General features: G+C 47.5%; 93 protein-coding genes, 2 tRNA genes and 1 pseudogene. 44 read left to right on the top strand and 52 right to left on the bottom strand.

The window, feature by feature from the left end; genetic code table 11:
* The first annotated feature begins 82 nt into the window (after positions 1-82).
* Positions 83-781, top strand: coding sequence for a CDP-alcohol phosphatidyltransferase family protein (locus tag O3C58_03585; protein ID MDA0690944.1), 699 nt, complete (start codon positions 83-85; stop codon positions 779-781).
* On the opposite strand, the gene O3C58_03590 is transcribed toward O3C58_03585, so the two are convergent.
* The 4 genes from O3C58_03590 to O3C58_03605 all read right to left on the bottom strand — a co-directional run bounded on the left by O3C58_03590 (position 769) and on the right by O3C58_03605 (position 5,875).
* A complete protein-coding gene (locus tag O3C58_03590; protein ID MDA0690945.1) occupies positions 769-2,244 on the bottom strand; it encodes a hypothetical protein in 1,476 nt (491 codons plus the stop codon). The two genes, O3C58_03585 and O3C58_03590, sit on opposite strands and share 13 nt — an antisense overlap.
* Positions 2,245-2,360: 116 nt before the next feature.
* Complete coding sequence (locus tag O3C58_03595) at positions 2,361-3,212, bottom strand: polyprenol monophosphomannose synthase (protein MDA0690946.1); 852 nt, start codon at positions 3,210-3,212, stop codon at positions 2,361-2,363.
* 103 nt (positions 3,213-3,315) lie between these two features.
* The gene (locus tag O3C58_03600) at positions 3,316-4,884 is read right to left on the bottom strand and encodes a hypothetical protein (GenBank protein MDA0690947.1); all 1,569 of its coding nucleotides are present in this window, start codon (positions 4,882-4,884) and stop codon (positions 3,316-3,318) included.
* Between the two features lies 1 nt (position 4,885).
* A complete protein-coding gene (locus O3C58_03605; protein ID MDA0690948.1) occupies positions 4,886-5,875 on the bottom strand; it encodes a phosphatase PAP2 family protein in 990 nt (329 codons plus the stop codon).
* Positions 5,876-6,038: 163 nt separating this feature from the next.
* Between O3C58_03605 and O3C58_03610 the strand changes: the two genes are divergently transcribed.
* A complete protein-coding gene (locus O3C58_03610) occupies positions 6,039-7,067 on the top strand; it encodes a zinc-binding dehydrogenase (GenBank protein MDA0690949.1) in 1,029 nt (342 codons plus the stop codon).
* 3 nt (positions 7,068-7,070) lie between these two features.
* On the opposite strand, the gene O3C58_03615 is transcribed toward O3C58_03610, so the two are convergent.
* Both O3C58_03615 and O3C58_03620 read right to left on the bottom strand, forming a co-directional pair.
* A complete protein-coding gene (locus tag O3C58_03615) occupies positions 7,071-8,102 on the bottom strand; it encodes a fatty acid desaturase (protein MDA0690950.1) in 1,032 nt (343 codons plus the stop codon).
* Between the two features lie 16 nt (positions 8,103-8,118).
* Positions 8,119-9,006, bottom strand: a complete 888-nt coding sequence (locus O3C58_03620; GenBank protein MDA0690951.1) for a fatty acid desaturase — start codon at positions 9,004-9,006, stop codon at positions 8,119-8,121.
* A gap of 353 nt (positions 9,007-9,359) precedes the next feature.
* Between O3C58_03620 and O3C58_03625 the strand changes: the two genes are divergently transcribed.
* Positions 9,360-10,529, top strand: coding sequence for a glycosyltransferase family 4 protein (locus O3C58_03625; protein ID MDA0690952.1), 1,170 nt, complete (start codon positions 9,360-9,362; stop codon positions 10,527-10,529).
* 285 nt (positions 10,530-10,814) lie between these two features.
* Here the strand turns inward: O3C58_03625 and O3C58_03630 are convergent, their stop codons facing one another.
* The 3 genes from O3C58_03630 to O3C58_03640 all read right to left on the bottom strand — a co-directional run bounded on the left by O3C58_03630 (position 10,815) and on the right by O3C58_03640 (position 13,223).
* On the bottom strand, positions 10,815-11,279 hold the full coding sequence (locus tag O3C58_03630) for a hypothetical protein (GenBank protein ID MDA0690953.1): 465 nt from the start codon (positions 11,277-11,279) through the stop codon (positions 10,815-10,817).
* 195 nt (positions 11,280-11,474) lie between these two features.
* Positions 11,475-12,434: a lysylphosphatidylglycerol synthase transmembrane domain-containing protein gene (locus O3C58_03635; protein ID MDA0690954.1), complete on the bottom strand. Its 960-nt coding sequence runs from the start codon at positions 12,432-12,434 to the stop codon at positions 11,475-11,477.
* A 120-nt stretch (positions 12,435-12,554) separates the two neighbouring features.
* On the bottom strand, positions 12,555-13,223 hold the full coding sequence (locus O3C58_03640) for a polysaccharide deacetylase family protein (GenBank protein MDA0690955.1): 669 nt from the start codon (positions 13,221-13,223) through the stop codon (positions 12,555-12,557).
* Between the two features lie 240 nt (positions 13,224-13,463).
* On the opposite strand from O3C58_03640, the gene O3C58_03645 reads away from it, so the two are divergent.
* Positions 13,464-14,711 carry a metallophosphoesterase gene (locus tag O3C58_03645; GenBank protein MDA0690956.1) on the top strand — a complete coding sequence of 416 codons (1,248 nt, stop codon included), beginning with the start codon at positions 13,464-13,466 and terminating at the stop codon, positions 14,709-14,711.
* A 14-nt stretch (positions 14,712-14,725) separates the two neighbouring features.
* Here O3C58_03645 and lptF read toward each other — a convergent pair whose 3' ends face one another.
* Entirely contained in the window at positions 14,726-15,952 is a 1,227-nt protein-coding gene (gene lptF, locus O3C58_03650) for an LPS export ABC transporter permease LptF (protein ID MDA0690957.1), read from the bottom strand.
* A gap of 344 nt (positions 15,953-16,296) precedes the next feature.
* Positions 16,297-16,512 carry a hypothetical protein gene (locus tag O3C58_03655; protein ID MDA0690958.1) on the bottom strand — a complete coding sequence of 72 codons (216 nt, stop codon included), beginning with the start codon at positions 16,510-16,512 and terminating at the stop codon, positions 16,297-16,299.
* Positions 16,513-16,819: 307 nt separating this feature from the next.
* Between O3C58_03655 and O3C58_03660 the strand changes: the two genes are divergently transcribed.
* Positions 16,820-18,397 (top strand): ABC-F family ATP-binding cassette domain-containing protein, encoded by a 1,578-nt coding sequence (locus tag O3C58_03660; protein MDA0690959.1) that lies wholly within the window; start codon positions 16,820-16,822, stop codon positions 18,395-18,397.
* 73 nt (positions 18,398-18,470) lie between these two features.
* Here the strand turns inward: O3C58_03660 and O3C58_03665 are convergent, their stop codons facing one another.
* Entirely contained in the window at positions 18,471-18,818 is a 348-nt protein-coding gene (locus O3C58_03665; GenBank protein ID MDA0690960.1) for a plastocyanin/azurin family copper-binding protein, read from the bottom strand.
* A 223-nt stretch (positions 18,819-19,041) separates the two neighbouring features.
* Between O3C58_03665 and O3C58_03670 the strand changes: the two genes are divergently transcribed.
* From O3C58_03670 to O3C58_03715, 10 genes are all read left to right on the top strand, one after another.
* Positions 19,042-19,173, top strand: coding sequence for a hypothetical protein (locus tag O3C58_03670; GenBank protein MDA0690961.1), 132 nt, complete (start codon positions 19,042-19,044; stop codon positions 19,171-19,173).
* A gap of 311 nt (positions 19,174-19,484) precedes the next feature.
* Positions 19,485-19,685: a cold-shock protein gene (locus O3C58_03675; protein ID MDA0690962.1), complete on the top strand. Its 201-nt coding sequence runs from the start codon at positions 19,485-19,487 to the stop codon at positions 19,683-19,685.
* A 149-nt stretch (positions 19,686-19,834) separates the two neighbouring features.
* The gene (locus O3C58_03680) at positions 19,835-21,325 is read left to right on the top strand and encodes a SulP family inorganic anion transporter (protein MDA0690963.1); all 1,491 of its coding nucleotides are present in this window, start codon (positions 19,835-19,837) and stop codon (positions 21,323-21,325) included.
* A gap of 12 nt (positions 21,326-21,337) precedes the next feature.
* Entirely contained in the window at positions 21,338-22,192 is an 855-nt protein-coding gene (locus O3C58_03685) for a universal stress protein (protein ID MDA0690964.1), read from the top strand.
* A 350-nt stretch (positions 22,193-22,542) separates the two neighbouring features.
* Positions 22,543-23,181: a RimK-like ATPgrasp N-terminal domain-containing protein gene (locus tag O3C58_03690; protein ID MDA0690965.1), complete on the top strand. Its 639-nt coding sequence runs from the start codon at positions 22,543-22,545 to the stop codon at positions 23,179-23,181.
* A complete protein-coding gene (locus tag O3C58_03695) occupies positions 23,169-24,044 on the top strand; it encodes a RimK family alpha-L-glutamate ligase (protein ID MDA0690966.1) in 876 nt (291 codons plus the stop codon). Before O3C58_03690 ends, O3C58_03695 begins: the two co-directional genes overlap by 13 nt.
* Positions 24,041-24,538 carry a GNAT family N-acetyltransferase gene (locus O3C58_03700; protein MDA0690967.1) on the top strand — a complete coding sequence of 166 codons (498 nt, stop codon included), beginning with the start codon at positions 24,041-24,043 and terminating at the stop codon, positions 24,536-24,538. Before O3C58_03695 ends, O3C58_03700 begins: the two co-directional genes overlap by 4 nt.
* A gap of 82 nt (positions 24,539-24,620) precedes the next feature.
* On the top strand, positions 24,621-25,673 hold the full coding sequence (locus tag O3C58_03705; protein ID MDA0690968.1) for a Fic family protein: 1,053 nt from the start codon (positions 24,621-24,623) through the stop codon (positions 25,671-25,673).
* A 199-nt stretch (positions 25,674-25,872) separates the two neighbouring features.
* Positions 25,873-26,427, top strand: coding sequence for a zinc dependent phospholipase C family protein (locus O3C58_03710; GenBank protein MDA0690969.1), 555 nt, complete (start codon positions 25,873-25,875; stop codon positions 26,425-26,427).
* Between the two features lie 238 nt (positions 26,428-26,665).
* Complete coding sequence (locus O3C58_03715) at positions 26,666-27,031, top strand: hypothetical protein (GenBank protein MDA0690970.1); 366 nt, start codon at positions 26,666-26,668, stop codon at positions 27,029-27,031.
* Positions 27,032-27,065: 34 nt separating this feature from the next.
* On the opposite strand, the gene O3C58_03720 is transcribed toward O3C58_03715, so the two are convergent.
* The 3 genes from O3C58_03720 to O3C58_03730 all read right to left on the bottom strand — a co-directional run bounded on the left by O3C58_03720 (position 27,066) and on the right by O3C58_03730 (position 27,860).
* Positions 27,066-27,140: transfer RNA gene (locus tag O3C58_03720), tRNA-Glu, on the bottom strand.
* A 126-nt stretch (positions 27,141-27,266) separates the two neighbouring features.
* A complete protein-coding gene (locus O3C58_03725; protein MDA0690971.1) occupies positions 27,267-27,749 on the bottom strand; it encodes a hypothetical protein in 483 nt (160 codons plus the stop codon).
* Between the two features lie 37 nt (positions 27,750-27,786).
* Positions 27,787-27,860: transfer RNA gene (locus O3C58_03730), tRNA-Gln, on the bottom strand.
* Between the two features lie 123 nt (positions 27,861-27,983).
* Here O3C58_03730 and rsmD point away from each other — a divergent pair.
* The 3 genes from rsmD to O3C58_03745 are packed head-to-tail and all read left to right on the top strand — an operon-like array spanning position 27,984 to position 30,432.
* Positions 27,984-28,574 (top strand): 16S rRNA (guanine(966)-N(2))-methyltransferase RsmD, encoded by a 591-nt coding sequence (rsmD, locus tag O3C58_03735; GenBank protein ID MDA0690972.1) that lies wholly within the window; start codon positions 27,984-27,986, stop codon positions 28,572-28,574.
* A gap of 8 nt (positions 28,575-28,582) precedes the next feature.
* The gene (gene mnmA, locus O3C58_03740) at positions 28,583-29,662 is read left to right on the top strand and encodes a tRNA 2-thiouridine(34) synthase MnmA (GenBank protein MDA0690973.1); all 1,080 of its coding nucleotides are present in this window, start codon (positions 28,583-28,585) and stop codon (positions 29,660-29,662) included.
* Positions 29,659-30,432, top strand: coding sequence for an inositol monophosphatase family protein (locus O3C58_03745; GenBank protein ID MDA0690974.1), 774 nt, complete (start codon positions 29,659-29,661; stop codon positions 30,430-30,432). The genes mnmA and O3C58_03745 overlap by 4 nt, the downstream gene beginning before the upstream one ends.
* Positions 30,433-30,456: 24 nt before the next feature.
* Here the strand turns inward: O3C58_03745 and speA are convergent, their stop codons facing one another.
* Positions 30,457-32,376 (bottom strand): biosynthetic arginine decarboxylase, encoded by a 1,920-nt coding sequence (gene speA / locus O3C58_03750; protein MDA0690975.1) that lies wholly within the window; start codon positions 32,374-32,376, stop codon positions 30,457-30,459.
* 223 nt (positions 32,377-32,599) lie between these two features.
* Here speA and O3C58_03755 point away from each other — a divergent pair, with 223 nt between their 5' ends.
* A complete protein-coding gene (locus O3C58_03755) occupies positions 32,600-33,862 on the top strand; it encodes a diaminopimelate decarboxylase (protein MDA0690976.1) in 1,263 nt (420 codons plus the stop codon).
* 127 nt (positions 33,863-33,989) lie between these two features.
* Here O3C58_03755 and O3C58_03760 read toward each other — a convergent pair whose 3' ends face one another.
* The 7 genes from O3C58_03760 to O3C58_03790 form a co-directional block, all read right to left on the bottom strand.
* Positions 33,990-34,295 (bottom strand): 4a-hydroxytetrahydrobiopterin dehydratase, encoded by a 306-nt coding sequence (locus tag O3C58_03760; protein MDA0690977.1) that lies wholly within the window; start codon positions 34,293-34,295, stop codon positions 33,990-33,992.
* An 804-nt stretch (positions 34,296-35,099) separates the two neighbouring features.
* Positions 35,100-35,363 carry a glutaredoxin family protein gene (locus O3C58_03765; GenBank protein MDA0690978.1) on the bottom strand — a complete coding sequence of 88 codons (264 nt, stop codon included), beginning with the start codon at positions 35,361-35,363 and terminating at the stop codon, positions 35,100-35,102.
* Between the two features lie 24 nt (positions 35,364-35,387).
* The gene (locus O3C58_03770; GenBank protein MDA0690979.1) at positions 35,388-36,401 is read right to left on the bottom strand and encodes a cytochrome b N-terminal domain-containing protein; all 1,014 of its coding nucleotides are present in this window, start codon (positions 36,399-36,401) and stop codon (positions 35,388-35,390) included.
* Between the two features lie 30 nt (positions 36,402-36,431).
* Positions 36,432-36,836, bottom strand: a complete 405-nt coding sequence (locus O3C58_03775; protein ID MDA0690980.1) for a hypothetical protein — start codon at positions 36,834-36,836, stop codon at positions 36,432-36,434.
* Position 36,837: 1 nt separating this feature from the next.
* On the bottom strand, positions 36,838-37,401 hold the full coding sequence (locus O3C58_03780) for a TlpA disulfide reductase family protein (GenBank protein ID MDA0690981.1): 564 nt from the start codon (positions 37,399-37,401) through the stop codon (positions 36,838-36,840).
* A gap of 15 nt (positions 37,402-37,416) precedes the next feature.
* A complete protein-coding gene (locus tag O3C58_03785; GenBank protein ID MDA0690982.1) occupies positions 37,417-37,794 on the bottom strand; it encodes a CYCXC family (seleno)protein in 378 nt (125 codons plus the stop codon).
* 231 nt (positions 37,795-38,025) lie between these two features.
* Positions 38,026-38,760, bottom strand: a complete 735-nt coding sequence (locus O3C58_03790; GenBank protein ID MDA0690983.1) for a TIGR04283 family arsenosugar biosynthesis glycosyltransferase — start codon at positions 38,758-38,760, stop codon at positions 38,026-38,028.
* Positions 38,761-39,008: 248 nt separating this feature from the next.
* Here O3C58_03790 and O3C58_03795 point away from each other — a divergent pair, with 248 nt between their 5' ends.
* Positions 39,009-39,791: an arginyltransferase gene (locus tag O3C58_03795; GenBank protein MDA0690984.1), complete on the top strand. Its 783-nt coding sequence runs from the start codon at positions 39,009-39,011 to the stop codon at positions 39,789-39,791.
* 206 nt (positions 39,792-39,997) lie between these two features.
* On the opposite strand, the gene O3C58_03800 is transcribed toward O3C58_03795, so the two are convergent.
* Positions 39,998-40,810 (bottom strand): hypothetical protein, encoded by an 813-nt coding sequence (locus tag O3C58_03800; protein MDA0690985.1) that lies wholly within the window; start codon positions 40,808-40,810, stop codon positions 39,998-40,000.
* A 185-nt stretch (positions 40,811-40,995) separates the two neighbouring features.
* On the opposite strand from O3C58_03800, the gene ald reads away from it, so the two are divergent.
* On the top strand, positions 40,996-42,108 hold the full coding sequence (gene ald, locus O3C58_03805; GenBank protein ID MDA0690986.1) for an alanine dehydrogenase: 1,113 nt from the start codon (positions 40,996-40,998) through the stop codon (positions 42,106-42,108).
* A gap of 4 nt (positions 42,109-42,112) precedes the next feature.
* The gene (gene dnaE / locus O3C58_03810; protein ID MDA0690987.1) at positions 42,113-45,577 is read left to right on the top strand and encodes a DNA polymerase III subunit alpha; all 3,465 of its coding nucleotides are present in this window, start codon (positions 42,113-42,115) and stop codon (positions 45,575-45,577) included.
* Positions 45,578-45,609: 32 nt separating this feature from the next.
* Here dnaE and O3C58_03815 read toward each other — a convergent pair whose 3' ends face one another.
* Positions 45,610-46,245 (bottom strand): hypothetical protein, encoded by a 636-nt coding sequence (locus tag O3C58_03815; GenBank protein MDA0690988.1) that lies wholly within the window; start codon positions 46,243-46,245, stop codon positions 45,610-45,612.
* 167 nt (positions 46,246-46,412) lie between these two features.
* Here O3C58_03815 and O3C58_03820 point away from each other — a divergent pair, with 167 nt between their 5' ends.
* The 4 genes from O3C58_03820 (at position 46,413) to O3C58_03835 (ending at position 50,070) form a co-directional block, all read left to right on the top strand.
* Positions 46,413-47,747, top strand: a complete 1,335-nt coding sequence (locus tag O3C58_03820; GenBank protein ID MDA0690989.1) for a pitrilysin family protein — start codon at positions 46,413-46,415, stop codon at positions 47,745-47,747.
* A gap of 29 nt (positions 47,748-47,776) precedes the next feature.
* Positions 47,777-48,595 (top strand): ethylbenzene dehydrogenase-related protein, encoded by an 819-nt coding sequence (locus O3C58_03825; protein MDA0690990.1) that lies wholly within the window; start codon positions 47,777-47,779, stop codon positions 48,593-48,595.
* 323 nt (positions 48,596-48,918) lie between these two features.
* Positions 48,919-49,503, top strand: a complete 585-nt coding sequence (locus O3C58_03830) for a BON domain-containing protein (protein MDA0690991.1) — start codon at positions 48,919-48,921, stop codon at positions 49,501-49,503.
* A gap of 48 nt (positions 49,504-49,551) precedes the next feature.
* Positions 49,552-50,070 (top strand): YSC84-related protein, encoded by a 519-nt coding sequence (locus O3C58_03835; GenBank protein ID MDA0690992.1) that lies wholly within the window; start codon positions 49,552-49,554, stop codon positions 50,068-50,070.
* Between the two features lie 19 nt (positions 50,071-50,089).
* Here O3C58_03835 and O3C58_03840 read toward each other — a convergent pair whose 3' ends face one another.
* The 14 genes from O3C58_03840 to xerC all read right to left on the bottom strand — a co-directional run bounded on the left by O3C58_03840 (position 50,090) and on the right by xerC (position 65,604).
* Complete coding sequence (locus tag O3C58_03840) at positions 50,090-51,037, bottom strand: hypothetical protein (protein ID MDA0690993.1); 948 nt, start codon at positions 51,035-51,037, stop codon at positions 50,090-50,092.
* A 34-nt stretch (positions 51,038-51,071) separates the two neighbouring features.
* Positions 51,072-51,584 (bottom strand): pentapeptide repeat-containing protein, encoded by a 513-nt coding sequence (locus O3C58_03845; GenBank protein ID MDA0690994.1) that lies wholly within the window; start codon positions 51,582-51,584, stop codon positions 51,072-51,074.
* Positions 51,585-51,635: 51 nt separating this feature from the next.
* Positions 51,636-53,327 (bottom strand): dihydroxy-acid dehydratase, encoded by a 1,692-nt coding sequence (gene ilvD, locus O3C58_03850; protein ID MDA0690995.1) that lies wholly within the window; start codon positions 53,325-53,327, stop codon positions 51,636-51,638.
* Positions 53,328-53,439: 112 nt separating this feature from the next.
* Positions 53,440-55,080, bottom strand: coding sequence for a DUF4080 domain-containing protein (locus tag O3C58_03855; protein MDA0690996.1), 1,641 nt, complete (start codon positions 55,078-55,080; stop codon positions 53,440-53,442).
* Between the two features lie 155 nt (positions 55,081-55,235).
* Positions 55,236-56,057 (bottom strand): bifunctional DNA-formamidopyrimidine glycosylase/DNA-(apurinic or apyrimidinic site) lyase, encoded by an 822-nt coding sequence (mutM, locus tag O3C58_03860; protein ID MDA0690997.1) that lies wholly within the window; start codon positions 56,055-56,057, stop codon positions 55,236-55,238.
* 43 nt (positions 56,058-56,100) lie between these two features.
* Positions 56,101-56,721 carry a nucleotide exchange factor GrpE gene (gene grpE / locus O3C58_03865; protein MDA0690998.1) on the bottom strand — a complete coding sequence of 207 codons (621 nt, stop codon included), beginning with the start codon at positions 56,719-56,721 and terminating at the stop codon, positions 56,101-56,103.
* Positions 56,722-56,730: 9 nt separating this feature from the next.
* Entirely contained in the window at positions 56,731-57,783 is a 1,053-nt protein-coding gene (gene hrcA / locus O3C58_03870; protein ID MDA0690999.1) for a heat-inducible transcriptional repressor HrcA, read from the bottom strand.
* 143 nt (positions 57,784-57,926) lie between these two features.
* A complete protein-coding gene (locus O3C58_03875; GenBank protein MDA0691000.1) occupies positions 57,927-59,771 on the bottom strand; it encodes a PAS domain S-box protein in 1,845 nt (614 codons plus the stop codon).
* Entirely contained in the window at positions 59,772-60,269 is a 498-nt protein-coding gene (locus O3C58_03880) for a hypothetical protein (protein MDA0691001.1), read from the bottom strand.
* 480 nt (positions 60,270-60,749) lie between these two features.
* Positions 60,750-61,403 carry a response regulator transcription factor gene (locus O3C58_03885; GenBank protein MDA0691002.1) on the bottom strand — a complete coding sequence of 218 codons (654 nt, stop codon included), beginning with the start codon at positions 61,401-61,403 and terminating at the stop codon, positions 60,750-60,752.
* 360 nt (positions 61,404-61,763) lie between these two features.
* Complete coding sequence (gene argB / locus O3C58_03890; GenBank protein MDA0691003.1) at positions 61,764-62,648, bottom strand: acetylglutamate kinase; 885 nt, start codon at positions 62,646-62,648, stop codon at positions 61,764-61,766.
* A gap of 11 nt (positions 62,649-62,659) precedes the next feature.
* On the bottom strand, positions 62,660-64,018 hold the full coding sequence (gene hslU, locus O3C58_03895; protein MDA0691004.1) for an ATP-dependent protease ATPase subunit HslU: 1,359 nt from the start codon (positions 64,016-64,018) through the stop codon (positions 62,660-62,662).
* A 58-nt stretch (positions 64,019-64,076) separates the two neighbouring features.
* Complete coding sequence (gene hslV, locus O3C58_03900) at positions 64,077-64,601, bottom strand: ATP-dependent protease subunit HslV (GenBank protein MDA0691005.1); 525 nt, start codon at positions 64,599-64,601, stop codon at positions 64,077-64,079.
* Positions 64,602-64,674: 73 nt separating this feature from the next.
* Positions 64,675-65,604 carry a tyrosine recombinase XerC gene (gene xerC, locus O3C58_03905; protein ID MDA0691006.1) on the bottom strand — a complete coding sequence of 310 codons (930 nt, stop codon included), beginning with the start codon at positions 65,602-65,604 and terminating at the stop codon, positions 64,675-64,677.
* Positions 65,605-65,810: 206 nt separating this feature from the next.
* Here xerC and O3C58_03910 point away from each other — a divergent pair, with 206 nt between their 5' ends.
* A complete protein-coding gene (locus O3C58_03910) occupies positions 65,811-66,383 on the top strand; it encodes a hypothetical protein (GenBank protein ID MDA0691007.1) in 573 nt (190 codons plus the stop codon).
* A 23-nt stretch (positions 66,384-66,406) separates the two neighbouring features.
* On the opposite strand, the gene O3C58_03915 is transcribed toward O3C58_03910, so the two are convergent.
* From O3C58_03915 to O3C58_03940, 6 genes are all read right to left on the bottom strand, one after another.
* Positions 66,407-66,586, bottom strand: coding sequence for a hypothetical protein (locus tag O3C58_03915; GenBank protein MDA0691008.1), 180 nt, complete (start codon positions 66,584-66,586; stop codon positions 66,407-66,409).
* An 11-nt stretch (positions 66,587-66,597) separates the two neighbouring features.
* Positions 66,598-67,095 (bottom strand): hypothetical protein, encoded by a 498-nt coding sequence (locus O3C58_03920; protein MDA0691009.1) that lies wholly within the window; start codon positions 67,093-67,095, stop codon positions 66,598-66,600.
* A gap of 207 nt (positions 67,096-67,302) precedes the next feature.
* Positions 67,303-67,896 (bottom strand): HAD hydrolase-like protein, encoded by a 594-nt coding sequence (locus O3C58_03925; protein MDA0691010.1) that lies wholly within the window; start codon positions 67,894-67,896, stop codon positions 67,303-67,305.
* 90 nt (positions 67,897-67,986) lie between these two features.
* Positions 67,987-68,265 (bottom strand): hypothetical protein, encoded by a 279-nt coding sequence (locus tag O3C58_03930; protein ID MDA0691011.1) that lies wholly within the window; start codon positions 68,263-68,265, stop codon positions 67,987-67,989.
* A gap of 391 nt (positions 68,266-68,656) precedes the next feature.
* Positions 68,657-70,189, bottom strand: a complete 1,533-nt coding sequence (locus O3C58_03935; protein ID MDA0691012.1) for a YifB family Mg chelatase-like AAA ATPase — start codon at positions 70,187-70,189, stop codon at positions 68,657-68,659.
* A 171-nt stretch (positions 70,190-70,360) separates the two neighbouring features.
* Positions 70,361-71,155 carry a zinc-dependent peptidase gene (locus tag O3C58_03940; protein ID MDA0691013.1) on the bottom strand — a complete coding sequence of 265 codons (795 nt, stop codon included), beginning with the start codon at positions 71,153-71,155 and terminating at the stop codon, positions 70,361-70,363.
* Between the two features lie 491 nt (positions 71,156-71,646).
* Here O3C58_03940 and O3C58_03945 point away from each other — a divergent pair, with 491 nt between their 5' ends.
* From O3C58_03945 to O3C58_03965, 5 genes are all read left to right on the top strand, one after another.
* On the top strand, positions 71,647-72,135 hold the full coding sequence (locus tag O3C58_03945; protein ID MDA0691014.1) for an ion channel: 489 nt from the start codon (positions 71,647-71,649) through the stop codon (positions 72,133-72,135).
* A 256-nt stretch (positions 72,136-72,391) separates the two neighbouring features.
* Positions 72,392-74,647 carry an ATP-grasp domain-containing protein gene (locus O3C58_03950; protein ID MDA0691015.1) on the top strand — a complete coding sequence of 752 codons (2,256 nt, stop codon included), beginning with the start codon at positions 72,392-72,394 and terminating at the stop codon, positions 74,645-74,647.
* The gene (locus O3C58_03955) at positions 74,644-75,468 is read left to right on the top strand and encodes an aldolase/citrate lyase family protein (protein ID MDA0691016.1); all 825 of its coding nucleotides are present in this window, start codon (positions 74,644-74,646) and stop codon (positions 75,466-75,468) included. The genes O3C58_03950 and O3C58_03955 overlap by 4 nt, the downstream gene beginning before the upstream one ends.
* A gap of 255 nt (positions 75,469-75,723) precedes the next feature.
* Positions 75,724-76,995 carry a carboxylate--amine ligase gene (locus O3C58_03960; GenBank protein MDA0691017.1) on the top strand — a complete coding sequence of 424 codons (1,272 nt, stop codon included), beginning with the start codon at positions 75,724-75,726 and terminating at the stop codon, positions 76,993-76,995.
* 43 nt (positions 76,996-77,038) lie between these two features.
* Entirely contained in the window at positions 77,039-79,750 is a 2,712-nt protein-coding gene (locus O3C58_03965; GenBank protein MDA0691018.1) for a CoA-binding protein, read from the top strand.
* Positions 79,751-79,959: 209 nt separating this feature from the next.
* On the opposite strand, the gene O3C58_03970 is transcribed toward O3C58_03965, so the two are convergent.
* The 4 genes from O3C58_03970 to O3C58_03985 all read right to left on the bottom strand — a co-directional run bounded on the left by O3C58_03970 (position 79,960) and on the right by O3C58_03985 (position 82,786).
* A complete protein-coding gene (locus O3C58_03970; protein ID MDA0691019.1) occupies positions 79,960-80,625 on the bottom strand; it encodes an adenosylcobinamide amidohydrolase in 666 nt (221 codons plus the stop codon).
* A gap of 31 nt (positions 80,626-80,656) precedes the next feature.
* A complete protein-coding gene (locus O3C58_03975) occupies positions 80,657-81,154 on the bottom strand; it encodes a hypothetical protein (GenBank protein ID MDA0691020.1) in 498 nt (165 codons plus the stop codon).
* Positions 81,151-81,669 (bottom strand): AmmeMemoRadiSam system protein A, encoded by a 519-nt coding sequence (amrA, locus tag O3C58_03980; protein ID MDA0691021.1) that lies wholly within the window; start codon positions 81,667-81,669, stop codon positions 81,151-81,153. Before amrA ends, O3C58_03975 begins: the two co-directional genes overlap by 4 nt.
* A 115-nt stretch (positions 81,670-81,784) precedes the next feature.
* Positions 81,785-82,786 (bottom strand): polyprenyl synthetase family protein, encoded by a 1,002-nt coding sequence (locus O3C58_03985; GenBank protein MDA0691022.1) that lies wholly within the window; start codon positions 82,784-82,786, stop codon positions 81,785-81,787.
* Positions 82,787-83,000: 214 nt separating this feature from the next.
* Between O3C58_03985 and O3C58_03990 the strand changes: the two genes are divergently transcribed.
* From O3C58_03990 to O3C58_04000, 3 genes are all read left to right on the top strand, one after another.
* Entirely contained in the window at positions 83,001-83,915 is a 915-nt protein-coding gene (locus O3C58_03990) for a glycosyltransferase (GenBank protein ID MDA0691023.1), read from the top strand.
* 24 nt (positions 83,916-83,939) lie between these two features.
* A complete protein-coding gene (locus tag O3C58_03995; GenBank protein MDA0691024.1) occupies positions 83,940-85,079 on the top strand; it encodes a HEAT repeat domain-containing protein in 1,140 nt (379 codons plus the stop codon).
* A gap of 184 nt (positions 85,080-85,263) precedes the next feature.
* Positions 85,264-86,286, top strand: coding sequence for a cytochrome-c peroxidase (locus O3C58_04000; protein ID MDA0691025.1), 1,023 nt, complete (start codon positions 85,264-85,266; stop codon positions 86,284-86,286).
* Positions 86,287-86,338: 52 nt separating this feature from the next.
* On the opposite strand, the gene O3C58_04005 is transcribed toward O3C58_04000, so the two are convergent.
* Positions 86,339-87,769: a mannose-1-phosphate guanylyltransferase/mannose-6-phosphate isomerase gene (locus tag O3C58_04005; protein ID MDA0691026.1), complete on the bottom strand. Its 1,431-nt coding sequence runs from the start codon at positions 87,767-87,769 to the stop codon at positions 86,339-86,341.
* A gap of 280 nt (positions 87,770-88,049) precedes the next feature.
* Here O3C58_04005 and O3C58_04010 point away from each other — a divergent pair, with 280 nt between their 5' ends.
* The 5 genes from O3C58_04010 to O3C58_04030 all read left to right on the top strand — a co-directional run bounded on the left by O3C58_04010 (position 88,050) and on the right by O3C58_04030 (position 93,869).
* The gene (locus O3C58_04010; GenBank protein MDA0691027.1) at positions 88,050-88,775 is read left to right on the top strand and encodes a ZIP family metal transporter; all 726 of its coding nucleotides are present in this window, start codon (positions 88,050-88,052) and stop codon (positions 88,773-88,775) included.
* A 7-nt stretch (positions 88,776-88,782) separates the two neighbouring features.
* Positions 88,783-90,531, top strand: a complete 1,749-nt coding sequence (locus O3C58_04015; GenBank protein ID MDA0691028.1) for an ABC transporter ATP-binding protein — start codon at positions 88,783-88,785, stop codon at positions 90,529-90,531.
* Positions 90,528-92,309, top strand: coding sequence for an ABC transporter ATP-binding protein (locus O3C58_04020; GenBank protein ID MDA0691029.1), 1,782 nt, complete (start codon positions 90,528-90,530; stop codon positions 92,307-92,309). Before O3C58_04015 ends, O3C58_04020 begins: the two co-directional genes overlap by 4 nt.
* A 128-nt stretch (positions 92,310-92,437) precedes the next feature.
* Positions 92,438-93,034, top strand: a complete 597-nt coding sequence (locus tag O3C58_04025) for a cyclic nucleotide-binding domain-containing protein (protein MDA0691030.1) — start codon at positions 92,438-92,440, stop codon at positions 93,032-93,034.
* 226 nt (positions 93,035-93,260) lie between these two features.
* On the top strand, positions 93,261-93,869 hold the full coding sequence (locus O3C58_04030; protein ID MDA0691031.1) for a septal ring lytic transglycosylase RlpA family protein: 609 nt from the start codon (positions 93,261-93,263) through the stop codon (positions 93,867-93,869).
* Between the two features lie 22 nt (positions 93,870-93,891).
* Here the strand turns inward: O3C58_04030 and O3C58_04035 are convergent, their stop codons facing one another.
* On the bottom strand, positions 93,892-94,221 hold the full coding sequence (locus O3C58_04035; GenBank protein MDA0691032.1) for a (2Fe-2S) ferredoxin domain-containing protein: 330 nt from the start codon (positions 94,219-94,221) through the stop codon (positions 93,892-93,894).
* A gap of 55 nt (positions 94,222-94,276) precedes the next feature.
* Complete coding sequence (locus tag O3C58_04040) at positions 94,277-95,155, bottom strand: hypothetical protein (protein ID MDA0691033.1); 879 nt, start codon at positions 95,153-95,155, stop codon at positions 94,277-94,279.
* 298 nt (positions 95,156-95,453) lie between these two features.
* On the opposite strand from O3C58_04040, the gene O3C58_04045 reads away from it, so the two are divergent.
* The 4 genes and pseudogenes from O3C58_04045 (at position 95,454) to cysE (ending at position 98,868) form a co-directional block, all read left to right on the top strand.
* Positions 95,454-96,518 carry an SPASM domain-containing protein gene (locus tag O3C58_04045; protein MDA0691034.1) on the top strand — a complete coding sequence of 355 codons (1,065 nt, stop codon included), beginning with the start codon at positions 95,454-95,456 and terminating at the stop codon, positions 96,516-96,518.
* Between the two features lie 424 nt (positions 96,519-96,942).
* Positions 96,943-97,335 carry a glycine zipper family protein gene (locus O3C58_04050; GenBank protein ID MDA0691035.1) on the top strand — a complete coding sequence of 131 codons (393 nt, stop codon included), beginning with the start codon at positions 96,943-96,945 and terminating at the stop codon, positions 97,333-97,335.
* 72 nt (positions 97,336-97,407) lie between these two features.
* Positions 97,408-97,801 (top strand): annotated as a pseudogene (locus tag O3C58_04055) (glycine zipper family protein).
* 368 nt (positions 97,802-98,169) lie between these two features.
* Entirely contained in the window at positions 98,170-98,868 is a 699-nt protein-coding gene (cysE, locus tag O3C58_04060) for a serine O-acetyltransferase (protein ID MDA0691036.1), read from the top strand.
* Positions 98,869-99,093: the final 225 nt, after the last annotated feature.

Raw genomic sequence — 99,093 nt, forward strand, 5'->3', positions numbered from 1 at the left:
CCACTTAAAAGCAAAAACCTGTAAAACTTAACTCGCTGACGGATTTTTCTCTTTTTCAGCAACCTGCTAGAAATAATGGAAGATGAATAAAATACCCCCTGCCGACTTCAAAGGTTTGTCGCGGATGTCAGAGATTTTAATTTTGAGTGAAAAAATCAAAAGGCAATTTCTCCGCATGACGGCTCCTGTGTGTCATTTTCTTTCCAATCTGGGCGTCAGTCCCAATGCAATTTCCTTTACCGGTTTAATATTGAGTATGGTTGCGGGGGGCTTTTATGGTGGCGGTTTCTTTTTCCAGGGTGGATTGGTCTTAATCGTGGCGGGAATTTGTGACGTGCTGGACGGTCAAATGGCGAGGCAGTCCGGCAGGCATTCTCTGTTTGGAGCTTTTATTGACAGTGCGATAGACCGGTTCAGTGAAATTTTTATTTTTATTGGATTTGCCTGGTATTTTTCCGACAACTCCGGTAGCGAGGCAGGTGCGATCCCCGGTTCCTGGGTGGTGTCGATCATTATTTTAGCGCTATCCGGTTCGTTTATGGTCAGCTACACACGGGCCCGCGCCGAAGGTCTTGGCGTGGATTGCAAGGTCGGGTGGATGCAAAGACCGGAACGAATAGCGCTTCTGGTTTTGGGGTCGTTGCTGGCCGGGATTCTCGATGGGGGACAACTTGTGATGATAGGAACCCTGTCACTAATCGCTGTCCTCAGTAACTACACGGCGATTCAAAGAATATTATATGTCAGGAACCAGCTTGCCAAGAAGAGTCAGGAGAGGTGATTTTTTTCTAATAATTTTGGCAGATCCCGAATCAATAAAAATAAAATGAAAATGAGAAGTCCATTGCGCACGTTCAAGGTAATTACCATGGCCGGGTGAAACGTGTTCAGAAAATCGTAAAGGTGTGGAAATAACACCTGGGTCAGCATTGACGTGAAAAGAAACAGGCCGCTGATTTTCCACAGATTTGGATGAACGCTTACCAGAACGGCCATTAAAGGTCCGATCCAGATCATGTACTGAGGGGAAAATACCTTGTTGGTGAGCATGAATGCTAAAAGCGATATCAGGGTCAGCAAGATCATTTGACTGGCAACCCGACAGTCGGGATCTTCCGTTTTGCTTTCAGGCAGACGGTTTTTCCACACGCTCCGGGTGATGAAAATCGTTATTGCAGAAAACAGTAATGGTGAGATGAGTTTAATCCCATCGGTGAGAGAGGAAACAACATTCGAAGAGCCGTAGGAGACGTCATGCGTGACCGCGTATCCGAACATGCGAGCCAGCAACAGGAGTCCGGCATACACCGATTCAATTTGAATTCCCCGGTCCATATGATAGGTGAAACTTTCCAGATAACCGGCGCCGAAAACAACATAAAACCCCGCATTCAGGGCAATCAGCCCCACTCCTAACCCTAAGACAGCGGCGATGGCATTTGCTAAGCGCGGTGATTCTTTTTGATAGATAAGTAAAACCAGCAACGCGGATATCATGACGAGGCCGGGTACGATCTTGGTCAGCACTCCGATGGCCGTGACAAAACCAAACAAGGCCAACCCGTAATAGGATCGTTTTCCCTTTTGCCTGAGGGCGTGAACGAATACCAGAGTGGAAACCAAAATGCAGGTGACGACCACGTGATCGAAGCGTGAGGTGACAATGCCTCCCAAGAGAATCAAAAATCCGAGAGACCACCAAAGCATACGGTTCATCTGAGTTGTAGAGGGCCTTCCGCCTATAACGAGATGGATTCCCAGGTACAGGTTGACCAGGTAAAGAAACCCAAGCCAGGCAGAAAGCCAGAATCGATAGTCCTCAAAATTATTTGCCAGTAACGCTGGCAATGAAATCGTGAGAAGAGCCCCTGGTTGATATTCGATAGGAATATCCCGGTAAGGCCAGGGGCGGTTATTTTGGGTTTGGAAGTTATCCTTCTCAACCCAATAATTAATGTCTCCATTCAGAGTCAGCTTGGCGTAGCGATAATACAACTCTGCTTCTTCATGCGTGCTGTAGTACCAGACCACAAAACCCCAGGGACCGTGTTCGTCCATGATGGCTTTGGCCATGGGGGCGACGGCAGGGTCCTTGGCGATCGACTTGATATGATTCCATTCCTTGTGGGTGTAGCCCAATTGGAACAAACCCAGAAAAAGAAATCCGTGCAGGGCAATGGCCAAAACGACGGTTCGGGATTGCCACCAGTTTTTAGACTGCATGGATGCTATTAATGTTCGCAAACGGAACCTGATTGGCTGAAAAGGCAAGGGGGGATAGGAAGAGAAAGTGAAGGCAGTTGATTTATGAGTTGGATCATTTTCCCTGAGAAGTTAGTTTAAGCCGAGAGTTAGCGTCGCTAATCAACTTCACTGCCTCTTTTGCTCAAAGTTTCAGGATAGGGAGTTCGCCCGGTTTCAGATAGATGTGTTTTTTTTTCAGATGTATAGGAAGAAAACTTTTTCATGTTTTTAAACCGTCCCAAAAACCCAAGTTGCAGGACCCTTAGTGCTGCCTCTACGGCGATTCCAAAAGAGAATTTTGATTCTCCATCCCGCCGTTCCGTGAAAATAATGGGAATCTCCTCGATGCGAAACCCACTTTTATAGGCCAAAAAACTCACTTCGATTTGAAAGCCGTAGCCATCGCTTTTTACTTCATCCCAGCTCAGGTGTTCGAGCACATCCCGGTGGATGGCCTTGAAGCCGCCGGTCGGGTCGGTCAGCGGCAGGCCGGAGATCACTCGGGTGTAGATCCCCGCACAGATGCTGACCAGCAACCGCCTCAGCGGCCAGTTGATAACGCTGATGCCCTGCAAATACCGGGAGCCGATGGCCATGTCGGCACCCTGTTCGATAGTGTGCAGCAATCGAGGAATGTCCTTGGGATCATGCGAAAGGTCGCTGTCCATTTCCATACAAACATCGTATCCCTGTTTCAAACCCCATTGGAATCCTTCCTTGTAAGCCGTGGCCAGTCCCTGCTTTCCCGGCCTCAGCAATAGAAAAAGCCGTTTTTCAAATGCCGGATGGTTTTTAGCAAGGTCGGCGGTGCCATCGGGGGAGGAGTCATCCACAACCAGAATATTCACAGCAGACGGCAGGCTCAGTAACGCATCCACCACCTGAATCAAGGAAGCGGCTTCATTGTAAGTGGGAAGGATGACCAGGGCGCGTGTGATTTTTCGTTTGGCGTTATTGTTAGAGGCCATTTTATTCCGAATAAAATACTAGAAAAATCAGGGTTTTCATGGGGGAACAAGGCGTTATTATACTATTCACTTGGGAAAAGTCACTTGAATAAAAAAGTTATAACTAGTTGTTTTCTATAGGTATTTTTATGTTTTGGTTCGGAGGCATTTTTTTAGGCTTATAAATGACGAAGGGTCGTTCCACGAAACTCAGAGCATAATGCTTTTTCATCAAGTCCAAAAAACCGGGCGGGAAATGAACTTCCCCGTAAAACCGATCGACTCCAAGCGATGAATGTTTTTCCATAGCATCTTCCAGTTGATCCAACGGAGCCCCGGACCAGTCGAGCAAGATAATGGCTTCAAAAAACTGGTCCTTTAATCTCCGAATGAAGTCTTCATGGACGACAGGAGATTTTTGCGCCAGAAGCCGGAGACTGAAAGCGTCCAGAACGAAGGGGCGCTGTCCCATCAACAAGGGAACCAGTGGGTTTTCGCTGAGGATATTTTTATTCTCCGGTCCCAATTTTTCAGCAAGGGTTTGGATGGTAGTACGCGTCGGTCTGCCAACAGATTCGATATGGTCTTTAATGGAAAGGGTACCTGGAATCCACATGAACAAAATTCCGATAACTGTAAACAAAAAATAGAGATTATAAGCGCTGGAAAACTTCTGGTTGGTTTGAAATTGAGAAGCGGTAACCAGAATGCAGGCGATGAGTAAGTCGATCAGGTGGTTGCTGTCCGTTCCCGGTGAGGAGAAAATTAAAAAGGTCGAAACCAGAGTGAAGCAGAAATAAAGTGTGATGAAAGATTTGCATTGAGCGGTCAGGGTCATCGTTACCAGATAAATCGCGAGCCCTAACAGGGCAAGAAAGAAGGGGTCTTGAACGATGACGGTCAGGAACCAGAGCGGTGTTTTTAAAGCGTAGGTTAAATTGAATCCTCCCAGAGCGCAGGCCTGAAAAGAGGCCAGGGCTTTGCCATGACTCCATTCATTAACCCCAAAAAGCAGGCCCAGCGTTGTCACTGCCGTCAGACCGGTCAGAGTGATGGCTGAAGATTTCTTTTTCTGGATAAGAAACAAGAAAGCGATCGTGACCAGACCGCCGATCGTCGTGAACTTAGTGAAGATGGCGCCTGTAAAGAAGACGGCGCTCAGAGTTAAATGTCCCCTGGAGTTTGTTCGTAAATGTTTCAAGGCAAACACAATTCCCCAAACATTCAACCCCGCTGCCAGGAAATCACCCCTGAATTCCAGGGTCAATAGTTGAAAAGCTATGGAGGCATGAACCAGGAAAGTAAAGGCAAGAGCGAAGTTTTTTTTAATCCCCAATTGTCGGAGAAGAACGTAACTTCCCCAATCCAGAAATACGATGGTTGACAGTGATAACAGCAAGCCGGAGAGAACGGGGTCGTTGAAATAAGAGATGAGGATGCCGTAGAGGACGAAAAACAGCGGCATATAGCGGGTGCCGCCGTAGCCGGTGTCATCAAAAACTGGCCGGTAAAATACCCCTTCGGCGAAGTCGTTTGCCAAAGCGGCCCAAACGCCGCTGGTATTTCCCGATGGAATCCCTCCCCGCCAAAACCACAGGATAAGAGCCACCGAACCCAATAGAGCGATCCCGCTGGCCATCTTGAGAAGCAGGACACTGAACCGTGGTTCCAGGATTTTTATTATAAATGACAAGTCAGGTTGCCGGTTTTAATTGGTAAAATTTGTCCATGGACCATCCGACGAACAGGCCATAGACTGCGCCCCAAAGGGCATCCAGAATATAATGATGGTTGAGGTAAACAACTGAAAAGCAAATAAGGAGAAAAAATAGGACAGAGAAAATACGTAGCGATCTAAACCTGAAGGAAAAATACATCAATAGTGTTGGAAAGGCGACATGGCCGGAGGGAATGGCCCCAAATGGATTTGGGCAATTGGCGTAAACGTCGGCCATTAAATTAATTCCGAAAATTGCGTCGAACCGAAGCGCCCCAGCAGCGCTGGGAAGTATGTCCAATTGTGCAGGTCCCAACCCATATTGCTCAACATACCAGGGAGGGGCGGCAGGGTACCAAAAGTAAGTGGAACAGCTTAGAATATTCAACCAGAATATCCCCCACATCAAAGCGTGGGATTTGACTTGTATCTGTCCCGCTGTCAGAGGGGAACCTTCTCTCGCTCCCAAAAAAAAACGGAAATAAATGGCCATCCCCAAACAAATGAAGATGAAAGCCAGGTAAGCAAGACTGGTAATGATATCCAACACCGGATGCGTGTGGTTTTGCAGCCATTGGCTGGGCAAAAGCCTTCCCTCTGAGGTTTCAATGCCAAAAAACTTCATGTCAAACTGATAAGGCTCTGTAACCCGAACTTCTGCCCGGATCAAATCGGCGTAATAGGCCTGGCTGTCATATATGATCAGAAATAATATAAAAGGCAGGAAAAAAAGATAAAGGCTTTGTGTGCGCGGACCTCCATAATATGCGAACGCAAGTAAAATGACCACCAGATGGTCCGGTCGCAATCCACCCAGAGCGAAGTGAACTATCAAAAAAACCATCACCAGAGTCAATGGCAGAAGTTTTTGCAGAAGAGAGCGAGATTTCCACCATTGGAGCCATTGTTCAAACAACGTGGTGGTTTGGGAATTTGTCTTTAGGGTGCTGTCCTGAACTCGATCCATTTCCGGCATTCAAAGGGTCCTGATGTTGTGATTTGGGCGGTAAACTCTTAATATAGAAGCTTAAAGTTAATCCGATCTACCATAGCATAAATTTATTCCGGTAACGGTTTCTTAAGTTAATGAGATCAATGTCAAATTTATTTGATTCTTCCAAAATATAATTATGAAAGCGATCTATCTTATTCGTCACGGTGTCGCAAATACCGCATTTCAAATACGCGAGGAAAAAGACCCGTTGCCGACTGAAAGTGAGGTTTTGATTGATGTTGAAGTTTCCGGGCTGAATTTCGCCGATGTTCTGGCTCGACGGGGACTCTATCCCGATGCACCAAAAATTTCTTGTGTGCTGGGTTACGAGGTGGTTGGAAGAGTGGTTTCAGTGGGCCATGAGATTAAGAAATTGAGTGCCGGTGACCGGGTACTGGCGTTCACTCGGTTCGGAGGATACGCTTCGAAGGTGGTGGCCAACCCAATGGCTGTTGTGAAAATTTCTGAAGAGATGGATGCCGGGGTTGCGGCGGCAATGGCCACACAGTATTGCACCGCCTGGTTCGCGGCGGAGGAAATGGTCCGGCTCTTTCCGGGAGATCGTGTTCTCATTCAGGCGGCGGCGGGAGGCGTGGGGACGGCTCTGGTGCAAATCGCCAAACGCCGTGGTTGTGTGGTTTTCGGTACTGCCGGTTCATCAGCGAAACTGGATTATCTAAAGACCATCGGCGTTGACCATCCCATTAATTACCGGCAACAGGATTTTTCCGGGGAAGTTCGAACCATCTGCGGAGATCAAGGGCTGGATGTGGTGTTTGATTCCATTGGCGGAAAAACGTTTCGCCAGGGATACAATCTACTCACCTCTGGAGGCCGGATTGTTACTTTCGGCGTGGCGGGGATGACCGGCAGTCGGTGGGATTTTTTACGTGTCTTGCGGACCGTGTTGGGGTTCGGTTTCTTTCATGGACTTCAGTTAATTTCCAATTCAAAAAGTGTTATTGGGGTAAATATGCTGCGAATCGCGGAGGATAAGCCCGACGTTCTGCAGCGTTGCATGCGTACTGTGGTGGATTTGGCCGAAAAAGGGGAACTGAGCCCAAAAGTGGGTGGTGAGTACCCGGCGGACCGGGTTGCCGATGCGCATGCGTTTCTGGAAAATCGGCAGTCTACCGGAAAAGTTGTTCTGCGCTGGAAGGAGTGAGGTTCATGATGAGGTGGCTTGAATGGAATTTCTGGTAGCGTCGATGATTTGATCGGTTTCAACCGTGGTCATTTTATCCAGGATTTTCTCCTCATGGTCCGGGCGGACGATGCGGCTGAATCCTGTCAGATTGGGGTCGAAGATAAATTTCCAAAGCACCTTCGTCCAGGACGTATGGTAAAAGAGGTCATTATAATATTCTGGCGCAACTTTTCTGATTTTGGGAAGCCGTGACCAGGGAACCATCATGAAATCGTGATGTTCATTATGGTAACCGACGTTGAAACATAATTTATTTAAGGGACCGTAATAAGAGTAGGTTTCTTGTCCTGGGCGAAAAATATAATGCTCCTGAATCCATCGACCGCCTAACGGGTGCAGTCCAATGCCGAACATGCATGATAGAACCAGATAAAAGAAAGCAGAGCCGCCGAAAAAATAAAAAATCAAAAGGCCTGCTCCAATTGAAGACATGCCGTTGATCACTCCCCAGGCTTCCAGCAGGTTTATTTTTTTCAAGCGGGCGGGGCGAACAAGACCGAGAATGGCGGTAAAAAAAAGTAAACTCAGGGCTTTGCGAAACGGACCGTTTCCTATCCAGGCGGCCTCTTCAGGGCCGGCAAGGTCAGCGTCCCAACCCAATTCTCCCATATTGCGGTGATGCAACAAGTGAAAATTGCGGAATCCGATGGCCGCTGGGAAAAACCCCGGCAGATTGGCAATGATCGACAGCGCCTTGTTCCAGGAAGGTCGCTTGAACACCAGGTTGTGAGCGCAATCGTGAATAATCACAAAAAGAGCGTGCTCAAGAAATGCCCCAAGAATCCATGCCGCCAAAATAACAACCCACCATGCGGCATTTTCCAAACCGATGGCAAGGGAGAATTGAACGCCGACAATGCATATTGCCCACACGGCAGTGGAAGGAGTGTGTCCAAAAAGAGTGCGGATTTCCGGATATTTTTTTAAAAGTTCTTTCGTCCGGCCAATATGGGGTTCTGGGTGGGCCACATGAAAGTAATCTAACTTTTCCATGATAGCTTAATCCTTTTCAGGAGGCCGGCTGAGGAACCGTTGCATGTTCCTTGAGACGTTGTGCCCTTAAATCCTGAGTGTGGAAACATTTGAAGAAAATACCCAAAATATAAACACGGAAAAAGAACCACAAAATGTTTTTCTCAATCAAAACAGGGTTGATGTTGTTTTCGATTTTTGAGTGCAGGACGGGGAGCTGGCTCCAATGAAGTTTGGGAGATTCGTGGTGTGCACCATGATACCCATTATTTAAGAGCAGGTAGTTTGAAGGTTTCCCGATAAAATCCCGCGTGTGATTCCAGCGAGAGTCTCGATCAGCATGAATGTGCTGGACGTAGTTAAAAAAGAGGACTGTGGTTAGGGCCGTTTGCTGTGGAATGAAAATAAATAAAAGAGCTTTCTTCCAATCCCAGATAATGGCGATGATCATCATGCTGGCAAAGACAACAAATTGTGAAATATATTTGTAACAACGCTGGCGGTTTTTTTTCCAAAGTTTTTTGAGGAAAACAAAATGAGACGGCAGTTGAGCCCGGGTTGTTGCCATTGGATAGATCAATAGAGTAAGAATATTATTATTTTTTCCAACCAAGTCGGTTCGTGACGTGTCTCCGTCTTGGTTGTTCAAAACATGATGACTCATCACATGGGTTGGGATCCATCCGCAGATAGGGTAACCGTAAAAAAAAGTAAGCCAGTAATCGGTTAAAAGGTTGAGCGTTTTAGACTTCCAAAGGGGAATATGAATGTGGTTGTGAACCATGATGCTCACTGAAACGGCTAGAATTAGGCAGGGAATATAAAGAAGAAGTACAATCTCTCCAATTTTCCATTGCACAATCAACAGGGCGGTGATGGCAGTCATAAAAAAGAGAGTTCGAATATCTTCTTTATATTGGAGCATTAGCTGGTTCCGGGGGTTGTTTGGCGCGTGTTCTGGGGATTGGGCGTGAAGGAAAGCTCTCTAAATAAAAGAGCCGGTACTTAAACCAGAGAACCCACCATTGGATTGGAAAAAAATATATATGAGAAACGAGACTGTGTCAACGCATAAAACTCTCTATATCCGGCAGTGAGATTGAAGTCTTTTCGGAAAATGAAATGAAAAGTATTGTTTTGTCGTCAACCCTCATTGTTTAATGGGAAATGCAGTTTGAATGTGATCGTTGGGCGGAGCTTTGTTTACATGCTATGGGAATGATTATTAATATTTTTGTTGTCTGGATTTTATTTTGATGAAATTTGAAGTTGGGAATAATGACTGATTCCTCCCCCATTTTTTCCCATAAATTAAAAATTGCTTTGGTTTGCGACTGGTATTTGCCGCAAATGGGCGGGACGGAGATGCATATGCGGGATTTGGCGGATCGGCTTCAGCAAGAAGGCCACGAGGTGCATGTCATCACCCCCTATCCCGGCGACGAGGACGGAGAAAGCTTTCACATCCACCGGCTGAACGTTCCTTTATTGCCATATGCCGGTTGTATCTATACTCGAAGCGCGTTCAGGAAAATAGAATCTCTTTTAAAAAGGGAAGCGTTCGATGTCGTGCATTGTCACGCCAACATCATATCACCCACAGCTTATGGAAGCCTTTATCTGAGCCGGAAACTGGGAATTCCTGCGGTAATAACCTGGGACTCCATCCTGGGTCCGTACCGCTGGGGGCTGGCTTTTTTGGACTGGATTTATAAATGGTCCCTCTGGCCGGTCCTATTTTCCGGGGTGAGCGAGGTTGTGGCCGCCGGAGTCAAAACCCTGGTAAAAAATAAAAACGTGGCGGTGTTGCATAATGCATTGAATGTAATTGAATGGAAAGTGACCCCTGTCGAGAGAGATGCTGACGAAATTTGGATCGTTTCCGTCATGCGATTGTATAGAAAAAAACGCGGATCAGCCCTGGTTGGTATCATGCCCGAAGTTCTTGAACGTCTTCCCTCGAACCTCCGAGTGAAATTAAAGATCATTGGCAAAGGCCCCAAGCGGAATAGCCTGGACGTGCAGATCAAGCGTTTGGGCCTGGAAGGCATCGTGGAGCTTACGGGGTATAAAACGCGGGATGAAATACGAGAACTATTTTCCCGGACGGATATTTATGTCCAACCGACGCGGTGGGAATCCTTTGGCATCGCGGCTCTTGAAGCCCGTTGCGCCGGATTGCCTGTTGTCGCTAAAATCAAGGGGGGCGTTAAAGGATTTATCCGGCACGGTCAGGAAGGACTTCTGGCAAAGTCCGATCAGGAACTGGCGGATCATCTGGTCCGCCTGATAACTGATCCCAAACTGCGAGAATCCATTGCCCGCCATAATCGGGAGGTGGTGCCCCCTTTGGATTGGAAAGAAGCTATGCGCGAACACGAGGCGTTGTATCGTCAGGCCATCGGATTGGTGCAGACAGCATCCGGGAAAAAAGCAGAAGGCAAGTGAGTGGTGGTATGATGTTGGAGACCTTACCTTGAAAGTCCGAAATGGGCAGTTTGAGGTCGGGGGTATATTCCCCGGTCAATCCTTATTAAAATCTTTGCCATCGCAAAAATTACAGCCTGCCCAAGAACTGTATTCCATATCACCCGTGTTTGGTTCTCCACACCAACCACAGTTTTGCAAAAACTCAAAAACTTCAAAGCAAGATGCGCATATATATTCCTCATTTTTGGTCAAGACTATCGTATGGTAACCATCACATAGCTTTTTGCTTTTTTATTTCTTCTTTTAGATTGTCAAATACGACTGCTCTCTAAGAAGATGGTGCAGGAAATACCAAGCGGCAAGCTGCTTTTTGATTATTTCTTGCTTTTGTCTGCTATCAGCATCAGCAGAATGAGCCTCATGGAAGAAATGAATCATTTTATTTCGATGGTTGGCCACCTCACGAAATTCTTCCAGGGCTCTTTTTGAAATACCACTACGAACCACCTTTGCCAATCGATTGGCGGCTTCATCAAGCGTTACAGAAATAAAATCTCCCGCAATAAACTTATCCCAATTCGGTTCCTGGCGCTTAGATATGACCAAGGTCCAGTGCTCCTGCATCAACCGCGCTTTAATAAAAAGCTCAATTGATGCGTGGAAATGAATTACCGAGTATTTAGGATGGTCATTTAGTTCGTCTATCGCCCTAGCTAAAAAATCCAGAGCATTTTCAACAAGGCGGTCGAATATTAAATCTTTATTCATAAAATTAATTAGCAGGTTGCTGAAAAACTATTCTTGGGATCCTGAAATGTTAATTTCAAGTTTGCTGTTATCTTAAGAAAGAGTAGCACAGGTTTTCCAACCTGTGCGCACAGTCTGGAAAGACTGTGCCACTTAAGAAACAAAAATTTGCAAAGCCAGGTTCACCGACAAAATTTTTTCTTTTTCAGCAACCCGTTAGGTCAGGGGCGTTTCAACTTTGGCAGGCTCCGGACGGAAAGGGTAGAAATTGCGAATCAGGAGAATGATGTATCCTGTCCCTATCAGGGGAATCAAATAGCAAACGTGTTGAACGAGTGCCACTCCCAACGCCTGTTCTGGCGGCAACCCTAAATATTGATAAACAAAAAATACGGTGGCCTCATAAATTCCCAGATTGCCGGGAGCCACGGGAACCAGGGTGACCAGACTGACTGAGGCCAGGATCGTAAAAATAGTCCATACAGGCAAATCAAGGCCAAAACTTTTTTGCACCATAAATATCGCCAGAGCTTCTGCACCCTTCATCGCCAGCGCCATCCCCATACCCACTGAAAAAACCCTGAAATTCCGCAAAGCCTCCATGTGATGCGCCCATCGGGAAATAAAATTCCAGACTTTTTCCAGTCGGGGATGGGATTGTTTATCCATGAAAGCCTTGAACTGCTGATGCCGGTGCGCGAAAAAAAACAGGACTGTGAAAAGAATAAAAATACCAACAAAGGCTAAGAGAATTCCCTGCTTCATCCAATCGGGAATGGGAGTGAGAAGGACCACCAGTAAAAAAAGCGACATTTTGGCAAAGCCTTCAGCAAATTGATCGAGTGCCATCACCGACAAGGCCACGGCATGCCCAACCTTTTCCCTTTTGGCCAGAAGAACCACCGCCAGGGCCTGCCCGGCCAGGAAAGGAACCGTGTTGCTGGTCATGGCCATGAGGGCGTTTATTTCCAGCATGTTTTTAAATCTTATATGATATCCCCTGGGAAGAAAATTGATCCACTGAGACGTTCCGAAAACCATGATGAGAAGATTGCCCATCACGGCCAGGATCAGCCAGAAAGGTCGGATATTTTTTAATTCACCCAGTAAGGAGTCCCATTGCAGTTTGCGAGCCACCAGGTATATAAAAATTGAAGCCACGGCCCAGGCTAACACCAAAAGCCACCTTCTATTTTTTGATTTTAAAGCCGAGGTCATGGATTGAGTAAAAATTCAGAGAAGGTTTTTTTTTCTAAAAGAGGTCTGCTATTTTTTCACCGGATGAAAACTTTCAGGCTAAAGATCCGCCATCCTTAAAAATTGAGCATTTTTTTGCTTAAAATGTCTTAAAACAGAGCGCAGACAATCCAAAGCGACTGGCCCCGTTTTAACCCTGCAATCCCATCGCAGACTTGTTTTTCGCCAGTCAACAAATTCCCAGGGATGAACGTATAAAACAACAGGGCTTGTCAATGCATTCAGGTAGGGCTTCAGAATCCATTCGGGCAGTCGGAGATGCGAGGAAGTCATGGAAACAGGAACTCGTCTGAGTGGGGGGGGTAATGATTTTTGATAATAAGAGAGCTTGTACTTGGCCTGAGAAGAGTCCAGCAGAAAACCTTCATCCTGCAGTAATCCCAGATAGATTTCAGGAAATTTCAAATAGGGAGCCCTGAACGAAGTTACAGAAGAGAATTGGCGAAGGGTGTTGGCGGATTTTTGAATGTCCTCCCGCGCACATTGCTCATCAAGAGTGGTAAAGTCCGCATGGGCAAATCCGTGACTTCCCAGTTCGTGTCCCAGGGAAACCAGCTTTTCCACCTTTTCAGGATACATTTCAGCCACTTGTCCGGTGGTGAAAAAGGTGGCAGGCACGTTTTCTTCTTGCAGAACTTTAAGGAGCGGATCGGTCCCTTCTTCCATGCCCCGGAAAGAGTCCAGATAGGGCAGGCAGTCCGGTTCCATATCAATTGTAAAGCAAACTCTCAATAAACAGCCATCCCCATGAAATCAGTTTCTGCCATAAAATAGCGGAAACCTGATATTTTGAATACGCTCTTTTTCTGAAACCCTGATTCAGGCAAACACTGCGCTGATTTTACCTGCCTCAAAAAATGATTGCAAAAATATTCCTTTATGATTTAGTAGGGTGAAGATTGTCGTTCGACAAATTTATTATCCAAGCCAACCTCAAAAATTGACCCTGTGTTGAATCCTACCGCTCGTTTAATAGCATGGTTTGCTCTGGTAAGTATTGCCTCCTGCACATTTTCAGACCCTTATTGTCAAAATGAGGATTGCCTGAGCGCTTCCCTTGAGGAGGGCAATGTTGATTACAGGATTTTACTTGTTGGGGACGCCGGAGCTGATGTTGACCTGAAAGAAACGGACCGTCCGGTCAAAATTCCTTTGTTTACGGCAATGAAACGATTTGCCGAGTTGATGCCTTCCCGGACGGCGATTGTTTTTCTGGGGGATAATATTTATAGCAAGGGCCTGCCTGACATCAACGAACGCCCTTTGAAATCTGATGAAGATTGTGAGGGCCGGGCTTGTGCGGAGCGAAGACTCGATGCTCAGATCGAAATTTTAAAGGCAAGCAAAGCCCGTGGGATTTTTATCCCTGGAAACCATGACTGGGATAGTGGCGTTGAAAGGGGCTGGAAGCGTATCCAGAACCTGGAAAAATATATTGAGAATTCCAGAAAAAATGACAAGGTCGATGTCGTCATGATTCCAAAAGCCGGCTGTCCCGGACCGGTCACGGTGCCTCTGTCTGGTAAAGAGTCTGAAATCGCCTTGATAGGACTGGACACTCAATGGTGGTTGCATGAATATGAAAAACCCGAGAAAAATGACAACCCATCGGGTTGCGAATCGGTAACTGAAAATGAAGTCGTCCAATCGCTGAAGAAGCAGATTGATGAAGGAGCAAGCAACAATCGACACATTCTGCTTGTGGGTCATCATCCTTTAATAACCTATGGAAAACACTCGGGGTATCTTAACTACAAAGATTTGCTTGATCCTATCCATCTATTTTCTCAATTAATGATAAAAGTCGGATTTGGGGGACGTCAGGAAATGCCCAACCCCAACTATCTGGATATGAGAAAGAAAATCCAGGGAGTGATTCAGGAATCCGCAGGGGAGGGGAGCCCGCCATTAATTTATGCCGCAGGGCACGACCACAGCCTTCAAGTTATTAAGGGTCCGCAGGGAACAATGCATCTGGTCAGTGGCGCGGGGACGCCTTGGAAAGCATCCAGGGTCGGGCACAACGAAGGAACCCTGTTTTCTCACTCAAATAATATTTCGGGCGGATTCATGGCAGTGGACTTTATGCAATCCGGAAAAGTCCGGTTGGCGGCCATTGAACCGCGAGCCGATGGTGAGGAATGCCAGCACGATGGGGGAAGGGAATGTGTGGTTTTTTCAACCTGGATAAAATGAATCAAATATTTTAATTATCTAGAGGCAGGTTCCTGACCCTGTTTTTCTGAAGTCGATTTTTTTTGGAATTTTCGATAAAATTTTTGACAAAACTCATAGCCCTCAATGTAGGCATCTGAAATTCGAGTGAAAAATGTCATGGGACTTTCTTTCAAAGTCTTTCTGACGATATAAAATGTGAAGATAGATAACCAGATATTGGGTATCCACACAGAAAAAGTGGGGTTGATCACTCCATGCGCCCCTATATTCTGAGCAAAAACCAGAGTTATATAATACAACGCTATAATAATGACGCTGGCGATTATTCCTCCTGATTTTCCAGATCGACTCGATTTGATTCCCAAACTTGCCCCTGTCAACCCAAAAATGAGGCAGGCAAAGGGAATGGAGAAATTTTTACTGAGCCGGGCCTTGGACCTATCCGCATTTATTCCTTCGGCCGTTCTCTTGCGGATGTTTTCCTTAAGCTCAGTGTAAGAAACATCATCGTGTCTTTCGGTGAGTTTCTTTTTCAATTCTTCCATACTGGGGATTTGCAGATAGCGTTCGTAACGGTCAAAATTGAGGATATTATAGCTTTTCCCATTTTCTGTAATGTCGTGGACGGTTCCGTCCTGAAATTGGATTTTGATCTTAAAGTTCTCAGGGTCGGAAATTATGACCCCTTCTTTGGCCAAAATAACCTTTGACGCTCCCTCTTCAGAATGGTCTGCCACAAAAACATCTAATAATTGCTTATCTCCTTTTTTATCATTCGCATAAAGAACCAGGTTTTCAAAATCCCTGTTAAAAATTTTCGGCTTGATATCAATATGAGCCCGGTTCTGCACAATATCGAAGATGGTTTCCTTGAAGGAATGGGTTCCCCAGGGAATAGCATAAAATACAACAAAGTTAGTCGCGACATAAATTATAATGGAAAACAAAAAAACCGGCCGCATCAGGAAAAGAAAACTCCAACCACTGGCTTTCATCGCGACGTATTCGTTGTCCCCGCATAGCTGATTGAATACGGTAACCGAGGCCACCAAAACGCTCAACGGAAAACTCAGAACCATAAATACAGGACAGGTATAAGCCGTTAATTTCAATCCTTCCGCAAAGGTCAATCCCCGGCTGGCGAGCATTTGCGCCATATAAAGCATTTGTTCCAGTAAAAAAATAGTGGTCAGAAACAACACGCTAATAGAAAAAACCTTAACCAGCTCTATAAATATGTATCGATGAATCGTTTTCATTTAGTTGTTTTAAAGAAAATTGAAAACCTGTTTTTCTTCCGGGGAGGATCCTGCAATAGCTGATGGTTTTTCAACCGCAGAATCACTGAATTTTCGATCCATCGGCTATTGACGGCTCGATTTTGTAGATTTTATCTAAAATCTGTATTAAGTGAATGAGACGAATCTATTTTTCCTTAAAAATCTTTAGATTACAATGCCTTATTCAACTATTTAGGAAGATAATCAGGGGGAAGGTGTAGAGTTTAGGGGGACCACGGGCAATTGATATTCCTCAGCCTCTTCAATCGCCCACCCCCATTTCAAGGGATGGGCTCATCGGTGTGTTTTTTTGGGGGGCGGGTTTAAGAGGCAGGATGGGCCGAATTTATTTTCAGCATGGTTAAAACCCTTGAGCTTCGGTTGAATTGCACGTCACTGTCCAGTTCATTGATCCATTCGCAATGCATGCATGGATACCTGTCTTCCAATTCGGCGGGAAATTGAAAGGTATCATCAATTTTATTGGTTTTTTCGCATTCTGGATTTTTACAAATAAAACCGCAGATATGGTCTGCCATTTCGGGTCTCCAATATTTAGTGAATAGTGTTTTCAGAATGAGGTCGAAGAGGCTAATATTCCTGGATAAACAAGGTGTAATTAACGGAAAATTATTATAGCGTATTTACCAGGTAGGGCAACCCCGGCAATTCGTGAGATGCTTGGGTAATTAGTGGACGGCTTGGACCAAAATGATTTTTCTGTTATACTAAAAAAAACGGCTCGAAAGATAGTGCAGGTTTCCTCCATTAGGCCTTCGTTCTCAATTTCCAAAATAGGGACTTATAGCTTTAGTTATAAGTCTTTTCTTATCTCAAAAATCGACAATGATCATAGCTAATAATCTTGAAAAGTCATTTGGAGCCCAAAGTCTGTTTGAAGGGGTCTCCTTTCTAATTAACCAAGGCGAGCGCGTTGGGTTGGTAGGAAAAAACGGTTCGGGAAAATCAACCCTGTTCAAAATGATTTTGGGACAGGAGAAACCGGACTCGGGAGACATTACCTCCCCAAAAGGGTACCGCATCGATGCCCTGGAGCAGATCATTCGTTTCACCCAACCCACAGTCCTCAAGGAATGCATTACGGCTCTGAGCCCTGAAAAGCAATGGGACCATTACAAGGCCGAGATTATTCTTTCCGGGTTGGGTTTTTCGGAGCAGGATTTTCAAAAAGATCCTTCGACCTTCAGTGGGGGGTATCAGATCAGGATCAACCTTTGCAAGGCGTTGCTGGCCGACCCAAATATGCTTCTCCTGGATGAACCCACCAACTATCTGGACATCCTTTCCCTTCGCTGGCTCAAGGAGTATCTCATTAAATGGCCGGGAGAAATGTTGCTCATCACGCATGACCGCGATTTCATGGATAATGTCACCACTCATACTCTGGGTCTGCATCGAAAACAGGCAAGAAAAGTCCGAGGCGGGACCATTAAGTATTATGAGCAAATTATCCAGGAAGAAGAGACCTACGAGTTGACCCGAAAGAACATGGAGAGCAAGAAAAAAGAGATGCAGTCTTTGATAGACCGGTTTCGGGCCAAGGCATCCAAAGCTGCCATGGCGCAATCGCGGATGAAAATGATGGATAAAATGGGCACCATGGATAAGCTGGAAACCGAAAGGAACTTGGGGTTTAAATTCAATTATCTCGCCTGTCCGGGGAAAACCCTCATGAACATAAAAAACCTTTCCTTTTCCTATGGGGGAAAATCCACGGATAATATTTTCTCAGATATTTCGTTTTCCATTGGCAGGAGAGACCGTATCGGGATCATCGGGGCCAACGGCAAAGGAAAATCCACTTTGTTAAATTGTCTGGCTGAAGAGCTGACGCCAACCGCCGGCACCATCAGCAAACATCCTTCCACCAGCATAGGGCATTTTGGACAGACCAATATCGACCGGCTCGACCCGAAAAACCGGGTGCTGGATGAAGTCCTCAACTCCAACTCCAACCTTTCCCTGCAAGCCGCCCACAGTATATGTGGCGTCATGATGTTTGGCGGAGAATTGAGCAAGAAAAAAGTCAGCGTGCTATCTGGAGGAGAAAGAAGCCGTTTGCTCCTGGGGAAAATAATTTCTCACCCCACCAACCTGTTGCTTCTGGACGAACCTACCCATCACCTGGATGTTGAATCGATTGAATCCTTGATTGAGGAATTGAATGATTATGACGGCGCCCTGGTGATTGTCACCCACTCTGAACTCATTCTTAAAACTCTGGCTCAAAATTTAATTATTTTCCATCAGGGGAGGGCGGAGTATTTTCGCGGCGGGTACGAGGAATTTTTGGAAAAAGTGGGTTGGGAGGAAGAACAGGTCGCGGAGAAAAAGACAAAAGCCAAAGTAAATAAAAAAGATGCCCGAAGATTACGCGCCCTGGAGCGCCAAAAAACACAGTAAAATAAGCATGTGGTGGCCTTAAAAAATTCCACTATCGAAACGAAATCTCCATATTAACTTTGCTTAAATTTATCTAATTTCCTTCAACAATTATTTTCGCAGTCATTTCAGGATGATTCGAACAAATATAATCGACTGATTTAGTGATTTGTTTGGAATACGAATGTCCCTGCCGCATCATTTCAGATCGTATTTCTCCGGTCGCTTGGTCAAGAACCTGGTGTGGCTGGTAATCATTATTAACCCACTTCACAACATCCCCGGATTTAATCTTTAAAGAAGCAGGAAAAAATTTAAATCCGAATATTTTTACAACATGAACTTTAGCGTTCGGATCAACACTTGCTGCGTTTTGGGAAGAAGCACATGACAAGATAAAAAATAGGAATACTGGGATAATATATTTCAATTGCAGTTTCATAAACTTCTCCTTTAGGAAATATTTTAAACTCACGACTCTTATTACATATCAATAGATCAACTTCTTAAATTTTTCAAGTATTTTTGGTTAGCTTAATTACCGACGCTTGTGGATGCGGCGAATGTAAACCCATCTCCAAAGCTACCTCAAAACCCTGGCTCAAAATTTAATTATTTTCCATCAGGGGAGGGCGGAGTATTTTCACGGCGGGTACGAGGAATTTTTGGAAAAAGTCGGCTGGGAGGAAGAACAGGTCGCGGAGAAAAAGACAAAAGCCAAAGTAAGCAAACAGAGGCTCGAAGGTTACGCGCCCTGGAGCGCCAAAAAACACAGTAAAACTGGTAATTACACCTGAAGTCCTGGGTCGCTTCGTCCAAATTAGTTTGAGACCTGAAAATAAAAATTAGGCAATTTCTGATATTCATGCTATTGTTGGTATGTAAACAAGGGTTGTACAGTTGCAGTGTGAGTTGTTTTCTTCTAGTTTCTCGCCTAGGGTAAATCTAAAAAAGTAATTTGGTCTACCAGACCAAAGGAAGTTTAGTTTCCTCTCCAAGTGGTTCTCTAAAAGTTCTTGCATCAATCCAACCCAATTTAAAAAAAGGGAAAATATTATCCAGGTTTTCTGGAAGTGTATTCCCGCTCAATTGTAGGAGAGTATTTATTATGGCATCAGGAACAGTAAAATGGTTTAACGAAAGCAAGGGTTATGGATTTATTGAGTCCGAGAGCGGCAAAGATCTATTTGTTCATTTCTCGGAGATTCAAGGCGACGGTTTTAAGACGCTTGCAGAGGGTCAGGCAGTCGAGTTTGTGGAAGGTATGGGCCAGAAAGGTCCGCAGGCCACTCAAGTAGTACCCAAATAAGAACCTTCGGACATCATCCGGCAGAGCTTTAGTTCTGCCGGAGTCCTTTCAGTTCCATATTTATGTAAAAGGGCTCGGCTATCTGACCGGGCCCTTTTTCTTTTCCTTGAATAATCCCCCCTACGTTTCAAATATTTAAAAAACACTTTATGCTCTCAATTTCGCTCTCATATATAAAACGCAACTGGCTTGGCAACATACGTAATGACGTGCTTGCGGGCATGGTTGTCGCGCTGGCTCTTATTCCTGAAGCCATTGCATTCTCTATTATCGCCGGTGTAGACCCCAAAGTTGGTTTGTATGCTTCCTTCTGTATGGCGGTTGTCATTGCATTTGTCGGTGGCCGTTCGGGCATGATTTCTGCCGCAACGGGCGCCATGGCCCTGGTCATGGTCTCACTTGTGAAGGAGCACGGGCTGGAATACCTGCTTGCCGCAACCATTCTGACAGGATTTTTGCAAATTCTCGCGGGGTTTTTCCGCTTAGGCTCGTTGATGCGGTTTGTATCGCGTTCCGTGGTGACAGGGTTTGTGAATGCGCTGGCTATTCTTATTTTTATGGCACAGCTTCCCGAATTCAAAGGCGCGGGCCTGCAAATGTACGGCATGGTTGCTCTGGGGCTGGCAATTATTTATATCTTCCCGCGCTTCTCAAAGGCCGTTCCTTCACCCCTGGTCAGCATCATGACACTCACTGTGATCAGTATCTATTTCGGCATGGATTTGCGCACTGTGGGCGATATGGGCGAACTTCCTTCGACATTTCCGATTTTTCTACTGCCCGACATACCGCTCAATCTGGACACTTTGAGAATTATTTTGCCCTACTCACTGACGTTGACAGCCGTTGGCTTGCTGGAATCCCTGATGACCGCAACCATTGTCGATGATTTGACGGACACCTCCAGCAATAAAAACCGCGAGTGCGCAGGGCAGGGTATCTCCAATATAGTGTCTGGCCTTTTTGGAGGCATGGCGGGTTGCGCGATGATCGGGCAATCGGTGATCAATATTAAATCCGGTGGCCGTGGCCGCCTGTCGACGCTTTTCGCCGGTCTTTTTCTTTTATTCCTGCTTTTAGTGGTCGGGGATTGGGTTCGCCAGATTCCGATGGCCGCTCTCGTTGCCGTCATGATAATGGTGTCGATTGGAACATTTAGCTGGTCGTCCTTTAAAAACCTGAAAACCCATCCTAAAACCTCCAGCCTCGTCATGATCGCAACGGTCGTGGTTGTAGTACTTACCCATGATTTGGCCATTGGTGTCTTTGTCGGCGTTTTAACGAGCGCGCTTTTCTTCGCTCGTAAGGTATCGCGGTTGCTGAAAATTGAATCTCAATTGTCAGAGGATCACGAGAAACGCACCTATACCGTGTATGGGCAGGTCTTTTTTGCCTCCGCTGAAACCTTCTCTAACTCCTTCGATTTCAAGGAAGTCATTGAACATGTCAGCATTGATGTCAGCGCCGCTCATTTTTGGGACTTGTCTGCAGTCGGTGCGTTGGATAAAGTTGTCATGAAATTTCGTCGCGAGGGAACGACCGTGCAGCTGGTCGGTATGAATGTGGCCAGTGCTACAATTGTGGATCGTCTGGCAGTGCACGACAAGCCAGACGCGCTTGAACTCATGCTCAAACATTAAGAGGCGGGAAGAATGGCCAAGCTATTAGTATGTATCGATGGATCGGTTTATGCGGATAATCTCTGTACCTATGCCGCCTGGGTTGCCAAACGCATCAATGCCGAAATTGATCTTCTTCATGTTTTGCGCCGCACGTCCGACTATCAGGCACCGACAGACCATACCGGCATAATAGGTCTTGATGCGCGCAGTGAGCTACTGGAAGAATTGACAAGAGTGGATGAAGAGCGTGGCCGTCTGGACCAGAAAAAAGGCAAAATCATTCTTGAACATGGCGCCAATATTCTCAAAGAAGCAGGTGTCGAAAAGATAAACCTGATTCACCGGCGCGGCAGTCTGGTTGAAACCATTCAAGAATTTGAAAATTCTGTTGAAATGATTTTCATAGGCAAACGGGGTGAGCATGCAGACATGAACTCTGTTTTTCTAGGCGCAAACCTGGAAAAAGTGGCCCGCGCGATTCACAAACCTCTCTTTATCGTGTCTTCCGTGGTGCGTCCGATCAAACGCTTCCTGATTGCCTATGATGGCAAAGGCAGTGTGCGCAAAGCCATCGACTACATTACGAGCCAGCCCTTAAGCAAAAAAGGGCTGGAATGTCACTTACTGACGGTTGAGCGTGCCAAAGGCGATATAGATACATCGGAAGCCGAGCAAAAACTACGTAAATCAGGATTCACAGTCAGTCTCAAAGCGGAACAAAGCCAGCATCCCGATCAGGTGATAGCCTCTTACGTGGAAGACAATGAGATAGATCTTCTGATTACAGGCGCGTACAGTCATTCGCGCATGCACAGCATCTTGCTCGGAAGCACCACCGCATCCTTGATCAAGGCTTGCAAGGTACCGTTGTTATTGTTCAGATAAATTAAGATAGTCTGTTTTATCAGGATCAATGCCTTTGCAAGCCGAACTTTGTGCGCGGAGTCGCCAGCCTTAGCAGATAATCGACAAGCCGAGCGGCCTTCTGCGTTTCAGGACTATGTGCTTGTTGGTTATTCAAGACGTTGATTTTGCCCTGGAATAGTGGACACGAAGAAAGCGATTTATAATCATTTTTAGAGGTGCCCTTAAGATCAAACAAAAAAACCACCCCACGATTACCCCTATTTTTTCCAAATCAGAAGGATTATAAACCTCAGACAGTTTACCCTGAAAAGTCGGTTGTTGGGTGTGATGGCGGACTGGGTGACCACCGTAACCTTTTTGATGTTTGTATGGCCGCTGAACCTAACCCTTCTTTGAGCTTGCCGCTCTCTTTGATTTGCTGGTACCCACAAGGCGGGCACTATGTGAATCTGGCAGGAGAATATGATTACCTGGAAATGCCCTACTACCTGTCTCAGGATTTTGAAAACATGGGCCGAGATATCCACCCTACCCCAAAAGAAATCCTAGATGCCTACATCACCCCGCTCTTTTTGGAAAAGGCCAAACAAGCCGGTTTGCCGGTAGCCAATTCTTATCTCACCAATGGCTATTTCGAAGCGCCGGTGGTGATCGATCCGATCAACCCGTATATCATCAAAAGCCGGACCGTGCTCAAGCCGGGCCGAGAAGCGTCCACCACCCGGTCGATGACCCGCAACCATACCTACGCCATGTGCTGCCAAGAAATCCCTAAAGGGGCCAAGATCGTCCACTTCCGCTCGGTATTGGGCTGGTGTAAAGCCAAGCGGTTTCAAAGGGCTTCCCAGGCGATTTGGGACCTGTACCGCATCCCGCTGGCAAAGGTGCGGATGTTTGCGCTGCCCGATGGAACACTGCTGTTCAGCGACCTCGGACCCCTGCGCTTCGCTAGTTTAGGGGTTTATGAACGACACTACTTAGAATCAAAGGTCGAATGGCAAAGATAGGGATTTATGTGGAGCGCAACACCATCTCCAAAGGAGATCAAATGGCCGCGATCATGCGCTTTTCCCACCACGCCCAAAGGATGGGGCATCGGGCCGACTTTTTGTTTCGGGCCGATATGTTTAAAATTCCCGAGTACGACGGCTTGTATATCCGGGCGTTCACCGATCCGCTGAACTCCGCCTATGTAGCCGCTCGAACGGCCCAGATGCACGGGATTCGGGTGCTGGACGACCCTGATTCGATCTTGATTTGCTGCGATAAGGTCAACATGTACCGGCATCTAATGAACCGGTCTGTGCCCATTCCTGAGACCTTGTTTCTCGATGAAACCCAACTGACCCTGAGCTATGCCCAAACGGTCTTCGAGCAATTGGGCAATCCGGTGGTTCTTAAAGCCACAAACGGCTCTTTTTCCATGTATGTGGAAAAGGTGGAGAACGCCGAAGAGTTTGTGAAGGTCGGCAAAAATTACTTCCGCCGGGCAGACCGGATCGTGGCCCAGAGGTTTGTCCGTTCCGAATTCGATTGGCGGGTCGGCGTGTTGGGCGGGGAGCCTTTATACGTTTGCCAGTACTCGATCCCGAAAAAACATTGGAAGGTCGCCACCTACCAACCTGATGGCAAAACGATCTGCGGGCCGGTCAAGGCAATGAATATCGACAAGGTGGACCCTCATTTGTTGGAAGTGGCCAAAAAGGCGGCGGCGGCGATCGGCAACGGTCTGTACGGCGTCGATCTGAAGCAGGTGGGCCAGGAGTACGTGGTGGTCGAGGTCAACGACAACCCCACTATTAACGCCGGGGTAGAAGATTCTCAAGCACCGGACCTGTACGAACGGTTGATTCGGTATTTTGTCGAATGAAACGAAACTCGGCCGTCACTCTGCGTTACGGTAGGCCCGATGATCTTCACCAGTTGGCCGACTTGGAGCGGGCCGCTTTCCCAGACGATGCTTTTGAAATCGGCCTGATCGAAGAACTGCTGACCCAAAACCGGGCGACGGTGTTGGTTGCCGAAGATCAAGGACGGTTGGTCGGGGTGGTGTATCTGCTTTGGAAACGGCACCGTTTAAACAAGTATTGCCGGGTGTTTAGCTTGGCGGTAGACCCTTCGGCACGAAGCAAGGGCGTGGGTTTGGGCCTGATGAAAACAGCCGAGCAGGAAGCGAGGTTTCGGTCGGTGGCGAGGCTGACGCTGGAGGTGCGCCAGACCAACCTGTTGGCCATCCAGTTTTATCGAAAACTGGGTTATCGAAGGACCGGCAAGTTACGCGGGTTTTATCCCGACGGGACAGACGGTTTGAGTTTCGGTAAAAACCTGACCCTGGAAGATCAAACCCCTGGGAAATTTGGCTAATTCACGGCTATATTACGGCCAGGCACTCTGTACCCTATGCATGATTTTAGTCATTGCTTTTTGGCTAATTTAAGGCTAATTTATGGTCATGACATGGTCGCCTAAATATACGATTACCGATAAGCTTTTGCTCACAATCCGCGAGATTGGAGAAGCGACTGGCGAAATCAAAAGCTTCAACCTCACAGGCAAAGCGCTGGCAAGGCTGGAACTGGAAGCTGAGGCACTATCTTCCTACGCTTCCACCAGTATTGAAGGCAATCCATTGCCGCTCACCGATGTAAAACGCCTTCTAAAAAATAAATCTGCACATATACGTGATACGGAACGTGAGGTGCTTAACTACAATCAGACGCTGCAAACGGTCTATAAATCTGTAAGGTCAAAAGCGTTCAAACTGAATATTGCCACCCTTGAAAAAGTACAGGGGCAGGTTGTGGCTGGCCTGATGGATAACCCTGCGGATTGCGGCCATTTGCGCCAAGCTCCTGTTATTATCCGCAACCCACGAAAACCGGATGAAATTGTGTTCGTGCCGCCGGATGCAAAGGATGTCCGGGCGCTGACCTCCAATCTAATAGATTTTATCAATAAAAAAATCGGCAAGATTGATCCAGTTATTCTGGCAGGATTGTTTCATCGGCAATGCGTCATCATCCATCCCTTTATGGATGGGAACGGACGCACTTCCCGAATCCTGACAACTGCAATACTTGGACAAACGGGACTTGATCTTTTCGAGATTTTCAGCTTTGAAAATTATTACAATCAGAACATCACGCGCTACTTCAAGGCTGTGGGGCTTGAGGGAGATTATTACGAACTGAAAGAGACAGTGGATTTTACGAAGTGGCTGGAATATTTCGCAGACGGTATTCTGGATGAACTGCGGCGGGTACGCAAAGCACTTCCTGATAGTTTAGAACCGCAACCACGTCTTGAGCCACACCACCGTCAAATTTTGGAATATATTGATGCGCATGGCAGCATCACGCAACGTGAATATGGGGCTATATCCTCTCGTAGTCTTGCTTCCCGCAAACTGGACTTCGAAAAATTGCTGGATTTAGGCTTCATCGAAGCCAAAGGCACAGGACGCGGGACATATTACGTTCAGAAAACAGAAAATGGATAGATATTCATGACGCTAACACTTAATGCATTTCCTATCATATTTCCTGAAGATGCAAAGGTTGATAACTCCACAATTTCCTATAGTAGGTAAATCTGACATGCCAGGCGCTTATGCTCACATTACATTAGTAAATCAATTTAGAGAACCCAATCGTTTAGAAAGTATTGATGGGTTTTCGGATTAGGCCAATACTTCGGTTTTGGATTATTTCCAATTCTGCGAACTGGGAGTTGTCAGTCCAGATTATCCTTATTTAGCAATAGGGGATAATAGCGCAGAAAAATGGGCAGACCTTATGCATTATAAAAACACAACCCTGATCATCAAATTTGGAATAGAAGAAATAAGAAAATTGCAAGGCGAGGAACAAAGGAAAGCTTTTGCCTGGCTATTAGGCTACGCCTCTCATGTGGCAACAGATGTTACCATTCACCCTGTAGTTGAGCTAAAGGTGGGGCCTTACGCACAGAATAAAACAGACCATAGAATTTGCGAAATGCATCAGGATGCACATATTTTTCAAAGACTCAATTTGGGAGGGGTTGGGCTTTCTAACCATTTAAGTTCTGGAATTGGGGCTTGTTCGAATGAAAATGGAAAGGGCCTTGACCAAACAATTTGTAAATTATGGAGTGGATTGTTAAACCAAGCCTACCCTGAGGATTATCAATTGAATTTTCCTGACATGGATAAGTGGCATGATCGGTTTGAGCCCATAGTTGAATGCATCAGTGAAGCCGGGAATATGTGTTGATGCCATTTGCGCGGCATGTTGCAGTGAATTGCGGTTTAACCTATCCCTCAACAGATAACATTGATCCACAATATATAGAGGCCAAGGGCTTGGTGGTGTGTGTAAAAGGGACGTTAGGTTGAATAGACGGGGGGGAGTAACTTGATCTAAATGAAGTCAGGTAATGTATTGCAGGCAGACCTATTTAATAAAATTTCTTATGGGCTCAGTTAAATATTCTGTTTAAGTTACCATCAGAATGAGTCAAAAAAGTCTGAAGGATTTTACCAAGATGGAAAAATTATCCTTGCGTACACAGGACGGTCTTCCCCACGAATGTGGGGGTGTTTCCAACCCAGGGAAGGGGGTAAAAATGAAATTCGGGGATGGTGTAACTTCTAAAAATCAGGAACCTACAGTTCAAAAAGTTCGGGTTGTAAATTTACGTGAGCCATTATCATTTTGGTCAACAGCTTGGGCTGTAGCTTGGGGAATTATTTTTTCAGCGCCTTTGATGATTTTCTTATGGGTGATATTTGGTACTTTTTTATCATTAGTCTTGTCCAAGCAATTGGAAGGTAGGCAAAAGTATCCGGACACAAAGCGGACACAAGTGGGTGAATGAATGAAGGCGAGAATGGTTAAACTATTGAAAAATATGGTAGCCCCAAGGGGAATCGAACCCCTGTTTCCGGCGTGAGAGGCCAGCGTCCTATCCGCTAGACGATGGGGCCATATCTTTTGATATCTTTTTGTTCTCCGGCAAAGGCCGGTCGTAAACTGTTCCAGTGGGGTTAAGGATTTGAAGCGGTTATTGCTCATTAAGGGGATCACAGTCTCGCACCCACGGAGCGTAAGCTTTAAAAGCCCCCCTTATTCATGATCGGTGGACCGCCGCCTTTAGACCGTCTTTCTTTCTTTTTCTCTTCCCGGACCCGTTGTTCTTCTTCAAGGTTTCGCTTGTTCAGTTTGAAGATGAAAAAACACATAAGCGGGTAGGCGGGTATTGTCATGACTGCCCATGTTGCCAGAAACTTTCCTTGCGGAGACATGGGACTCGAATCTGCCGTATCGTTAAACCCTTGCAACCCGGTTATCAGTAAAAACAGCATCAGGCCGAACAGCATACCAAACAGGCTGGCAAGGGCCGTTTTGTGTGCCACTTCATTCATGTACAATCCAGAAACCAGGGGAAAATCAGTGACATAAGCGCCTAGAACGCCCAAAGTAGCCATAATAAACATGGCCGTCATCAGGAAATCCATGGTGGTTGCGCCTGTGGCCACGACCAGGTAAAAAGGTGCCCAAAGAGCTACAATAAACGGGTTGCGGTAAAAATTCATTTTGTTCTGTTTATGGGGGTGGAACGGTGTGAAAAAATGGCTCGGGCACAAGGGATCGAACCTCAATCTTCAGGACCAGAACCTGACGTCGTACCATTAGACCATGCCCGAACACTAATTCACTTGGAGTCTCGCCCATCATAAGTTTATATTATTTTGCTGTCAACAATTTCCTTCGTAAAAATGAGGGGTGTAAAATCGGTAACAAGTTGATAAGTAAAGGAGGGGTAGGGGATGCGGGTGATAGCAGGAAAAGCCAGAGGAACCCGGCTGGCGGGATTGAAGGGGGCCGATATAAGGCCGACTTTGGACCGGGTAAAGGAATCCTTTTTCAATAAAGTGGGGCAGACGCTGGAAGGCGAGACCTTTTTGGATTTGTTCGCCGGCACCGGGAGCATGGGGATTGAGGCTTTGAGCCGTGGGGCGGAAAAGGTCGTATTCGTGGAAAAAAATCATCAGGCGCAGAACCTGATTTACAGCAATCTGGAACGCTGCCATTTGGGGCCTGATGGTGTGGATTCCCAGGATAAAAACTGGGTTCTCCTGAAGCACGATGCCCTTCATGCTCTGAAAGTTCTTGATGAACGCGGATATAGCTTTGATATAGTGTATGTGGACCCGCCATTTGCCGATGATGTTTACGCGGATTGTCTGCTTGCCCTTTCCCGGTCGCGATTGTTGATGGAAGCTTCTCTGGTTGTGGTGGAGCATCATTCCAAAAAGGTACTGGAAAAAAAGTATGATAAACTGGCTTTTCAGGTCGAACGACGGTTGGGGGACTCCTGTCTGTCTTATTATCAGATAGCTTCCGGTGGAAGCGATTGAGAGTATAAATGGCTGAAAATAAAGAAAAAATAGTGATTGCGATGAGCGGCGGGGTGGACAGCTCGGTGGCCGCCGCCCTGATGAAGGAGCGGGGTTACGATGTGGTGGGGATTTCCCTGCAGTTGTGGAATTATAGCACCGATACCGATGAACGCTTCGGGACCTGCTGTTCGCTGGACGACCTGGGCGATGCCCGCCGGGTGGCGGATAAAATCGGGATTCCTTTTTATATATTGAACATGGAAAAGGAGTTTCAAAAAGAAGTCGTCGATTATTTTGTATCCGAGTACCTGCAAGCCCGAACGCCGATTCCTTGCACCCTGTGCAACCAGAAATTGAAATTCGATGAATTGATACAGAAAGCGGAGGCTTTCGGTTACCGGCGCGTGGCCACAGGGCATTACGCCTCCATCGTCACACATGCGTCGGGACGGTTCACCGTCAGGCGGGGGAAAGACCTCTCCCGTGACCAGAGCTATTTCCTGTTCAACTTGTCGCAGGATCAATTGTCCCGGCTGGAATTTCCCCTGGCGGATGTGGAAAAGACGGAAGTCCGCCGTCTGGCCAGAGAACTGGGGTTGAAAGTGGCCGATAAAGCCGAGTCGCGCGAAATCTGCTTCATTCCTGACAATAACTATCCCAAATTCATCGCCAAGCAAGTGGACAGCGACGTTTTCAAGGAAGGTAATATTGTCAACGACGCCGGCGAAGTGTTGGGCAAGCACAACGGTTACCCCGCCTTCACCGTCGGCCAGCGCAAAGGATTGAACCTCGGCGGGTTGAAAGAGCCTTTGTTCGTGACGAAAATCGACCCCGTGAACAACGAGATTGTGACCGGCCCGAAATCCGATTTATATCGCCCAGAATTTTTCACGGGCAAAACCAACTGGTACCTGCCACAAACGGATTCCTTCCGGGCAGACGTGCAGATCCGCTACCGTCATCAGGCCGCACCGGCCACGGTGACTCCGCTTCCCGGTTCACGGGCGCAGGTGGAGTTCGATGACCCGCAACTATCGATCGCTCCGGGCCAGTCCGCAGTGTTTTACCAGGACGATTGCATTGTCGGCGGCGGTTGGATTGAATGAAAGACGCATTAGAAGTCGCCGTGTCTGCGGCCCTCGCGGCGGGGAAAATTCAGCGCGAGCGCAGTCAAAATATTGGGAAGATCTCCCATAAGGGAAAATTTGATCTGGTCACCGAGGTGGATTTCCTGTGCGAGCAGGAAGTCATCCGCATCATCAAAAAACGCTTTCCCGACCACGAGTTTCTGGCCGAAGAATCGGGAGCCAGCCAAGGGCTATCTTCCTCCAGCAAGTGGATCATCGATCCTTTAGACGGCACCATCAATTATGCACACGGGTTTCCCGTTTATTGCGTGTCCATTGGTTTGGAGCATGAGGGTGAACTCATCCTCGGCGTGGTTTACAACCCGTGCATGGACGAATTATTCGTGGCGGAAAAAGGCCAGGGCGCTACTATGAACGGCAACCCCATTGCCGTTTCAACGATCCCCGAATTGAAAGACAGCTTGCTGGTTACCGGATTCACCCCGGAGGTGGTCCATTCGGACGATGACAATATGGGCCGTTTCAGTGATTTCATGAAGGCGAGCCAGGCCGTGCGTCGCCCCGGCTCTGCGGCGATTGATATCTGCTATACGGCGATGGGCCGCTTCGAGGGATTTTGGGAGTTGAAACTGCATGCCTGGGACGTCGCCGCCGGGATCGTCATCATGCGGGAAGCCGGAGGCACGGTGACCAGGCTGAACGGAAATCCCCTGAGCGTTTACGACCGGCAAATCCTTGCCAGCAATGGTCTGGTGCATGCAGAGATGGTTGAGATTTTAGCAAGATAGGTTGGGAAAAACCTGACAACAAATCTAGCTCGAAATCTTTGGCGGTTTGATCAGGTAGGTGTATCCGTTGAGCCCTTCTTTATACAAGGCAAGAAAATCATCCGCTTCTTTCTGGGTGAGATTGCCTTTTTCTACGCTGGCGATGAGAAATCCCGCTATCCGTCCCGCCAGCTCATCCGCACGGAACTGAACATAATCGAGAACGTCGGCGACGTCTTCCCCTTCGATGATCTGTTCGTAGTTTAAGGAACCGTCTTCATTCAGGGATACGTGAAAGGTGTTGGTGTCCCCGAACAGGTTGTGCAGGTCGCCCAGGATTTCCTGGTAGGCGCCGATCAGGAAAATTCCCAATTGATAGGGTTCTCCGGGCCTTAGAGAATGCACGCGCAGGGTTTTTTCCGTTCCGCGGTTGTTGCCGATGAAGAGGTCGATGCGTCCATCGGAGTCGCAGGTGAGGTCTTCCAGCGTCGCTTCGCGGTCCGGTTCTTCGCCCAGACGGTGAATAGGAATGACCGGAAACACCTGGTCGATGGCCCAGGAATCCGGCACTGATTGGAACACGGAAAAATTGCAGAAATATTTGTCCGCCAGTTTTGTTTTCAGGGATTTGATTTCATCCGGCAGGAATTTTAGCCGGGTCGCCATTTTATCCACCTTGCGGCAGATGCCCCAGAAGATGCGTTCGACCAGCGCCCGGTGTTCCAGAGAAATGATGCCCATGAGAAACCGGCTCTGGGCTTCTTCTTTCAGGTGAACCGCATCGTGCCAGGATTCGATGAGATTTTTGTTGGATGTGCTTTTGAGAACGTCAAAGATTTCGTGGACAACATCGGGGGCGCTCTCTTCGATTTTGGTCTGGTCGTTCCATTCGGGAAATGAGGTGACGTCCAGCACATTGACCACCAGCAGTGAGTGATAGGCGGTCATCGCCCGGCCCGATTCCGAGATGATATTAGGATGTGGCAGGTCATCTTTTTCGCAGATTTCCAACAGGTGGTAGACCACGTCGTTGGCATATTCCTGCACCGTATAGTTGGTGCTGGAATGGTAGGTGGACTTGGACCCGTCGTAATCCACGCCCAGACCGCCGCCGACATCGATGTGCTGGATATTGCATCCCTGCTTCTTCAGTTCCGAATAATACCGGCCCGCTTCCTTCAAACTGTTTTTAATGCGACGGATGTTGGTGATCTGGCTGCCCAGGTGGAAATGAATCAGTTTAATGCAATCGAGAATATCGTAATCCTTGGCGATTTTCAGGGCATCCACCAGTTCCATGGGGTTCAATCCGAATTTGGAGTATTCCCCTGCGGATGAGGCCCAGCGTCCCGACCCGGCGCTGACCAGCTTGATTCGCAATCCGATGTTCGGGCGCACCCCGACTTCTTTTGCGACCTGGAAGATCAGATCCAGCTCGTCGAGTTTTTCGACCACGATAAAAACTTGTTTGCCCAGTTTCTGGCCCATCAAGGCAAGCCGGATGAAAGGCTCGTCTTTGTAGCCGTTGCAGATCAACAAGGCCTCGGGGTTGTCCATGATGGCGAGGATAGCGTGGAGTTCCGGTTTGGACCCCGCTTCCAGGCCGATGTTGTAGGGGCGGCCAAATTTGACGATTTCTTCCACCACCTGCCGTTGCTGATTCACTTTGATGGGATACACGCCGTGGTATTGTCCCTGGTATTTATACTCGTCGATGGCGTTTTGGAAAACGGTGGCCAGGTTGGTGATGCTGGATTTGAGAATATCGGAAAACCGGAGCAGAACCGGCAGGGAATAGCCTTTGGCTTGAATGTCATCCACCAGATGCTTCAGGTCGATCACTTGCGGGTTGTTTGGCTTGGGCTGAGCCACCATGTGGCCCTGGTCGTTGATATCAAAATAACCTGCGCCCCAACCGTAGACGTTATAATGTTCTCGGGCATCCTCGATGGACCATTTCTGCATGACGGGGTTTCCAGGGAAAGGGTTGCGGATTGGTGGGCCAGACATAATGATAACAAAAGATTTAAAATCATGGATTTTGCAATAAATGTCAAACTAAAAACAAACCCTGGCAAAAGAAATTTTCTGCCCCGTCAAATTGTGATATAAATTTCCGGATACGGTTATAAATTCAGAAGTTGTAAGAGTTCCTCCACTTAACTAAAGTTCGCTTTCGAGAAAATCAATGAAAATAGAAAATGTCGATGTCCGGGACATTGCCCGTAAATTCGGGACTCCCGTTTATGTTTACAGTCTGGATACCCTGCGCCGGTCTATTGCCGAAATCAAGCAACTGTCGCCTGTGACCCGTTTTGCGATGAAGGCCTGCTCCAATGTGCGGGTTCTGCAGGAAATGCTCGATCAGGGCATCAAGATCGATGCGGTTAGCGTATTCGAAGTCAAACGCGCCTTGCGGGCGGGTTTCAAGCCAGCGGATATCTGCTTTACCAGCGATGTGTTTTTTAACTCGGACGACGTCCGGTTTTGCCTGGAAAACGATATATTCGTCAACTGCGGAACTCTGGGAATGGTCGCCGAATATGGGCAGGGGTGGCAGGAATCGAAGATGGGGTCGAATCGGATCTCCATCCGCATCAACCCCGGCGAAGGGCATGGGCACTCCAAAAAAACCAACACAGGTGGTCCTTACAGCAAACACGGAATCTGGCACGAAAATCTGGATGAGGTCAAGCGCATCGCCGGGACGTATGGGCTGATCATCTCTGGCGTTCACATGCATATTGGCTCCGGCGGTGACATGGAACATTTAAAACGCATCACCGGCAAGCTGGTGGAATTTGCCGAAGAATTCGACGACCTGCAAACCATCAATTTTGGCGGCGGCCTGCCTTATCAATACAACCCGGATCTGCCGCAGGAAGATATCTTCGGATATAAAGATATTCTCGCCGAACGCATGAAGGTTTTGAATGACTTCTTCGGGCGCGAGATCACCTGCGAAATCGAACCGGGAAGACGGTTCGTCGCCGGATGCGGTTACCTGTTAGGAGAGGTACGTTCGCTCAATCATACCTTTGAGGAAGACGGAACACGCCTGGACTATGTATTAACCAATATCGGGTTCTGCCATTTGATCCGCCCGATGGCCTACGGGTCGTATCATCCCATGTGGTTTGTGGGCGACGATCTGGGGCCGGAGCAGGACATCATCGTTGCCGGCCCTGTGTGCGAGTCGGGCGATGTGCTGACCCAGGAAAATGAAGAACCCGTTGCCCGCAGGCTTCCCATGCCAAAAACTGGGGATCTGATCGTGGTGGGCGGGGCAGGGGGCTATGGGTTCGTCATGTCATCCAATTACAACACCCAACCCCTCATACCGGAGGTGATGGTGGATGGCGACAAGCTCATCCTGACACGCCGCCGACAAACGCTGGATGACATTTTACAGGAAGAAACCGATGCGGCGCTGAGGCAAGGCCTGGGATGAGGTTGTTGCCGGTTGCGTTGTGGTCATAGCTCCCCTTCATTGAAGGGGTGATTGAAACCACCGATGAACCCACCCTTCGACAGCCTCAGGGTGACGGTTTGAGTGAGGGGCAAAGGTCATTTGCCGCTTAAAACAACCCATCCACTTTCTGCGCCATCTGTACGTCCGCCAGGGTGACGCCGCTGACTGTATGCGTCCAGTAGCGGACGGTGATGCGCTTGTAGTGGATGAAAATGTCCGGGTGGTGGTTGTTGGCCTCCGCTAACTCCGCCACCTTCTGCACAAAGGCAATGCCTTCCATATACTTGTGCGCGTGTTTCACTCGTTCTATGAAGGGAACGCCCTTTTCGTTTTTTCCGGTTTTCCACTCGGGAGCCATTTCTTTTAGTTTTGCTTTCAGCTCCGTTTGAGTGAGTGCAATTTTCTCTACCATTGAAACCCTCCTTTTCAATAACGCAGACCGCAGATCAAAAAACAAAACCCTTTTTCACCGCAGAGGGCGCAGAGAAAACCTTATATACCACCCTCACCCAGCCCTCTCCCATGAGGGAGAGGGATTCATTTGAATCAAAAGAATTCCTCGTAGCTCTGCTACGGGGTTTCCTTTCACATTCCCCTCCTTTCACATTCCCCTCCTTTGCAAGGAGGGGTTAGGGGAGGTTATAAAAAAACTACCTTTAAATACCCCGCCCCTTGGGGCGGGGATCATTTATTTTCCTCTCCTCCACTGGAGGAGAGGATTGAGGTGAGGAGGAATAATAAAATTTTCCTCTGCGTTATTGTCCATAGTGATTAAAGGGTATCTCTAAAAATTGACTAAATGCTCCTAATCGTCAATTTAAGGAGATGGTTTTGTTCTAGTGGGACAGGCGACCTGCCCTTAAATTTAAGGATAGGTCGCCCATGCCACTGACACAAGAAATCCTTGTACAATGTTCGATTTCCTGTAATAAACTAATTTTTAGCAGGTTGCTGAAAAACTATTTTTACAGCCCATAACTGTCACACAGAGCCTGTCGAAGTGTGAAAACAGCCTGTATTATCAAAGTCATACTTCGACAGGCTCAGCATGACAACAGTGGAAGTCCTCGTGTTTGGGACTTTTTCAGCAACCTGTTAGAGATTTCTTAAATTGATTTATCCTGTTGATCCTGTAAATCCTGTCGAAATCATTTTATTTTGGTTTTCTCTGTGTCCTCTGCGATGAAAATTTTTTATCTGTGTTTCCAGCAGTTTATTATTTGCCTTCCCGCACGATTTTTTCAAGCTTCTTCCTGAGGGTGATCGGGTGCACCTTGTAGACGAAACTTTCGACACCGTTGATGTTAACCACCGGGATTTTTTCCTTATATTGCTCGAACAGCTCCGGGTCGGATTCAATATCGATCATTGTTAGTTCGACGGAAAAATTTCCGATGACCTGCTCGACGATGGCCTTGGCTTCATCGCACAGACAGCAGTCGGTTTTGGTCAGAATTTCTATGGTGATGGGAGTTTGCATTGGAGCTACGAGTGGAAATGCGGTTTACATCTCGTGGGTCATGGTGGTGACGGAACCCCAGATGATGAGACCGATCATCAGCACGATCAGAAAGCCCATCAGGAAAGTCGCCAGGGGCCGTTTTTTCCAGTGAACCTCCTTGTTGCGGTCCACAAACGGGATGGCCAGAAATGTCAGGATGAGCACCAGGGGAGCGACTACCAGCGAAGGAACCCATAAATTTTCCAGCGCGTACAGCCAAACAAACTGCCACGGCGGCTTGGTGACTTCTAATCCTATAACGGCTTTTTCACCCAACGGCGGCGCGATGGTTAAAGCCAGCAGGCAGATGACGGCAAACATCCCGGCTCCGGCGCGGGTCAGATAGCACAGGTGCTTGGAAAATGGAATCGTGCGCCCGCCTTGTGGTTGGTCCGGCTTTGGCGACACCTTGTGCAGTTTCATGTAAAAAAGGTGCAAGCCCAGAATCGGGATGAGTATCAACGGCAACATGGAGATGTGAGCCATATAGATTCTGCTGAGCAGTGGAACCCCCTGTGCAAACGCTTCGGTCAGCGGGAATCCTAAAATTCCCATTCTCTCGACGGTCCAGAGAAAGTGGTCCAGCGCTTCGTAGGCTTCCTGATCCCATTTGAGCACGGTGCCGGTGAACAGCAGGTTCACAATAATGAGAAGCAGAACGATGCCGGTCAGCCAGTTGACTTCGCGTGGATTTTTATAAGAAGCCGTGAAATAGACGCGCAACATGTGGAGCATCATGGTCACGGTCAAAACCTCCGCCGACCAGAAATGAATGCCTCTTAGGAACCATCCCAAATACACCTGATCCACCAGGTAATGCAGGCTCTGGTTGGCGCGTTCGGGATCGGGAGTGTAAAACTGGGCCAGCAAAAAGCCGCTGATGATGAGAAGTTTTATGGAGACAAGGGACATCCCGCCAAGAGAATAGGGGATGGAGTTGGCGTGTTCCTCAATATCATATTCCAGGAGGTTCAAGCCGAGACGGTGCTTGATGGTTTCCAGTAAGCCGTTGGGCATGGGAAGCGTGCCTCCTTAAGAGGATCAAGATTATTCGTTGGGACGTTTGAACTGCAAGACTCCAAAAATAAGACCGGCGAATAGAGTGATTCCAACCGCCACTCCATAGCCCTTCTGTTTGGGAGACACCCATTCACGCTTGGCGATTTCGACCGTAGGCATTTTATGGTCCATAGCGCCCATCGCGTCATGATCCATCGACTCCATCGTTGGCATTTCTGCACTGAGGGAATCGGTGTTAGAAAGTGGAAACAGACCGGCTTCGCCTGACGAGGCTCCGGTATCTTCTTCCATCGAGTAAATGGAACTCTCGGCGGCGGGCGCTTCCATTTCCACGGCCTCTTTTTTATGACCGCCATGCGCGTAGGCACCACTCATGGGAGAGGAAATGAACAACAACCCAAGAATAAGAATAGTGAGTGGGTATTTAAGCATGTCAGGTTCCCAGGACCAATTGCGCGAAAGATTCCATCATTTCATCGGTGGCCCAGTCATCGGGGCCGATCTTTTTGAATACGATAATGCCTTCCCGGTTGACGATAAAGGTTTCCGGAACGCCCGTGGTTTTATAGTTTTTTTTGGCGACCTTGCTTTCAGGATCGAGCAAGACGGGAAAGGTCAGATTGTATTTTTTCATAAACGGTTCTATCAGCGATTGGTCTTTATCCACGCTGATGGTCAGCATTTCAAAGCCGTGGTCTTTATATTTCTGATAGAGCTTTTCCATCGAGGGCATTTCCACTTCGCAGGTACTGCACCAGGTGGCCCAAAAGTTAATAAAAACCACTTTTCCCCGATAATCCAGAAGGCTGACCTTGTCGCCAGAGAGCGATTCCAGTTCAAACGAAGGCGCCAGAAAGGCTTCCGCAGGATACTCTACTTTGAAAGGCTCCAATTCTACCTTATTCAAGAAGGTGATGAAAATCGAAAGCAGCGCGGCAACCAAAAACGCGTAGGGAATGTAGATGCTGATGGGTTTGTTTTCCAGAGCTTTTTCCATGAGACCAGTAATTTGCTAAAGAGATCGGGGTTTTGGAGGAGGACGGTAGAATTTTTTATCCACCGCAATAATGATCTCATCCAAAGTGAAGCCTTTTTTATAAAGTTCGTAAGCGTAAAGCACTTCATTGATACAGGTGTCGCATTTTGCCCCGTGCTTGTTGGTGAAACACGTTAATAAGGTTTTATGCTGTTTCTCCTGTTTGCAATAACAGTAACAGAACTGGCTGTCCAGTATTTTGGGTATTTCCGCCGCAATTCTGTATGCCTGAGCCACTTTTCCGGTAAATAGCGCAGGGGATAGGATCGGACGGGTTTCAACGAGAAACCCTGTTGCCGGGGCCACGGGGTCAACATATCCGGTAGATTTGGTCGCAAAATAGACGCCTGCCAAAAAAATCAAGACCCCCACAGCTAATCCGGGCAAAGCAAATTTGCGTTTATTTTTTGATGCTGAATTTTTATTTCGGGAGTTTTTTCCCATATTATTTTTTTGGAGAAAAGAGTTATTTGGGATGAATATTATTGATTTCTAATGATTATATGGATTGCTCTCCAGGGATTCAAGGGTTTTAAATGATACTTTATGTCGTCATATAGGACGATGCATCATTGATGAAACCCTTTATCTAATCACCAGATACCATTTGCTCAGAATCCTCGGGGGAAAGCCCAGAAGGAATAAAGCGGCGATGACTATATTTCTCAAGGTGGTAAATACGATGCCCTCTGTGCGCCAGCGCCGGGCGGATGTGAACGTTTTTTCTTCCAGCAGAACAGTGGGGCCTTTTTTCTGGAGCCGTCTGAAAAAATCCAGATCCTCACAAATGGGCAGGCAGGCAACCCCCCCCATCTCCCGGAATACATGAGTTCTCACAAAAATTGCCTGATCGCCGTAAACCAGGTGAAGGTATTTCGATCGCAGTGTGGCCAGGGTGGAAATCAATCTCAAGGAAGGTTTATCCGACTCAATCGCGAGGCTGAAGGCTCCGCCCAGAGAGTTTCCCCGTTTCATGACAGCCACCATTTTTTTGTAGCTTTTCGCATCCACCTGGCTGTCTGCGTGCAGAAATAGCAAGAGTTCTCCAGTTGCAGTCCGGGCTCCCGCATTCATTTGCAGAGCGCGACCGGGAGGGCTGTTGACAATCCGCAGGCTGAAACTTTTAGCGATATCGAGCGTGTCGTCCTGACTGCCGCCATCGGCGATGATCACCTCGTGGGGAGAGTGCTGGTTGATTGCCGTGAGCGTCTGATTCAGGATGAGTGCTTCATTGAGGGTGGGTATGATGACCGAGATTTTCACAAATCGCATCCGCCGAAAAAACACCTTTTCATGAGAAAGAAGCGGTAATTTTTGCATTTTAACGCTTCAATAGGAGGCCAGTAAATCATAAAGTTAGGCCCGATGCAATGTCATTGCACTACCACAACTTAGTGCCCGCAGACTCTCTTTAACTTGGGCTGCCGGGTGGGCCGGAACTATGAATTTTGTTTTGAAATTGGCTTTTCGGGACTATTAGGAATTGAAATGTTATAATCAATGCGCTATAGATAAAGAGGTCAATTGAGGACCCATTAATTGATCCTGTCATTTTCCTAAAAAAAGCCATGCTGGCCCACTTTATAGATTCCAAGCCATTTCAATGCGGGTATTTTAAGAACCGCGACTCCCTTTTTGAAGAATATCTTCTGGAAGATGTTTCAGAAGTGGAATTTGAGTACTTATTGGCGCATGGAATGCGGCACTTTGGCGATTACTTTTTTCGCCCCCGGTGCAAGGATTGCTATCAATGCATTCCCATCCGTGTCAGGACCGAAGATTTTCTAATGACCCGCAGTCAAAAACGTTCGCTCAAGGCCTGCAAAGATGTAAAAATTGTCGTAGACAAACCCCAGTATTCTGATAAGAAATTCAAACTCTACCTGAATCATAAAAAGCGCTTTCAGGCGCTTCAGGACGATGTGGAAGACGAACAGAATTTCCGGCTTTCTTTTTACGTCAATACCCCGTTCGGAATCGAATTTGAATATTATCTGGACGGCAAACTGATTGGGGTGGCCCTTGGCGACCACACTTCAAACACGTTTTCGGCGATTTATACGTTTTATGATTCACCGGACACCAGGATAGGGCTGGGAACCTTCAGCATTCTGCAACAACTGGAGTTTTGCCGACAGCAGCAGATCAAGTATTTTTATCTGGGATATTACATATCCAACAACATGTCGCTCATGTACAAGGCGGGGTTCAGGCCGAACGAAGTGTATATCGACAACGACTGGCGTCCCTTTAGGAACGTAAAAGGAGATTATCTGATCCCCACCGATAAGCTTCAATGGAAAAACTCTGAGTTTATCGTCAAAGCGGCGGCCCCTTTGGAATTGGCCTGATTCCCACCACCGGCACTTGCTTCAAATCACCTCGAAAAAATACAAGAAGATCCAAATCACCAGCAGGACGTTGACAGCGACCCCAAGGTGGAAAAATACATTGAAAAATTTGCCGTACGTAAATTTGTAATCCATTTTTGTTCTCCCATGAAAGACCGCCGGTTACGATGCCCCGCGAAACAGGTCGTTTACCGAGAGGTCCCTTTCTAGTCCATTACCAGAGTTTTTAATCTTGCTGCCAGTTCCGATTTACGAATGATTTTTCTCACAGGGCGGTCTATGAGGTTCAAACTCATATAAAGCCTCTCCAGTTTAGAAAATGTTTTGGATTTTGCAATGGCCTGTCCGCCTTCATCGCGGATTTCATTTCTCCACACACTCAACGCCGTTAGATTTGTGAGATGGGGAGAATTTGCCAGAGCTATGGCGCCTTTGTTGCCAATGTTGTTGGAGCATAAATAAAGCTTGGTGAGCAAATTCAGTTGCGGAGAATTTGCCAGCGCGACGGCTCCCTCATCTCCGAGGCCCGTACTATCCAGATGCAGAGCCCTAAGACTCGGCAGTTGGGTGGATTTTGCAAAAAACTCCGCTCCCTCAGGGCCAATGGGGTTGCTGTCCATGAACAGCGTTTCCAAGGCTTGCAGATTCTGTGATGCGGCCAGGGTCTCGGCTCCTTTGGGGCCGATATTGTTGGCTTCCAACATCAGGCAGGTTAAATTTTTTGCGATCGGGGATTCCGCGAGAAACTTGGCGTCGTCGTCGCCCAGGTTGTTGTGGTTCAAATACAAGGAGCGGAGGTTAGGCAAGGCTTTGCACTGAGACAAAATCTCAATAGCCCCTCCGGCAAGAAAATTATGACTCAAATAGAGTTGCTCCACCGTGGATAATTCCTCCATTTCAGCCATCGACTTTAACTCTTCCGGGCCGATTTCCTTGTCGTCCAGATCCAGCAATTTTCCATCCGGGCTCAACTGTGAACGCACTAATAGATCTATTTTAGATTTAACGGCTTCTACCAACGTTAGGGTCTCCAGAGGGAATCTGTTGAAGTAAATAAGGTTTATCGAGGGTATCAATTTAAAGGATTTTATAGAAAAGATCAAATTTCGGTAAGACCATAATATGAGATATAAAATATGGGTGGCAGGAATCCTAAAAAAAGGGTTAAATAAATTTCAAATATAAAAAGGCTGAGGGTGAAAATATGATCATCGGAGTTCCTAAAGAAATCAAAAAGGACGAAGGCCGCGTGTCCGTCACTCCGGCGGGGGTGCATGAGCTGGTGGCTCTGGGGCATGAGGTTCTGGTGGAAGAAAATTCCGGTTTGGGAAGCGGTCTCACCAACGCGCAATATGAGGAGCAGGGCGCCCGGATCACGCATCGGGACGATGTCTATGGGCGGGCGGAGATGGTCATCAAGGTGAAAGAACCCCTGCCCGAGGAATTTGAGCTTCTGAGGGAAGGACAGATCCTTTATACCTACCTTCATCTGGCTCCGGCAAAGGAATTGGCACAGGCTTTGCTGGAAAGAAAAATCATTGGAATCGCCTATGAAACGGTGCAGTTGCCGGATAAATCCCTGCCTCTTCTCATACCCATGAGCGAAGTTGCGGGGCGCATGTCCATCCATGAGGGCGCAAAATGCCTGGAAGGCGAAAATGGCGGGCGCGGCATTCTGCTGGGCGGAGTACCCGGAGTGGACCCAGGGCATGTGGTGATCATCGGGGGAGGGATTGTGGGTTCCAATGCCGCGAAAATGGCCATCGGCACGGGAGCAACGGTGACGCTTTTGGATACCAATCTGCAACGCCTGCGTTATCTGGATGATATTTATGGCGCCCGATTGCGGACTTTGATGTCCAACGCAATCAATCTAACGGAGGCGCTCAGAACCGCCGATCTGGTTGTGGGTGCGGTGCTCATTCCAGGGGCCAAGGCGCCCCGGCTGGTTTCCCGCGACATGCTGAAAAAAATGCAACCGGGATCTGTTGTCGTGGATGTAGGAATTGACCAGGGAGGCGTTTTTGAAACCTCCCGTCCCACGACGCACAGCGATCCCATTTATGAAGAGGAGGGCGTCGTCCATTATTGTGTGGCCAATATGCCGGGGGCCCTGGCACGCACGTCCACGTTTGCATTGACCAATGCAACGTTTCCTTACGCCAAGGAACTGGCGCAGAAGGGGTATCAGCGAGCGTTGCAGGAAAATTCAGCTTTAGCGCTGGGGTTGAATATCTTTAAAGGCCATGTGACCCACCCGGCTGTGGCCGAAGCTTTGGATCTGGAATATGTTTCTCCCGAAAAACTTTTAAACTGACCGTATGCAACCGTCCAATTTTGTCCATTTACATTTGCACACTTCCTACAGTCTGCTCGATTCCTCCATAAGGCACGACTCCCTGTTTAAAAGAGCTGTGGAATACAAAATGCCTGCCGTCGCCATGACCGATCACGGCAACATGTTCGGGGCGGTGGAGTTTTATAGTGGGGCCAAGCGTCATGGATTGAATCCCATTATCGGTTGCGAAGTGTATGTCGCCCCTGAAAGTCGGCACGAAAAGAAAAGCAAGCACCACCTCCGCGATGCGTCCTACCATCTCATTCTGCTGGCTCAAAATGACACGGGATATAAAAATCTTTTGCTTTTAGTGACTTCAGGATATTTTGAGGGTTTTTACTATAAACCCAGAATTGATAAGGAATTATTGGCCGAGCATGCAGAAGGCTTGATTGCGCTCAGTTCCTGCGGACGCGGGGAGGTGGCCGACTGCATCAGCAAAGAAGACATCCCGCGTGCGATGGAAGTGGCGGGACAGTACCGGGAAATTATGGGGGAAGGTAATTTCTTCCTGGAGATGCAGTATCACAAAATGGAGTATCAGGAAAAAATCAACAAAGAGTTGATTCAAATTGGCAAGAAACTTTCCTTGCCGCTGGTGGCCACAAATAATTGCCATTACCTGGAGAAGAAGGATTTTCGTGCGCATGAAATTCTGCTGTGCCTGCAAACGGGAAAGACCATCCACGATCCGTATCGCATGCAGTATCCATCCGATGAATATTATTTCAAATCTCCGGAGGAAATGATTGAACTGTTCAAGGAGGTTCCCGAGGCGATCGAAAATACGGTGAAAATCGCCGAGCGCTGCAATCTGGAAATGGAATTCGACAAGCTCAACTTTCCCGATTATCCGGTGCCTGAAAGCTATACGCTCGAAAGTTACCTGGAAGAGAAAGCCAGGTCGGGCTTGCAGGAGCGCATGGACACTATGACGAAGCGCGGGGTTGCGTTTGATAAGCAAGCCTATGAAAACCGTCTCAAGGTTGAGTTGGGGATCATTCGCGATATGGGGTATCCCGGTTATTTTCTAATCGTTTGGGATTTTATCGACCACGCCCGTTCCCAGAATATTCCTGTGGGGCCGGGACGAGGCTCCGCCGCCGGAAGCGTCGTCGCTTACGCTTTGAAAATCACCGATATCGACCCGTTAAAATACAGTCTGCTGTTTGAACGGTTTTTGAATCCCGAACGGGTGAGCATGCCCGATATCGATATCGACTTCTGCATCGAGGGCCGGGAAAAAGTAATCAATTATGTGACCGAAAAATACGGCGGCGAACAAAACGTTTCCCAGATCATCACTTTCGGCAGCATGAACGCCAAAGGCGTGCTCCGGGATGTGGGCCGGGTTTTGGATTTGACCTACGGAGAAGTGGATAAGCTTGCCAAGCTGGTTCCCAACCGCTTGAATATCACCCTTGAGGAAGCCTTTAAAGAGGAGTCCAAGTTTGGGGAATTGAAAAAGGAAAATGAGAAAGTTGCGGAGCTTCTGGAAATAGCCCTGAGCCTGGAAGGGCTTCCCCGTCATTGTTCCACTCATGCGGCGGGGGTGGTCATATCTTCGAAGCCGTTGACTCAGTTTTTGCCCCTCTATAAAGGCGGCAACGACGAAGTGGTGACTCAGTTTTCCATGACCAATGTGGAGAAGCTGGGACTGTTGAAAATGGATTTCCTGGGTCTCAAAACCTTGACGGTGATCGATAATGCTCTACGACTTATAAAGCAGTCTCGAAATGTTGATCTGGATATTTCGGGTATTCCGTTGGATGATCCGGAGACTTTCAAACTGTTGAGCGACGGGCGGACTCTGGGGGTGTTTCAGTTGGAAAGTTCCGGCATGCGCGACCTGCTGAAAAAAATGAAACCTGATTGTTTTGAGGACATCATCGCTCTCCTTGCGCTGTACCGTCCTGGCCCGCTGGAAAGTGGCATGGTGGATGACTATGTCAAACGCAAACACGGAACGATGGAGGAAAAGTATGATCTTCCTGAGTTGAAAGATATTCTGAAGGAAACTCACGGGGTCATTTTGTATCAGGAGCAGGTCATGAACATTGCCAGTGTGCTTGCCGGTTTTTCACTGGGTGATGCCGATATACTTCGCCGTGCGATGGGGAAAAAGAAAGCCGAGGAAATGGCGGCGCAACGGCAAAAATTTATGGACGGCTGTAAGGAGAAAAAACGACCGGAGAAAAAGGCGGACAAAATATTTTCACTCATGGAGAAATTTTCCGGATACGGTTTCAATAAATCGCACAGTGCCGCCTATGCCCAGGTTTCTTACCAGACTGCGTACCTGAAAACGCATTATCCGTTGGAATTTTTTGGCGCTTTGATCACCAGCGATATGGATAACACCGACAAGGTTTTGCGATACATTCACGATTGTCGGGAGAATAAAATAAAGGTGCAGCCGCCGGACGTAAATTTCAGCACCAAAGATTTTTCCATATCCGACGACCAGTTGGTCTTTGGTCTGGGAGCGATCAAAAACGTGGGGTCGGCGGCGATCGATTCGATCTTGGAAACCCGCAAACAGCAGGGTCATTTCCCATCATTAAAAAACTTTTGCGAGTCCGTGGATCTCAGGCAGGTGAACAAACGGGTGCTGGAAAGCCTGATTAAAAGCGGGGCCTGCGATTCATTGGGAGAAAGCCGTTCGAGCAAAATGATAAATTTGCCATCCACAATGGAAATGGCGCAGGCGAATCAGCGGGATCGTCAACTGGGTCAATCCAGTATGTTTGAAGTCTTTGAAGAACAGGTGGATGTTAATAAAGAAACGAATCAGGAAACGATTGAAGAGTGGAGTGAGCAGGAGCGATTGAAATACGAAAAGGAATCGATCGGGTTTTACATCACCGGTCATCCTCTGGATGGGTACGTGAAAGACCTGGCCTGGTTCACGGATGCAAATTCCGCCAGCATCAGCGAAATGGCCCACGCGCGCTCTGTGAGTCTTGCCGGAATTCCCATGAAAATATTGTCGAAAACCACGCGCAAGGGCGATAAGATGGCCATCGTGACTCTGGAGGATTTGCATGGCTCGGTCGAAGTCATTCTCTGGCCCGAAACGTTTGCGGAATCGGAAGCGTTGTTGCACAGCGAGGAACCATTGCTGGTCAAAGGCAAGGTGGATGCCGAGGGCAGCTTGCCAAAAGTCATAGCTGATGAAATCTATCCCTTGTCCGACGCAAAAAATCACTGGAAAGGGAAGGTTCATATTCATCTCAGGACACCCGGCCTGGAAAAGGAAACACTTTTGGAAATAAAAAATGTTCTTGCCGCACATAAGGGCAATAACGAAACACTGATCCATTTTATTTTTCCAGATGATAAAACTAAAACCATCCGGGTGGAAGAAAGTTTGAGAATCCAGCCCTCGGATGAAGTGATTCAGGGCATAGAAGCCATTTTAGGCGAAGAAGCGATTCGGTTTGAATGAAGAGGTTAAATCAAAAAGTCTGCAGGAATTTATTATTTTATCTTCTGTTGAATCAGCAATTCAATTTTATCCGCGAGAGCGTCTGATTTTTCCCTGGGAAGGCGAAAGGGGATGAGGATTTTTTTTCCGCCAGAGCAAATGACTTCAAGGGTTGTTACTCTGGGGATTCCAAACAACAGGGCTGGTAAAAACAAAATTTTATTTCTCCGCACCGTTTGAATATCTTTCCACCTAACTGCCATCCGGGGGGCATGAAAAGGAAAGTGCAGCCGGGTGAAGTGCATCGCAATTCCCTGAAGACCCAAGGTGACAAAATAACAGCGGGGAAACAAATCTCTGTTTTTCAGCATGAGTTGAATGACTTTTGTGAGTCCCCAACCGAGGAGAAGGAAGCATAAACCCAGTACCAATGTGAACGAGGAAAGACCATGGGTGGACCCGAGAATTCGTATTGGAAATAAAATCAGGATGGCTATGAACAAAAGCAAGGGAGCCATCATGAAGATGCCGGTGATATTGGCTCCATAGACAGGAAGCCCGGAAGGCAGGAGAATTGTGGTGTCTTCCCCTGCATGTATTATTGTCTCGGTGGTTGCTTGTTCTTCGTGATCGGCGAGATAGCTTATCCCTCGTTCGATATCGTTTTCCGCCCAGTTTTTAGAATTCATTTCTATAAAATATCGGTTTTAGTGAAGATTGAAATAGTGCAAAGCTAAAAAATATTTGATCCTTTTTTAGACGACATGGCAGTCACTATGAGATAATGACCTTCCTCAACAACTTTCATCGATAATCAAATTTTTACCGCCGCTTTGCGGCACGGAATTTCCCATTTATGAAATTAAAACACGCTGAATTAAGAAACATTACGGAAGCATTGCCAAATGGAATGACCGTGGTCACGATCGAAATGCCGCATTTTCATACCATGGAAATGGCTTTGTTCGTTCGGGCCGGATTGCGTTTTGAAAATAAGCAGAATAACGGGGTCTCCCATTTTCTTGAGCACATGCTGTATCGTGGAAATGCGAAATATCCTGACTCTCTATCCTTGAACCGGGAGTTTGAAACCGTGGGTCGCGAACTTCGCGCTTCCACTTTGTGTGAATACACCTGTTTTGCATTCAGCCCTCATATTTCCCAGATCAAGCGTGCCGTTGAGTTATTTGCTGACTTTTTCAGCGAACCCACATTTCCTCAAATTGAGCTTGAACGGGAGATCATTTTGGAGGAATGCCTGGAAGAACTCAACGAAAAAGGGGAAAATGTTGATATCGATAACATCGCCTGCCGCTTGCTTTATCAGGGATCCTCTTTGTCCATGCCTACCATCGGAACCGAATCAACCATAAAGTCGATTAACAAAGAGATGCTCCAGGAATATTTTAATGCATATTACCATGCCAGCAATATGATCTTTGTCGGTGCCGGGCCTATTGTTCACGAAGAGTTTTTTGATTTGGTCAAACAGTATTTTTCAAAGATCCCGGACAAGGGAGAGGGAATTGCGATCGATCACTTTAATAAAAGCCTGAACGAAGATCAAAAATCCCCGGCGCAGGCGTTTCAATACGACTCGGACAGCCAGATACAGTTGCAACTCTGCTTTCGTTCGGTATCGTATAATCATCCGGACTATTTTCCTCTTTGCCTGATCGGACGCGTCTTTGACGATGGTTTCAGCTCCCGCTTGCAACGGGCTTTGCGAGAGGACAGGGGCCTTGTGTATTCCGTGGATTGCCGTATCACCAGTTTTTCAGATACGGGAACGGTGGACTTCGATGTCAACGTGAGGCCGGAAAAAGTTTGCCAGGTCGCCACTATTCTGATAGATGAAATTAAAAAACTATTGGAGACAGGACCTTCGCAAGATGAGCTGAATTTTGTCAAACAAAGATATTTTTTCGAATTGGATGTAGACCAGGATGATCCTTGCAAACAAATCTCGCGCTACGGATTAGCTCAACTGTATTCCAAGGTAATTTCCGCAGATGAAGAATGGGCACTGGTGGAACCCATCACCCGAGAAGAAATTATAAATGTGGCCCGCAAAATCTTTGTCCCCGAAAACCTCAATATGGTCATTGTTGGTCCTTACACAGAAGAAATAAAAAAGGAACTGGAAGGTATTGTTGAATCCTTTCAGGGCCTGCCAGCGTTCGTTTCTTAGTGCCTCCCCAATTTTAAGGTTATTTTAAAATGAAACAATGGAAGTCCGCGATTGTTATTTTTGTGACTATTTTGATCGTCGCTTGTGGGACAAGTTCAAGCGATGTTGAGCAGTGCCTTGAAAATGGAAGCTGTGTCGCCACTCTTGACGTGTTAAAAATATCAGGGGATCTTCCTCTGAGTCCTGATGCCACGTTCTGGAGTTCTCCGGATGCCCCCAAAAAGATCTCTCTTGAATTGGGGCCGCAAATGATCACCAATCCCAAATGGCCGAATCCCTCTGTGAAAGAAGTCAACCTGAGCGCCGTGAGCAACGGATCGGATATCGCATTTCTTCTGGAATGGGAAGATGCAGCGAAGGATAATTTTTATGGTCATTCCGATCGCTACACGGATCAGGCCGCCCTCATGTTTCCTTTGCAGCCAGCGGCAGAGGCGCCAATGATTACCATGGGAAGCGAAAATGAGGTGGTCAACATCTGGCAGTGGAAAGCGGCCTGGGAAAAGGACATTGGCGATCAAAATAATAAGCGTACACGCGGGCCGGATGATTTTACATCGACAGGAACGACGGTCGCGCGTCCTGACCGGGCATCCCCTGTTGAAGATTTGAACGCCGAGGGTTTCAGCACCCTGACGATTCAAGACGAACAAAACGTTCAAGGGAAAGGGGTATGGAAAAACAATCGTTGGCGTGTCGTTTTTCGTCGTTCGCTCACCGACTCCGATTCCGGAGATGCTCAATTCAAGGGGGCAACCCAGATGGCTGTTGCAGTATGGAACGGAGGTAATAATGAACGTAATGGTCAGAAAGGAATCATTGGCTGGATTCTTTTACGCCTCCACTAATCAGTTGATTCTCTGTAGGATCCCAAAATTCCTATCTTATCGTCAGTTATAGCAAATAGGCTTTCCTTGTCATAATTCTTTCGTTATTCTAATAGCGTGAAGGCTGTCTGGGTTTATTATTCCGTGCTCTTTACATAAGTATTCTTTTTTAGAATGCCTATTTTTGCTGTGTTCAAATCTAACCATTTTCATTATATAAAAATCTAGGAGCGTATCATTATGGAGGAGTCTTTTGTTAAGCGATTAACTACTCTTTTTATTGTGTTATCACTGTTAATTTCGGGTGGTTGCGCCACCGTATATCAGGAAACTGCGGCACGGGTGTGGCAGGATCGATCTGGACAGGACCAAAAATTGACTTGAAAATTCATACGTCTATTTTGGATCGTTTATCAGATAAAGACAAAGGCCTTCTTCTCGATGTCAGTGCCGATGTTTGGGAACAGCGGGTCATGCTCACCGGCACTTTAGACGACTCGGCGGTTCACAAGGAAGTGATAAAACTTGCAAAACAGGATGACAGAATCAAGAAATTTTATGATCATATCCAAATAGTGACCAAGGAAGAAAAAGAAGCTCGGCGTAAACAAAAGGAAGATCAAAAACAGAATAAAGGCAAGGAAGATGAGAAAAGCGGTGTCGGGCAAACAGTGGATGACTTCTGGATTGAAACTAAAATCAAGGCTCAACTGATAACTGGACAAAACGTGACCTCGGTCAATTATTTTTACAGGTCGGTTAAAAACAATGTCTATGTGATTGGAAAAGCCAAGAGTCAATTTGAAAAGGACAAGGTTCTTCAAGTCATCAAGGATACAAAGGGAGTAACGTCAGTTACGGAACACATTGAAGTGGTTTCGGAAGCGGCTTATCAAAATTTATATTTTGATATCTGGGAGAGGAAATAAAATTTTATGAAAATTAAAACTCATGCCTTTCTGCTTTCCGGTTTGATAATGTTATTTGGTCTTATAGTAGTGGAGCACTCGTCTGCTGCCACGGCGAGAGAGATCAATGTGGGTGTGGATGTTGCTTTGGAACGTTTTCACAAAGAAGTCCACGGCAGTGAAGGCCTGTTAAAAAAATCAAAAGGTGTTCTTGTATTTCCGAAAGTATACAAAGCCGGGTTTGGAATTGGCGGAGAATATGGTGAGGGAGCACTACGAATCAATGGCAAGTCGGTTGAATATTACAACACGGCGGCGGCATCGATCGGGTTTCAGCTGGGTGCCCAGGTCAAGACGGTAATTCTTGTTTTCATGAGTGAAAAAACACTGAAGGAGTTTCGAGCCAGCGAGGGTTGGGAAGCCGGTGTTGATGGGTCGGTTGCCTTGATCACTCTGGGGATGGGAGATTCTTTGGATACCACCAATGTTAAAGACCCCATTGTCGGGTTTATTTTGGGACAGAAGGGATTGATGTATAACCTGACGTTGGAAGGTTCTAAGTTTACCAAATTGGATAAAACAGAATGATAGGAAGTCAGGGTTGAATTTAATGGGAAGGACTTTTGATTATTTCCTTTTCCAGGTTGTTTTTGAATTTAGTGAACGTATCTCTTAAATAAGGACACAAGGTTTCTTTGAGTTTCTCAGGAACCCAATTAATTTTTTCAACCGGCCAGTTTTCCACCTGCTGGATATCCAGACCCTCCTGTTTGTAAGGAGCCGCGAGAGATTCTTCATAGCCATACACCAACGCGTTGGAGTAGACCTTGTGAAACTGTTCCTCAATAAGCTCCTCGTCGTGCATTCCCGTCAAAAAATGTTCCAATAATTCTTTTGCGATGGGTTTTGCATGTTCCGCAAAGTCGGGAGTTAAAGCTGGCAGCAGTGTGAAGTACGTGATCAAAACATCCTGTAGAAGGAACTTCAATTCTTCCTTTGTTTTTTTGACGGGCCGCTTGTCTATATTGAGAAGTTCCTTGAGCACCTTGATATTGCGGACGGCGTCATACACGATGGACTCTTCCCAGGGTGCCGAGTTCCAAACGAAAAAGGCGCGGTGAAACTTCACCCGTTGGCTGGCGTCCCACATTTGCAGGGTGGTGGTGGGCTTAATTTTGTTAGTGTAGGGAATGGGTTCTCCCCACCGGGGGTCGATAAAATCCAGCCCGTAATTTTTAAATGTAGTTCTGGCCGTTTGATGGTAGGTCTCCATGAATTGTTCAAATATGGAACTGTCATCCAGCGGGCCGTTTTGCGGCAGACTGACGATATTGTAAAGACGGACGACATTGGTACGGGCTTTTCCATTTTCATCGGCGACCAAATAAGAACCTCCCCACATCCCACCTGAAAGAGGAACATCGATCTTTATATTTTGTTTCAGACGAATTGAAACAATTTCTGCGATGCCTTGAAACACCTCGTGTAAATAGTACAAATTGATTCTGTCGTCTTCCGAAAATAGGTGTTTGGGAAACTTGGGGAGCTGTCTCATGATTCAGGGTATTTTCGAATTTTGGTTGAAGGAGTCACATTTGTAAAAGAAAACCGTCCTCCATCTCCTCATCCAGATAGTCCGGCAATTGCGTGGTTTTATCGGTAATGGCCGACTCGATTTGCCCCGCAGTTAAACCGGTCGCCCCGGTAAGATTGGTTCCCTTTAAATTTGCTTGAGTGAACAAGACTTCTTCACTGAACAGAGCGCCGCGCAAGTCTGCATTTTGTAGATTAGCGAATTGCAGGTTGGCTTCGAAGAAATTTACCTCCCTGAGATCCGCGTTTTCAAAATTTGCCCGTTGCAGATTGGTTTCCTGGAGTTTTGCCTTGCGCAATTTGGCATCGCTCAGAACCGCGTTGTTGAGGTTGCAGGATTGCAGTTTGGCTTCTTTAAGATTGGCCTTTTGCAGATTAAATTTTGAAAGCTGTTTTCCTCGGAGATCCGCCTGAAAGAGGTCGGGGACTACATCGGGGTTTTTTTCTACCCAGTCGTTCCAGACCTCAGCCCCTTTGTTGATTAAAGATAAATGATTTTCATCTGCCACATTGCAACCTCAAAAATAGCGCCCTGAATTTTTAAATTCGGGCGAGGGTGATCAATCAGTAACCGCACCTTTGGATGCGGAAGATACCAGTTTGGCATATTTTGCAAGGACACCCGATTTGTATTTGATCGGCGGCGCGGTCCATTTATTTTTTCTTGTTTGAATTTCTTCCTCAGACAATTTGACTTCCAGCAAATGTTGGTCGATGTCGACGACAATCGTGTCTCCTTCTTCCAGCAAGGCGATCATGCCGCCGACCTGAGCCTCCGGCGCGACATGGCCGATAACGACCCCGTAGGTGCCGCCTGAAAACCTGCCATCGGTGATGAGTGCCACTTTATCGCCCAATCCTTCGCCTACCAGGGCGGAAGTGGGAGCCAGCATTTCCCGCATGCCGGGCCCTCCTTTGGGGCCTTCATAACGGATGACAACGACATCGCCAGCCTTGATTTCGTTTTTCAGGATAGCGTCGAGAGACTCTTCTTCCGAATTAAAAACCCGGGCCGGGCCTTCGATGCGGCGGGTTTTCACGCCTGATATCTTGGCGACGGAACCTTCCGGGCTGATATTTCCTTTTAGAATGACCAAATGACCTTGCTTCGATTTTGGTTTGTCCAAAGGTAAAATAACGTCCTGCCGGGAGTCGGGCATATCAGGAACATCTTTTAGATTTTCCGCCACGGTTTTTCCGGTGACGGTCAGGCAGTCTCCATGAATCAGGCCGGCGTTCAACAGCATTTTCATGACCTGGGGAATGCCTCCCGCTTGATGCAGATCGGTGGCGACATATTTCCCTGAAGGTTTGAGGTCGCAAAAATGCGGAGTCCTTGCCCGGATGGTTTCAAAATCTTCGATCTTCAAATCCACTTCCAGCGAGTGAGCTATCGCCAATAGATGCAGAACCGCATTGGTGGACCCGCCGACGGCCATGACCACCGCAATCGCATTTTCCAGCGATTTGCGGGTGATGATATCTCTGGTGACAATGTTTTTCTCCAGCAGGGGGAACAACGCCGCCGCACTTTGGCCGGTGCTGATCTCTTTTTCTTTGTCCTCGTTGGTCATGGTGGAACTGTAAGGAAGACTCAACCCCATCGCTTCAATGGCCGATGACATGGTGTTGGCGGTGAACATGCCGCCGCAGGAACCGAATCCGGGACAGGCGTGTTTTTCTATCGCAAACAGTTCTTCCTGGTCGATAGACCCGGCGCTGTATTGACCGACGGCTTCGAAGGCACTGACCACGGTTAAATCCTGGCCGTGTAAATGGCCGGGTTTGATGGTGCCGCCATAAACAAATATTCCGGGAATATCCAGACGGGCCATGGCGATCATGGCTCCGGGCATATTTTTGTCACATCCGCCGATGCAGATGACCGCATCTAAATTTGCACCCCGGCAGACGGTTTCGATCGAGTCGGCAATGACTTCGCGGCTGACGAGGGAGCATTTCATCCCTTCAGTTCCCATGGAGATGCCGTCACTCACGGTGATGGTGCCGAACATTTGCGGCATGCCACCTTTTTCCCGGATTTCGCCAGAGGCAATGTCGGCCAGCTTGCCAAGACCGGCATTGCAGGGTGTAACAGTGCTTTGCCCGTTGGCGATGCCGATGATGGGTTTATCAAAATCATCGTCCGTGAAACCCACGGCTCTCAGCATGGCGCGGTTGGGTGAACGCTTGTCCCCCCCCGTAATAATAAGGCTTTTCCGGTTCAGAGGGCCTGTGGCCTTTTCCGACATGATGAACTCCTCTAAATAAAAATTATTAACGGATTCTTTCCGCTGGATAGGATTGTTAGGAACACCAATCATAACCTTTTGAGATGAAATTTTAAAATAAATTATAACGATATCAATCGCTAACGAGGATGACGGAAGGTCGATTAATGTACCCGGAGTCCTCATTCGGATGAGCGATAACGTAGTGCTGGGGGGCAGGGGAGGGGATCAATTCAACTTCAGCCCCGTGCCATTGGATTTCGTGGCAGAAAGGAATCAAGGGGGATTTGCGGTCCACTTTCCAGGTTTTTTGCTTGATCTTCTCGGACTCTCCCGTTCGGCTTTTAAGAAATCGGGGAAGATGAAATATACGCTGGGAATACAGGTAATCCAGTTTTAATAAATCAAATTCCAAGTCGGTGTTTCCCAGGGAAAAAACGTCGTGCAAAATTTTATACTGCTTGTCTAAAGAATTGGACTGGAACAACAGGCCATTGTCATCCATGAACACGAGAAGACGATCGAACAGTATCACAGAGTCCCATTTTTTTAACAGGTGATCGATGGAATACCGAAAGCGCTTTGAGTTATAGAACATGTCAAAAACCTCGGTGAATTTCTTGAGATAGATCACCTCGTCCGATGAAAGAAGGTTGTTGCTGATGATCTCGTAAGGGGGGGTGGATTGATATTGATATCCATGTCTTTCTATTTCCGAATTAATGGGAGCTCCGGGCAGAAATTTTAGAAACCCGAGTTGCAGTTCATGCGGTTTCAACGCCAGCACCTGTTTAAATGATTCCAGCATTTGTTCCAGCGTTTCACCGGGTAGACCAAATATCAAATCACAGTGGCAGTGAATTTTGTCCTGGCGGCTCAACTCTGCAATCGCGTCAAACAGCTTTTTATTATTTTGCTTTCTCTGAATCGAATCCTGCGTGGTGTCATCGGTCGTTTGAACACCGATTTCAAATTGAAACATTCCTTCTGGAACAGTGGCGAGAAAATCCAGAATGTCCGGCGTTAAAATATCCGCCACGACTTCAAAATGAAACGATGCGCCTTCGAACCGGGTCAGCCACTGCATCAACTCCTGCATTTGTTTTGGCTTTAAATTGAATGTGCGGTCAACGAATTTGATCCGTTTGGCTCCCGACGCAACCAGCTGCTCAATTTGTTTCTTCGTGTCGTCCTGTTCAAAATAGCGGACTTTCTTGTCCAGAGCGGATAAGCAGAACGAGCAGAGGTAAGGACAGCCTCTTGAAGTCTCAAGATACGCGATACGATTTTTTAAATGCGGGTAATCTTCCTCAAGGTAAGGAGGAACCAACTCCGGCAAATCCACTCCATAGGTGTTCCAGCGGTCCAACACGTCCTTTGGCGGGTTTTCGTTACGCTGTTGATACTGAAGAAACTCGACCCACTTGTTCTCGCCTTCCCCTGAGATGACGGTGTATTGATCCGACAATTCTTTTTCAAACGAGACTTCCGGTCCGCCGATGACGATTTTCAGTTCCGGGTTCTGTTTTCTCAACCGCTCGATCAATTCGAAACTTTGATGGCGGTTCCAGATATAGATGCTGAGTCCCAGAATATCAGGCTGGCGTTGTTGAATCTCGGCGGCGATTTTCCAGACGGGTTGATTGATAACGAATTCATGAATCCAGACATTTTGATAGCCTGCAGTCCGGGCCGCATTCCTTAGGTATCTCAAACTCAGGGCGGTCTGAATGAATTTAGCGTTGAGGGTAATGAGGCCGATGGATCGTTTCATAGGAGTTGTACAGGGGCCTCTGGAAGTTGATATCTTATGGCTTTTGCAATCGCCAATCCCTTTTTTAAAGGGGCTGGCTCATAGTTAAAGTTAAATTTTTGGAACGTTTTCAATTATAAAGCAAGGGGCAGGGCGATACGGAGAAAACTTCGCGATTATTTTCGTTGGCACACTTTACAGTAAAATGTCGATCTTCCGGAATGGACGGCCCGCACGATGGGAGTTTTGCAATCGGGGCAGGGCTGGTTTTCTTTTCCGTATACGGACAAATTCACCGCATAGTAGCCGGGAGTGTTGTCGGCGCTGAAGAAATCGCGCAACGTGGTGCCACCGGATGCGATGCTGTTGTTCAGGATGTCTTGTAGAGAGGGAATCAATTGTTTCCACTCGGCAAGAGTGATTTTCCCTGCGTGGCGCATAGGTTTGATCTTCGCCTGGAATAGGGATTCGCAGGCATAGATATTACCCACACCCGTGATGCGTTTGGAATCCATGAGAAAGGATTTGATCGGCGCCTTTCGGTTTTTGGCCATTAATTTTAACGCTTTTGGGGTGGTTGTTTCACCATCCAGAGGGTCCAGGCCCAGATGGTTCAGAAGCGGGTGGCCTTCATGATTCGGTGCCCACAGGATACATCCGAAGCGGCGCGGGTCGATAAAATGTAAATAAACATCCGGCTCGAAATGGAAAATCGCGTGCGTGTGTTTCTCCACAGGTTCCAGGGACGGGTGCCGAACCACCCTCCCGCTCATCCCCAAATGTAAAAGCATGGCGCCTGTGGGGGCATGCACCAATAAATATTTTCCGCGGCGGGTGATGTCGGAAATAATTTTGCCCGTCAATTCCTCCAGCAGTTTCTGCTGCGGGATAGGAAAGCGGATGTCTTTGCGGAAAAATTTTAATTGCAGAAGGGTTTTGCTCTTTACCAGAGGGAGCAGGGCGCGTCTCAGGGTTTCAACTTCAGGAAGCTCAGGCATGGGCAGAAACCTTTAATTGGACTGCCTTGGATTCCTGATCATATCAGTCAGATGATTCCGGGGATTTTTTTTCTGGAGCTTTTGCGATCACGACCTTTGAAGGGTGGAGGATTCGACCGTTCAATTGATAGCCTTTAGAATATACTTCGGTGACGGTGTTTTCCTCATGTTCGTCCGATTCCACCTGGCACATGACTTCGTGCAGATTGGGGTCAAACGTTTTACCCAGGGCCTCTATGGGTTCCACATTTTGTTTTTCCAGAAAGGAATGAAATTGTTTCAGAATCATCTCTACGCCTTGTTGCAGGCTTTCGACTGTGGGGCTGGGAGCGGAAAGGGCGCGTTCCAGGTTGTCGTTGATGAGAGTCAGCTCTTTTAGCAGACGTTCGTTGGCGTACTGGGAAAAGTCCTCTTTTTCCTTGCGCAGTCTTTTTTTGAAATTTTCGGTTTCCGCTTTATAGCGTAGAAATTCATTTTTCAGTTCCGCAATTTCGTCTTCTTTTTTTTGCAGATTTTCATTCAGGATTTCAATAGGATCTTTTTCAGACTCCGTCACATCTTCATAATCATTTGCTTCTCCATTGATTTCTGATGGCGCTATTTCAGATTCCTGAATTTCTGAATCCAAATCCTGATCGGTGGGAAAGGTTTCTTTGTCTTTCATGATTCTATTTTAATACTCCAGATCTTTTTGCGATATTAAGTTTGAAACCGTTTTTGCGGTTTGATTTACGAGTGAGATAATTTTTTTATAGTCCATCCGTTTAGGGCCAAAAATGGCAAGCGCTCCCAATGTAGCGTCTCCCTTTTGATAATTTTGTGCAATCAAACTGCACGCTTCCATTTCTTCACCCAAAATTTCCTGTCCAATGAGGATCGTCATGCCATCGTGTTTGAGGCAATGATCCAAAAGACTGACCAGTTTGGATTTTTCTTCCAGAGCTTTTAGCAGGCCTTTGATTTTTTCCAGATCGGCTCTGAATTCAGGATGATCCAGTAAGTTTAAAGCCCCCTCCACGATGAGTGGGTTTTTTTCTAAATCTTCCGCAAAAAGCTTACTGGAAAGATCCACGGCTTTCTTTGTCAACTGGTCATAATGTTCCCGCTCATTTTTCAAACGATAAATAAGCTCCACGCGGATAGCCTGGATCGATTTCCCACTGAACTCCTTATTGAGATAATGAGAGATAGAAGTCAGTTGCTCCTGCGTTGTCTCATTTTCCAGAGGAATAATCTTGTTTTGCAGAATTCCAAGGTCAGAGTAGAACACAGCAAGGGCTTTATCGGACGCTACTTTGATAAACTCGATCTGTTTGAACAGCGTGTGAGAGAAAGGCGGGAGCATGACCAGCCCCGTTTGATTCGAATTTTTGGAAAGCATTTCGCACGCGGTTTCTAAAACCTCCTGAAGATTGTGACTTCCCGTTCCATAATCATCGGTCTGACCATCGACTTCTTTTAAAAAGTTTTGTGGGTTGAGGAGGTGATTCACATAAAATTGATAGCCTTGGTCCGTTGGGATGCGGCCTGAGGACGTGTGGGGTTGATGCAGATATCCCAACTCTTCCAAATCCGACATCGCATTGCGGATGGTTGCGGCGCTCAATTTTTCAGGATGTTTTTTTGAGATGCTTCGGGAGCCTACCGGTTCCGCATTTTGGATGTAATCGTTGACCACTTCCAATAGCACCGATCTCCTTCTGGCATCCAACTGAAAATTACCCATGGGTTGATTGGTGAATTCACCTGAAGGATTGATTACTAAACCTTTTATTTAAATAAATTAGCAGTCAAGGGGGGTAATGTCAACAACAAGCAAGTTTCATCAAATCATCCTAACCAGATAAGGAATCACTGATTTCATTGAGGTTAAGCAAGTTCATGCTTCTGCTTAAGGGGAGATGAAGTTGGGGCGGGTAAAGAAATGGTGAAAATGGTTCCCTGGGAGGGTTTGCTTTTGACGGTAATTTCCCCACCGTGCTGGGTTGCAATTTTCTGGCAAATAGCGAGACCCATTCCCGTCCCTTCATATTGATCGTTTGTGTGCAGACGCTCAAAGGGCTTGAAAATTTTATGCGTATATTTTTCATCAAAACCGATTCCATTGTCCTCAACAGAGATCCGATAAAATCCACCCGTTTTCGAAGAACACCTTATTTTGATAACGGGAGGAACATCTGTTTTATGGTACTTGAGAGCGTTTGAGATCAGGTTTTGAAACAGTTGGCGCATTTGAAAATTATCCCCGCTGATGATGGGCAAACGCCCCATAAAAACCTTTCCCTGGCTTTTTTTGATCATTAAATCAAGGTCTTCCACGACTTGGGGGACCAGCTTATTCAGGTCAATCGGCGCCAATTTTTTTGTTTTAGCGGCTACCTTGGAAAACGCGAGGAGGTCATCAATAAACCGTCGCATTCGCTCAGCGGATTTTTGCATTCGTTTCAAGGTTTCCGGGCCTTGTGGGTCCTGATTGGAAATTTGCGTTTCCAAACGGTCTCCAAAAATTATGATTTTGCGAAGCGGTTCCTGAAGATCATGAGAGGCAATGGCGGCGAAATCCTGCAACTCTATATTGCTGCGCTCCAGTTCAACAGCGTAGGTTTTAAGCTTAGTTTCTGCCGTTTTACGTTCGGTGATATCCTTCACGGTCCCTATGAACCGGATTTTGCCTGAAACAGTAATTTCCCGGACGGATAATTCCAGGTCAAAAATAGACCCGTTTTTGCGCATGCCCGGGACTTCCCGGTTGAGTTCAAGGATCCTTGCCTGTCCTGTGGACAAATACCGTTGCAGGTATCCGTCATGGTCGGACCGGTAGGGCTCCGGCATCAGGAATTTTATGTTGCGACCGAGCACCTCCGAAACTTGATAGCCAAAGATTTTCTCCGCCGCCGGGTTGAAGGTTTCGATCGAGCCCAACTCATCAATGGTGATGATGGCGTCGCCGGCGTTGTTCATCATTGCGCGGAAACGGATTTCACTTTCAGTTATTTTTTGCAGAGCCGCTTGGCGGTCACTTTCTGTGTGAACCTGGCGGATATGAAATAAAAAGGCGGAAAAAGTGGAAAGCGCGAAAAGCCCGAATATTAAAACAAACCAGTAGTTCATGGTTTGCAAAGGCGAAAATGCCTCGTCCACATCCATTTCCGTGGTCACTCCAAAAAAGTGATCCGGAAGCCAGGTCCAGGCGCCTACCACCAGCCCTCCCCGGTAATCGGTGTATCCGTCCACATTGACCCCCGTTTCTCCCTGTGTTGCGCTTGCGGCCATGAGCGTCAGCGGTTGTTGCGAGCGAGGAAGGGTAGGGCGGAAACCTTCCATCATGTTCCCGCCGGGGTTGCGGATTTGCATTTGCAGAATGGCGCGGTTCTCGGGTTGGTTCGGGAGAAGTCCCGCCTTTTTCAGTTGCGGGATGAATCGGCTGTCTGAGAGCATGAGACCATCGCCGTTAAAGGCATAGGTTTCTCCTGTTTGTCCCCAACGGCTGATTTCCAACATACGGGTGAAGGCGATCTCCGGGCGAATACGAAATGACAACACCCCGACGATTTCCCCGGCAGGGTTGCGGATAGGGGTGGAAGCAAACATGGTGGGCCAGTTTTTCCGCCAGATGCCATGAATGTCCGGCAAGTCAACCTCACCTGCAAGCGGATGAGAGACAACCGTGTCTCCTTGCAGGGAGCGGTAGAAAAAATCAGACCGTTCGATCAATTAACGCTTGCCGAGGGGCGCATCCAAAAGAGCTCCAACCTGAAAACCCGTGCTGTCCAATAGAACGAACCCTATAAAACCGTATTTTTTGCATGCGGCGCCAAGGTGCTCTCTTAGCCAAATGAGTTCCTGAGTTTCTCTTAAAAACTCTGGTTTCAAATCCTCATGTCTGGCAAGTTCGATTAAGGAAAGTATTTTTTTCCGGATTTCGGGTTGCGCCGCCAAAACCTGGGCATCCAGTTTTTTATCTTCTACCCAGATTTTTAAGGCTTCTACGTTAGCGAAAAGGGTTGTCTGAAGCTGTGCGGCGAGATTCCTTTTCATCTCCTTCTCGACAGCCGCCAGCCCAAACCAGCCAATGGCGGCAAGGAGGAAGATAGTGGCAAAGGATAAGCGGACATTGGGCGAAAGCAGGAGGGATAACCTTTCACCCCAGTGTTTTGATTGAGTTTTTAAAGCCAATTCTCGAGGATTGCTGCTATTTACCTCATTTACCATTCGATTCCTTTAAAAACGAGTCTGCAGGTTTATAGTTTTTTGGCAAGAAAAATCATGAGCATTGGCACTGACTGGCTAGGTTTCAATAAGTTACATCATTTAGAACTGTAAAAAATAATGAGTGAGCAAATAATACAGCGGTTTGTTTATTATGGGCATCTCTAAAAATAGACTAAATGTTCCTAATCGTTAATTTAAGGAGATGGCTTTGTTTTAGTGGGACAGGCAACCTACCCTTAAATTTAAGGATAGGTCGCCCGTGCCACCGATATAAGAAATCTTGTGCAATGTTCGATTTCCCGTAATAAACTAATTTTTAGAGGTGTCCTTATTCTTTTTGGTTGGAAATATTGAGAACGGGTCAGTACGATAAAACTAACTCATTGAAACACAATACATTTCCCGTAACAATCGTGCCAAATGTGAAAAAAATGTAGCATTAAGTACTACAATGGGAGGGATTGGGAATGAAGGAGCAGATTAGTTAATAAGACCGCTCTTTATGGCGTAATAGGCCAGTTGGGAATTATTGCTCAATTTCATCTTTTCCAGGATCCGGCCTCTATAGGTGCTGATGGTGGGGACGCTCAGGGAAAGTTCTGTAGCGATTTCCGATACAGTTTTTCCCGACGCGATCATGCAGAACACCTGGTATTCTCTATCTGAAAGGGACTGATGAAGAGGTTTTTCCGAGTCAAAGTCAAGGTCGCAAGCCAACTTCTCTGCGAGAGCGGGGCTAACGTACTTCCTTCCCTCGGCTACTTTCCGGATAGTTTCGATCAACTGCTTTTTTGAGCAGGTTTTAGGCAAAAAACCTGCCGCGCCTGCCTTTAAACACCTTAAGGCGTACTGGTCCTCGGGTAAGCTACTGAATATTAAAACGGGAAGGTCCGGCCGTTCCGACCGAATTGTTTTAAGGACATCCAAACCGCCGAAGCCGGACATGCTGATATCGAATAAGACCATATTAAATTTGGTTTCACCGACTTTTTTCAGTAAGTCGGGTACGTTTGTTACTTCTTCTTCGATCGTTATATCGGGGGTGTGCTCAAAGACACATTGTATTCCCTGGCACGCTATTGGATGCTCATCGGCAAGAAGGACTTTGATGTTTTTTGTTTCTGTTGTGAGCATGTTCTTTTCAGACGAGCACTACACTCGCTGGCCTCCGTTTATTCAAGTTAAGCCAACGTCAAAAATTTTCTTCTCCTGATAGGAGAGATCGATTCGGAGAGGCTAAAATTCCATTTTAAAAATAATTGGTTTTTATTGTTTGGAACTCAGAGTTTGGAAATAATAAATAAAGACTGACTCCAAGGGGTGCCATCTCTTGACGGGCAAAGCGGATGGAGGAAACCAACATTGCATCAATCAACAAAATGAGTGCCATTATGATGGCTGAACCTGAAAAACAACAATCATCTTTATAATGATTTTTTTGTAGGAGTTATGACTACAATTCAGGATGCCTGTAGGTAGAAAGGAAGGAATGATTTATTTTTCAATGATTTGAGTTCCCACTCCTTTTTCGGTGAATAATTCCAAAAGCAGAGAATGTTTAATACGTCCATCAATGATATGGGTTTTAGTTACCCCTCCTTGCAACGCCTCCAGACAGCAGTTGACCTTGGGGAGCATGCCGTCACGAATGACGTTGGTCTTGATAAGATTCAATGCTTTTTTGCGAGTGAGTTCAGATATCAGAGTTTGATCCTTGTCTTTGACGCCTTCCGTGTCGGTCATCAACACGAGTTTTTCCGCCTTCAGGGCGGACGCTATACTGGCCGCTACGAAATCCGCGTTGATGTTCAGGGTCTCCTGATTTTCCCCTTTGCCTATCGGGGCGATGACTGGAATAAATCCGCCCTTGTCGAGGGTATCGAGAATTTTCGGGTTGACCTGGATAATTTCTCCCACGAGGCCAAGGTCGATGATTTCTGGCCGGTCGGTCTCGGCAGATTTTTTAATCTTTCGATGACGCTTGGCGAGGATCAGGTCGCCGTCTTTTCCCGTGATGCCGACGGCCTGTCCTCCGTGGCGGTTGATGAGAGATACGATTTCTTTATTGACCTTACCCCCCAACACCATTTCCACCACATCGATGGTTTCCTTATTGGTGATTCTCTGCCCCTGAACGAATTCCGACTTGATTCCCAAAGCATCCAGCGTTTTGCCGATTTGCGGCCCACCGCCATGCACGACGATGGGATTGATGCCGACATATTTCATCAAAACAATATCGCGGGCAAAGTCCTCCTTCAAATCATCGGAGACCATTGCATTGCCGCCATATTTAACGACAATGGTTTTGCCGTAAAAAAATTTGATGAAGGGCAGAGCTTCAATCAGGATTTCAGCTTTTTGGATGCTTTTTTCCACGGGGGGTCCTTTTAGAGAATGAAGCGGCTCAGATCTTCGTTTTCGATAATGTCCTTGAGTTTGTCTTTCACATGCGACGCATCGATGGCAATGGTTTTATTCTGGAGGTCGGGAGCGTCGAAAGAAATATCCTCCAATAGCTTTTCCATGATGGTTTGCAGGCGCCGGGCGCCGATGTTTTCGGTTCGCTCATTGACGGTAGCGGACATGGCCGCGATTTCCTCAATAGCATCCTCCGAAAAGCTGATTTCGATGCCTTCCGTCTTCATAAGTGATACATATTGCTTGATCAGGGCATTGTCGGGCTCGGTGAGAATTCTGATGAAATCCGCCTTGTTGAGGGAGTCCAGCTCTACGCGGATCGGAAATCTTCCCTGAAACTCCGGGATCAGATCCGAAGGTTTTGCGGCGTGAAAAGCCCCAGCCGATATAAACAGGATGTGATCTGTTTTTACGATTCCGTATTTGGTGTTTACCGAGGAACCCTCGACAATGGGGAGCAGGTCCCGCTGTACGCCTTCTCGGGAAACATCTGCCCCGCCCTGAGCACCTTGGCGACCAATGATCTTGTCGATTTCATCGATGAAAATGATGCCGTTTTGCTGAGCCCGCTCCAATGCCTCTTCAGCCAGTTTTTCAGGGTCGATCAGTTTTTCAGCTTCCTCGCGTGCCAGCACCTTGAATGCTTCCGGGACTTTCAGTTTTTTTCTTTTAGTTTTTTGAGGAAACATAGACCCCAGCATATCCTTAATATTATTGCCCATTTCCTCCATGCCCTGACCGGATATCACATCGACCATGGGCGCGGATTTTTCCTGAATGTCAATTTCCACCATTCGGTCATCGAACCGGCCTTCTTTCAGATAACGGGCGAATTTTTCCCGGGTATTTCCGTGCGATTCATTTTCCCGGTCACGGCTGTTATCGTTCCCCTGGGAAAACGGGCTTCCCGGAGGGGGGGGCAACAATAGGTCGAGCAGACGCTCTTCGGCGTGTTCACGGGCTTTATTCTGAACCTCCTCTTCCTTTTCATCACGGACCATGGATCGGCTCAATTCCACAAGGTCCCGAACCATGGACTCAACGTCGCGTCCCACGTAACCCACTTCCGTGTATTTGGAAGCCTCTACTTTGATGAACGGGGATTTTGCAAGCCGGGCGAGGCGACGGGCGATTTCCGTTTTACCGACCCCGGTAGGGCCGATCATGAGTATATTTTTAGGTGCGACTTCGTCGCGCATTTCTTTTGATAATTTCAGACGTCGCCACCGGTTCCTGAGGGCGATGGCAACCGCACGTTTGGCCTTATTCTGGCCAACGATGAATTTATCCAGTTCCTTGACGACTTCTTTAGGAGTCAGGGAAGCCATGAATTCATCTGGAATTTTTTTATCAGGAACTTTCAGGGAAATACTTTCGTTCATAAAACTACAATTCCTCAATCGTTAAATTTGAATTGGTATAAATGCAAATGGACGATGCAATGCTCATGGCTTCTTCCACAATTTTTCGGGCGTCGAGGTCGGTATTGTCAACAAGGGCTTTGGCGGCGGCCAGGGCATACATGCCTCCAGACCCGATCGCTAGAATACCGTCGTCCGGCTCGATCACGTCTCCAGTACCGGAGACGAGAAATGATTTTTCCTTGTCCGCAACGATGAGCATGGCTTCCAGGCGGCGGAGCATTTTGTCCGTTCTCCAGTCTTTGGCCAGTTCTACAGCCGAGCGCGCCAGATTGCCCTGGAACTTTTCAAGTTTTTCTTCGAATCTCGCAAAAAGGGAAAAGGCGTCGGCGGTGGAACCCGCAAACCCACCAATGACTTTATCATGGTGCATTCTTCTCACCTTGTTGGCGCTGTGTTTCATTACCGTATTGCCGAGGGAGACTTGTCCGTCTCCACCCATGGCCACTTTGTTTTTTTGTCTGACACAAAGAATGGTTGTTGCGTGCATCATAGGAAATTATGTAAGGAATTTTGTCTAAAAAAATTAATAAATATCCGCTCCGTGAGCAGACCGCCTGCTGTCAGGAGTGCCGGACGGGATTTTTGCCCCGTGCACGGGGATGGGCTTTATCGTAAGCCTCCGCCAGACGGTCAATGGTGAGGTGCGTGTACTTTTGAGTTGTGGATAAACTCGAATGTCCCAGCATCTCCTGAATGGACCGCAAGTCCGCTCCTGCATCGAGCATATGGGTGGCGAAGGAGTGTCTCAGCGAATGAGGAGAGATTTTACCGGAAAAGTGGTTCTGTTTGATATATTTTTCTACAATTTTTCGAACTCCACGGACGGAGATCCCACCGCCCCGGAAATTCAAGAACAACTCTTCCGGCTTGGGACTCAGGTTGGCAGTTTTCTTCCCGCGAAATTCGATATAGGCCGCTAGAGCGTCTACCGCTTTTTGACCCATAGGGAGCAATCGTTCCTTTTTACCCTTTCCTCTTACCTTAACCATTCGTTGCGGCAAGTGCAAGTCATCCATGCGAATTCCGACCAGTTCGCTGATCCGAACCCCGGTGCTGTAAAATAATTCGAGAATCGCCCGGTCTCTGGAGTCCATAAATGTTTTTCCTTTGGGAATCTCCAACAGCCGGAATATTTCGTCTACTGAAAGATAGGAAGGTAATTTGTTCACCTTTTTTGGCGATGGGACCGTTTTAGCCGGATTGGTTTTCAGATGACCTTCCCGGCACAGGAACTGGAAAAAAGAGCTTAAAGTGGAAAGTTTTCGGGCCATGGTCGCCCCGGACGCCGAGTTTTCAAAAAGGAAACTCATGAATGAACGGATAGCCAACCGATCTATTTTAGTCGGGTGAAGGGTCGACTCCCCATGCCCAGACTCATGCAGAAACGCAACGAACTGACCCAAATCCGTGAGGTAACTGTTTACTGTATGCACCGAAGCATTTTTTTCCCCAAGGAGATAGGACTTGAAATCCTGAATGTACTTTTCCAATTGACAACCCCTTTATTTTCAATAGTATCAATCTATATTACCGTAAATTAGAAGTCAAGAGTGTGGCTTTTTGGGTTGGCAGGGGAAAAAATTCGCGGGCATGAATGAAGGGAACGAGAAAATTTTTTGCAAAGAAATTGAAATCCCTGCATCCTATAGTTCAAAAAGGTATTAGCAAGTAGTTAAAAAATAAAGGAATCTATTTGATGGGAGAAAACTCACTTCCCCCCGATAATTTTGAGGGGGAAATCAGGCAGGCACGCGAAAACTTTCGCGTCATCACTGAATTGAAGGAAAAACTGGATATTTTGACGGAACACGTAGACTCTCGCAAAGAAGCGCTGGAAGAAGAAATCGAGGAAAGTCTGCACGAAGCGATCCGAAATAGTCGGGACAGTCTGGAAAAAATTCAGGAAAATATCGATCCCAAGCTGGAGAAGGTCATTCGCGTCAAGCTGGAAGAAATCGACAAGAAAATGAATGTGTGGAAAGAGGAAAGTGTGTTGGCGGTTAAGGATGAAATTCAAAAAGAAGCGCCGGCATTAACCAAAAAAATCCTCTGGGAGCTGGATCAAATCATCGTTGAAAAGGTGAAACTGGTAAAAAATCAGGTGATGGCTTCTGTTACGGAAGAAGTAAAACGCGGAGTTCAGGCCGCACTTGAGGAGTTCAAGGAGGACTCGGATAAAAATATGCAACGCATGCGGCTGTTGAGTATTGGGTCTCTGATTTTGTCCGTTGTGGTTTTGGTGGGTTTCCTTATGTTTGCTTCGCAATGATTCTGCATGGATGCTGGGCGGTCTCAGGTAATCAGCCAGAACAGATAAAAAAATAAAATCCCCGAAAGGATCACCTGCCAGACAAACCCAAACCCCGGTCCTGTGAATAGTATCAAGACCGTGCATACGCAGAGAATGATGAAGGCCAGAATCAGTCGGGTGCGCTGTTTTAATATGGGGGGTGGTTTTTGGGGCTCTAACATGGCACAGCTCTTTAAAGGAACAGTTTTTTCATCGTCTCTACAAGATAAATATCCTCCACCTCTGATCGAATATCCTCTGCTGAAAACTCTATTTCCTCCTCCCGTCCTGTTTCTTCATTGAAGACCAATCTCTCCTTGAATCCCAGGCGGGGATGAGAACTCAGGAAATCCTGAATTTCTTTTGGGTCGAACACCGCTTTGATTTCGCGAATGAAATTTTTCTGGATTTCGTCCAAACGGTCCATCTTTTCAAGAGTGTCTCCGTAATTGGAACTGATGGTCAAGGCGTAATTCAAGCGCAGGGATTTTTCGCCAAGGGAAGCCGGAACTTTTTGGAAAGGATCTTTTCCCGGATACAGGAACTTGAGTTTATTCTGGCATTTGGTCAGCTCGTAAAGATTTCGGGAAAATTTGTCCCCGATTAGAAATGCAAGACCTTCAGTGATTCCTTCCAACTCTGCGATTTTCCTGGCTTCCGCACAGTATGCTTTAATTTGATGGATCCTCATGAAAACGGACTTTCCTTTCAAAAAAATAAATTTTTGGTTTCACCAGGGCATTTGAGAAAAGCCAATTCTGGATTCATCTTATTATTCTTATATTTGAGAAGATGTAAACCGATTTTTGAATTTATTAAAATCCAGGAAGTCGAAAGCCGGTGAGGAGGGTCTTTTATTGTCCAGGTTCGGTAAATTGCAGGTTGGGGGAGTTTGTTGCTAGAGATTTTTGAAAAGATCCCCATAGTAAAATCGCGCACAAAGGGCGCCAAAATATCGAGTTGAGGAATGCACAAGCCCTTCATTTCCTTTGACGGGCTCGACGTAAATGAATCGCATGCCAGCAGAAATCGCGCCGCCGTCGGTGATGAAATTATCCCCAACCATGCAGACCTTTGAGGGGTCGTCCAACCCAAGATGTATTTTCATTGCTGTATCAAATCCTCTGGGATCTGGTTTGGCATAGGCTTCCCGCACCACTTCGATTCCCTGAAATTGCTGGAACAGCTGATTGTCTGAGTTGGTGTAAATAGCAACTTTCAATCCTTTGCCAGCCATTTCCATGACCTTGTTCACCACACTTTCAAGATAATGCCTTGCGTGGTGCGGACCCAGAGTTCCATCGGCATCCAGCAAAACTCCCTGCACCCCATCCTTTAAAAGTGTGTCAATGGGGATGTCTTCAAACCTTCGGACTGCAAGATAGGCCTTCAGGTACTGCGGCTTGAAAGCCAGTAAAAGAAAGCGCAGGACTTTGGCTGATGTTAATCCCTCTCGGGACCCTGGGTTGTGGACGGGAATGGTTTGGGTCATTTAAATGTGTGTTTAATGGCTGGGATCAAAAGCAAGGGTCTGATTATCGGGTGCAAGGCGAGGAAATACAAATGAAAAATTTTAGTGCCCTCAAAGATGCGGGCATTTTTCAATGATGCCGCGAACATCTTCCAGTTCCTTTAAAGACGGCAGATCTTTATGAATGTCGATAAATTTCAGTTTCAGGCCTAGGTGGTTCAAGGGCATTTGGACGAAGCGGTGGATTCGGGTTTCCCTTATAATTGGATTCTCTATGCCGTCGTATAAAGCGATGATGGTTCGCGAAAGAGAAAGTTGCTCAGCCGCAACAACTTCTCCGCAAAAGGAAAAAATCAGTAAAAATGAGATCAGGATTTTTCTTATTGTCATAAAAAGCGAGTAATTTCAGTCGGAGTCATGTTGACTAGAATTACATTAAGGGTGACAATGGATGCCGTAAACTATTTATGCTATTGATTTTAAAGGATAATTGATCTTATTGAAAACTTATTTTTCTCGTAAGTCACTGTAAACTTGTCTCCTCAGGCTCCGTAAAATTTTACTTTCGAATAAGCGGCGGTTTCTCAGAGGTTTTAAATAATAGGGACCGAAAGGAGGGTTTCTAATTTATTTCCTGCGGGTTTGCAGAATACTGGCCGAAATACAGTGATTTTTTAGTAGATCGATTGGATTTTCGCAAAAGGGAAGGATAAATTGGGGGGATAGAGGAAGGTGATAGTGCAATAAGGAAAGTTGGGGAGACCTTGGAACTTTTAAACTTTCAGATCATTCCCGCCCGGTCGAGCGTCCGGTATTGAATGGCTTCCGCCACATGGTTGGACTGAATGGTTTTCTCCCCGGCCATGTCGGCGATGGTGCGGGAAACTTTTAGTATTCGGTCGTGGGCGCGAGCGCTCAAGCCGAGTTTGTCAATGGCCAGGCCCATTATTTTTTTGGAAGCCTCATCGAGTGCGCAGAAATTTTTAAGCTGATGGGGTTTCATCCCGGCGTTGAAATAATTTTTGGCATCAGTGAAGCGTTGCCATTGAACTTCCCTTGCCCGCTCCACCCGTTCCCGGATTAAATGGGAAGGTTCGCCTCCCGTTTTGGCGGAAAGGTCTTTGTACTCCAGGGCCGGCACTTCAATGTGGATGTCTATTCGATCCAGGAGGGGGCCGGATATTTTGGAGACATAATTTTTTATCTGCAAGGGGTTGCAGGTGCATTCCCGTTTCGGGTCCGATTTGTATCCGCAGGGGCAGGGGTTCATGGCGGCTACCAGAATGAAATTTGCCGGGAAGTTCAGCGATCCCGCCGCCCGGGATATTGAAACCTCTCCCTCTTCCAGCGGTTGCCTTAGCACCTCCAATACGTTGCGTTTAAATTCAGGCAGTTCGTCCAGAAACAGAACGCCGTTGTGCGCGAGGGAGACTTCTCCCGGCATGGGGTAACGCCCGCCACCGATCAGCCCTGCGTCTGATACCGTGTGGTGGGGGGAACGGAAAGGTCGTTGCCGCATGAGCCCGGACCCGTTTTTGATCATTCCCAGTACACTGTGGATTTTGGTCGTTTCGATGGCCTCTTCCACAGCCAGAGATGGGAGGATCGTGGGAATCCGTTTGGCCAGCATCGACTTGCCACTTCCGGGAGGGCCAATAAGAAGAATGTTATGCGCTCCAGCGGCGGCGATTTCCAGCGCCCGTTTGACATGCAGTTGACCCTTGACGTCGTTGAAATCCACCTCATAGCGTGAAAAGTCTTCAAACTCTTCTTTCCGCTTCGATTGCGTGGGCACAATTTCCAATTCGCCGTTAAGGTATTCCAGGGCTTGCGGCAGGGTTTCAACCGGGATCACGTTCACTCCCTCGACAACGGAGGCTTCCGCCGCATTGCTGGCAGGAAGAAGGATGCCTTCCATGCCTTGATCCCGTGCCATGGCCGCAAGCGATAGAATGCCACGTACCGGTTTGACTCTGCCGTCGAGGGAGAGTTCGCCTAAAATCACAAATTTTTTCAAACGTTCGCTTCGGATCAAACCATTGGCGGCGAGAATGCCGAGAGCGATGGGAAGATCGAAGGCGGAACCTTCTTTGCGGATATCGGCGGGAGCGAGATTGACGGTGATTTTGTGAAGCGGCAGATCCAGCCCTGTATTCTTGATGGCCGCGGTGACCCTGTCACTACTCTCTTTGATCGCCGCATCCGGCAGGCCGACGATGGACATACCGGGAAGACCCGCCGCAAGGTTAACCTCCACTTCTATCAGATAGCCGTCGATCCCCGACAACGCTCCGCTATGAATCAGTGAAACCATAAGGTCCTTAAAATTTTAAATTGGGGAAATATTTTCAAGGTTGATTGCCACCTCTATAATGTGATGGTAAAAATAAGATATTTAACAATATTGAGTTATGTTTATAAAAACATTTATTTCAGGCTATTGGCTGGCAATATGGCTAGCTTTCGATGGGGCAGGCCAGTTAGGCTAAGAAAGCTGATTGGTAAATACTTTCTGTGCCGGGTCCTGCCGATAAAAATTCTGTAAAACCTGATAAAGTTTTGGATGATAGTGTTTCATGTTTTCGGGTTTACTAAAAAAATGTTCAGTCACCACCGCGAAAAATTCAGCTTCATCCGTTGCCGCATAACTGTCAAAAAAAGTAGGCTTGCCGTGTTTCACCTTGTCACATAGCTCCAGATACTCTTTGGAACATATTTCACTCCACAGCTGATATTCCTCAGGAGTTGTTAGCGGGGGAGTGCCGTCTGCACTGCCATCGAGCATGTCCAGTTTATGAGCGAATTCGTGATAGACAACATTATGACCGTGTTCAGGATGCCGGGTTTCTCTTTTCACCTCATCCCAGACGAGTATCACCGGGCCGTGATAATGGGCTTCACCTAAAATTGGTATCGGGCCACGCACCGGGGTCGTGCGAACTTCAAAAAATCCTGTTGAACTCTCAGGAGAAAAGATTGTTGTAGGATAAACATAAATGGATTTCACATTGCGGTAATTATCGTTTGGCAACGCGAGTATCAGCAAGCAGGCATGGGCGGCGATTAGGACGCGAATCTCATCCGTCAATTTGAGGCTATTACACCCCAACCAATACTTTTCGGCAATAAAGATTTGGATGAGATCCTGCAAGCGCTTTTTTTCTTCATTATTGAGGTGTTGATAATATTGAATGTTATTTTGAATGTGCCTCTCCCACTCGCTTGGGAAAGGAGCGGCCAGTATTTTTTTTCGCCGAGCATCACGAAACCAATGCCACATAAAATTTAACCTCCTACAATTAAACGCACCGCTTCTACTTTAAATTCTTGCGTCTATTGCCCGCGATTCTTTCCCCTTTGAACACCTCCAAAAATGATTGTATCCATTACTTTCTTCGTGTCCACTTTTACTGTGAAAGATCAGTTGAAACTCGTGGCAACCGTACAGCACACTTTGAGGTGGGTCAAGTTTGCAAAAGAGTTTTCAGGAAAACTTTATAACCTGTTCTCTGTAGAAAGATTGACTTGCGGGGTTAACCCCCGATTCATTACATGGTAAACAGCTCAGGAATATTCTATTCTCTGGGAAACGACTCATAGAAAATGACCTTCAGTATAAAATTTTTAAGGAAAACAGTGGTCGCTGTACGGCCCGAAGAACCTGTGAGAAAACGCAACGGGTTTTCAATGAATCCACAGATGTCTATGTATATATTAAATGTTGCACCTTGGAGCAATTCGATTGGCTCTTTGTAAATGAGAGAATCTAAAATGAAAAGTAAAAACCGAAATACCCGTCTGAAAAGATTCATCAACGATATTTTTATTCACACGCCATTTTTTACAATGCTTTATTCCCTGATCATCTTATGGGTTTTATTTTCAGGAGGTGTGTATTTTGCCGAAAGAGAAATGGAAGGGGCCACCATCACCTCTTTTGGCGATGCTCTTTATTGGGGGGTCGCTGCATTTTCTACAGCGGGCATTGCTGACACGCCGCAATCCAGCTGGGCCAAGTTAATTGGTGGAATCTGGATTATTATTGGTTCGGGGCTTTTTTTCGGCACCATCGTCGCAACCATCACCACCTATTTCATGCGGCCAATGCAACGACCGGTAAAAAGAATCATCGACACGATCGAATACAATTTGGAACAGCTGGACAACCTGACCATCGAAGAACTCGATCTGTTGAGAGAAACCGTGGACACCCTGATCGAACACGTCGAGAAGATAAAAGGCAAAGAAACGAAAGAATGATGGGATAGACAATTTTCTTTGAATGAAATGACCTTTCCCGCTTAGACCTTTTCCAGGCAATTTCCTTAAATTTGCGGAAGTGTAACAGAAATTTCTCATTAACTTACTTACCTGAAATTTAAGGTATGTTCATCAAACCCTAATGCATTAAAGGATTTTTACCAACTAGCCGATAACTAATTGGTTAACCTTTTTTTTGGTCCTTATCTGTGTTGCGCAAGACAGAAACTTTATAAATCCAATTGAATGGAACAAAATGTCTGCTGAACGACCCAAACACCTCCTGATCATTGGCGGGGGATTATTCCAGGTTCCGGCGATCAAAACCGCGAAGTCGATGGGGCTCAAGGTGGCGGTCACGGATTACAACCCTGAGGCCGAGGGCATGCTCATTGCGGATTACCCTATAGTCGTCAGCACCCGCAATATCAATCTGACGGTCAATACCGCCAAAGAATTTCACCAGACCTGCCCGCTCGATGGGGTGATGACCCTTGGCACCGACGCCTCGCAGACGGTGGCCGCCGTGGCCGATGCCTTGAACCTTCCCGGCATTCCCTTTGAAGTGGCGGAGCGGGCGACGGACAAAATTAAAATGCGCCACTGTTTACGCGAGCATGGTGTTCCCGTGCCGGATTTTCGTCCGATCTGGTCTATCGAGGAAGCCCAGCGTGCCGTCCATGAGATGCCACTTCCTTTAGTCATCAAGCCTTGCGACAATATGGGAGCCCGTGGCGTCAAAAAGATTTTGTGTGCTGATGACTTGATCCCCGCCTTTAAAGAAGCCAAGGAAGCCTCCATCAGTGGAAAACTGCTGATCGAAGAATTTATGGAAGGGCCGGAACTGAGCCTCGATGCCCTGGTCTTCGACGGTCAGATCGAGATAATGGGCATCGCCGATCGTCATATAGAACGTTCACCGTATTTCGTTGAAGTGGGTCATACCTTGCCCTCCAACCTGCCACTGGACCAGCAACAGCAAGTGATGAAGGTTTTTCGTCAGGCAGTGCGTGCGATTGGCATCAACCTTGGCGCCGCCAAGGGGGACATCAAAATGACTCGAAGCGGCCCAAAAATTGTAGAAATGGCCGCCCGATTGAGCGGCGGCTGGATGTCTGCACACACTTTTCCGTTATCCTCCGGGGTGAACCTTATTAAAGGAGCGATTCAGATCGCTTTGGGAGAAAGACCCACGGATTTGCAACCTAAAACCTCGTTGGTTTCCGCCGAGCGGGCGTTGATTCCGCCACCAGGAAAGATCCTTTCTATTAAGGGAGTTGAGGATGCCAGGAAAATCAAAGGCGTGAAGGAAATCATCCTGATGAAGGAAGCCGGGGACCGGGCCGAAGAGATGAAAAGCAACCTCGGCAAGACAGGTTATGTGATCACTGTCGCTAAAACCCGTGAAGAGGCCATTCGCATCAATGATCTGGCAAGGAAAACGATTCAGATCGAAGTGGGGGAGTCGCACTCCCTGACCTGGGACATCATCCGCAACAACGCGCGCAAGAAATTTTATATCGCCTGCAAAGCCTGCGTGGTCTGCGATGGGGCCGAGTGTCGAGGCAAGGTTCCGGGCATTGGCGGCATCGGGACGGGAGAATCGTTTACGGAAAACCTGCGGGCGCTGGCTCGTTACAAAATCAACCTGCGCACCATCCATCAGGTCAAGTTTCCTGATCTTTCGATAGAGCTTTTTGGGCAAAAGCTTTCCCTTCCTATTCTGGCGGCGCCGATCACGGGAATGGAGACTAATCTGGCCGGTGGCATGGACGAAAGAGCCTATGCCGATGCGGTGCTGGAGGGCTGTATTTCCAGTGGCACGCTTGGGATGGTGGGGGACGGCGCCAGTCCGCAAAAATATCTCATCGGTCTGGAAGCCATCAAGAAGCGGGGAGGGCTGGGCATCCCCATTTTCAAGCCGCGCGAATACAACATGGAAATCATCACCCGCTTCAAGGCGGCAGAGGATGCCGGGGCCATCGCCGTGGGAATTGACATCGATGCGGCTTCCTTTAAAACGATGGCGTTAAAGGGGCAGGCAGTGGGTCCCAAATCGATAGAGGAACTACGCGAATTGAAGTCTCATTTATCCGTTCCCTTCATTTTGAAAGGAATCATGAATGTGGAGTCCGCTTTGGCGGCCATTGAAGCCGGGGCGGACGCCATTGTCGTTTCCAATCATGGCGGCAGAGTTATGGACACCATGCCGGGAACGGCGGATGTGCTTCCGGAGATTGCTGCCGCTGTTCAAGGCCGCGCTAAGGTGTTGGTGGATGGAGGCATTCGCGAAGGGGTGGATATCCTGAAGATGCTGGCTCTGGGGGCGGATGCTGTCATGATCGGCAGACCTGTGTGTATCGCGGCGTTCGGGGCGGGGCAGGAGGGGGTGGAATTCTACCTCAACCAGAAACGCGACGAATTAAAAAAAGCCATGATTCTCACCGGATGCGCCAGTATCCATGCAATCGACCCATCGGTGATCTTTCGCAATGCCAAGGGAGAGCGATGATGAAACATAATAACCCGCCGCAAGTTTTGAAGGTGGTCCCGAAAAACAGGCACAAGGATGGTTTGGAGCTGATTCAATCCATGCGCACCTTGAAAAACCAGTATGGCGCCAGTTGTCTGAAACTATCGACCGAAGATGCGGCCATGTCCTTTGACCAGATCGCCTTTTGGACGCAGTTGGCGGATGGCATTCTTCCGGTCATGGTGAAAATCGGCGGACCCAACGCCCGCAATGATATCAAACAGTTGCTGGCAATGAACATCGACGGTTTGATCGCGCCGATGGTGGAATCGGTTTACGGGTTGGAAAATTTTCTGACGGCGGTAAGGGATTTCACCACGCCCATGCAAATGCAACGGCTTGCCAAGCAGATCAATATCGAGACCGTGACTGCGGTGGAGAAGCTGGACGATATTCTTGCATCCCCGGAAGCCGCCTTTCTGGATGAAATCACCATCGGTTGCAGTGACTTGTCTCAATCTCTCAAAAAGGACCGCTCGGACCCAGAGGTACAACGCCTGGTTAAACAAACGGTTGTAAAAATTAAAGCCAAAAATATTAATGTTTCCGTAGGCGGCGGCATCGCGCCTGATACCATTGACACCATCCTTCAGGATATCCAGCCGCATCATTTCAACACCCGGATGGTGACATTTTCCGTGCATCCGGGGCAAAGCTATCGGACTGCGGTGACAGAAACGCTTTATTTTGAGTTAAAAATGCTGGAACACGACGTTAGCAAGGGTTTCATTTCCCGAGACGAAGAAAAATTTCGCGCCCGTCAATTAAAAACCCGGCTGGCCGATATTCCTGTAGATTGATCCTTCCTGTTCATTAATAATTCCCATCGCAGCAAGTTCTAAATTTTCAAACTAAAATCGTGAGGAAAATATTGACAAAATTTGCATTTTCCATAAAATACCTTGCCGCGGACCTTAAACAAAAAAATTAAAATTGAGGGCGACTCTAAACGGGTCTCTTCATAGTAATTAGGACTGGAAAAATCTATTCCGAAAACGGTATCTACCGATTGTGTAGAGTCTTGATTAATTTTTTATGCTAAGCAGGAGAATAAAATGCAGTTAACCGGCATGCTCTGGGGCAGAAAGTTGTTGGACCTTGTTGAATATCCTCACTCCGAGGTCCGGGGGCCGGAACTCAGCGTCGATGAAATCAAGGAAATGATCAGCAGGCATGGTGAAGTTTTCATCAAGCCTGTGTTTAAAGGAGGGGTTGGGAAAAAAGGCAAGTCGGGTTTGATTGGACGCGCTAAAAATATCACCGAGGCCCTTAAAGAAAAGGAACGTCTTTATTTCGCCGAACACAAAGACGGCCTGGCCGTTACCAAATCGGATGGCGTGACTTACGAGGGCGCGGTGCCGGCAAAATATGAAGTGTATTTTTCCATCAGTGAAAGCACCGAGTACCGGGCGCCGATGATGACCATCACCCATCACGGTGGAGTGGACATCGAGGAATTGGATGCGGATAAAATCGCCAATGTTCCTTTCGATCCGCTGACGGGCCTCAAAGCCTTCCACGTATCCAACGCGTTGGCCAGCCTGGGTGCGCCCCAGGAGATCATCAGCCCGCTGGTGCAGAACCTGCCGAAATTATGGGATTTGTATAATAACTATGGAATGATCCTTCTCGAAATCAATCCGATCCGCATGATGCCCGATGACAGGGGCCGCCTCACCCCGGTGGCTTGCGATTTGAAGGCCGCTTTCGATCAGGATGACCCGGCTTGGAAACGATTGGGACTGCCCGGTCATCTTTTTGTGTCCGACTATTCCGAGTTTGAGCAGGAAATCAATCAGCTTCGCACCTATCAGGGACAAAGTGACGTTTTCGTTATGAACGATGAAGGCTCCATCACTGCGCCGACCTTCGGCGGCGGGGCGAACGCTATGGTGACTGAGTTACTCGGTGAAGACGCGACGATTTCATCCGACTTTGGCGGCAATCCCCCTTATGTGAAGATGAATGATATTGCCAAAATCACATTCAAATACTGGCTTCCCCAGTCCAATATATTGTTCATTATCGGCGGTAAGGCCAACAACACGGATATCTATGAAACGTTTCGGGCGATGGGCGATGGACTCCGCTGGTTTTTTCAAACGCATGGTCCCATTCCATTGTTTGTCGTCGTTGGCCGGGGCGGACCTAATTTGATTCGGGGAATGTCTTACTTTAAAGACATTTTGGATTCTTTGGGAGTTCCTTATCGCTTCTTTGGTCACGACAGCGCCATGTCGGAAGTCATCAATTATTCTCTCAAAGTTAATGAGTGGATGAAAAATGGCGGCCGAGAACAGATCAAAGCCCAAATGAACATTAAATAAATTTTTAATTTTTCAAGCCCCATTCAAAAGAGAGGTTTTTGGTATGCATAAGCAAGGTGTTGGAGAGTTTCCTTACTATGTCGGGATCAATAATTTGAGCGAGCTTGCGACTGCGGATGACCGCGTCGTTGTTTTGAATATTCTGGGAAATGAGAGTTCAACCGTCACGCCGATCAGCCACGAATATTCCGGCGGCAACATCGTTTTTGGAACCGGACCGGGCAAATCGGGTAAATTTCTGCCAACAAAAATCGGGAAAATTCCGGTTTATAATTCCATCAAGGAAGGCATGGCGGCAGGTCACAAATTCAATACAGTCGTGATCTATCTTCCCCCATCCGGGGTGAAGGACGGGGTGGCGGAAGCGGTTCGCGCCAATCCCGATCTGAAAAAAGCCATCATTCTCACGGAAAAAGTTTCCGTTAAAGATGCCCGCATCATGCGTGCTATTTGTCAGACCAACGGAGTCGATCTTTTTGGCGGCAATTGCTTAGGCCTGGCCGATGCCTGGAACCACGTTCGGGTGGGCGGCGCATTGGGCGGAAGTCATCCGGAAGAATCCTTGATCAAAGGATCGGTCGCTCTGTTTTCAAACTCCGGAAATTTCACCACCACCATTGCGGTTTACCTTTCTACGGGCGGGTGGGGAACGACGACTTCGGTTTCCAGCGGCAAGGACGTTTACATCCAGTACGGTCCCAAGGAATTTTTATACGCATTGGAAAATGACGATCGTTCCAAAGCGGCGGTTATGTATTCAGAGCCGGGCGGGTATTACGAGCGTGATCTCAAATCCAGCAAGCCAATCGTCGCCTGTGTGGTTGGCCGTTGGAAAGCGAAACTGACCAAAGCCTGCGGTCATGCGGGCTCCTTGGCGGGATCGGGTGATGACGCATTCGCAAAAGAAAAATGGTTCATGGAAATGTTTGGCGTTGACGGCATTTACACTCCTGACAAACCTATATTTTCCAAAAAAGGTGCGCTGGTCACCAACATCGCCCATATTCCTGAAGCTTTGACTGCAGTGATGGCGGCCAATGGCACCAAACCCGACTTCGACTCCAAGGGCAATCTGGCGCTGAAGTGCTGGATGGGAAACAATCAGGGATTGAGTCTGCCCAAGGAATTGGATGTTCCGACTGTCGAGGCGCTCAGCCCTTACAACGATCAGATCGAAGCGCTGGACAAGCAGGTGGGGGCCCAGTTTCGCAGGGAAACCCTGAAAGACGCCAGTGGCGCGTCCATGATGGACCCGAAAACCCAGGTTTCCAAAATCCACAACACCTCTATTCTGGATGCTTCGACGAAAACTTTCGAAGCCAATCTGGCATTTGCTCTGGTCAAGCAATACCCCGACGCCTATGGAGAAAAAATCGCTAATATCGCGCTCAATGCCTGGGTCAATCAGTTCAGATTGCCGACATTGGTGGCGGCGGCGGCATCCCGAGAAAACGGCAACTCTCCCAACACGGTTGCGGCATCGGCAATCGGCATCGTTGGTAAAAAGGTAGCCCAGAAAGCCATGGATGCGGCGCAGGTTCTGGTGGATTTATTCAAGTTTGCCAAGATGACGGACCCTACAGAAGACTTCGACGCTTCCGCTCAGTTGAAAGAAGCAGAGAAATACAAAGATGTTCTTGTATGCAAGGAAGCGGATGAATGTGCCGGAAAGATGGCGGATGCTTTAAATAAAGCCGGGAAATCCGTGTTCATCAGTTTTGTTCAGGATTTTGCCAAAAAGCAGAAAGGCCATGTGTCTGCGGATACCCTGCTGGCCGCTATCTGGCTGACTTTGGGATGGAACAGCATGAAGGGCAAAAAAATCCCCAAGGAGTCATTGGTGCGTTTGCCCTGGCATTCGATAATTTACAGCACCATGGTCGGGATCACGGCGACCCACGACAGGCAGTTGAAAGACAGCTTCTGCGGCGTTAAAACCGAGGACCTGTTGACTAACAGTTTCACCAAAACCGCGTTCCTCGCACTCATGGGTAAAGAGCCTGGGGAGACGGAGCTGTTTGAGTTTCAGGTTCTGTTAGGACTCATCATTACCAACGGTCCAGGAACGATTTCCGCTCAGGGAGCCAAGGGGGCAGTCAGCGCCGATGGGCCTGAGCAGCCGGACCGTGTTCAGGTCAACAAGGCGTATATCGGCTTCCTGACGCATACCGGCTTTGCCCACGGCGGCAACGGCTACGAAGCGGCGGCGTTTCTGATCGAGAACTTCAAGGATACAAACTTAAAAAGCGCTTCCGATAAGAAACACGGCATTGATCTGGATGCGATCGCGATGAAGGTTGCCAAAGAGTATGCAGGCTATAAAGACAAACAAAAAGCCATCGGCAATCTCGACTACGCCAAAATCCCGTGCGTCAACCATCCCATTTTCAAGGGCAAAGACGTCAACGTGGACCCGCGTGAAGTATTCGTCAGCGGCCTGTTCAAGGAAAAGGGGCTGGATAACGTGTTCCTGGATTTTTACCACAGCCTGGTCAACGCGCTGTTCAAGGCCAAGGTCAGCAGTAACGTGTATTGCGTCAACATCGATGCGGTGATTGCGGTCATCCTGCTGAAAATGGTGTGGCCGGAATACAAAGCCGGGAAGTTGAAGGAAGAGGATATCGAAACCGCGAGTTTCGCCACCTTCCTGTTTGGCCGGATGATCGGCTGCGCGGCGGAGATCGACGATCACACCAACCGCGGCAAAAACATGGACACGCGAACCCCTGCGAGCCAGGTTGTTTATGTAGGCTGATTGATTTCCCTGATTCCCCCTCCTTACCAAGATTGTCATCCTGAGCCTGTCGAAGGAGAGGGGTTAGGGGAGGTTGAAAAACTAAAATATATTGAAGTATTAATTCAAAAATCCCCTGTCACCCTGAGCAAGTCTAAGGGCGGCAGGGGATTTTTTATGACGAAAAAAACAGTCCTTTATTTGATGACATTATACCCCTAACCACTCCCCTAAATAGCCCCGGTAATAACCCGATAAACCACTTTGCCGATCAACTCGCCCAACACCGTGTGCATGCCGCAATAATTTTCTTGGATCTCTCCCGTGCCGGCCACCACGATGCAATCGGTTCCGGTTCCTGTGGCGGGCAGTCCCGATTTTTCGCTCATAACGTCCATGTCCCGTAAAGCCCTGGCCTTGGCCATGGTTGCCACATGCACGGCCTCAATTTTTCCTGAAATGTCCGGTAGGGCGTTGCAGGCCAGTACCAGGTTGATGGTTCCCACCGGGTTTGGAGGGGTTTGAAACGGCACGTCCGCCTCATCTCCTGCGGTTCGCGCATTGGCTAGACCCACGGTCACGATGCCATGCACCCACAACGAATTATGGGTTAAAACGCATTCCCGATAGTTTTGGATCTCGGCTCCGGTGATGAGGCCGATGGCATCCTTCGGCAAGTTTAAAGAATTGGTGACGTTGTTAAATATGGAGTCCAGATCTTTTTCATCGAACTTCCCCAATTGATGGTTGAACACGCAGGAAGAAGTTATGTTGCCTCCATTGTGGGGAGCCCAGCTCAGGACGGGCCAGGGTTCGGGAAATTTTATGATCAGGGTATTTTTTGCTAGGGTGGTGCTGATTTTGGAACAAGCGGTTTCAGGATTATGGATTTCCACGGCCTTTTTCTCTCTTATTCACAGCGGTAATTTATATCGAAAAATACCACATCCATTGGGATTGTTCGGCGACCCAGAAGAAATCAAACAAATTATTGCGAGCGCTCATGGAAAAATAGAGGGTTTCCTCTTTTTTATTTTCCGGGCGCAAGACGGTTTTTACCACAAACATTCTCGATGAGGTGATTAGCGTCGGCACAAAGAGAAAGTGTTTCACTTCCACGGAAATGAACTGCGTCCGTTCGAATTGTTCCAGCTCGGCGTTCAGCCGTTCGGCCATGTTTTTATCTGGAGACTTCAGACCCGCCGCTTTCATTTCCTGCATGTGCCGCAGAGCAATGTTAGTTTTCAGGTGACGGCGTATCCAATCCTTCGCCCGCTCTGAATCCAGAGAGTCCGCGAAAATTTGCGGAATCGAAAAAAAAGCGACCATCAGGATCAAGCCCAGGAGTCCGCTGAAAAGTATCGTACTTCGGTTAAAATTGAGAGAAAAGGTGAATTGCATGAAAAAGGATAATGAGTGGGTCAATGATACCGCACGACTTCAAAGCGGTACATATCAAAGGGTTCATCTTTATCGATCCTGCCTTTTTTGAGGCAGATCCGCAGTTGGTCTTGGACGGTGTCCACGCCTTCCAGATCGGGTAGCAGGACACCCAGTTTTTCCTCAGATTTTACCGCCAAGCCGAATTGCCTGCAGTCCAGTTGCGAAATATCCTCGACTTTTTCCAGGGGAGTGAGCACGTCCACGGAAAATTTCAGGTCGGGTAATTCCTCCAGGGATACGGGAGGAAAACGCGGGTCGCGGCTGGCGGCGCTGGTGGCGTTGTGGATGATTTCCTTTGCCAGGGTGTCGTGGAACGGGGTCAGGTCGCCAATACATCCCCTTAAATTGGGGCCGTTTTTGATGGTCACAAACACGCTTTTAGGGTCTTGAAAGTCCTCTGTGAGGTTTTTGGGGCAGGGCAGGGGAACGCCGTGCTCCAGATAATGCCGAACGGACTGGATCGCAAGGGTTACATAAGGATGTGGGTTGGTCTCCATACGCCCAATTTGGTTAAATTACTTTCCAATGGCCATGATACGCTGTGTTTGGAGTGGCGCAACTAATTATTCTGTGTTCAGCCTGAATCGGGGTTTTGGAGTATAACTGGTTTTGCTAGTGGTAGATCTTTGCAGGGGTGTATCGATCGACGGTATGATCCGCGATGGTGATCAAATGTTCGCGGTATTCTGGATTTTGGAAATTAGTTTTTAGTAAGGTGTTTTTGGCTCGGTCCAGATATTCACGGGCAAGGTTCAATGTGTATTCCACGGATTTGACCTCACGCATGCGTTCCAAAATGTATTCGAATTCCTTTTGGGTGATATTTTCGTTTTGGATAAAGGATTCGATTTTCTTTTTCAATGCGTTATCGCCGTTTTCGTAAACGTGCAACAACGGCAGGGTGACATGCCCCTCTTTAAAGTCGGTGCCTGGAGGTTTGCCAAGAAGGTCTTCATCGCCTTCATAATCCATGGCATCGTCCACCAATTGAAAGGCCATGCCAAAATCGTTGCCGAAAGTGATCAGGGAATGCACTTGTTCTTCGTTGGCGTTGGCCAATAACGCGCCCATCTCACAACTCACGGAAATGATGGATGCGGTTTTCCGGTAAATCACGTCGAGACAGTGTTTTTTGCTGACTTGAAGCTTTCTGGCGTGCGTGTATTCGAGAATCCCCCCCTCGACAAGAATTCGGGTGGCTTCGGCAACGGCGCGGATAATTTTAGCGTTACAATCCTCAGCCAGGAGGAGGATGGCGCGCGAGATTAAAAAATCTCCGACCAGAATACTGGCGTCGTTTCCCCACTTGGAGTTCACGGTTTCATGCCCACGCCGGACGGTGGTCTCATCCACAACATCGTCGTGCAGAAGGGTGGCTGAATGAATGTATTCAACAACACAGCCATGCTTGATGACGGTGTCGTCAATATCGCGACCGCAGAGTTTTGCGGATATCAGGGTCAGCAGGGGGCGGACTCGCTTTCCCCCTCCATCCATGAGATAAGAACTGATGCCGGGAATCAGAGGAACGTCCGATTCATAGTTCTTTCGGATGGCTTCCTCAAGCTTTACCAGTTCTTTTTTGAATTGTATTGTTACCGCGTTAAAATCCATATATGACCTACCGTTTTTGGAATATTTTATATATGGTCGAACGATCTGGGGGGATGCTAAATCAACACCCTGAGTAGATATTATTAATCCAGTGAATCTGGCGGAAACTATTATTTTTATGGGAAAAAGGGCATTTTGTCAAGCCAATTGTGGGTTTCCACAAAACTTAAGAAGACCGAATTTTTATGTCCTAAAGTTTTATATACCGTAATTTATGGAAACTAAATTCAAAACGATGAATCCGATGGTGACAGTCATCCTGCCGACTTATAACCGCGCTGGATTTTTAAAGGAATCGATCGAATCCGTTTTGTCCCAAACTTTTACCGATTTTGAGTTGATTGTGGTCGATGATGGCTCCACAGACCATACAAAAGAGGTGGTTCAGGAGTTCCCCGAGACTCGCTATATATTCTGCCCGGAAAACAAAGGGGTGTCGAAGGCCAGAAACCAGGGAATCGCGCTGGCCAGGGGCCGCTATATCTGCTTTCTTGATTCCGATGATTTGTGGGTGGAGAATAAACTGGAGACTCAGATTGCGTGGATGGAATCGCAAACGGACTGTCAAGTATGCTATACCGATGAAATCTGGATTCGCAAGGGAGTGCGGGTCAACCCCTTGAACAAGCATCGTAAAGTTACGGGGAATATTTTCTCCGATTGCCTGTCGCTTTGTATCATCAGCGCTTCATCTGTTCTGATGAGGGCTTCGCTTTTTTCAGAAGTGGGTCTGTTCGACGAGGCGTTGGCGGTTTGCGAGGATTATGACCTGTGGTTGCGGATTTCCCTGAGATACCCGGTTCATTTGATTGACCAGAAGTTAATCGTCAAGCGGGGAGGGCATGAGGATCAATTGTCCTTCAGATATTGGGGGATGGACCGGTTTCGGGTAGTTGCCCTTCTAAAGCTCCTTCGGGAACCGTTACTTGGGGAAGAACGGCGGACTCAGGTAATCGAGATGATGCAGACCAAATGCGGTATTCTGGTTCTGGGGTTTGCCAAGCGCGGAAAGGTCAAGGAAGTGGAATATTATCGGTCCCTGGTAAAACTATATTCCGGCGGAGAAAGTCTGGAAGGGATGCCGGAAACAGAGGAGTTGAATGCTCTGCAAATACCAGGGTTGGAATAAGAAATTTAAAAAGTTGGCTGAACCATGCAAAATTTAAAAAAATTAATCGGGACCGCATCCTTTTTATTGGTTTTGTTGGTGATTACGACCACCCCTGCGGCGGTAGAAAAACCTGAAGACGCGATCCAGAAGCTGAGGCAGCGCTGTTTCTCAATTCTTTATCATGCGATTAAGAGTGAGAACGCCTATGTCCGTGGAGCCGCGGCCAGAGCGGCGGGAGAATCTCAAGACCCGGCGCTCATTCCGTTACTGAAAAAAGCCGCAACCGATGCTTACCACACCACCCGGTTGTTTGCCTTGCAGGCGTTTAAGAATTTTTCTGAAGAGGAAGCGGCAGTCGTCGCCAAGAGTCTTGCAAACGATTCCAATGTCTGGGTAAAGAGTGCGGCTCTGGAAATGCTGGGGGATTTGGGCCGTCTGGAGGCCAGGGGGGACATTCGTCAGCACCTGAAATCGTCGGACCGCCCGGTGCGAATGGCCGCCGCCGCGTCTTTGTATAAGTTGGGGGAGAAGGAACACCTATCTATTTTGCTGGAGACGTTAAAAGATTCCAATTCCGTTTCAAGGTACCAGGCGATCGGTTATCTTGGAAAAATGCATGCGAAGGAAATGCTCCCTCATTTAATCGCCTTATTGGATGATGATGAGGACGAAGTTAAATTCTACAGTTTGAAAGCCATCGGTAAGTTGGCTGAGCCAGATATCTTCCCTCGCTTATCGGAATTGACATTGAGCGATAATCCTTCGGTACGTTATCAAGCGGCGCTGATCATGGGCTATTTACCCTCTGACGTTTCCGGGAGCCGCATCAAGGAACTGTGTGAAGACGAAGACCCGATGGTGCGAGTCTCCGCCGCGGTGTCGATGAATCGCATGGGCTCTGAAGCGTGCCGGGAGGTGTTTGCCGTAGAACTTAAACACTCGGATTACGGAGTTCGCAGTACCGTCGCCAGAATTCTTGTTGAAATTAACACGACAGATCGGGCGCAATTGTTGAGTCAGGCGCTCGAAGATGAAAACACGCGCGTTCGTACAGCAGGAGTGCGTGCGGTGGGCATGATGGGTGGATCTGAGGCGTTTCCGCTTTTGATTCGTATGCTTGAGGACCCTCAGGAAGCGGTTCGGTCTTACGCGGCGGGTAATTTGATTAAACTCATGCAATGAACGACCCCGCCGCAAGCGGGCTGGGTATCCAAAAAGGATTTTAATTTAAAAGCCGTGCAAGCTACGGAGAATTAAACCCACTGGTGGGATTAAAAAATAGGATGGTTGCTTGTGACAGTTTCTAATTTGGATATGAAAACATTTAAATGCTCTTAACCAATTTCATCAGGAAAGGAAAATAAAAATGAAAATATCTGGAAAGTTCAATTTCCCCTTCACAGCTCTTTTATTTCTGGTGGCGGCTGGAATGATTTCTGCAAACCCCCTTTCTGCCGAGGAAAGCGTCTACGAACCGTTGCCGGAAATGAAATATCCAGCGGACAATGCCTGGTCATCGGAAAAAGAAGAACTGGGGAAAATGCTCTATTTTGATCCCAGGTTGTCCGGCAGTAACTGGATCAGTTGCGCGACTTGTCACAATCCTGGTCTGGGCTGGAGCGATGGGCTTCCACGCGCTATTGGTCACGGGCAAAAGGAGCTGGGCCGCCATTCCCCAACAGTAATAAACAGCGGCTATTTCCCTTTACAAATGTGGGATGGCAGGAAAAAAAGTCTGGAGGACCAGGCCTTAGGCCCCATTGGCGCCGCCGGGGAGATGAATCAGGATTATGATGAGCTTGTCAATGAACTCAAGGCGATCCGCGGTTATGTCCATTTGTTTGACCGGGTCTTTGGCAAAAACTCAATCACCATGCAGAATGTGGGAAAAGCCATCGCCACGTTTGAACGCTCCGTCGTCTCAAATAATTCTGCCTACGATAGATATTGGCAGGGGGACAAAAAGGCTATGCCTGCGAGTGCGGTCAATGGCATGAATTTGTTTTTTGGAAAAGCCAAGTGTTCCATTTGTCACAATGGGCCTGCCTTCACAGACAGTAATTTTCATAACATCGGGGTCAAACAACACGGACCTTTGACGGTGGATTTGGGACGGTTCAATGAAAGCAAGGATGATTTTGACAAGGGTGCTTTCAAGACTCCCGGTTTGCGCCATATCACACGTTCAGCACCTTACATGCATGATGGCAGTGCGACAACGCTGGAACAAGTGGTCGCTTTTTATAACCGTGGAGGGGATGTGGATCAGAACAAAAGTCCCTTCATCACCCCTCTGGGATTGACCCCTCAGGAGGAAAAAGACCTTGTTGAATTTATGAAAGCGTTGGAAGGGGAACCTATCCTGGTCTTGATTCCCCAGCTTCCTTGACGAATATCAAATCCTTCTCTTCCGGTTACAGGGAAGGGAAGGAGGTTTTTAGTTAACAGCGGTTATAGTCATCCTGGTAGCGAACGATGTCCTCTTCATCCACCCGCTCGCCCACTTGAATTTCGATGAGGCTCAAGTTTGATTCGTTGGGGTTCGCCAGCCGGTGTTTTGATTCCTTGGGGATGAACAGCGATTCGTTTTCCTTCAGGATGATTTGCTGGTCGTCAAGGTCCACCAGCGCGGCCCCCGAAACAACCGCCCAATGTTCGCTACGATGCGAGTGGGATTGCAGACTGAGCCGTTCGCCGCAGTTGACGTCGATACGTTTTACCAGGTAGTTGTCTTTTTTCTCTAGAACGGTATAGGAGCCCCAGGGTTTTTGCACAGTGGCGCCGATCTCAACTTCCGGGCGTTTTTCCTTTTTTAATAGTTCCACAAGCTTTTTTACCTCCTGAGCCTGGTTTTTATTGCATACCAGAAGTGCATCGCGAGTATCGACCACGATTAAATCCTTCAGCCCCACCGCGGCGATGATTCGTTCTTCGCCTTGAATGATAGAACCTGAACAATTGAGCTGAGTCACGTTTCCTGAGAGTACGTTGCCATTTGCGTCTTTTTCGCTCACTTCTTCGAGAGCGTTCCATGCCCCGACATCGCTCCAATTAATATCCGCAGGGATCAGAGCGGCATGCTTTGTTTTCTCCAAAATTCCATAATCGATGGAAATGGACGGCAGAGAATTGTATATTTTTTTCCCTTCTGCGCCGAGAAGGCGGTAGGGGTATTTTCGGGCATTATCAACCGTGTGCGAAACAATGGCGTCCAGCCGGTCATAAATTTCCGGCAGATGAGCTTTCATTTCCTCCAGGAGAGTTGAAACTTTCCAAAGAAACACGCCGCAATTCCAGAAGTATCCGCCAACATCGATATATTGTTGCGCAGTCTTGGCATCCGGTTTTTCGACGAATCCTTCAACTTGCCACGCATTGTTCACTGCATCCAAAGAGGGGCCTTTTTTGATATATCCGTAACCGGTCTCCGGGCGGTTGGGGGTGATTCCCAGAGTGACCAGGTGCCCCTGAGCGGCCACTTGTTCGCCCTGGCTCAAAACCTGGTGAAAGGCTTTCGGGTTCTCCACCACATGGTCGGCAGGAAAGACCGCCATGACGGCATCGGGGTTTTTTTTATGGAGAACCTTGGCTGCAAAGGCTATGGCCGCCGCCGTATTTTTTCCCACTGGCTCGGCCAAAAGATGCGAAGGGTCGAATCCATATTTTTCCACCTGGCGGCAGGTTTCAAACGCATGATCCGCGTGGGTGACCAGGAAAATATTTTGGATGGGTATCAACGGCAACAGCCTTTCAACCGTGTTCTGGATCATGGTTCCCGAACCTACGATTTTTAGAAGCTGTTTTGGGCTTTGTTCACGGCTTTTGGGCCAGAACCGGGTGCCGCTGCCGCCTGCTAGAATAACTCCGAACATGATGAGCCGATAACCTGTTGGATAGAAAGGAATCTTAAGGAGAAACTTGCGTATTAATGGATGATAGCTAAATGAATATGGTTATGATAATTTGACGCGTCCGCTGGGTTCCCCGATGCAATCTTAGGGGAATTGGAAATTGAATTGCAAAGGTTTATTTATGATATTCCTGCGAATAATTTGGAACCCATACTAGCGAAAAGTTCATCAAAGGACTACAAAAAAAACTCCTTAAATCATCTGAACCCTGTCTATTCTGCAAAGGATTTGTAATCCCGTTATGGAAAAAGAGATTTTTTACCCCTTTCTGGCATTTGTATTTTTGATCACCATGATGGGCGGTTGGCTTCCCACTTTCAAAAAGTGGTCAAAGTCCACATTCCGCATGATCATCAGTTTTTGTGCCGGGACATTGCTGGGAGCGGTTTTTTTTCATATTTTACCTGAGATCAGCCCGGTTTTAGGCGGAGAAGTGGGGTATGCCATCATGCTCGGCTTTCTGCTGATTTTCATTCTGGTAAAATTCATCATGGTGCATCCCTGTGAAGAAGGGGAATGTGATTTTCACAAAATTGGGTTGGCGGCCTATGTAGGCATCGGGTTTCACAGCATCCTTGATGGTATGGCGATCGGTGCCGGGAGTTTGTTGAACCTGAGCACGGTCATCATTCTAGCGGTCACCGTGCATAAATTTCCGGCTGCGCTGGCATTGAGCAGTCTGCTGGTGCGCGGCGGTGAGTATTCCAAGAAAAAAATTCTGCTCTCCATGTTTGTTTTCGCGCTGGCAACTCCTTTGGGCGCAGTGCTGACAATTTTATTGTTCCAGGGGGTGGATGCCTACCTGGTAGCCACGGCAATGGGAGTTTCCGCAGGGACGTTCCTGTTCATTTCCACCGCCGATCTTTTACCGGCTGTCGTCGAGGAGCATGAGGGAAAAGAGTATAAAAATCTAGTCAGTCTGTGTCTTGGAATTTTAGTCATGATTCTCTCCAAGGGGCTTGTGTGACAGGAAAATGATTCCGAAAAAGATCCAGCCCTTTCTACCGTTCATGGCAAAATACAGGCGTGAGATGGCCATCGGTATGACTGCTCTTCTGATGACGGATCTTGCGGGCCTTGTGATTCCCTGGCTGTTAAAAGAGTTTGTGGATCTCCTCCCCCAGGACCCCAGCCGATCCGTCCTTTTAAAATACGCCGGGCTCTTGTTTGCAACTTCCACCTTCCTTGCCGTTGGCCGCTACGGGTGGCGAAAGTATCTGTTCGGCCCCTCACGCAAGGCCGAGTTCGATATTTTGAACAAGCTGTTTGCTCATTTTCTAACTCTCGACAAATTCTACTTTCAGCGCCAAAAAATGGGCGACCTGATTTCTCGTGCGACCAACGACCTGCGGTCGGTCCGGGATTTTATTGGCTTGGGCCTTTTGGTTCTGGTAGACGCCACAGTGGTCATCATCGCCTGTGTTTCCTTGATGGTTTGGATCAACCCCGGCCTGACGATGGTGGTTCTGCTCCCGCTTCCCCTGGTTTCCGTTCTATTTTTTAAATTCATTAAAGAGATCAGCAAACGTCATCAGGCGGTGCAGGAGCATCTGGCAACCATGACCGCCCGCGTTCAAGAAAACCTGGCGGGAATCCGTGTACTGCATGCCTTTGCTCAGGAGGAGAACGAAAAAATAAAATTTGATGCATTGAACCGGGAATACATTCAGAAAAATCTTCAGATCACCAAATTGTTCGGCATCTTCACGCCTTCTCTGGTATTTACCCTGGGGGTGGCGTCGATGATCTCTCTTTGGTTGGGCGCAAAAGCGGTCATCGGCGAGGAAATGAGCCTGGGTTCGTTTGTCGCTTTCAACGGTTACCTGATGATGTTGTCGTGGCCGATGATGGGGATTGGTTATATGATCAATTTAACGCAAAAAGGCCAGTCCGCCATGGGGCGTATCCAGGAGATATTTGCATCCCAACCGGCCATCACAGAGGGGACGGAGGATTTTTTTCAAATGTCGGGGGAGATTGAATTTAAAAATTTCGGCTTCAGTTATCCGGGAAGCGCCTCGGCGGCATTGACAGGAATCGACTTGACGATACCAAAAGGACAGACCCTGGTCATTGTGGGAAAGATCGGCTCGGGAAAAAGCACGCTCGCACAAATGCTGCCGCGTATTTTGGAAGGCAATGTTGGAAGTCTTTGTATTGATGGCCAACCGATCCAGAAAATTTCTCTGTCACATCTTCGTAAAAACATCGGCTATGTGGATCAGCAGCCGTTTTTATTTTCCCTGTCGATACGCGACAACATTCTTCTTGGAAATGAGGAGGCCACTCAGGAGGAAATTGACGAGGCTGTTAGAAACGCTGGATTGGAAGCGGACTTTGATCGGTTTCCCGAGGGGCTGGAAACCATTGTCGGAGAGCGGGGCGTGTCTTTATCAGGCGGGCAAAAACAGCGGATCGCCCTGGCGAGGGCTTTATTGAAACATCCAAAATTGTTGGTTCTCGACGATGCGTTCTCCAGCCTCGATGCAGAAACCGAAGCGTTTATTCTTAAACAAATCAAGCAAACGATCCGCGAGGTCACGACTGTGATCATCACCCATCGTTTATCTATCGCCCGTCAGGCAGACCAGATCATTCTCATGGATGACGGTAAAATTGTGGAACGCGGGACGCATTCCGAGCTATTGGCCAAGCGGGGAATTTATTCGACAATGTTCACGAATCAGGCGCTGGCCCAGCAAATGGAAATCACCCTGCAATGAGCGCAACGTTTTCCGAAAACCTGGAGGACCGTTATCAGGACAAGGCGTTATTTAAGAGGATCGTTTTTTATCTCAGGCCCTACCGCATTCTAGTTGCCGTTGCCATCTTCTTTTTATTTTCGGTTTCCGTGCTGAATCTGGCCGGGCCTTACTTCACCAAGATTGTTATTGACGACTATATCAAGGTGTCCCGGGTGCAAGGTCTGGATGCCATTGCGCTCATGTACCTGGGTATCATGGTAACGGCCTTTGTGTGCCAGTTTTTTCAGACTTATCTGATGCAGTTCATCGGGCAGAAGGTGATGTACGACATGCGGACCCAGGTTTTTGCTCACCTGCACAAAATGTCCTTCAGTTTTTTCGACAAGAATCCCATCGGCAAAATGGTCACCCGGGTTGTCAATGACGTGGAAGTGCTCAATGAAATGCTTACCTCCGGGCTCATCCTGATTTTCAACGACCTGTTCACGCTGGTGGGAATCTTTTGTGTCATGTTTTATCTGGACTGGCGGTTGACGTTGGTGGTCTGTCTTGTGTTCCCTTTATTGTATCTGGCGACCCAGGCGTATCGCACGCGGGCGCGGGACGCCCTTCGTAAGAACCGGGCGCACGTCACCGGGCTGAACACCTTTCTGGAGGAAAATTTGTCCGGCATGGCGACGGTGCAAATATTCAACAGGGAGAGGCAACATTACCAACGATTTGAGGGTATTAACGCCGATAAACTCAGGGAAGACCTGAGGTCTTTGCATTACAATTCGGTTTATCTTCCCTCTATCGACCTGTTCAGCGCTCTGGGGATCGGGTTGGTCATCTGGTATGGCGGCGGCAGGTTTGTGCAGGATGAAATTCAACTGGGGGTGCTTGTGGCTTTTCTCCAGTACTTGCAGAAATTTTTTGAACCCATTCGCGACCTGGCGGAAAAATTCAATATCATCCAAACCGCAATGGCTTCTTCTGAGCGGGTGTTTGAACTTCTCGACACTCCAGAGGAAATAAAGAACCCCAGCCTACCCGTTTCTTCCGCAAGTGGTCTTAATGGAGCGGTGGAATTTAAAAACGTGTGGTTCGCCTATAAAAACGACGACTATGTACTGAAAGATATTTCCTTTTCCATCCGGGCAGGGGAGAGCCTGGCCATTGTCGGCGCCACCGGATCGGGCAAGTCCACCATTGTCAATACCCTGTGCCGGTTTTACGATATCCAGAAGGGAGAAATACGGGTGGATGGGGTTCCCATTCAGGAAATGGATAAATATGAATTGCGCCGGCATATTGCCCAGGTCCAGCAGGATGTCTTTTTATTTTCCGGCAATATCCTGGAAAATATCCGCCTGGGAAGCCCGAACCTGGAGCAGGGTGCTGCGGAAACCATTGCTCAGGCGGTCCATTCGCATCATTTCATCGACAATCTCCCCTTGAAATACCTTCAGGACATTAGTGAAGGGGGAAGCAACCTTTCTCTCGGCCAAAAGCAATTGCTTTCCTTTGCCCGTGCTTTGGCAGTGGACCCCCGGATTCTGGTGCTCGATGAAGCCACATCCAGCGTCGATACCGAAACCGAACGCCATATTCAAAATGCTACCCGAGAGCTGATCAAAGGCCGGACTTCGATCATCATCGCCCACCGGTTATCCACCCTCAAGCACGTCGATAAAATCCTGGTCATTAAAAAGGGAGAAATCATTGAATACGGTTCACAAAGGGAACTTTTGAAGCAAAAAGGGGTGTACCACAAGCTTTACCACCTTCAGGCCGATGAGATCCCCGCTTCCTAGACCAAAACCTCTGAAAAAAATCACATTAGATAAAAACATTCACTGTAAATTAAAAATATCTTGCATTCCGATAAAATTCTGCTAACCTTATATAAATAATATTAAATTAATATTTTAGAGGGAAAATCATGGGTCTGCACAAACAGGTTCCAAAGACTAAATTACATTTAATTAAGGTGTTAGATGGAATTCCATTCTTTGATATATTTGATCCAGAGGAAAAAAAAGAGTTTGCCTCTTCCGATAATTACGTCCTCGATTGCGATCCTGGCAGCGTCATCATTGAGCAGGGAGATTTGGATTTTTCCACTTACATTCTTCTCAAGGGAGAGGTTTTTTTGACAAATAATAAGAACCCCGACCTGATGATTGCCACTCTGAAACCGGGGGCGGTTTTTGGAGAAATTTCCTTCATGAACAGGAAGGCCCGTCCCACCAATGTCATCGCCAAGGACAAAGCCAGTATTCTCCGGTTAAATGGGGAGTTGTTCAGCAAACTGAAAAGTCCCACTCAAATCAAGCTCAAAGACCAATACATCGAACTGCTGGTGAGCCGGATCGCAGAAGTTAATAATTCCCTGTTGTTTTTGAAGGGGGAGTTGAACCGGGTCAACAATGCAAGTGATCAATTCCGCGATGATTTTCATAAGATCATCAAAAGCGGCGCCCGCCTCGAAGGCGTTTATGAAAACATCACCGAAACTATCGATAAATTAGCCCGCTGATTTTCTGGTCGGGTACGTATTCAACTTCATAGTATTTTCTCCTCCCACATCCGCAACAAAATTTCAATCCCACCGCGAATTTGTTAAAATACATTAGATAAGTAAAAACAAATATTTAACGGTTCGGTGTCCTCCCTTTATGAAAAACTGGCTTCGCCTATTATTAATGGTTTGCGGTTTCGTCCTATTTTTTGCTGGATGTTCAGCCATCAAGAAAACTTACCGTGTGGGTAAAGGAACCGTCAATGGAACCCTGTGGGCGGTGACCGGGGTCTATAAATTTACCAAGGGGACGACGAAGCTGGTTTATAAGGTAGGCGAATTTTCCTTCAATGTGGCCAAAGCCCCGCTCAGTTGGGAATTGACGAATCCTGAAATCGAAGAAATCGACGGTCTGCCGGTGAAGGAGGCGATTCGGCAAGGGAGGGTGAAGAACTCTCCTTATACGGTGAAGGGAAAAAGATATCATCCCATGACCGTTGCCAGCGCCCAGAATTATGAGCAGGAGGGCGTCGCCTCCTGGTATGGGCAAGAAACCCTCCGTCAAAAAGACGGCCACATGACAGCCAATGGCGAAGCCTTCAATCCGAATGGCTTGTCCGCCGCCCATAAACTGTTGCCGCTTCCCACCAACGTGATGGTGACCAATTTGGATAACGGGAGTTCCGTTATCGTGAGGGTGAACGACCGGGGGCCTTTTCCCAGTATCCACAATGCCCGATCAGGCGATCGAATCATCGACCTCAGCGCCGCCGCCGCAAAAAAACTGGGTTTTTACAAAAATGGCACGGCGCGCGTCCGCGTGCAGGCTATAGACCTTGTAGAGACGGGGTAAAGAATTGTGTTTGAGGAGAGAATCAGTTGACCTTTTTCTTAAATGGAATGACCAGCCGCTCGACGATGCGATCGTTTTGAACGTGTTCCCGAAGGATCTCTTCCATGTCTTCTTGGGTTTGGGGCGAATACCAGACGTCGTCGGGGTAAACGACCAGAGCGGGTCCGTATTGACAGGCGTCCAGGCATCCGGCTTTGTTGATGCGGACTTTGCCTTTCAGCCCCATTTCCTGCACCCGGCCTTTGGCGTAGTCCAGTAAATCGAGGGAGCCGCGTGAGGCACAACAGCCTCTGGGGTCATCGGTTTTTCTTTGGTTGTTGCAGATGAAGATGTGTTTTTGAAATCGTGACATGAATTCTCAATCGGAAAAAACATTTCCCAGGGGTCGGTCCCCAGAAAGGCTGGGACTATTTCTTACTTTGTTTTGCGATTTCATCCATAACTAATTCGACATCTTCGCGCTTCCTCCAGGTCCAGACTTTCAATTCCGACCCTAAAAAATACGCGTGGTTGAGTAGAGATTCTCCGTCCATGACGCCCCACTGTCCTTCCTGGACCGGATTCAGGTATTCGTAGATCGGGTTTTCAACGGACGTGTAAAACAGCTCCAAATCCTTTTGACTGGCTTTCGTATTCAGCAGGACCTTGATGGAGATGTCGTCAATTTCATATTCTTCCTTAACGGCCTGCAAAGCTTCCTCAAATGATTTGCCGTTTGCCATTTCCTTATTGAGATCTTGTTGAATGGCTTGGTTTCGCTTGGAGAAAGGGTAATGAGAGGCTTCCAGTTTTTTACCAATGTGGAAATCCAGGTCGGGAAAATACAGGTTTACCCAGTCGTCAAAATCAATTTCCATTCCCCCTGAAATATCATATTCGGCTTGTTTTTCTGGAGATGAAAGCACCTGCTGGTTATAAAAATCAGTGAAATTCTTTAAGCAATCATAAACCAGGGCGTAGTAATAGGCATTCATGCGGTACCAGTTGTTGCCGGAATTGTGTCCGTTCACCAGTTTGCGCAACATGAGCATGAGGGTGTCTGCATTGGCAAATTTTTGACTGAAGGGAAATGTTTCTTGCAGATACGGAGCCAATTTTTCGTTGTCCCCCAGTGCTTCCTGAATGTTCTCTTGCAGAGCGGTTTTGGCCCGGTCCAGTGCGTGGTAAATGATGCGCTCATGATTCAACTTGCGCTGGTAGTCCATGTACTGCTGTAATTCGGAGTTTTTATCTTCTTCCGGGTGCTTCAAATCAGTTTGAGAAATATCTTTGGCAAAAGCTAACATTGGACTCTCTATTTCTATGCAGGTTTTATGTTGATGCTGTATTTTGACTGGATTGGCAATCGATTTCAACCTATTTTAAATCAATGTTTATGAATACCCCGATCCTTTCTTCCCATTCCCAATTTTTGCTTCCTATGCATTCATCCCTCTGCCGAAATCTGTATAAAACTGACCTGTTTTAAGAAAACCCGATATAATGATGCCTAAGTTTGCCAGTCTGAAAATTGAACTCGATTCCGATCCCACAAGGGCTATGAGCATCGTTTAATTTGGGCCATGAGCCCGGGGGAATAAGTGAATGAATATTATTCTGAATAGTTATTGCAATTTAAAATGCAACTATTGCTTTGCCGATGAATACATGGAAGAGGCCGTGCACACCCCGGACAAGTCCATGGATTATGATTTTTATATAAATGATGTTTTGCCGCGAGTTAAAAACGCCACGCTGATCAATTTCATGGGTGGGGAACCTACGCTGCATCCTCGCTTCACCGATATACTATCCAGCACGTTGGATAATATGATGCCCTTTTCATTTCTTGGCATCTTTACCAATGGCATCATGCCCGATAAAGCCTTCGACCTTTTGCTCAAGACCGTGGGCAAGGGAGGAAGTATCGACCGCCAGGTCCATTTCTCCGTCCTTCTGAACTGGCAAACGATGGAAAACACCACTGAAAAGAACCATCGCCGTTGCCGTGAAGTGGCCGAAGCCATATTGAGCAAGGACGGCTACAGCCTCATGTTCAGCCTGAATCTGTATTCGATCAAACAGGACCTGTACAAACAGTGCCAGGAAATCGACGATATTTATCAGAACCTGGGGTTGCCGCCGGGACAGAAGTATAAAATCCGCGTCAGTCCGGCGTTCCCCATTGTCGGAGAGCAGGGCAATATCACCCTGCCGATTCGCGATTATCCCAAAATGGGTCGCTTGATGATAGAGCTTCTTAAAGATTTTCCGCAGATGTGTTTCCGCTTCGACTGCTCCTTCCCGCCTTGCTTCTTAGATGAGATTCAGGAAGAGGAGACCTCTCTCGTGGAGCGATTTTTTTATCATGGAAGTCAGCCGGTTCCGGCGATGAAGGACTGGGACAAGGATTTTTATTTTGGTTGTGCCGACGACAGCCCGATGGACATCGATCCGAAAGGCGATTGTTTCAATTGTTTCCCCTTCCATAATTTTAAAATGGGAAATGTGAAAGATTTCAAACAAGTCAACGAACTTGCCGTCACCAAAATGCACACCAAATTCCTCAGCCACGTTTTTGAGGACACCACGCCTAAAGAACCCTGTAAAACCTGCCCTCATTATATGGTGCGCTGTTCCAGCGGATGCTTTGCCTACAATTTCACTTGATGCAAGCTGAGTGCTTTCCCTAACCTAGCAGGGAGAGGTATAGACGGACATTTTTAATTACATCGAAATGTTTTAAAATCAGCAACGTCGCCATTCCTATCTCGGCTGTCTCAGCCCGGTAGACTTTGAAAAAAGAATACGGCTTAATTAATTGTCCACAAATAGCGGGGAAGGTCAGTGCGTAAAGGGTTGAAATTCAGCCCGCAAAGTTTGTGACATCAGTCACAACTACCCGTAAATTTAATGTTAGTTTTACTCGCAGATTTGCATTAACATATATATGTTCAGTATGTTGTTTGTAGAATAATTTCAATGAACAACCCAAGTAAATGAGGGGTTCGTTTTATTTAAGAATCGAAGGACGTGAGGACTTGGTTCCATAGTTTCCTGGAAGTCAACTTGCGAGTTGAAGGGGGGGAGGATGATGAGAAAAACAACGATATCTATTATCTTTATTTTAGCGGTGGTGTTTTCCGGTTGTGCTTATCATTCAGGTTGGACACCTACCGTGGACCCCTATGGCGATCCTAATGTCGCGAACATTCAGAGGGACCAAATAGAGTGTCAAACATTGGCTAGACATGCATCGGGAAACCCTGTTCAAGAAGTTGGAAAAGGTGCTTTGGTCGGTGGAGCCACGGGTGCGGCGGCAGGTGCGGCAATCGGTGCCGTCGTGGGTTCTCCTGGTCCGGGTGCTGCGATTGGAGCGGCGGCAGGTGGCGTCGGTGGCATGGTAAGTCAGGGAGTTGGGGCTGATGAGCAATACAAACAGGCTTTTATTAATTGTATGCGTAACCGTGGTCACAACGTCATTTGAAGGTTGTTGGATTTCCTTGCAAAATGTTATCTGGGGCCAAGTTGTTAAATAGAAAAAGAAGGAGTTGCAAAAATGGTTAAGGAAATTATGGCGGTAATTTTAGTGAGTGCAATGGCATTGACCGGGTGCCAGCCAAGGCGACTGGCGTCCGACCGTAGACCCTTATGGGGATACGAATGCGGCAAATATTGAGCGCGACACGGTAGAATGTAGACAGTTGGCGCAAAGTGCTTCAGGCGATACGGCAAAAGAGGCCGGTAAGGGAGCCTTGGTCGGTGGTGCGATCGGCGCTGTCGCGGGCGCGGTCCTTGGCGCTGCGGTTGGCTCTCCGGGGAAGGGAGCCATGATTGGTGCGGCAGCAGGTGGTGTTGGCGGTGGGGCCAATCAGAAACTTGGCGCTGAAGACAATTATAAACGAGCATATAAAAATTGCATGGTTGGTCGAGGTCACCGGGTAATCAACTAGCCGGAGTTTCTGCTCCCCAAGGCTAAAAAAATATCACTGTGCGATAAGTTTACTAGCCTCTATCAGATGTGCATGTAGTTTCTTGGCTATTAAAGCTCTTTTGAGGGGCAATCCTTTTTAGGATCGCCCCTTTTTTTTCATTCTCATCCTATTCAACTGTCTTTCATGGCATGGTTTCTTCCTTGACCCTGAAGGGGGCTGATTTTTCTTTGTAACAGGGAATTAAAAATTAATAAATTTTGGGCCACCGATAAAACACAAGGGACTATTTTGATCTGTTTGGTGTTTGCGGTTGGAAACTCTCTGCTGTCCTTATATAATATGTTTTACAATTAGTTAATTGTGGGACGAACCTGATTTGAGACAGTATGCTGAAGCAGATTAAAGAAGATGTTCAGGTGGCATTGGAAAAAGACCCCTCCGCAAGAAATTTTTGGGAAGTTCTGTTTTGCTATCCTGGAGTTCATGCTCTCATTGCCCACAGGATTTCTCATTGGTTGTGGAACCAGGACTTAAAATTTACCGGACGGATTCTCTCCTTTTTTTTCCGTTGGTTGACCGGAATTGAAATTCACCCCGCCGCGAAAATCGGACGTCGATTTTTTATCGACCATGGAATGGGGGTGGTGATTGGAGAAACCTCTGAAATTGGCGACAACGTTTTTATTTACCATGGGGTCACCCTTGGCGGGCTGAGTATGAAGAAGGGCAAGCGGCACCCGACCATTGAAGATAATGTGGTGATCGGCGCCGGAGCCCAGGTGTTGGGACCGTTAACGATTGGGAAAAATACCAAAATCGGGTCGGGTTCCGTTGTGCTTCAGAATGTGCCTGAATATTCCACAGTCATCGGGGTGCCTGGTCGGGTGGTATTTTCCGGAATTTCTGCGGACCTTGAGAGTGAGGATAGTCAGGAATCGTTTCCGGACCCTGTTGCTCAGGCGATAGAATGCATGTTGGACAGATTGCCGAAAATGGAAAAAGAAATCCGTTCCTTAAGAGAAGCCGTCGAGGCGCAAAAGGAAAAACTGGCTGATCCTAATCCTCTTAAAAGCCAGGATGATTGACCACCCAAATCGGTGCTCGGATCGCGTTGGGTTGATGCGAGGTCTTGAGCGGCTCCTTGTTATTTAAGGGCATCTCTAAAAATTAGTTTATTACAGGAAATCGAACACTGTACAAGGATTTCTTATATTGGTGGCACGGGCTTTCTAGCCCGTGCGAACAGGCTGGAAAGGCGGAATTAAATTCCGCACTTCCGTATAACCTTTAAGGGCAGGTCGCCTGTTCCA

The sequence above is a fragment of the Nitrospinota bacterium genome, assembly GCA_027619975.1.
Lineage (GTDB): Bacteria > Nitrospinota > Nitrospinia > Nitrospinales > VA-1 > JADFGI01.

What these genes read in the sequence shown, in the direction of transcription:
- O3C58_03585 (MDA0690944.1), top strand. Translation starts at nt 83, where the DNA reads ATGAATAAAATACCCCCTGCCGACTTCAAAGGTTTGTCGCGGATGTCA.
- O3C58_03595 (MDA0690946.1), bottom strand. Translation starts at nt 3,212, where the DNA reads ATGGCCTCTAACAATAACGCCAAACGAAAAATCACACGCGCCCTGGTC.
- O3C58_03605 (MDA0690948.1), bottom strand. Translation starts at nt 5,875, where the DNA reads ATGGATCGAGTTCAGGACAGCACCCTAAAGACAAATTCCCAAACCACC.
- O3C58_03610 (MDA0690949.1), top strand. Translation starts at nt 6,039, where the DNA reads ATGAAAGCGATCTATCTTATTCGTCACGGTGTCGCAAATACCGCATTT.
- O3C58_03615 (MDA0690950.1), bottom strand. Translation starts at nt 8,102, where the DNA reads ATGGAAAAGTTAGATTACTTTCATGTGGCCCACCCAGAACCCCATATT.
- O3C58_03620 (MDA0690951.1), bottom strand. Translation starts at nt 9,006, where the DNA reads ATGCTCCAATATAAAGAAGATATTCGAACTCTCTTTTTTATGACTGCC.
- O3C58_03625 (MDA0690952.1), top strand. Translation starts at nt 9,360, where the DNA reads ATGACTGATTCCTCCCCCATTTTTTCCCATAAATTAAAAATTGCTTTG.
- O3C58_03630 (MDA0690953.1), bottom strand. Translation starts at nt 11,279, where the DNA reads ATGAATAAAGATTTAATATTCGACCGCCTTGTTGAAAATGCTCTGGAT.
- O3C58_03640 (MDA0690955.1), bottom strand. Translation starts at nt 13,223, where the DNA reads ATGGAACCGGACTGCCTGCCCTATCTGGACTCTTTCCGGGGCATGGAA.
- lptF (MDA0690957.1), bottom strand. Translation starts at nt 15,952, where the DNA reads ATGAAAACGATTCATCGATACATATTTATAGAGCTGGTTAAGGTTTTT.
- O3C58_03655 (MDA0690958.1), bottom strand. Translation starts at nt 16,512, where the DNA reads ATGGCAGACCATATCTGCGGTTTTATTTGTAAAAATCCAGAATGCGAA.
- O3C58_03660 (MDA0690959.1), top strand. Translation starts at nt 16,820, where the DNA reads ATGATCATAGCTAATAATCTTGAAAAGTCATTTGGAGCCCAAAGTCTG.
- O3C58_03665 (MDA0690960.1), bottom strand. Translation starts at nt 18,818, where the DNA reads ATGAAACTGCAATTGAAATATATTATCCCAGTATTCCTATTTTTTATC.
- O3C58_03675 (MDA0690962.1), top strand. Translation starts at nt 19,485, where the DNA reads ATGGCATCAGGAACAGTAAAATGGTTTAACGAAAGCAAGGGTTATGGA.
- O3C58_03680 (MDA0690963.1), top strand. Translation starts at nt 19,835, where the DNA reads ATGCTCTCAATTTCGCTCTCATATATAAAACGCAACTGGCTTGGCAAC.
- O3C58_03685 (MDA0690964.1), top strand. Translation starts at nt 21,338, where the DNA reads ATGGCCAAGCTATTAGTATGTATCGATGGATCGGTTTATGCGGATAAT.
- O3C58_03690 (MDA0690965.1), top strand. Translation starts at nt 22,543, where the DNA reads ATGGCCGCTGAACCTAACCCTTCTTTGAGCTTGCCGCTCTCTTTGATT.
- O3C58_03695 (MDA0690966.1), top strand. Translation starts at nt 23,169, where the DNA reads ATGGCAAAGATAGGGATTTATGTGGAGCGCAACACCATCTCCAAAGGA.
- O3C58_03700 (MDA0690967.1), top strand. Translation starts at nt 24,041, where the DNA reads ATGAAACGAAACTCGGCCGTCACTCTGCGTTACGGTAGGCCCGATGAT.
- O3C58_03705 (MDA0690968.1), top strand. Translation starts at nt 24,621, where the DNA reads ATGGTCATGACATGGTCGCCTAAATATACGATTACCGATAAGCTTTTG.
- O3C58_03715 (MDA0690970.1), top strand. Translation starts at nt 26,666, where the DNA reads ATGAGTCAAAAAAGTCTGAAGGATTTTACCAAGATGGAAAAATTATCC.
- O3C58_03725 (MDA0690971.1), bottom strand. Translation starts at nt 27,749, where the DNA reads ATGAATTTTTACCGCAACCCGTTTATTGTAGCTCTTTGGGCACCTTTT.
- rsmD (MDA0690972.1), top strand. Translation starts at nt 27,984, where the DNA reads ATGCGGGTGATAGCAGGAAAAGCCAGAGGAACCCGGCTGGCGGGATTG.
- mnmA (MDA0690973.1), top strand. Translation starts at nt 28,583, where the DNA reads ATGGCTGAAAATAAAGAAAAAATAGTGATTGCGATGAGCGGCGGGGTG.
- O3C58_03745 (MDA0690974.1), top strand. Translation starts at nt 29,659, where the DNA reads ATGAAAGACGCATTAGAAGTCGCCGTGTCTGCGGCCCTCGCGGCGGGG.
- speA (MDA0690975.1), bottom strand. Translation starts at nt 32,376, where the DNA reads ATGCAGAAATGGTCCATCGAGGATGCCCGAGAACATTATAACGTCTAC.
- O3C58_03755 (MDA0690976.1), top strand. Translation starts at nt 32,600, where the DNA reads ATGAAAATAGAAAATGTCGATGTCCGGGACATTGCCCGTAAATTCGGG.
- O3C58_03760 (MDA0690977.1), bottom strand. Translation starts at nt 34,295, where the DNA reads ATGGTAGAGAAAATTGCACTCACTCAAACGGAGCTGAAAGCAAAACTA.
- O3C58_03765 (MDA0690978.1), bottom strand. Translation starts at nt 35,363, where the DNA reads ATGCAAACTCCCATCACCATAGAAATTCTGACCAAAACCGACTGCTGT.
- O3C58_03770 (MDA0690979.1), bottom strand. Translation starts at nt 36,401, where the DNA reads ATGCCCAACGGCTTACTGGAAACCATCAAGCACCGTCTCGGCTTGAAC.
- O3C58_03775 (MDA0690980.1), bottom strand. Translation starts at nt 36,836, where the DNA reads ATGCTTAAATACCCACTCACTATTCTTATTCTTGGGTTGTTGTTCATT.
- O3C58_03780 (MDA0690981.1), bottom strand. Translation starts at nt 37,401, where the DNA reads ATGGAAAAAGCTCTGGAAAACAAACCCATCAGCATCTACATTCCCTAC.
- O3C58_03790 (MDA0690983.1), bottom strand. Translation starts at nt 38,760, where the DNA reads ATGCAAAAATTACCGCTTCTTTCTCATGAAAAGGTGTTTTTTCGGCGG.
- O3C58_03795 (MDA0690984.1), top strand. Translation starts at nt 39,009, where the DNA reads ATGCTGGCCCACTTTATAGATTCCAAGCCATTTCAATGCGGGTATTTT.
- ald (MDA0690986.1), top strand. Translation starts at nt 40,996, where the DNA reads ATGATCATCGGAGTTCCTAAAGAAATCAAAAAGGACGAAGGCCGCGTG.
- dnaE (MDA0690987.1), top strand. Translation starts at nt 42,113, where the DNA reads ATGCAACCGTCCAATTTTGTCCATTTACATTTGCACACTTCCTACAGT.
- O3C58_03815 (MDA0690988.1), bottom strand. Translation starts at nt 46,245, where the DNA reads ATGAATTCTAAAAACTGGGCGGAAAACGATATCGAACGAGGGATAAGC.
- O3C58_03820 (MDA0690989.1), top strand. Translation starts at nt 46,413, where the DNA reads ATGAAATTAAAACACGCTGAATTAAGAAACATTACGGAAGCATTGCCA.
- O3C58_03825 (MDA0690990.1), top strand. Translation starts at nt 47,777, where the DNA reads ATGAAACAATGGAAGTCCGCGATTGTTATTTTTGTGACTATTTTGATC.
- O3C58_03835 (MDA0690992.1), top strand. Translation starts at nt 49,552, where the DNA reads ATGTTATTTGGTCTTATAGTAGTGGAGCACTCGTCTGCTGCCACGGCG.
- O3C58_03840 (MDA0690993.1), bottom strand. Translation starts at nt 51,037, where the DNA reads ATGAGACAGCTCCCCAAGTTTCCCAAACACCTATTTTCGGAAGACGAC.
- ilvD (MDA0690995.1), bottom strand. Translation starts at nt 53,327, where the DNA reads ATGTCGGAAAAGGCCACAGGCCCTCTGAACCGGAAAAGCCTTATTATT.
- O3C58_03855 (MDA0690996.1), bottom strand. Translation starts at nt 55,080, where the DNA reads ATGAAACGATCCATCGGCCTCATTACCCTCAACGCTAAATTCATTCAG.
- mutM (MDA0690997.1), bottom strand. Translation starts at nt 56,057, where the DNA reads ATGCCTGAGCTTCCTGAAGTTGAAACCCTGAGACGCGCCCTGCTCCCT.
- grpE (MDA0690998.1), bottom strand. Translation starts at nt 56,721, where the DNA reads ATGAAAGACAAAGAAACCTTTCCCACCGATCAGGATTTGGATTCAGAA.
- hrcA (MDA0690999.1), bottom strand. Translation starts at nt 57,783, where the DNA reads ATGGGTAATTTTCAGTTGGATGCCAGAAGGAGATCGGTGCTATTGGAA.
- O3C58_03880 (MDA0691001.1), bottom strand. Translation starts at nt 60,269, where the DNA reads ATGGTAAATGAGGTAAATAGCAGCAATCCTCGAGAATTGGCTTTAAAA.
- O3C58_03885 (MDA0691002.1), bottom strand. Translation starts at nt 61,403, where the DNA reads ATGCTCACAACAGAAACAAAAAACATCAAAGTCCTTCTTGCCGATGAG.
- hslU (MDA0691004.1), bottom strand. Translation starts at nt 64,018, where the DNA reads ATGGCTTCCCTGACTCCTAAAGAAGTCGTCAAGGAACTGGATAAATTC.
- hslV (MDA0691005.1), bottom strand. Translation starts at nt 64,601, where the DNA reads ATGCACGCAACAACCATTCTTTGTGTCAGACAAAAAAACAAAGTGGCC.
- O3C58_03910 (MDA0691007.1), top strand. Translation starts at nt 65,811, where the DNA reads ATGGGAGAAAACTCACTTCCCCCCGATAATTTTGAGGGGGAAATCAGG.
- O3C58_03915 (MDA0691008.1), bottom strand. Translation starts at nt 66,586, where the DNA reads ATGTTAGAGCCCCAAAAACCACCCCCCATATTAAAACAGCGCACCCGA.
- O3C58_03920 (MDA0691009.1), bottom strand. Translation starts at nt 67,095, where the DNA reads ATGAGGATCCATCAAATTAAAGCATACTGTGCGGAAGCCAGGAAAATC.
- O3C58_03925 (MDA0691010.1), bottom strand. Translation starts at nt 67,896, where the DNA reads ATGACCCAAACCATTCCCGTCCACAACCCAGGGTCCCGAGAGGGATTA.
- O3C58_03930 (MDA0691011.1), bottom strand. Translation starts at nt 68,265, where the DNA reads ATGACAATAAGAAAAATCCTGATCTCATTTTTACTGATTTTTTCCTTT.
- O3C58_03935 (MDA0691012.1), bottom strand. Translation starts at nt 70,189, where the DNA reads ATGGTTTCACTGATTCATAGCGGAGCGTTGTCGGGGATCGACGGCTAT.
- O3C58_03940 (MDA0691013.1), bottom strand. Translation starts at nt 71,155, where the DNA reads ATGTGGCATTGGTTTCGTGATGCTCGGCGAAAAAAAATACTGGCCGCT.
- O3C58_03945 (MDA0691014.1), top strand. Translation starts at nt 71,647, where the DNA reads ATGAAAAGTAAAAACCGAAATACCCGTCTGAAAAGATTCATCAACGAT.
- O3C58_03950 (MDA0691015.1), top strand. Translation starts at nt 72,392, where the DNA reads ATGTCTGCTGAACGACCCAAACACCTCCTGATCATTGGCGGGGGATTA.
- O3C58_03955 (MDA0691016.1), top strand. Translation starts at nt 74,644, where the DNA reads ATGATGAAACATAATAACCCGCCGCAAGTTTTGAAGGTGGTCCCGAAA.
- O3C58_03960 (MDA0691017.1), top strand. Translation starts at nt 75,724, where the DNA reads ATGCAGTTAACCGGCATGCTCTGGGGCAGAAAGTTGTTGGACCTTGTT.
- O3C58_03965 (MDA0691018.1), top strand. Translation starts at nt 77,039, where the DNA reads ATGCATAAGCAAGGTGTTGGAGAGTTTCCTTACTATGTCGGGATCAAT.
- amrA (MDA0691021.1), bottom strand. Translation starts at nt 81,669, where the DNA reads ATGGAGACCAACCCACATCCTTATGTAACCCTTGCGATCCAGTCCGTT.
- O3C58_03985 (MDA0691022.1), bottom strand. Translation starts at nt 82,786, where the DNA reads ATGGATTTTAACGCGGTAACAATACAATTCAAAAAAGAACTGGTAAAG.
- O3C58_03990 (MDA0691023.1), top strand. Translation starts at nt 83,001, where the DNA reads ATGGAAACTAAATTCAAAACGATGAATCCGATGGTGACAGTCATCCTG.
- O3C58_03995 (MDA0691024.1), top strand. Translation starts at nt 83,940, where the DNA reads ATGCAAAATTTAAAAAAATTAATCGGGACCGCATCCTTTTTATTGGTT.
- O3C58_04000 (MDA0691025.1), top strand. Translation starts at nt 85,264, where the DNA reads ATGAAAATATCTGGAAAGTTCAATTTCCCCTTCACAGCTCTTTTATTT.
- O3C58_04005 (MDA0691026.1), bottom strand. Translation starts at nt 87,769, where the DNA reads ATGTTCGGAGTTATTCTAGCAGGCGGCAGCGGCACCCGGTTCTGGCCC.
- O3C58_04010 (MDA0691027.1), top strand. Translation starts at nt 88,050, where the DNA reads ATGGAAAAAGAGATTTTTTACCCCTTTCTGGCATTTGTATTTTTGATC.
- O3C58_04015 (MDA0691028.1), top strand. Translation starts at nt 88,783, where the DNA reads ATGATTCCGAAAAAGATCCAGCCCTTTCTACCGTTCATGGCAAAATAC.
- O3C58_04020 (MDA0691029.1), top strand. Translation starts at nt 90,528, where the DNA reads ATGAGCGCAACGTTTTCCGAAAACCTGGAGGACCGTTATCAGGACAAG.
- O3C58_04025 (MDA0691030.1), top strand. Translation starts at nt 92,438, where the DNA reads ATGGGTCTGCACAAACAGGTTCCAAAGACTAAATTACATTTAATTAAG.
- O3C58_04035 (MDA0691032.1), bottom strand. Translation starts at nt 94,221, where the DNA reads ATGTCACGATTTCAAAAACACATCTTCATCTGCAACAACCAAAGAAAA.
- O3C58_04040 (MDA0691033.1), bottom strand. Translation starts at nt 95,155, where the DNA reads ATGTTAGCTTTTGCCAAAGATATTTCTCAAACTGATTTGAAGCACCCG.
- O3C58_04045 (MDA0691034.1), top strand. Translation starts at nt 95,454, where the DNA reads ATGAATATTATTCTGAATAGTTATTGCAATTTAAAATGCAACTATTGC.
- O3C58_04050 (MDA0691035.1), top strand. Translation starts at nt 96,943, where the DNA reads ATGAGAAAAACAACGATATCTATTATCTTTATTTTAGCGGTGGTGTTT.
- cysE (MDA0691036.1), top strand. Translation starts at nt 98,170, where the DNA reads ATGCTGAAGCAGATTAAAGAAGATGTTCAGGTGGCATTGGAAAAAGAC.